Origin of the sequence: Pseudoalteromonas sp. GCY, assembly GCF_016695175.1 — a bacterium.
Taxonomy (GTDB): domain Bacteria; phylum Pseudomonadota; class Gammaproteobacteria; order Enterobacterales; family Alteromonadaceae; genus Pseudoalteromonas.
Genome location: NZ_CP068023.1, coordinates 1,915,858 through 2,031,200 on the forward strand (window position 1 = coordinate 1,915,858; position 115,343 = coordinate 2,031,200).

Annotated in this window: 95 protein-coding genes and 1 pseudogene (2 of these 96 only partly in view); 66 read left to right on the forward strand and 30 right to left on the reverse strand. The window is 43.3% G+C overall.

The window, feature by feature from the left end; all coding sequences use genetic code 11:
• The 3 genes in view from kdsB to tcdA are tightly spaced (at most 1 nt apart) and all read left to right on the forward strand, a layout consistent with a single transcriptional unit that may run on beyond the window.
• Nucleotides 1–259, forward strand: partial view of a 3-deoxy-manno-octulosonate cytidylyltransferase gene (kdsB, locus tag JJQ94_RS13750; protein ID WP_099029633.1) — the 3' end only. Its footprint begins 503 nt before the window's first position; 259 of the gene's 762 nt are visible here — the last part of the coding sequence; its start codon lies beyond the left edge, outside the window; it ends in the stop codon at nt 257–259.
• Nucleotides 246–911 (forward strand): TIGR01621 family pseudouridine synthase, encoded by a 666-nt coding sequence (locus tag JJQ94_RS13755; RefSeq protein WP_099029632.1) that lies wholly within the window; start codon nt 246–248, stop codon nt 909–911. Before kdsB ends, JJQ94_RS13755 begins: the two co-directional genes overlap by 14 nt.
• A 1-nt stretch (nt 912) precedes the next feature.
• Nucleotides 913–1,710, forward strand: a complete 798-nt coding sequence (tcdA, locus tag JJQ94_RS13760; protein ID WP_099029631.1) for a tRNA cyclic N6-threonylcarbamoyladenosine(37) synthase TcdA — start codon at nt 913–915, stop codon at nt 1,708–1,710.
• Between the two features lie 29 nt (nt 1,711–1,739).
• Here tcdA and JJQ94_RS13765 read toward each other — a convergent pair whose 3' ends face one another.
• The 3 genes from JJQ94_RS13765 to JJQ94_RS13775 all read right to left on the reverse strand — a co-directional run bounded on the left by JJQ94_RS13765 (nt 1,740) and on the right by JJQ94_RS13775 (nt 4,752).
• Nucleotides 1,740–2,147 (reverse strand): SufE family protein, encoded by a 408-nt coding sequence (locus JJQ94_RS13765; RefSeq protein WP_099029630.1) that lies wholly within the window; start codon nt 2,145–2,147, stop codon nt 1,740–1,742.
• 4 nt (nt 2,148–2,151) lie between these two features.
• The gene (locus JJQ94_RS13770) at nt 2,152–3,363 is read right to left on the reverse strand and encodes an aminotransferase class V-fold PLP-dependent enzyme (RefSeq protein ID WP_099029629.1); all 1,212 of its coding nucleotides are present in this window, start codon (nt 3,361–3,363) and stop codon (nt 2,152–2,154) included.
• Nucleotides 3,364–3,465: 102 nt separating this feature from the next.
• Nucleotides 3,466–4,752, reverse strand: coding sequence for a citrate synthase (locus JJQ94_RS13775; protein ID WP_010371472.1), 1,287 nt, complete (start codon nt 4,750–4,752; stop codon nt 3,466–3,468).
• Nucleotides 4,753–5,168: 416 nt separating this feature from the next.
• Here JJQ94_RS13775 and sdhC point away from each other — a divergent pair, with 416 nt between their 5' ends.
• The 9 genes from sdhC to JJQ94_RS13820 all read left to right on the forward strand — a co-directional run bounded on the left by sdhC (nt 5,169) and on the right by JJQ94_RS13820 (nt 15,688).
• Entirely contained in the window at nt 5,169–5,546 is a 378-nt protein-coding gene (gene sdhC / locus JJQ94_RS13780) for a succinate dehydrogenase, cytochrome b556 subunit (protein WP_125252744.1), read from the forward strand.
• A complete protein-coding gene (sdhD, locus tag JJQ94_RS13785) occupies nt 5,537–5,884 on the forward strand; it encodes a succinate dehydrogenase, hydrophobic membrane anchor protein (protein WP_099029628.1) in 348 nt (115 codons plus the stop codon). Before sdhC ends, sdhD begins: the two co-directional genes overlap by 10 nt.
• Complete coding sequence (gene sdhA, locus JJQ94_RS13790; protein WP_010371464.1) at nt 5,885–7,657, forward strand: succinate dehydrogenase flavoprotein subunit; 1,773 nt, start codon at nt 5,885–5,887, stop codon at nt 7,655–7,657. It begins immediately after the preceding gene.
• Between the two features lie 10 nt (nt 7,658–7,667).
• Entirely contained in the window at nt 7,668–8,387 is a 720-nt protein-coding gene (locus JJQ94_RS13795) for a succinate dehydrogenase iron-sulfur subunit (protein WP_088530556.1), read from the forward strand.
• 84 nt (nt 8,388–8,471) lie between these two features.
• Nucleotides 8,472–11,285 carry a 2-oxoglutarate dehydrogenase E1 component gene (gene sucA / locus JJQ94_RS13800; protein ID WP_010371459.1) on the forward strand — a complete coding sequence of 938 codons (2,814 nt, stop codon included), beginning with the start codon at nt 8,472–8,474 and terminating at the stop codon, nt 11,283–11,285.
• Between the two features lie 10 nt (nt 11,286–11,295).
• Nucleotides 11,296–12,789, forward strand: a complete 1,494-nt coding sequence (gene odhB, locus JJQ94_RS13805) for a 2-oxoglutarate dehydrogenase complex dihydrolipoyllysine-residue succinyltransferase (RefSeq protein ID WP_099029627.1) — start codon at nt 11,296–11,298, stop codon at nt 12,787–12,789.
• Nucleotides 12,790–12,962: 173 nt separating this feature from the next.
• Nucleotides 12,963–14,129 (forward strand): ADP-forming succinate--CoA ligase subunit beta, encoded by a 1,167-nt coding sequence (gene sucC / locus JJQ94_RS13810; RefSeq protein ID WP_010371452.1) that lies wholly within the window; start codon nt 12,963–12,965, stop codon nt 14,127–14,129.
• Nucleotides 14,129–15,001 (forward strand): succinate--CoA ligase subunit alpha, encoded by an 873-nt coding sequence (sucD, locus tag JJQ94_RS13815; protein WP_010371451.1) that lies wholly within the window; start codon nt 14,129–14,131, stop codon nt 14,999–15,001. The genes sucC and sucD overlap by 1 nt, the downstream gene beginning before the upstream one ends.
• A gap of 120 nt (nt 15,002–15,121) precedes the next feature.
• Entirely contained in the window at nt 15,122–15,688 is a 567-nt protein-coding gene (locus JJQ94_RS13820) for a Crp/Fnr family transcriptional regulator (RefSeq protein WP_099029626.1), read from the forward strand.
• A 69-nt stretch (nt 15,689–15,757) separates the two neighbouring features.
• Here the strand turns inward: JJQ94_RS13820 and JJQ94_RS13825 are convergent, their stop codons facing one another.
• The 4 genes from JJQ94_RS13825 to JJQ94_RS13840 form a co-directional block, all read right to left on the reverse strand.
• Nucleotides 15,758–16,069, reverse strand: a complete 312-nt coding sequence (locus JJQ94_RS13825) for a hypothetical protein (protein WP_099029625.1) — start codon at nt 16,067–16,069, stop codon at nt 15,758–15,760.
• Between the two features lie 223 nt (nt 16,070–16,292).
• The gene (locus JJQ94_RS13830; RefSeq protein ID WP_010604654.1) at nt 16,293–16,604 is read right to left on the reverse strand and encodes an antibiotic biosynthesis monooxygenase family protein; all 312 of its coding nucleotides are present in this window, start codon (nt 16,602–16,604) and stop codon (nt 16,293–16,295) included.
• 119 nt (nt 16,605–16,723) lie between these two features.
• The gene (locus JJQ94_RS13835) at nt 16,724–17,935 is read right to left on the reverse strand and encodes a M24 family metallopeptidase (RefSeq protein ID WP_099029624.1); all 1,212 of its coding nucleotides are present in this window, start codon (nt 17,933–17,935) and stop codon (nt 16,724–16,726) included.
• Nucleotides 17,936–17,950: 15 nt separating this feature from the next.
• Nucleotides 17,951–19,186: an NAD(P)/FAD-dependent oxidoreductase gene (locus JJQ94_RS13840; RefSeq protein WP_099029623.1), complete on the reverse strand. Its 1,236-nt coding sequence runs from the start codon at nt 19,184–19,186 to the stop codon at nt 17,951–17,953.
• 228 nt (nt 19,187–19,414) lie between these two features.
• Between JJQ94_RS13840 and JJQ94_RS13845 the strand changes: the two genes are divergently transcribed.
• The 12 genes from JJQ94_RS13845 (at nt 19,415) to JJQ94_RS13900 (ending at nt 34,863) form a co-directional block, all read left to right on the forward strand.
• Nucleotides 19,415–20,329, forward strand: a complete 915-nt coding sequence (locus tag JJQ94_RS13845; protein ID WP_069019092.1) for a dihydrodipicolinate synthase family protein — start codon at nt 19,415–19,417, stop codon at nt 20,327–20,329.
• 4 nt (nt 20,330–20,333) lie between these two features.
• Nucleotides 20,334–21,335, forward strand: a complete 1,002-nt coding sequence (locus JJQ94_RS13850) for a 4-hydroxyproline epimerase (protein WP_099029622.1) — start codon at nt 20,334–20,336, stop codon at nt 21,333–21,335.
• Between the two features lie 32 nt (nt 21,336–21,367).
• Entirely contained in the window at nt 21,368–22,864 is a 1,497-nt protein-coding gene (locus tag JJQ94_RS13855) for an aldehyde dehydrogenase (NADP(+)) (RefSeq protein ID WP_099029621.1), read from the forward strand.
• A 139-nt stretch (nt 22,865–23,003) separates the two neighbouring features.
• On the forward strand, nt 23,004–23,669 hold the full coding sequence (locus JJQ94_RS13860) for a GntR family transcriptional regulator (protein ID WP_099029620.1): 666 nt from the start codon (nt 23,004–23,006) through the stop codon (nt 23,667–23,669).
• 274 nt (nt 23,670–23,943) lie between these two features.
• Complete coding sequence (locus JJQ94_RS13865) at nt 23,944–25,836, forward strand: propionyl-CoA synthetase (RefSeq protein WP_172439909.1); 1,893 nt, start codon at nt 23,944–23,946, stop codon at nt 25,834–25,836.
• Between the two features lie 939 nt (nt 25,837–26,775).
• Nucleotides 26,776–28,044 (forward strand): efflux RND transporter periplasmic adaptor subunit, encoded by a 1,269-nt coding sequence (locus JJQ94_RS13870; protein ID WP_099029618.1) that lies wholly within the window; start codon nt 26,776–26,778, stop codon nt 28,042–28,044.
• Nucleotides 28,045–28,085: 41 nt separating this feature from the next.
• Complete coding sequence (locus tag JJQ94_RS13875) at nt 28,086–28,781, forward strand: ABC transporter ATP-binding protein (RefSeq protein ID WP_099029617.1); 696 nt, start codon at nt 28,086–28,088, stop codon at nt 28,779–28,781.
• A gap of 9 nt (nt 28,782–28,790) precedes the next feature.
• Nucleotides 28,791–30,152 carry an ABC transporter permease gene (locus JJQ94_RS13880; protein WP_099029616.1) on the forward strand — a complete coding sequence of 454 codons (1,362 nt, stop codon included), beginning with the start codon at nt 28,791–28,793 and terminating at the stop codon, nt 30,150–30,152.
• Between the two features lie 2 nt (nt 30,153–30,154).
• Nucleotides 30,155–31,375: an ABC transporter permease gene (locus JJQ94_RS13885; protein WP_099029615.1), complete on the forward strand. Its 1,221-nt coding sequence runs from the start codon at nt 30,155–30,157 to the stop codon at nt 31,373–31,375.
• A 60-nt stretch (nt 31,376–31,435) separates the two neighbouring features.
• Nucleotides 31,436–32,755: a sigma-54-dependent transcriptional regulator gene (locus JJQ94_RS13890; protein WP_099029614.1), complete on the forward strand. Its 1,320-nt coding sequence runs from the start codon at nt 31,436–31,438 to the stop codon at nt 32,753–32,755.
• A complete protein-coding gene (locus tag JJQ94_RS13895; protein ID WP_099029613.1) occupies nt 32,752–34,089 on the forward strand; it encodes a sensor histidine kinase in 1,338 nt (445 codons plus the stop codon). The genes JJQ94_RS13890 and JJQ94_RS13895 overlap by 4 nt, the downstream gene beginning before the upstream one ends.
• Nucleotides 34,090–34,416: 327 nt before the next feature.
• Nucleotides 34,417–34,863, forward strand: a complete 447-nt coding sequence (locus JJQ94_RS13900; RefSeq protein ID WP_099029612.1) for a hypothetical protein — start codon at nt 34,417–34,419, stop codon at nt 34,861–34,863.
• Between the two features lie 62 nt (nt 34,864–34,925).
• Here the strand turns inward: JJQ94_RS13900 and JJQ94_RS13905 are convergent, their stop codons facing one another.
• From JJQ94_RS13905 to JJQ94_RS13925, 5 genes are all read right to left on the reverse strand, one after another.
• On the reverse strand, nt 34,926–36,368 hold the full coding sequence (locus JJQ94_RS13905; RefSeq protein WP_099029611.1) for a catalase: 1,443 nt from the start codon (nt 36,366–36,368) through the stop codon (nt 34,926–34,928).
• Between the two features lie 218 nt (nt 36,369–36,586).
• Complete coding sequence (locus JJQ94_RS13910) at nt 36,587–38,518, reverse strand: S41 family peptidase (RefSeq protein ID WP_099029609.1); 1,932 nt, start codon at nt 38,516–38,518, stop codon at nt 36,587–36,589.
• 234 nt (nt 38,519–38,752) lie between these two features.
• Entirely contained in the window at nt 38,753–40,462 is a 1,710-nt protein-coding gene (locus tag JJQ94_RS13915; protein ID WP_099029761.1) for an AMP-binding protein, read from the reverse strand.
• A 229-nt stretch (nt 40,463–40,691) separates the two neighbouring features.
• Complete coding sequence (locus JJQ94_RS13920; RefSeq protein ID WP_010604876.1) at nt 40,692–43,865, reverse strand: efflux RND transporter permease subunit; 3,174 nt, start codon at nt 43,863–43,865, stop codon at nt 40,692–40,694.
• A 4-nt stretch (nt 43,866–43,869) separates the two neighbouring features.
• A complete protein-coding gene (locus tag JJQ94_RS13925) occupies nt 43,870–45,042 on the reverse strand; it encodes an efflux RND transporter periplasmic adaptor subunit (protein WP_099029608.1) in 1,173 nt (390 codons plus the stop codon).
• A gap of 418 nt (nt 45,043–45,460) precedes the next feature.
• On the opposite strand from JJQ94_RS13925, the gene JJQ94_RS13930 reads away from it, so the two are divergent.
• Complete coding sequence (locus JJQ94_RS13930; protein ID WP_017217296.1) at nt 45,461–46,063, forward strand: TetR/AcrR family transcriptional regulator; 603 nt, start codon at nt 45,461–45,463, stop codon at nt 46,061–46,063.
• Here JJQ94_RS13930 and JJQ94_RS13935 read toward each other — a convergent pair.
• From JJQ94_RS13935 to JJQ94_RS13950, 4 genes are all read right to left on the reverse strand, one after another.
• Complete coding sequence (locus JJQ94_RS13935) at nt 46,047–47,891, reverse strand: ABC transporter ATP-binding protein (protein ID WP_099029607.1); 1,845 nt, start codon at nt 47,889–47,891, stop codon at nt 46,047–46,049. The genes JJQ94_RS13930 and JJQ94_RS13935 overlap by 17 nt on opposite strands.
• A gap of 89 nt (nt 47,892–47,980) precedes the next feature.
• The gene (locus JJQ94_RS13940) at nt 47,981–49,168 is read right to left on the reverse strand and encodes a hypothetical protein (RefSeq protein WP_099029606.1); all 1,188 of its coding nucleotides are present in this window, start codon (nt 49,166–49,168) and stop codon (nt 47,981–47,983) included.
• Between the two features lie 179 nt (nt 49,169–49,347).
• Nucleotides 49,348–49,794 carry a DUF3010 family protein gene (locus JJQ94_RS13945; RefSeq protein ID WP_010604871.1) on the reverse strand — a complete coding sequence of 149 codons (447 nt, stop codon included), beginning with the start codon at nt 49,792–49,794 and terminating at the stop codon, nt 49,348–49,350.
• A gap of 34 nt (nt 49,795–49,828) precedes the next feature.
• A complete protein-coding gene (locus JJQ94_RS13950) occupies nt 49,829–50,821 on the reverse strand; it encodes an endonuclease/exonuclease/phosphatase family protein (RefSeq protein ID WP_099029605.1) in 993 nt (330 codons plus the stop codon).
• 229 nt (nt 50,822–51,050) lie between these two features.
• Here JJQ94_RS13950 and thrS point away from each other — a divergent pair, with 229 nt between their 5' ends.
• The 4 genes from thrS to rplT all read left to right on the forward strand — a co-directional run bounded on the left by thrS (nt 51,051) and on the right by rplT (nt 54,338).
• Entirely contained in the window at nt 51,051–52,961 is a 1,911-nt protein-coding gene (gene thrS / locus JJQ94_RS13955) for a threonine--tRNA ligase (RefSeq protein ID WP_017217299.1), read from the forward strand.
• Nucleotides 52,962–53,017: 56 nt separating this feature from the next.
• Nucleotides 53,018–53,581, forward strand: coding sequence for a translation initiation factor IF-3 (infC, locus tag JJQ94_RS13960; protein ID WP_017217300.1), 564 nt, complete (start codon nt 53,018–53,020; stop codon nt 53,579–53,581).
• A gap of 181 nt (nt 53,582–53,762) precedes the next feature.
• On the forward strand, nt 53,763–53,963 hold the full coding sequence (rpmI, locus tag JJQ94_RS13965) for a 50S ribosomal protein L35 (RefSeq protein WP_010604868.1): 201 nt from the start codon (nt 53,763–53,765) through the stop codon (nt 53,961–53,963).
• A 15-nt stretch (nt 53,964–53,978) separates the two neighbouring features.
• Nucleotides 53,979–54,338 (forward strand): 50S ribosomal protein L20, encoded by a 360-nt coding sequence (gene rplT / locus JJQ94_RS13970; protein ID WP_010376973.1) that lies wholly within the window; start codon nt 53,979–53,981, stop codon nt 54,336–54,338.
• A gap of 95 nt (nt 54,339–54,433) precedes the next feature.
• Here rplT and JJQ94_RS13975 read toward each other — a convergent pair whose 3' ends face one another.
• Nucleotides 54,434–55,267, reverse strand: a complete 834-nt coding sequence (locus JJQ94_RS13975) for an SDR family oxidoreductase (RefSeq protein ID WP_099029604.1) — start codon at nt 55,265–55,267, stop codon at nt 54,434–54,436.
• Nucleotides 55,268–55,390: 123 nt separating this feature from the next.
• Between JJQ94_RS13975 and JJQ94_RS13980 the strand changes: the two genes are divergently transcribed.
• The 4 genes from JJQ94_RS13980 (at nt 55,391) to JJQ94_RS13995 (ending at nt 60,153) form a co-directional block, all read left to right on the forward strand.
• Nucleotides 55,391–57,181, forward strand: a complete 1,791-nt coding sequence (locus tag JJQ94_RS13980) for a M14 family metallopeptidase (protein ID WP_099029603.1) — start codon at nt 55,391–55,393, stop codon at nt 57,179–57,181.
• A gap of 2 nt (nt 57,182–57,183) precedes the next feature.
• Nucleotides 57,184–57,825: an MBL fold metallo-hydrolase gene (locus tag JJQ94_RS13985; protein WP_099029602.1), complete on the forward strand. Its 642-nt coding sequence runs from the start codon at nt 57,184–57,186 to the stop codon at nt 57,823–57,825.
• A 108-nt stretch (nt 57,826–57,933) separates the two neighbouring features.
• Nucleotides 57,934–58,392: an Lrp/AsnC family transcriptional regulator gene (locus tag JJQ94_RS13990; protein WP_010376979.1), complete on the forward strand. Its 459-nt coding sequence runs from the start codon at nt 57,934–57,936 to the stop codon at nt 58,390–58,392.
• A gap of 204 nt (nt 58,393–58,596) precedes the next feature.
• Entirely contained in the window at nt 58,597–60,153 is a 1,557-nt protein-coding gene (locus tag JJQ94_RS13995) for a SulP family inorganic anion transporter (protein ID WP_099029601.1), read from the forward strand.
• 250 nt (nt 60,154–60,403) lie between these two features.
• On the opposite strand, the gene JJQ94_RS14000 is transcribed toward JJQ94_RS13995, so the two are convergent.
• Nucleotides 60,404–61,750 (reverse strand): IS1182 family transposase, encoded by a 1,347-nt coding sequence (locus tag JJQ94_RS14000; protein WP_099032057.1) that lies wholly within the window; start codon nt 61,748–61,750, stop codon nt 60,404–60,406.
• Between the two features lie 193 nt (nt 61,751–61,943).
• Between JJQ94_RS14000 and JJQ94_RS14005 the strand changes: the two genes are divergently transcribed.
• Both JJQ94_RS14005 and JJQ94_RS14010 read left to right on the forward strand, forming a co-directional pair.
• A complete protein-coding gene (locus JJQ94_RS14005; protein WP_099031913.1) occupies nt 61,944–63,014 on the forward strand; it encodes a sensor histidine kinase in 1,071 nt (356 codons plus the stop codon).
• Entirely contained in the window at nt 63,014–63,838 is an 825-nt protein-coding gene (locus JJQ94_RS14010) for a LytR/AlgR family response regulator transcription factor (protein WP_010376983.1), read from the forward strand. The genes JJQ94_RS14005 and JJQ94_RS14010 overlap by 1 nt, the downstream gene beginning before the upstream one ends.
• A 147-nt stretch (nt 63,839–63,985) precedes the next feature.
• Here JJQ94_RS14010 and pyk read toward each other — a convergent pair whose 3' ends face one another.
• Nucleotides 63,986–65,419, reverse strand: coding sequence for a pyruvate kinase (gene pyk / locus JJQ94_RS14015; RefSeq protein ID WP_039495777.1), 1,434 nt, complete (start codon nt 65,417–65,419; stop codon nt 63,986–63,988).
• Nucleotides 65,420–65,861: 442 nt separating this feature from the next.
• Here pyk and gndA point away from each other — a divergent pair, with 442 nt between their 5' ends.
• Entirely contained in the window at nt 65,862–67,235 is a 1,374-nt protein-coding gene (gndA, locus tag JJQ94_RS14020; RefSeq protein ID WP_039495778.1) for an NADP-dependent phosphogluconate dehydrogenase, read from the forward strand.
• 89 nt (nt 67,236–67,324) lie between these two features.
• Here gndA and ansA read toward each other — a convergent pair whose 3' ends face one another.
• Complete coding sequence (ansA, locus tag JJQ94_RS14025) at nt 67,325–68,335, reverse strand: asparaginase (protein WP_010376991.1); 1,011 nt, start codon at nt 68,333–68,335, stop codon at nt 67,325–67,327.
• 71 nt (nt 68,336–68,406) lie between these two features.
• Complete coding sequence (sppA, locus tag JJQ94_RS14030; protein WP_099031914.1) at nt 68,407–70,287, reverse strand: signal peptide peptidase SppA; 1,881 nt, start codon at nt 70,285–70,287, stop codon at nt 68,407–68,409.
• A gap of 212 nt (nt 70,288–70,499) precedes the next feature.
• On the opposite strand from sppA, the gene JJQ94_RS14035 reads away from it, so the two are divergent.
• The 5 genes from JJQ94_RS14035 (at nt 70,500) to JJQ94_RS14055 (ending at nt 76,428) form a co-directional block, all read left to right on the forward strand.
• Nucleotides 70,500–72,461: an FAD-dependent oxidoreductase gene (locus tag JJQ94_RS14035; protein WP_099031915.1), complete on the forward strand. Its 1,962-nt coding sequence runs from the start codon at nt 70,500–70,502 to the stop codon at nt 72,459–72,461.
• A 328-nt stretch (nt 72,462–72,789) separates the two neighbouring features.
• Nucleotides 72,790–73,497, forward strand: a complete 708-nt coding sequence (locus tag JJQ94_RS14040; RefSeq protein ID WP_099031917.1) for an HvfX family Cu-binding RiPP maturation protein — start codon at nt 72,790–72,792, stop codon at nt 73,495–73,497.
• Nucleotides 73,498–73,682: 185 nt separating this feature from the next.
• Nucleotides 73,683–74,231, forward strand: a complete 549-nt coding sequence (locus JJQ94_RS14045; protein ID WP_099031918.1) for an NAD(P)H nitroreductase — start codon at nt 73,683–73,685, stop codon at nt 74,229–74,231.
• Between the two features lie 12 nt (nt 74,232–74,243).
• Nucleotides 74,244–74,876: a uracil phosphoribosyltransferase gene (gene upp / locus JJQ94_RS14050; RefSeq protein ID WP_099031919.1), complete on the forward strand. Its 633-nt coding sequence runs from the start codon at nt 74,244–74,246 to the stop codon at nt 74,874–74,876.
• A 124-nt stretch (nt 74,877–75,000) separates the two neighbouring features.
• Entirely contained in the window at nt 75,001–76,428 is a 1,428-nt protein-coding gene (locus JJQ94_RS14055; RefSeq protein WP_099031920.1) for a M1 family aminopeptidase, read from the forward strand.
• Between the two features lie 68 nt (nt 76,429–76,496).
• Here the strand turns inward: JJQ94_RS14055 and JJQ94_RS14060 are convergent, their stop codons facing one another.
• Nucleotides 76,497–78,926 carry a TonB-dependent receptor gene (locus JJQ94_RS14060; protein WP_099031921.1) on the reverse strand — a complete coding sequence of 810 codons (2,430 nt, stop codon included), beginning with the start codon at nt 78,924–78,926 and terminating at the stop codon, nt 76,497–76,499.
• Nucleotides 78,927–79,100: 174 nt separating this feature from the next.
• Here JJQ94_RS14060 and JJQ94_RS14065 point away from each other — a divergent pair, with 174 nt between their 5' ends.
• Nucleotides 79,101–79,625 carry a YaeQ family protein gene (locus JJQ94_RS14065; RefSeq protein ID WP_099031922.1) on the forward strand — a complete coding sequence of 175 codons (525 nt, stop codon included), beginning with the start codon at nt 79,101–79,103 and terminating at the stop codon, nt 79,623–79,625.
• Nucleotides 79,626–79,683: 58 nt separating this feature from the next.
• Here JJQ94_RS14065 and yfaE read toward each other — a convergent pair whose 3' ends face one another.
• The 5 genes from yfaE to ubiG form a co-directional block, all read right to left on the reverse strand.
• Complete coding sequence (gene yfaE, locus JJQ94_RS14070) at nt 79,684–79,956, reverse strand: class I ribonucleotide reductase maintenance protein YfaE (RefSeq protein ID WP_010604851.1); 273 nt, start codon at nt 79,954–79,956, stop codon at nt 79,684–79,686.
• Complete coding sequence (nrdB, locus tag JJQ94_RS14075; protein ID WP_099031923.1) at nt 79,956–81,086, reverse strand: class Ia ribonucleoside-diphosphate reductase subunit beta; 1,131 nt, start codon at nt 81,084–81,086, stop codon at nt 79,956–79,958. The genes yfaE and nrdB overlap by 1 nt, the downstream gene beginning before the upstream one ends.
• 53 nt (nt 81,087–81,139) lie before the next feature.
• Entirely contained in the window at nt 81,140–83,425 is a 2,286-nt protein-coding gene (gene nrdA, locus JJQ94_RS14080) for a class 1a ribonucleoside-diphosphate reductase subunit alpha (RefSeq protein ID WP_099031924.1), read from the reverse strand.
• A 355-nt stretch (nt 83,426–83,780) separates the two neighbouring features.
• The gene (locus tag JJQ94_RS14085) at nt 83,781–84,428 is read right to left on the reverse strand and encodes an HAD family hydrolase (RefSeq protein WP_099031925.1); all 648 of its coding nucleotides are present in this window, start codon (nt 84,426–84,428) and stop codon (nt 83,781–83,783) included.
• Nucleotides 84,425–85,135 carry a bifunctional 2-polyprenyl-6-hydroxyphenol methylase/3-demethylubiquinol 3-O-methyltransferase UbiG gene (gene ubiG, locus JJQ94_RS14090; RefSeq protein ID WP_099031926.1) on the reverse strand — a complete coding sequence of 237 codons (711 nt, stop codon included), beginning with the start codon at nt 85,133–85,135 and terminating at the stop codon, nt 84,425–84,427. Before ubiG ends, JJQ94_RS14085 begins: the two co-directional genes overlap by 4 nt.
• A 265-nt stretch (nt 85,136–85,400) precedes the next feature.
• Between ubiG and gyrA the strand changes: the two genes are divergently transcribed.
• The 11 genes and pseudogenes from gyrA (at nt 85,401) to JJQ94_RS14145 (ending at nt 98,701) form a co-directional block, all read left to right on the forward strand.
• Entirely contained in the window at nt 85,401–88,073 is a 2,673-nt protein-coding gene (gyrA, locus tag JJQ94_RS14095) for a DNA gyrase subunit A (RefSeq protein WP_099031927.1), read from the forward strand.
• 111 nt (nt 88,074–88,184) lie between these two features.
• Entirely contained in the window at nt 88,185–89,531 is a 1,347-nt protein-coding gene (locus tag JJQ94_RS14100; RefSeq protein ID WP_099032057.1) for an IS1182 family transposase, read from the forward strand.
• A gap of 372 nt (nt 89,532–89,903) precedes the next feature.
• Entirely contained in the window at nt 89,904–90,986 is a 1,083-nt protein-coding gene (gene serC, locus JJQ94_RS14105; RefSeq protein WP_099031731.1) for a 3-phosphoserine/phosphohydroxythreonine transaminase, read from the forward strand.
• The gene (aroA, locus tag JJQ94_RS14110) at nt 90,986–92,266 is read left to right on the forward strand and encodes a 3-phosphoshikimate 1-carboxyvinyltransferase (RefSeq protein ID WP_099031732.1); all 1,281 of its coding nucleotides are present in this window, start codon (nt 90,986–90,988) and stop codon (nt 92,264–92,266) included. The genes serC and aroA overlap by 1 nt, the downstream gene beginning before the upstream one ends.
• 253 nt (nt 92,267–92,519) lie before the next feature.
• Nucleotides 92,520–93,236, forward strand: coding sequence for a (d)CMP kinase (gene cmk / locus JJQ94_RS14115; RefSeq protein WP_017217320.1), 717 nt, complete (start codon nt 92,520–92,522; stop codon nt 93,234–93,236).
• A gap of 97 nt (nt 93,237–93,333) precedes the next feature.
• On the forward strand, nt 93,334–95,001 hold the full coding sequence (rpsA, locus tag JJQ94_RS14120; RefSeq protein WP_017217321.1) for a 30S ribosomal protein S1: 1,668 nt from the start codon (nt 93,334–93,336) through the stop codon (nt 94,999–95,001).
• Nucleotides 95,002–95,062: 61 nt separating this feature from the next.
• Nucleotides 95,063–95,353 carry an integration host factor subunit beta gene (ihfB, locus tag JJQ94_RS14125; RefSeq protein ID WP_010377033.1) on the forward strand — a complete coding sequence of 97 codons (291 nt, stop codon included), beginning with the start codon at nt 95,063–95,065 and terminating at the stop codon, nt 95,351–95,353.
• Between the two features lie 17 nt (nt 95,354–95,370).
• Nucleotides 95,371–95,634 carry a lipopolysaccharide assembly protein LapA domain-containing protein gene (locus JJQ94_RS14130; protein ID WP_010377035.1) on the forward strand — a complete coding sequence of 88 codons (264 nt, stop codon included), beginning with the start codon at nt 95,371–95,373 and terminating at the stop codon, nt 95,632–95,634.
• 2 nt (nt 95,635–95,636) lie between these two features.
• Nucleotides 95,637–96,773 carry a lipopolysaccharide assembly protein LapB gene (locus JJQ94_RS14135; RefSeq protein ID WP_099031733.1) on the forward strand — a complete coding sequence of 379 codons (1,137 nt, stop codon included), beginning with the start codon at nt 95,637–95,639 and terminating at the stop codon, nt 96,771–96,773.
• A 28-nt stretch (nt 96,774–96,801) separates the two neighbouring features.
• Nucleotides 96,802–97,512: an orotidine-5'-phosphate decarboxylase gene (gene pyrF / locus JJQ94_RS14140; protein ID WP_099031734.1), complete on the forward strand. Its 711-nt coding sequence runs from the start codon at nt 96,802–96,804 to the stop codon at nt 97,510–97,512.
• A 161-nt stretch (nt 97,513–97,673) separates the two neighbouring features.
• A pseudogene (locus JJQ94_RS14145) lies at nt 97,674–98,701 on the forward strand (IS3 family transposase).
• Between the two features lie 145 nt (nt 98,702–98,846).
• Here JJQ94_RS14145 and JJQ94_RS14150 read toward each other — a convergent pair.
• From JJQ94_RS14150 to JJQ94_RS14160, 3 genes are all read right to left on the reverse strand, one after another.
• Entirely contained in the window at nt 98,847–99,167 is a 321-nt protein-coding gene (locus JJQ94_RS14150) for a hypothetical protein (RefSeq protein ID WP_099031735.1), read from the reverse strand.
• A 42-nt stretch (nt 99,168–99,209) separates the two neighbouring features.
• Nucleotides 99,210–99,497, reverse strand: a complete 288-nt coding sequence (locus tag JJQ94_RS14155; protein WP_099031736.1) for a hypothetical protein — start codon at nt 99,495–99,497, stop codon at nt 99,210–99,212.
• A gap of 81 nt (nt 99,498–99,578) precedes the next feature.
• Nucleotides 99,579–100,121, reverse strand: coding sequence for a contractile injection system protein, VgrG/Pvc8 family (locus JJQ94_RS14160; RefSeq protein ID WP_099031737.1), 543 nt, complete (start codon nt 100,119–100,121; stop codon nt 99,579–99,581).
• Nucleotides 100,122–100,750: 629 nt separating this feature from the next.
• Between JJQ94_RS14160 and tssJ the strand changes: the two genes are divergently transcribed.
• From tssJ to tssF, 13 genes are all read left to right on the forward strand, one after another.
• A complete protein-coding gene (gene tssJ / locus JJQ94_RS14165) occupies nt 100,751–101,158 on the forward strand; it encodes a type VI secretion system lipoprotein TssJ (RefSeq protein WP_232003163.1) in 408 nt (135 codons plus the stop codon).
• Nucleotides 101,158–102,498 (forward strand): type VI secretion system baseplate subunit TssK, encoded by a 1,341-nt coding sequence (tssK, locus tag JJQ94_RS14170; protein ID WP_099031738.1) that lies wholly within the window; start codon nt 101,158–101,160, stop codon nt 102,496–102,498. Before tssJ ends, tssK begins: the two co-directional genes overlap by 1 nt.
• 16 nt (nt 102,499–102,514) lie before the next feature.
• Nucleotides 102,515–103,237, forward strand: coding sequence for a type IVB secretion system protein IcmH/DotU (icmH, locus tag JJQ94_RS14175; protein ID WP_099031739.1), 723 nt, complete (start codon nt 102,515–102,517; stop codon nt 103,235–103,237).
• Nucleotides 103,238–103,241: 4 nt separating this feature from the next.
• A complete protein-coding gene (gene tssM, locus JJQ94_RS14180) occupies nt 103,242–106,952 on the forward strand; it encodes a type VI secretion system membrane subunit TssM (protein WP_099031740.1) in 3,711 nt (1,236 codons plus the stop codon).
• A gap of 7 nt (nt 106,953–106,959) precedes the next feature.
• Nucleotides 106,960–107,952, forward strand: coding sequence for a type VI secretion system-associated protein TagF (gene tagF, locus JJQ94_RS14185; RefSeq protein WP_099031741.1), 993 nt, complete (start codon nt 106,960–106,962; stop codon nt 107,950–107,952).
• On the forward strand, nt 107,949–109,532 hold the full coding sequence (locus JJQ94_RS14190; RefSeq protein ID WP_099031742.1) for a TssA family type VI secretion system protein: 1,584 nt from the start codon (nt 107,949–107,951) through the stop codon (nt 109,530–109,532). Before tagF ends, JJQ94_RS14190 begins: the two co-directional genes overlap by 4 nt.
• A 58-nt stretch (nt 109,533–109,590) precedes the next feature.
• The gene (tssB, locus tag JJQ94_RS14195; protein ID WP_010377053.1) at nt 109,591–110,109 is read left to right on the forward strand and encodes a type VI secretion system contractile sheath small subunit; all 519 of its coding nucleotides are present in this window, start codon (nt 109,591–109,593) and stop codon (nt 110,107–110,109) included.
• Between the two features lie 12 nt (nt 110,110–110,121).
• Nucleotides 110,122–111,648: a type VI secretion system contractile sheath large subunit gene (gene tssC / locus JJQ94_RS14200; RefSeq protein ID WP_010377056.1), complete on the forward strand. Its 1,527-nt coding sequence runs from the start codon at nt 110,122–110,124 to the stop codon at nt 111,646–111,648.
• 253 nt (nt 111,649–111,901) lie between these two features.
• The gene (locus JJQ94_RS14205) at nt 111,902–112,297 is read left to right on the forward strand and encodes a hypothetical protein (RefSeq protein WP_099031743.1); all 396 of its coding nucleotides are present in this window, start codon (nt 111,902–111,904) and stop codon (nt 112,295–112,297) included.
• Nucleotides 112,298–112,482: 185 nt separating this feature from the next.
• Nucleotides 112,483–112,989 (forward strand): hypothetical protein, encoded by a 507-nt coding sequence (locus JJQ94_RS14210; RefSeq protein WP_236596617.1) that lies wholly within the window; start codon nt 112,483–112,485, stop codon nt 112,987–112,989.
• A 165-nt stretch (nt 112,990–113,154) separates the two neighbouring features.
• Entirely contained in the window at nt 113,155–113,640 is a 486-nt protein-coding gene (locus JJQ94_RS14215) for an Hcp family type VI secretion system effector (protein WP_010377064.1), read from the forward strand.
• A gap of 78 nt (nt 113,641–113,718) precedes the next feature.
• Entirely contained in the window at nt 113,719–114,120 is a 402-nt protein-coding gene (gene tssE / locus JJQ94_RS14220) for a type VI secretion system baseplate subunit TssE (protein WP_039495807.1), read from the forward strand.
• On the forward strand, nt 114,120–115,343 hold the 5' portion of the coding sequence (gene tssF / locus JJQ94_RS14225; RefSeq protein WP_039495808.1) for a type VI secretion system baseplate subunit TssF. It continues 501 nt past the right edge of the window; 1,224 of the gene's 1,725 nt are visible here — the first part of the coding sequence; its start codon is at nt 114,120–114,122; the stop codon falls past the right edge of the window. The genes tssE and tssF overlap by 1 nt, the downstream gene beginning before the upstream one ends.

The following is a 115,343-nucleotide window of genomic DNA, read 5'->3' on the forward strand; positions in this document are numbered from 1 at the left end:
AACGCTCGACAAAAATAACATTCCAGTGAGCCATTTTAAACGTCATGTTGGCATATATGCCTATCGTGCGGGCTTTATTCAAACCTATTTATCGCTAAGTGTTTCACCGCTAGAGGTGCAAGAGTCACTAGAGCAGCTACGTGTGCTGTATCATGGATACAAAATTAAGGTCGCTAAAGCGGCTAAGCCGGTGCATGCTGGAGTGGATACTCCCGAAGATTTGGCACGGGTCCAAGAGATGCTGAATGGAAAAGCTTAAGCTCATTGCGGACGAGGTAGACTATGTGGTTGCATACAAACCACAAAGTATGAGCTTCCATAGTGAGGACGGCGCAGGTTTTGTTGCCTTACTGACGAAGCAACTAGGCTATCCCTTATTTCCGGTTCACCGTCTCGATAAAGTCACATCGGGACTCATCCTTTTAGCGAAGTCTAGCGAGGCTGCAAAGCAGTTGACGAGCCTGTTTTCCGCTCGGAAAATAGACAAATTTTACCTGGCGTTAGTTAGTGCTAAACCGAAGAAAAAGCAAGGCTGGATAAAAGGTGATATGGCTAAGTCGCGTAGAGGCACCTATAAACTGGTTAAAACTAAGCTAAATCCTGCGGTGACTCGATTTTACTCTTGCTCTGTTGCGACCAACCTACGCGCTTGTATCGTTAAACCGTTTAGCGGAAAAACACACCAAATTCGGGTGGCACTAAAAAGCATCGGTGCGCCAATTTTAGGTGATTTAGCCTATAGTGGAGAGCCTGCAGATAGAACTTATCTTCACGCATTTTGCCTTGAATTTGAGTGGCAAGGTAACCATCAACACTATCAAGCTGCGCCTGAAGGTGATGGTGCATTTGGCCATTTATTGGCACATGAAATCTTTGCAAGTTGGCAAAATCCAAGTCAATTAGAGTGGTAACATGACGGATTCGAATAGAGAACTAAGATTTGGCGGTATTGGTCGGTTATACGGTAACGCCGAGTTAGAAGCATTAAGTAAAGCACACTTTTGTGTCATTGGTATTGGTGGTGTTGGCAGTTGGGCTGTAGAAGCTCTGGTGAGAACGGGTATAGGTAAGATAACGCTTATCGATATGGACGATATTTGTGTAACCAATATTAACCGCCAGTTACATGCTCATAGCGAAAGTATCGGGATGCAAAAGATTGAAGCAATGCGAGATCGCTGTCTTGCGATTAACTCAGATTGTGAAGTTACCCTGATCGATGATTTTTTGATGTTAGATAATATTAGAAACTACATTCAAGGCTTTGATTATGTTATCGACTGTATCGACGCGGTTAAAGAGAAAGCGGCACTAATCGCGCATTGTAAGCGCAATAAAATACCGGTGATCACTACAGGTGGTGCAGGTGGTCAAACCGATCCGAGCCAGATCCAATATGGGGATGTGGCAAAGACGACCCATGATCCGCTGCTAGCAAAAGTACGCTATATTCTCAGAAAACAATATAACTTTAGCGATAATCCAAAACGTAAATTTGGCGTGGATTGCGTGTATTCCACAGAGCAACTCGTTTACCCAAGTACCGACGGCACCGTGTGCAAAGCAAAGCAACAAGCTGAAGGTGGGAAAAATATGGACTGCGCGACCGGGTTTGGTTCTGCTACTATGGTAACTGGGAGTTTTGGTTTTTTTGCGGCGTCCAAAGCAATACGTAAGTACCTAGATAAACAAAGCAAAAGCAGCGAATAAGTGTGCTCGTTTGAGCACCTTATATCACTTTATTTTAATATCTCCGCCTTCACTTGGATCTGTTCAACAATCGCACGTATACCATTACCTCTAGATGGACTTAGATGAGCAATTAATCCAAGCGACTCAAACAGTTCATAAGCATTAAACTGGTTCGCTTGTTCTGGCGTTTTACCTGCGTACGCTGCAATGATGATTGCAAGTAATCCTTTGACAATACGCGTATCTGAGTCGGCAATAAGTACGAGCTGCTGCGCACTTTCATCTAAGTCCACATAGAGCCAAACTTTACTATCACAGCCCGACACTAACGCTGAATCAACTTTCAGCGCATCTGGAAGAGTAGGAAGTTGTTTACCTAGCAGCATAATTTCACGGTACTTGGCTTGCCAGCCATGACTTTCAGATAATTTTTTTGTGATATGTTCGATATTCATAAGTTTAATCTAGTAATTCTATTGTGGCATTTAACGCATTAATAAAATGCTCAATATCATCTTGGTTATTATAAAAAGCCAAACTTGCACGTACTGTCCCGTTAACCTTGAGCATTTTCATTAGAGGTTGAGTACAATGGTGTCCGCTTCTGACTGCTACGCCATACGTATTGAGTAGTGTGGCAAGGTCGTAGTGATGCTCGTTTTTATAGTTAAAACTGACGACGCCAACATTGTTTTGTGTATCACCATAAACCGTGATGCCATCAATCTGTCTTAGCTTTTCTATAAGGGAGTGATAGAGCGCTTGCTCATAACATTGAAGTGCATTGGGATCAATTTCGTTTACATAATCTATCGCTGCGGCAAAACCGATAACGCCAGAAATATTGGGAGTACCAGGCTCAAACTTGCCTGGTGCATCTCGATAACTGGATCTCTCGAAGCTCACTTCTTTTATCATTTCGCCGCCGGTTTTGTATACGGGGAGGGCATTTAGTTGCTGGTATTTACCATAAAGTCCACCGACGCCTGTTGGTCCAAGCGCTTTATGAGCTGAAAAAACATAAAAGTCGCAATCCAGTGCCTTCAGATCAGGTCTTAAATGCAGTAAAGACTGCGCGCCGTCGATAACCGTGATGGTACCTAAGGCCTTGCAAACCGAAATGAGCGACTCAATTGGATGAATATTCCCAAGAGCGTTTGAAACATGGCCCACCGCTAACACATCAGGTTTATGCTGCTTTAACAGCGCAATAGCGCCTTGCTCATCGAGGACGCCGTCTGACATAGGTAACACAAGTAAAGTTGCGCCGGTACGTTGACAAGCTTCTTGCCAAGGCACTATGTTAGCGTGATGTTCAAAGGGGCTGATGGCAATTACGCTGTCTGAATTGAAGCGTGCACTCAGGCCATGAGCCAATAAGTTTAGTGATTCAGTAGCGCCGCTGGTCCATACGATTTCTCGTGGTTCAACATTTAAAAAATTTGCAATTGTTTCTCGGGCACTTTCGTAGCGAACGGTGGCGTTTTCACTAAGCGTGTGTAAACCTCTATGTACGTTTGAATTCTCATCTTGATAAAAAGTTTTTATGACATCGATGACTTTGTTCGGTTTTTGCGCAGTTGCAGCAGAGTCAAGATAGCAAAGCGGCTGCCCATCGAGTTGTTTGTTTAGAATTGGAAAGTCGTTGCGCAGAGATTGGATGTCAGTCATAACGTACCTGAGTTAATTGAGCAGCGCGATTCTAACGAATACGCGGCGATATTAAAACAAAAAAGGCCGCTTTAAGCGGCCTTTTCAAACACAATAACGAGATTATCTGTCGTTTTGTGTTTTGTAGTCGCGAGACGTGTAGCCTTTGTAAAGCTGACGCGGACGACCAATTTTGTGTCCTGGTTGAGAAAGCATTTCGTTCCAGTGTGAAATCCAGCCCACAGTACGAGACATCGCGAAGATAACCGTAAACATGCTTGTTGGAATACCGATTGCTTTAAGAATGATACCAGAATAGAAGTCTACATTCGGGTATAGTTTCTTCTCGATAAAGTAAGGGTCTTCTAGGGCAATCTGCTCAAGTTTCATTGCAACGTCAAGCAGTGGATCTTGAATGTTTAGCTCTTTAAGTACTTCGTGACACGTTTGACGCATTACTGTCGCACGTGGGTCAAAGTTTTTATAAACGCGGTGACCAAAGCCCATTAGACGGAACGGATCGTTCTTGTCTTTTGCTTTTGCAACGTACTCGTCAATACGATCAACAGAGCCGATTTCTTCAAGCATAGTTAAACATGCTTCGTTTGCGCCACCGTGTGCAGGACCCCAAAGTGATGCAATACCTGCTGCGATACACGCGTAAGGGTTTGCACCTGAAGAGCCAGCAAGACGAACAGTTGAAGTTGACGCGTTTTGCTCATGATCTGCGTGAAGCATGAAAATACGATCCATTGCTTTAGCAAGTACTGGGCTGACGTTATAGTCTTCAGCTGGCACAGAGAACATCATGTGAAGGAAGTTTTCTGCGTAGCTCAAGTCGTTACGTGGGTATACGAACGGTTGGCCAACATTATACTTGTACGCCATTGCAGCGATCGTTGGTAGCTTAGCTACTAATTTGATTGCACAACGCATGCGCTGGTCTTCATCAGAAATATCCAAATCTGAGTGGTAGAACGAAGATAACGCACCAACTACACCACATAGCATTGCCATAGGGTGTGCATCTACACGGAAGCCTTGGAAAAACGCAGCGATTTTCTCGTGCATCATTGTGTTGCGAGTGATCTCATCTGAGAACTCAGCTAGTTGTTCTTCGCTTGGTAATTCACCGTTTAATAGTAGGTAGCAAAGTTCAATATAGTTAGAATTTTCAGCAAGTTGCTCAATTGGATAACCGCGATGAAGCAGTACACCTTTGGCACCGTCAATGTAAGTGATAGACGAGTCACAAGAGGCAGTCGACATAAATCCTGGGTCATACGTAAATAGGCCGTGAGCACCTAAAGAACGAACGTCAACTACGTCTTGTCCAGCTGTACCTTCGTAAATTGGTAACTCAATCGGATCGTGACCATCAATATGGACTGTGGCTTTTTTATCTGCCATCTATTTGTCTCCTATTTAATAACAATATTCTGATTGTTATGTTGTGATACTAATGTTAAGCAAATTCAGATCATTCTAACTTATAACCTAGGTTAAAAGTCAATTTTTCTGTGATTTATGCATAAATGTATAATAAATATTCTACGGCGATTAAATATTAGACCATTCGCTAATTCGCAAGCGTCTCTATCTAAACAAGAATTGTAAAAGGGCGCATAGCCTTATATACTGTCAACGGTTTTATACCGTATCGTCTGTGGGTAAACCTATTTTTACATCAATTTTTACACTCGAGTGAACTTTTTGGTGTCCTAATTGGTTTATCTAGAGTGTGCCACCTACATTTGCAATATGTAGGTGGGTTTCATAAAAACAAGTAGATGAGCTCCTTTGTGGGCAAAGATGGGCAAGTAACTGTGAAAAAGCAAAGACCTGTAAATCTAGATCTTACGACTATATCTATGCCGCCAACGGCTAAAGCGTCGATTCTTCACCGTGTCACCGGTGTTGCTTTCTTCTTCGCTTTGACCTTTGTGATTTGGGCTTGGTCTGAATCCCTTTCTTCTCCTGAAGGCTTCGAGTTTGTAAAAGAACTGATGTCTGGCTTTATCGCGAAATTCATCGCGTGGGGCACCCTAACTGTATTGTCTTACCACATCATCGGTGGTATCCGTCACATGATCCAGGATATGGGACATTGGGAAGAATTAGAATCAGGCAACAATAGCGCGAAGATTGCACTAGCACTTTGGGTTATCGTAGCAATTTTGGCTGGAGTATGGATATGGTCTTAAATCAAGCGACTCTAAAGCGTGATGGCGTACAAGACTACGTGTCACTACGTACAACTGCGTTAATTATCCTAGCTTACGCGGTATTCATCGTAGGCTATCTTCTAATTACTCCTGAACTGACTTATGAAGCTTGGTCAGGGTTGTTCTCAAACTTAGCTGTGAAAGCATCAACGATGATCACACTAGTATGCATCATGGTACATACACGCATCGGTTTGTGGCAGGTTCTAACTGACTACGTTAAGAACTCAACAACTCGCACTATTCTTGGCTTTGTATTAAACCTTATGGCTTTAGCTTACGTAGCTATTGGTCTGTTTGTTCTGTGGGGTGTTTAAGTGAAATATAACGTACGTGAATTTGACGCAGTTGTAGTCGGTGCAGGCGGTGCGGGTATGCGCGCCGCACTTGCTATCTCGGAATCAGGCAAAACTTGTGCTCTTATTTCAAAAGTTTTCCCAACTCGTTCTCATACAGTATCAGCACAAGGTGGTATCACCGTTGCGCTAGGTAACTCTCACGAGGACAACTGGGAATGGCACATGTACGATACGGTTAAAGGTTCTGATTACATCGGTGACCAAGACGCTATCGAGTACATGTGTAAAACAGGTCCAGAAGCTATCACTGAACTTGAGAACATGGGTCTACCTTTCTCTCGTTTTGAGAACGGTCGCGTATATCAGCGTCCTTTCGGTGGTCAGTCGAAAAACTTTGGTGGTGAGCAAGCTGCACGTACAGCAGCCGCAGCGGACCGTACTGGTCACGCGTTGCTACACTGCCTATATCAGCAAAACGTTAAAAACAAAACAAACGTTTTCTCTGAGTGGTATGCACTAGACCTAGTAAAAAATGACAATGGCGATGTAGTGGGTGTCACCGCAATCGACATCGAATCAGGTGAAATCACTTATTTCAAATCAAAAGCAGTTGTTCTTGCAACTGGTGGTGCGGGTCGTATTTTCGCATCAACAACGAATGCGCACATCAACACGGGTGACGGCGTTGGTATGGCGGTTCGTGCTGGCATTTCAATGCAAGACATGGAAATGTGGCAGTTCCACCCGACAGGTATCGCAGGTGCGGGTGTACTAGTAACAGAAGGTTGTCGTGGTGAAGGTGGTTACCTTCTAAATAAAGATGGCGAGCGCTTCATGGAGCGTTATGCGCCAAACGCGAAAGACCTAGCGTCACGTGACGTTGTTGCACGTTCAATGATGACTGAGATCCGTGAAGGTCGTGGTTGTGATGGTCCTTGGGGTCCGCACATCAAGCTGAAGCTTGACCATTTAGGTGCTGAGACACTTAACTTACGTCTTCCTGGCGTCTGTGATCTCGCGAAGACATTCGCACACGTAGACCCAGCGGAAGAGCCAATTCCGGTAATCCCAACTTGTCACTACATGATGGGTGGTGTACCAACTAATGTAAACGGTCAAGTACTGAACGTAGACGGTCAAGGCAATGAAAAGATCGTTGAAGGCCTATTTGCGGTTGGTGAGATTGCGTGTGTATCTGTACACGGTGCAAACCGTCTAGGTGGTAACTCACTGCTTGACCTTGTCGTATTCGGTCGTGCGGCGGGTAACTTCCTTGGTACTTACTTGAAAGATGCTGAAATCGCTAAAGAAGCAAGCAACGATAACGTAGACGCAGCACTTGCGCGTACTAACCGTTGGGAAACTTCTGCGAAAGGTCAGGGCGAAGATCCTGTACAAATCAAGAAAGATCTACAACGTTGTATGCAGCTTAACTTCTCGGTATTCCGTGAAGGTGATGCAATGGCTGAAGGTCTTAAAGAACTTAAAGAGATTCGTGAGCGTCTACAGTACGCACGTCTTGACGATAAGTCTGCTGAATTCAACACGCAACGTATTGAGTGTCTAGAGTTAGATAACTTGATGGAAACAGCGTACTCGACAGCGGTTGCTGCGAACTTCCGTACGGAAAGTCGTGGTGCACACTCTCGCTTCGATTACCCAGAGCGTGATGATGAAAACTGGTTGTGTCACTCGATTTACAACCCAGAGTCTGAGTCTATGAGTAAGCGTGAAGTTAACTACGCGCCTAAGACTCGTGAAGCATTCCCACCGAAAGCACGTACATACTAGGAGCTAAGCGATGGCAACTTTAGAATTATCTGTTTATCGTTATAATCCTGATGAAGATGCAGCACCGCGCATGCAAGACTACTCTCTAGAAGTAGAGGAAGGTCGTGACATGATGGTGTTAGATGCTCTTATGCAGTTGAAAGAGCAAGATCCATCTTTATCTTTCCGTCGTTCATGCCGAGAAGGGGTATGTGGTTCTGACGGTATTAATATGAATGGTAAAAACGGCCTTGCATGTATTACCCCAATTTCTGCACTGCAAAAAGGTGGTAAAGGCAAGATCGTCATTCGTCCATTACCAGGTCTTCCGGTGATCCGTGACTTAGTAATCGACATGAGTCAGTTTTATACGCAATACGAGAAGGTTAAGCCATTCTTGATCAACGACAAGCCAACTGGTGGTGAAGAACGTCTTCAGTCAATTGAAGAACGTGAAAAGCTAGATGGTCTGTACGAATGTATTCTTTGTGCATGTTGTTCAACGTCTTGTCCTTCTTTCTGGTGGAACCCAGACAAGTTCATCGGTCCTGCGGGTCTTCTACATGCTTATCGTTTCTTGGCTGATAGCCGTGATACAGCGACAGAAGAACGTCTTGCTGGTCTTGATGATGCGTTCAGCGTATTCCGCTGTCACAGTATTATGAACTGTGTTAGCGTATGTCCAAAAGGCCTTAATCCAACTAAGGCAATTGGACAAATTAAATCAATGTTGTTAAACCGTTCGGTATAACACATACTACTAGCTAAGATGGCAAGCAAAAGCTTGCCATCTTGTTTTCGTTTGAGTTTCTGCGCTAGATAAAAGGGCTAATAGATGCACGAAGGTGTGATGAAGGCATGGCTAGAATCTTCGCATTTGTACGGCGGTAACGTTGCGTACGTAGAAGATCTATATGAGGCGTATCTAGATGATGCAGCTTCAGTGCCAGAAGAGTGGCGAGAGGTGTTTGATCAACTACCTAAAGTTGATGGTGTGGATGTTGACACTAAACATTCAGAAGTAAGAGCGCAATTTGCGGAGCTTGCTAAAAACAAACACAGAGAAGTCGTGGTTTCCGCAGAGGGTTCTGCTGATGCCAAGCAAGTTAAAGTTCTGCAGTTAATTAATGCATTCCGTTTCAGAGGTCATCAGAACGCAAACCTAGATCCTTTAGGGATTTGGGATAGAGAACGTGTTCGCGATCTTGACCCTGCTTTTCATGACTTAACCGATGCAGACTTAGATAAAGAATTTAACGTTGGCTCTTTTGCTTGTGGCAAAGAGACAATGAAACTCAAAGACTTGTACGCTGCGCTTAAAGCGACATACTGTGGCTCTATCGGTGCTGAGTACATGCACATCACGTCTACCGAAGAAAAACGTTGGTTACAACAGCGTTTGGAATCGTCCTTCTCGAAGCCACAATTCGACAAAGAAACCAAACTAAGAATCTACAAAGGTCTAACTGCTGCAGACGGCTTAGAAAAGTACTTGGGCGCAAAATTCCCAGGCGCTAAGCGTTTCTCTCTAGAAGGCGGTGATTCACTTGTGCCTATGCTGAAAGAGCTTATTCACCGTGCTGGTGAAAGCGGTCAGCAAGAAGCCGTAATTGGTATGGCCCACCGTGGTCGTCTGAACGTACTAGTGAATGTATTGGGTAAAAACCCACAAGAACTATTTGACGAGTTTGCTGGTAAATACGGCGAGCACGCAGGTTCTGGTGACGTTAAATACCACATGGGTTTCTCTTCTGACTTCGGTACGAAGGGAGGCAATGTTCATATGGCATTGGCATTTAACCCATCTCACCTTGAAATCGTAAACCCAGTAGTAATGGGTTCGGTACGTGCTCGTCTTGACCGTTTGAATTGCCAAAGTGGTTCTAAAGCATTACCAATCACAATTCACGGTGACTCTGCAATCGCAGGTCAAGGTGTCGTTCAAGAAACGTTTAACCTATCGCAAACACGTGCATACGGCGTTGGCGGTTCGATCCGTATCGTAGTTAATAACCAAGTTGGTTTCACTACGTCAAAACGCGAAGATACTCGTTCGACTGAATACTGTACTGATATCGCTAAAATGGTTCAGGCACCTATCTTCCACGTGAACGCAGATGATCCTGAAGCCGTTGCTTTCGTTACACAAGTTGCACTTGATTTCCGTAACAAGTTTAAACGTGATGTGGTGATTGACTTAGTATGTTACCGTCGTCACGGTCACAACGAAGCGGATGAGCCAAATGCAACGCAACCGCTGATGTATCAGAAGATCAAAAAGCACCCAGTACCTCGCCAGTTATATGCTGATCAACTTGTACGCGAAGGTGTGATTTCTGAAGACGATGCGAAACAAATTGCTGACGATTACCGAAATGGTCTTGATAAAGGCGTTTGTGTTGTAGAAGAAATTCAAAAAGAAACCAAGCACTCATCAGATTGGTCTAAGTATGTTGGTCACGATTGGGACACGCCGTACGAGCCAAAAGTTGCGCTAGATAAACTCAAAGCGCTTGGCGAAAAGATTGCGAGCTATCCAGAGGCTCATAAAGCACAATCACGCGTTAAAAAGATTTACGATGACCGTAAACTTATGGCGCAAGGCGAGAAAATGCTCGATTGGGGTATGGCTGAGACATTGGCTTACGCGACCTTGGTTGATGAAGGCACTGATATTCGTCTTACTGGTCAGGATTCTGGTCGTGGTACATTTTTCCACCGTCATGCCGTAGTACATAACCAAAAAGACGCGTCTACTTATCTTCCGCTGCAAAACATTCGTGAGGGCCAAGGCCTGTTCGAAGTGTACGATTCAGTACTATCGGAAGAAGCGGTACTTGCATTCGAATATGGTTACGCGACAGCAGAGCCAACGTCATTGGTACTATGGGAAGCGCAATTTGGTGACTTCGCCAACGGTGCTCAAGTCGTATTCGACCAATTTCTAAGTTCAGGTGAGCAGAAGTGGGGCCGTTTATGTGGTCTAACGCTACTACTTCCTCATGGCTATGAAGGTCAAGGTCCAGAGCACAGTTCTTCGCGTTTAGAGCGTTATTTACAGCTTTGTGCTGACCACAATATGCAAGTATGTGTGCCGTCAACACCAGCGCAAGTATACGCAATGCTACGTCGTCAATCGGTTCGTCCACTGCGTCGTCCTCTGATTGTAATGACGCCTAAGTCGCTATTACGTCATCCATTAGCTGTTTCTAGCCTAGAAGAGCTATCTGAAGGCGTATTCAACAACATGATCGATGAGATTGATGATATCAATCCTGAAAACGTTGAGCGTGTAGTGTTCTGTAGCGGTAAGGTTTATTACGAACTACTGCAAGAACGTCGTAAGCAAGAGCTTAACAACGTGGCTATCGTTCGTGTTGAACAGCTATATCCATTCCCTCACAAAGAGATGGATGAGATCATGGCTCGCTACCAGCACGTAAAAGATTTTGTTTGGTGTCAAGAAGAGCCACAAAACCAAGGTGCTTGGTACTGTTCACAGCATCATTTCTGGGAAGCTATCCCAGCTGGCGCAAATTTGACGTATGCAGGCCGTAAGGCTTCAGCCGCACCAGCATGTGGATACATGTCTACACATACTAAAGAACAAAACGCGTTAATTGCTGACGCTTTAACAATTAAGAAATAAGGAATAAGAGATGACAACCGAAATTAAGGTTCCTGTTCTTCCTGAGTCTGTTGCCGATGCAACGGTTGCTACATGGCATGTAAGCGTTGGCGATAAAGTGACTCGTGATCAAAACTTAGTTGACATCGAAACGGATAAGGTCGTTTTAGAAGTTGTAGCGCCAGAAGATGGTGTTATCGTTGCAATTTCTGAAGAGGAAGGCGCAACCGTTCTTGGCGAACAAGTTATTGCACAACTAGGTGCTGCTGATGAAGCAGCAGCGCCTGCTCAATCAAATGAAAAACCAGCAGCGTCAGAATCGGCGCAAGCAGCAGAAGGTAAAGAAGTGGACATTAAAGTACCTGTACTTCCTGAGTCAGTAGCAGACGCTACTATCGCAACTTGGCACGTTCAACCAGGTGAAGCGGTTAGCCGCGACCAGAACCTAGTTGATATTGAAACAGATAAAGTGGTTCTTGAAGTTGTTGCACCTGAAGACGGTGTGATGGGTGAGCACATCCACGCTGAAGGTGAGACAGTACTAGGTGATCAAGTTATCGGTAAAATCGTTGCCGGTGGCGCACCAGCTGCATCATCAAGTGCGAAGAAAGAAGAAGCACCAGCAGCTGCTTCTGACGAAAACTCAGATGTACTAACACCATCTGTTCGTCGTCTTATCGCAGAGAAAGGCCTTGATGCTTCTAAGATCAAAGGGTCTGGTAAAGGCGGTCGCATTACTAAAGAAGACGTGGATGCTTTCCTTAAAGCTCCAGCAAAATCAGAGTCTAAGCCTGCAGCTTCTGCACCAGCTGCCCCGGTAGGTGAGCGTACACAGAAACGTGTACCTATGACTCGTCTACGTAAGACAATCGCTAACCGCTTATTAGAAGCGAAGAACTCAACAGCAATGCTGACGACGTTCAACGAAGTAAATATGAAGCCAATCATGGATCTTCGTAAGCAGTACCAAGAGGTATTTGAGAAGCGTCACGGTATTCGTTTAGGTTTCATGTCTTTCTACGTGAAAGCGGTAACTGAAGCACTTAAGCGTTTCCCTGAAGTTAACGCGTCAATCGACGGTGACGATATCGTTTACCACAACTACTTTGACATTAGCATCGCGGTATCAACACCTCGTGGTCTAGTGACTCCGGTACTACGTGATTGCGATAAGCTTTCTGTTGCTGAAATCGAGAAGAATATTCGTGAATTGGCTATCAAAGGTCGTGATGGCAAACTAACTGTTGACGATATGACTGGCGGTAACTTCACTATTACCAATGGTGGTGTATTCGGTTCACTACTATCTACGCCTATCATCAACTTGCCACAGTCTTCAATCTTGGGTATGCACAAAATCCAAGAGCGTCCTATGGCAGTAAACGGTAAAGTTGAAATTTTACCTATGATGTACCTAGCACTATCTTATGACCACCGTCAAATCGATGGTAAAGAATCAGTTGGTTTCTTAGTAACAATTAAAGAGTTGCTTGAAGATCCAACACGTCTACTACTAGACGTATAATATTTGTTTAAAGAATAAGCTGTATGCTCGCATACAGCTTTTTTTTTGCGCCTTTGGTCTAAGTGGGGTTTTCATCAGAAGCCTTGGGATCTATACTATGTGCGCAATTTGGGATAGCTGACTATTTGCATAAATATTCAGCTTTTTTAGTATAAAAAATTGGATAAAGCATCATGAATTTGCATGAGTATCAGGCAAAACAACTTTTTGCCGAATATGGTTTACCTGTATCAGAAGGCTTTGCTTGTGATACACCTCAAGAAGCAGTTGAAGCTGCTGGTAAAATCGGTGGAGACAAGTGGGTTGTTAAGTGTCAAGTACACGCTGGCGGCCGTGGTAAAGCTGGCGGTGTTAAACTTGCAGACAGCAAAGACGAAATCCGCGCATTCGCTGAAAACTGGTTAGGTAAAAACCTAGTTACTTACCAAACAGACGAGAAAGGTCAGCCTGTTGCTAAAATCTTAGTAGAAAGCTGCACTGATATTGCAAATGAACTATACCTAGGTGCTGTTGTTGACCGTGGTTCACGTAAAATCGTGTTCATGGCATCAACTGAAGGTGGTGTAGAAATTGAACAAGTTGCAGAAGAAACGCCTGAACTAATTCATAAAGCTGAGATCGACCCACTAGTAGGTCCTCAAGCTTACCAAGGTCGTGAGCTAGCGTTCAAACTAGGTTTGAACCCAACTCAAGTTAAGCAATTCACTAAGATCTTCATGGGTCTAGCGCAAATGTTTATCAACCACGACTTTGCTCTACTAGAAATCAACCCTCTAGTTATCACAGACGCTGGTAACCTACACTGCCTAGACGGCAAAATCGGTGTGGACGGCAACGCATTGTTCCGCCAGCCTAAGATCCGTGAATTCCACGATCCTTCACAAGAAGACGCACGTGAAGCACACGCAGCAAGCTTTGAGCTTAACTACGTAGCACTAGACGGTAACGTTGGTTGTATGGTTAACGGTGCAGGCCTTGCGATGGGTACTATGGACATCGTAAACCTACACGGCGGCAAGCCAGCTAATTTCCTAGACGTTGGTGGCGGCGCGACTAAAGAGCGTGTATCTGAAGCATTCAAGATCATCCTTTCTGACGACAATGTTAAAGCAGTACTAGTTAACATCTTCGGTGGTATCGTACGTTGTGACATGATCGCTGAAGGTATTATCGGTGCGGTTAAAGAAGTTGGCGTAAACGTACCAGTAGTTGTACGTCTTGAAGGTACTAACGCTGAAGCTGGTCGTGAAGTACTAGCTAACTCTGGCCTTGACATCATTGCAGCTGAGTCACTAACTGACGCTGCTGAGAAAGTAGTTGCTGCTGCGGAGGGCAAATAATGTCTGTACTAATTAACAAAGATACTAAAGTAATCTGTCAAGGTTTCACTGGTGGTCAGGGTACTTTCCACTCTGAGCAAGCTATCCAGTACGGTACGCAAATGGTTGGTGGTGTTTCTCCTGGTAAAGGCGGCACAACTCACCTAGGTCTACCTGTATTTAACACAGTACGTGAAGCGGTAGAGTCAACTGGTGCAACTGCATCTGTTATCTACGTACCAGCTGCGTTCTGTAAAGACGCTATCCTTGAAGCGATCAGCGCAGGTATCGAACTAATCGTATGTATCACTGAAGGCATCCCTACACTAGATATGGTTGATGTTAAAGTGAAGCTAGAAGAAACTGGCGTTCGCATGATTGGTCCTAACTGCCCAGGTGTTATCACTCCAGGTGAAACTAAGATCGGTATCATGCCAGGTCACATCCACTTGCCTGGTAAAGTAGGTATCGTGTCACGTTCTGGTACTTTGACTTATGAAGCAGTTAAGCAAACAACTGACGCTGGCTTCGGTCAATCTACTTGTGTTGGTATCGGTGGTGACCCAATCCCAGGCACTAACTTCATCGACGTTCTAGAGATGTTCCAAAACGATCCGCAAACGGAAGCTATCGTAATGATCGGTGAGATCGGCGGTACAGCTGAAGAAGAAGCGGCTGAGTACATCAAGCACAACGTAACTAAACCTGTCGTTTCTTACATCGCAGGTGTTACTGCTCCTCCAGGTAAGCGTATGGGTCACGCTGGTGCAATTATCGCAGGCGGTAAAGGTACAGCTGATGAGAAATTCGCAGCACTTGAAGCAGCGGGTGTTAAAACAGTTCGCTCTCTTGCAGAAATTGGTTCTGCACTAAAAGAGAAAGCGGGTTGGTAAGTTAATACCACTCGTTAAAAAGGCTCCTTATGGAGCCTTTTTTGATCTACTTAAGCAGATCAAAAAATTGGTATTATCACAGCGAGTGTAATTAAATCGACTTCGGTGAGAGGACTGTGCATGCCTTACCAAACTTTAGGGCAGCTCTGTGAAACAATGAAAGCTGAACTCTTAGCGTTCACTGATGAACATCCTGAATTTATTAGGACAAAACATACTCGAGGCGAAATAGTGCTGTCACAAGGTGATAAACAGGACGTAGGCTATTTTATCGAAAAGGGGAAGCTAGTTTCCTCAGCTATCAGCGAAGGTGGAGAGATAAGGCATAAGGAGTTTTATTTTCCAGGTGAGCTATGTATTTTGTATGCCGAGTGGATAAGGGACTTATCCAGCCACTTTCAACTAGCTGTAATTGAAGATGCGATATTAGTGCACGTTCCCTTGAGCCTGTTCAAGCAGCAGACAACAACAGAGCTTAAATTAAAGTTGTTTCAACAACAGCTACTTTTTAAAGAGGCAAAGGAAGCTTTTTTACTTTTAAACACGGTTGAAGAACGCTATCGATTTTTACTTGAGTATAGAACTGACTGGGTAATGAAAATTACTAATCAAGATTTGGCAAACTATCTAGGATGCACCGCACAAGGGTTATCAAGAATTAAAAATAGAATAAAGAAAAGAAATTAATTAATTTATATTAATAATAAACCACTATTAGAAACTAAGGTTTCTAGTGGTTTATTATGATTTTAGGAACTACTTGGTAACGGTTTTGGTATTTAATTGACTACTTTGCAGTGGGGTATATACATCTCTATACATTACTGAAGAACCAAAAAAGCTCCTGTAAGTGCCAAGTATTACTTTACCGCCTTCACATGCGGCTTCTTCTTCAGTCAAATACCAAGGCGTATTTGAGCGCTCCGAAGCTGAATAACTATAGAGTACGCCATTGACGGTAGTTATACCATTTGCTGCATAATAGCACTCACTTGAATAATAAGTAATTTCTTGGGCAGATACTGCCGATGCTCCTAATACCATAGATAACGCAATGAGTGATTTCATTCTAGTTTCCTTTAAAATGTTAACTTACGTTGATTTGAGAATTTATCATAGAAGAGTTTTTAAAATATGCCACCAGTAATTTATGAAGTTTTTTATTTAAAAGTTGCAATTTTTATATTAGTTGCTATTTGAAGGATTTTTGTCGTAATTTGAAGTTGTCTTGTTAGAGATAAAAACAGCTAGAGCAAGACAATTTTGTCGGTGGTGGTAACCGTTAGTAGCCTTATAAGCTATATTCACGCTCTACCTTGGCAATACGAGTCGTATAACTTTGATACCATTTTTTATTGCCATTTTTTTGCGCCTCAATATGCTCAGCATTGGCTTTCCATGCTTTGATTGATTCTAGGTCGCGCCAATAAGAAACGGTGATCCCAACCTCCTCACGCGCTGATTCTAATCCTAAAAATCCGGGTTGAAGCTGTGCAAGCTCGACCATTCTCGAAGCGGTTTGGGCGTAACCCTCGTCGTCTTCATTTTTAATATTGGTAAAAATTACGGCGTAATAGGGTGGTGGTGGAGTAGTTGCTATCATAAGTTGTAACGCAGTAAATTGCAGGTGTTAGGTTTATACCAATTAACCCGTGCTTAAATCAATCACGATAAATGATGAGTTGCTTATCAGAGCATCTCATCATGTAGCTATCGCTAAGGTTATTCAACCCCAAAAGGGTTGTCTATGCTATGTGCAGGTTCAGTAAACCAACGTGGACCATCGTCGGTCATATAGAAATGGTCTTCCAAGCGAATGCCAAATTCATCAGGAATAACCAGCATAGGTTCATTTGAAAAACACATTCCAGCTGCAAGCGGTTCTGGGTTGTCTTTGACTAAATAAGGCCATTCGTGGATATCTAAGCCGATACCGTGCCCAGTGCGATGTGGGCAACCTGGTAGTTGATAGTCAGGACCGAGCCCATTGCTGGCAATATACTCTCTCGCGGCTTTATCAACAGCGCCACAGGGCGCACCAATTTTGGCTGCATTAAATGCTGCAATTTGCGCTTGCTTCTCGATTTGCCAAACGGACTTTTGCTTTTCACTGGGGTCGCCAAAAACATAAGTACGGGTGATATCACTAAGATAGCCGTGTAACTTACAACCTGTGTCGACGAGAACCACATCGCCTTTTTTCAGCGTTTGTGGATTTTTTACACCATGTGGGAATGACGACGCCACACCAAATAGCACAATACAAAAATAATTGCCCGGTGCCCCCACTTTTTTGTGCGCTTCATTAATAAAAGCTTCAACTTCGGTTGTGGTGATCCCTTCATACAGCATAGATGCCGTTGCTTTATGTACGGCAAGTGTCATGTCCATTGCACGTTGAATAAGGGCAATTTCATTGGCCGATTTATGCATTCTACAATGCGCAGTTACTGCCTTTGCATTGATAAGCGAAAGCTCAGGTGCCGCGATTCTGATCCCATCAGCAACAAAAAACGCAGTGCTTTCGTCAATGGCGAGTGTGCCTGTGCTATCAATATTGAGTGTGTTAAGTACGTTTGCGACGAGCTGGTAAGGAGATTCTTCTTCTTGCCAAGCATGAATAGGGCCTTCAATCAGCCAATAATCCTTAATAGAGCCAATTTCAAAAAACGGGACGATAAACTGAACTTGTCCATTGGCGGGTAAAATAGCACCGACCAAACGCTCACTGGCGTACCATTGCAAACCAGTAAAGTATTTTAAATTTGTACCAGCATTTAAATAGAGTGCATCAATGTTGTTCTGCTGCATATATTGTTGAGCTTTCTCTATTCTTGCTAAATACTCGCTTTCGCCAATTGGCGCTACGCCTTTGGTCATATCTTCTAAGTTATCTAGCGCCTGTTGCGCGCCTTGGTATGCAATACCTTTCATTTTTGTGATCCTTAGCTAATTAAATCGAGCAATACTAAAGGGAGTAAGATCGATGTCGTTGGGCTTGTTGTCAATAAGATCTGCGATACATTCACTTGAAATTGCGGCTTGGGTCAGTCCTAAGTGCTGATGACCCAGTGCAAAATAAAGGTTGTGATGATTTGGCGCTTGTCCGATGACAGGTAAATAATCTGGGAGTGAGGGACGGCAGCCAACCCACAACGCTTCACTGTGCTGTGGCAGAGGTTGCCTTAATAGAATACTTGCGTGATGTAACAATACGCGAGCACGGCTGTAGTTGGGTTTACTCTCCAGTGCGGCAAATTCTACCGTTCCGGCCAGTCTCAAACCTTGTGACATGGGCGTCATGATAAACCCTCGCTCACTTGATGCGACAGGTCGTGTAAGCGTATTATTCACTGCCAACATGTTGTGATAACCGCGCTCGGCAATCATGGGCAGTGAGTAACCTAAAGATGCACAGAGCGTTTTACTTGCAGCACCCGTTGCCACAACGACTTTGTTAAAGATCATCTTGTGGTTATTCGAGTTGAGTGTGTAGCCATGCTCTGTGTGGGTAATATCGTCGATTGAGCCTTGTTTGAATGCTCCCCCTAGCTGCATAAACTGCTCATATAACGTCAAACAGAGAGCGTAGGGATCTGTGCTATGCGCGACTTTATCAAAATACAGTGCCGAGGTAATGGTACTTGATAGGCTCGGCTCCATTTCTCGGGCTTGATCACCTGTAAGTAAGCTCACTGAGATGTCTTGTTCGGCGTATTTTTTATAGCTTTGACGCGCAGAGCTTTCGTCACTTTCAAATACCAGTAAACTGCCGTTGCTAGATATAAGTGTATGATACTTATCACCAAGTAAACGCTGGTATGCGGGTAGTGCGCGTTCATTTAAACTTCTAAGTGCGATTGTACCTTTGTGGAAATAGCTACTTTTCATTTGCTTTAAGAATCGTACAAACCAAGGAACATTTTTGAGCAAAGAGGTGGTCTCAATTCGCAAAGGCCCCATCGGATTGACTAACATGCCAGGCACTTTTGTTAGTAAAGCTGCATCTGCCATGGGAAATACCTGTTCTGTGGCAAAATGCCCCGCATTACCCTTAGAGCATCCCTCTGCGGGCTGATTTTTATCGAGCAAGGTAACAGCGTGGCCTCGTCGAGCTAATTGCAGCGCGGTGGTGATCCCAATGATCCCTGCGCCGATCACTGCAATTTTATTATTACTTTCCACAATTTACCTCACCATCCTAAATTGTATTTCCACATAGACATCAATCAGGCCTCGTTTAAATACCAAAAAGAAAAAATTTACCACTTATAAATCATAAAATTACAGATGTTTAAGCCAGTCATTTGAGTTGATGGCTAAAAAATCTCTCTTTTGAATATTGATTATTGTATACAATATACCTATGATGGCAAGCACAATAACTAAACAACCTAATGAAAGGCGAGAACGATGAACGTAAATTGGCAGGGTGTATATCCAGCAGTAACCACTCAATTCCATGATGATGAAAGCATCAACTTTGATACTACCAAAGAGATGATAGATAACCTGATTAACGAAGGGGTTCATGGCATCATAGTATTAGGCACCGTCGGTGAAAACTGCTCACTCACGGCTGACGAGAAACGCCAGGTTTTAAAAGCGGCAACAGAAGTGGTAGGTGATAGAGTGCCACTACTTAGTGGTGTGGCTGAAACCACAACAGCGCTTGCTGTCGAGTTTGCCAAGGATGCAGAAGCGCTCGGCATAGATGGACTGATGGTATTGCCGGGGATGGTTTACCGCTCAACCGAGCGCGAAGCTATTCATCATTACCAACAGGTAGCGCGAAGCACGGCATTACCTATTATGATTTACAACAATCCGGTGACCTACGGTGTCGATGTGTCTATTGAAGGCATGAAAACCTTAGCTGAGGAGTCCAATATTGTTTCTGTAAAAGAAGCAACGGAAGATACCCGTCGTATTAGCGAGCTGTTTAGCGCATTTGGCGATCGCTACGTTGTATTTGGTGGTGTTGATGATATCGCACTGGAAAGCCTGATGCTTGGTGCGACGGGTTGGATCTCGGGATTGACCAATGTATTCCCACGCGAGTCAGTGGCTATTTATAAACTTGCCGAACAAGGTCGCTATGAGGAAGCGCGCGCACTGTGGCGTTGGTTTTTACCTTTGCTACGCTTAGATACTATTCCCACACTGGTGCAGTGCATCAAATATGCAGAACATTTGGCTGGACGTGGTAGTGAAGTGACTCGCTCTCCAAGATTGCCACTCACCCAAGAACAAAAGGCTTACGTGAGTCGTTTGTACGATGAAGCGATGGCAAATCGAATTGACTTAAGCCAATATAACTTGGACTAAGCGTATGATTTTAGGCACCTACTATTGTATAGATGGCCACACCTGTGGCAATCCCGTGCGCTTGGTCACAAGCGGTCATCCAACGCTTTTGGGCGAGAACATGAGTGAAAAGCGCCAACATTTTTTACGTGACTACGATTGGATAAGGCGCGCACTGATGTTTGAGCCCAGAGGCCATGACATGATGTCGGGTGCCTTTTTATATCCACCGACCACTGCGGATGGGGATGTGGCAATCCTATTTATCGAAACCTCTGGGTGCTTGCCGATGTGTGGGCATGGCACTATAGGGACAGTCACTTTTGGCCTTGAAAGCGGCCTTATTACTCCAATGGAACAGGGTGTACTCAAGCTTGACACCCCTGCGGGGCGCGTGAATGCCTATTATGAGATGAAAGCAGGTAAAGTGACTTGGGTAAAGCTCTACAATGTGCCGGCATTTTTGGCGTACCAAGCGGTGCCTGTCCACGTTGATGGGCTAGGGGAGCTCATCGTTGATATTGCCTATGGTGGTAACTTTTACATTATTGTTGAGCCTCAAAGTCTATTTGCTGGTGTGGATCAAAGCCGCGCCGCGGAATTACTGGCGTGGAGCCCCAAAGTGCGCGCGGCAGTTAACGCGCAAACAAACCCAATTCATCCTGAAGACTCTACCGTGTGTGGCGCCTCCCATGTGTTATGGACAGGTAAGCCACGGCACCCAGATAGTCATGCGGCCAACGCAGTATTTTATGGCGATAAGGCGATTGATAGGTCGCCTTGTGGTACCGGCACAAGTGCACGAATGGCACAGCTGTTTGCAAAAGGACTGCTAAAAGATGGCGATACGTTTGTTCACGAGAGCATCATAGGCAGCCAATTTATCGGTAAGGTCGAAGGCACAACTGAAGTTGCGGGAAAAGCCGCAATTCTGCCAAGTATTCAAGGTTGGGCACGTCAAACGGGGAGTAATTGTATCACTGTAGATGACGAAGATCCGTATGCATTTGGTTTTCAGGTGCTCTAGCCATTAAGACTGAAAGAAAACAGGAGCTAACAATGAATTTATCAGGAAAGAGCTATATCAACGGTGCGTGGCAAGCCGCACAAATGGCATCAACGTTTTACGCGTTTTGCCCAGCAACCAATGAGCCACTGACGCAACCTTTTTTTAATGCCAGTGAAGCACAAGTAGAGGAGGCCGTTAATGCAGCAGAGCAGGCTTTTAAGGCTTATCGTAAAACCTCGATGACTGCTAGAGCAGAATTTTTAGAGACCATAGCCCAAGAAATTCTCGCCTTAGGTGATGAGCTGATCACCACCACGATGGCAGAAACTAACCTGCCAAGGCTAAGACTCGAGGGCGAGCGTGGCCGGACGGTAAACCAATTAAACGCATTTGCCGCAGCGCTGAGAGATAACCTAGCAGAGCTCAGTCTAGATAAAGAAGAGCAAGCCGACCCAAATCGCACGCCGCTGCCTAAGCCAAAAACACTGCTTAAGCATATTCCTATTGGCGTTGTTGCGGTGTTTGGCGCGTCAAACTTCCCGTATGCCTTCTCTACGCTTGGGGGTGATACCGCAGCTGCGTTAGCCGCTGGCTGCCCTGTGGTATATAAAGGTCACCCAGCACATCCGGCAACGTGTGAGCTAATGACTAAGGCCATCGCCACAGCAATAAGCAAGTGCGATATGCCAAGCGGGGTGTTTTCAATGCTGCAAGCGAAAGCATACGATGTCGCGCATTGGCTGGTTAAAGCCGAGCCTATCAAAGCGGTTGGATTTACAGGCTCCTTTGGCGTTGCAAAAGCATTGCAAGACACCATCGCGAAGCGCCATGAACCTATCCCGCTTTACGGTGAGCTTGGCAGCGTAAACCCGCAAATTGTCTTACCTGAAAAAATACAGTCGCAAGGCGCAGAGCTTGGTGCACAATTTGTCCAGTCTTTACTTATGGGTAATGGTCAATTTTGTACTAGCCCCGGTATTTGGTTGGTGCCAAGTAGTAGTTCGCAAGCATTTATCGAGACGGCTAAGCAAAATATTAGCGCAGCGCCTTCAGATACCTTATTGACCCCAGGCATTTTAAAAGCTTACCAAAACAGCATCGCGGCGCTAAAAGTACACCCTCAGGTAACCTTATTAAGTTCTGGTGATCAAGCACAGCCGTTTCATGCAAACGCCCATTTGTTCCTAACGGATAGCAAAAGTTTTGCAACCGATGCAAGGCTTAAAGAAGAAGTCTTTGGGCCAAGTGCTTTAGTGGTGAGCTATGACAACTTAGCGCAGCTTAAAGACTTAATCGCAGATTTAGATGGACAGCTCACCGCCAGCATTCATGGCACTGATTCTGACCTACATCAAGCCGAAGACATCATAGAGGCGTTACAATACCGCGTAGGTCGATTGATTTACGGGCAAATGCCAACGGGCGTTGAAGTGTGCGCCACTATGAACCATGGTGGGCCGTTTCCATCATCAACCGATGTACGTTCAACATCGGTAGGGTTAGAAGCGCTCAAACGATTCGTAAGACCAATTTGTATACAAAGTTAAGCAAACCAAGCCCATAGCATTGCTATGGGCTTTTTTATTCAGACATAATTCGCACATCAAACTTATATACTCGACAAACATGCAATTTGAACTCAGATACGTTTATAATGAGTTCATAAAACAATAATTACTAAATACTATGGCGATTGTACATAAAACTCGAACTCAATTAGTTGCTGAAGCAATTCGTGAAAAAATCCTCACTGGTGAAATCAAAGCGGGCGAGCCGCTGAGGCAAGCTGCGCTGGCAGATGAGTTAAATGTAAGCCGTATTCCCGTTAGAGAAGCACTCCTGCAACTAGAAGCCGAAGGCTTAGTTAACTTTGAAGCGCACAAAGGTGCGACGGTCACGCGCTTAAGTGCCGAACAAATCGATGAAATATTTGATCTACGCGCATTGTTAGAAGCTGAGCTGTTACGCCACTCAATCGACAAGTTAACCGCACGCGACCTGCTCGAAGCTGAAGCCATCTTAGCCGAGCTTGAAGAAGCCACTGCCGCTGGTGATACACAGCTGGCAACGGGCAAACTCAACGCCGAATTTCACAGCAAACTCTACAGCAAAGCACAGCGCCCACAAACTCGCGAGCTGGTGGATGTGTACAGTAAAAACTCCGAGCGCTACGTGCGCATGCACATCCTACTCGCTGGCGGCATAAAAACCGCACCAGAGGAACACCGCCAGCTATTAGAACTGTGCCGCGATAAAAATACCAAAGGGGCGTGTGACTTTTTGAAAAAGCATATCACCGGCGCTAAAGATGATATTAAGACGTTGCTGCTAAAGCTTGAAAGCGAGCAATAAGTAAATTTGGTTGTATAGGTCTTAGTGGATTTCTGAACCATAGTCATATTTATTCCCATGGCTATTGTTCAGGACGCTGTGATTACATTTATATCAAATTAGAAGGACAAGTGCTCATTAACACCCGTACTAGAGGCTGATCCTCACGCAGGCATAATCATATCTAACGCCCCCAACTTTGATCCACATCACCCTCGCAAGACTAAAGTCTCATCAAAACTTGGCGGTTTTTTATCTATCTTTACTAAGTTCCAGCGAAACTGAGTAACTTATTATGACAACAACCTATCAACAGGCATACCATACATTTACCCAAGATCCAGAGGTATTTTGGCTCAAAGAAGCGACACGGCTTGATTGGCATACGCCACCAAAAATCGGACATAACCAAGATCAAGAGGGGTTGAGTCATTGGTTTAGTGATGGCTTGATGAATACCAGTTATCTGGCACTCGACCATCATGTACACCAAGGCCGAGGCGAGCAAACTGCGTTAATTTATGACTCGCCGGTGACGAATACCAAATGCAAAGTTAGCTATCGTGAATTGCTTTCGCAAGTGAGCTATTTTGCGGCAGGCTTAAATCAGCTTGGTGTAAGCGTAGGGGATAGGGTCGTAATTTATATGCCCATGGTGCCTGAGGCGGTCGTTGCTATGCTTGCTTGTGCGCGCGTGGGTGCTATTCATTCAGTGGTGTTTGGCGGCTTTGCACCTCATGAGCTTGCGGTGAGAATCGATGATGCTAAACCAAAACTGGTGATCAGTGCTTCTTGCGGAATTGAAATAGGCCGCACCATTGAATACAAACCTATGCTGGATGAAGCTTTGTCGTTGGCAAAGCATCAAGTAGAGCATTGTATTGTGTTACAGCGTGAGGCATACCAAGCGCAGATGTTATCGCCAAGAGACTTAGATTGGGTGGTGGTGGCAAATACGCCAGAATCCTTTGATGCCGTGCCGTTATCAAGCACACATCCGCTTTATATTTTGTATACCTCTGGCACCACAGGCACACCCAAAGGAGTAGTGCGAGAGCAAGGCGGTCATGCTGTGGCATTAAACTACAGTATGAAAACCGTTTACGGCATGGAGCCCGGCGAAGTGTTTTGGGCGGCATCCGACATTGGCTGGGTTGTGGGGCATTCTTATATTGTTTATGGCCCACTGATTTATGGTTGCACCAGCGTATTATACGAAGGTAAACCGATAAAAACCCCAGATGCAGGGGCGTTTTGGCGAGTGGTTGAAGAATATCAAGTGGCAGCACTTTTTAGTGCGCCTACGGCATTTCGTGCCATAAAAAAAGAAGATCCGAGCGCAGCCCTCTTGGCTAACTACAACACCAGCAGTCTAAAAGCACTATTTTTAGCTGGTGAACGACTCGACCCTGCTACCTACGACTGGCTACAGTCCACCACAAAGCTGCCGGTAATCGACCACTGGTGGCAAACGGAAACGGGTTGGGCAATTGCGTGTAACCCAGTTGGGATTGAATTGATGCCTACAAAGGCGGGCAGTGCCACAGTTCCTACACCGGGCTATCAAGTCGAGATCCTTGATGTGGACGGCAGTCCATGTGAAGCCAATCAACAAGGTGTTGTTGCGGTTAAATTGCCACTTCCCCCTGGTTGTTTAACCACCATTTGGAATAATACAGCACGCTTTAAAGGCAGTTACTTATCACAGTACCCCGGTTATTATCTTTCTGGCGACGGTGGCTATTTTGATGAAGACGGCTACCTGTTTATTATGGGCCGTACCGATGACGTAATAAACGTAGCCGGGCATAGATTGTCAACCGGTGAAATGGAAGAGATCGTTGCAGGCCACAATGCAATTGCAGAATGCGCCGTATTTGCCGGTAAAGATGAGTTAAAAGGGCAAGTGCCTATTGCCATGGTGGTACTGAAAGATGGCGTAAACACCACTGAAACGGCCATTGCCGAGGAAATAAGAAGCCTGATCCGCGAAAAAATCGGCGCGATTGCCTGCCTTAAAACCATTAAAGTGGTTGAGCGTTTACCCAAAACCCGTTCGGGTAAAATTCTCAGAAAGAACCTACGCCAGCTGGTGGACGGAGAAGACATTATCGTGCCATCTACCATTGACGACCCCGCCATTATTGAAGAGTTAAAGCAATTGTGGGATGTGAGCCAGCACCAATAGTTTAGTGTCGGCGCGGAATTACTCCGTGCTAAAAGCTCAACATTGGGTGGGGCTGGTTTATCCTCCGAAAAAGCTCATCACAAGTAGGAGCGGGTTCATCCCGCGATCTTTTGAGTGTTGTTCTTTCTAAAATCCGATGTCGCGATAAATCACGACCTACCTGTTTTAGTCACGATCTACCTGTGTTGCTGAGCTATGAGGGTAAACCTTGTGCTAAACGCGCAGCAGTATTAGGTGGGAGCGGGTTCACCCCGCGATCTTTTGGAGTGCTGCTCCTTCTAAAATCTGATGTCGCTAAATCACGACCTACCAGTTTTAGTCACGATCTACCTGTGTTGCTGAGCTATTAGGGTAAACCTTGTGCTAAAAGCTCATCAACATTAGGTAGGAGCGGGTTCATCCCGCGATCTTTTGAGTGTTGTTCTTTCTATAGTCTGATGTCGTGATAAATCACGGCCTATCAGTTTTAGTCACAATCTACCTGTGTTGCTGAGCTATGAGGGTAAACCTTGTGCGAAAGCTCATCAACATTAGGTAGGAGCGGGTTCATCCCGCGATCTTTTGAGTGTTGTTTTTTCTATAGTCTGATGTCGTGATAAATCACGACCTACCTGTTTTAGTCACGATCTACCTGTGTTGCTGAGCTATCAGGGTAAACCTTGTGCAAAAGCTCATCAACATTAGGTAGGTGCGGGTTCACCCCGCGATCTTTTGAGTGTTGTTCTTTCTAAAATCTGATGTCGTGATAAATCACGACCTACCAGTTCTAGTTATGTTCTGCTATTGTCCGCAAACTGTCCGGTGTCCGTCCAATCCCCTTGAATAAAGCCGTTAAATCTCATAAATACCATATAAAACAACGATATAAATTTTGGCACGCTACTTGTAATTAGTTACACATGATAATCGCGGACACCCACTTGTCCGCAAGGAGGTAGCATGATTAAAGATACAAGTGCGCAAGACAAACAAATCGCAAAAAAGCGAACCATAAAAAAGCCTGTGATTGCGTTATTGGCCGTTGGCATCACCTTAGGTGGATTAACCAGTGCTTGGCCAAGCATTAACATGATTTTATCTGCAGAGCAGACGGTATCGCGGGAGCAAGTACGTCTCGCCACGGTAGTGAGAGGTGATATCAGCGAAGATATTCGTGTTGAAGGGCGCACGCTCGCAGCGAATAATCCAGATTTATACGCTATTGCATCAGGCACGGTAACACTCAATGTTAAACCCGGTGATGCCATAGAGGCGGGGCAAGCGCTGCTTAGTATCGAGAGTCCTGAGCTTACCAACCGTTTACTACAAGAAGAGGCCACGTTCGAACGTTTACAAACGGAAGTTGAGCGCCAACGGATCTCGATTAAACAACAGCTACTCGATACCAAACAACGCATGGAAATGGCGAAAGTAGACTTAGAAGCGGCAGAGCGGGAAATGGCGCGCTCAAAACAGAGTATCGAAAAACAAATTATCTCAAAACTAGAGCTTGAGCAGTCAATGGTTGAACTTAAGCGCGCGCAGCTACAAGAGCGGCACGCCATTGAGTCGCTAAAGCTTGAGCAAGAGCGACTTGCATTTGAGCTAAAAAGTAGCGAGTTGAGCCTAACCAGACAACAGCATATTTTAGAAGAAGTGCAGCGTCAGGTAGCCGCACTTAACATTATTTCTCCGTTGTCGGGTATTGTTGGTACGGTGCATGTCCAGCAAAAGCAGTTTGTACAGCGAGATGCGGCGCTAATATCCTTGGTTGACCTTTCAGAGCTCGAAGTTGAAGCGCAGATCCCAGAAATCTATGCTGAAAACCTAGGAGTCGGCATGGCCGCGGAAGTATTTATTAATCAATACCAATATCACGCGAAGCTGGTCGCTATTTCTCCTGAAATTGAAGCCGGCCGCGTCAGTGCACGGGTACGCTTTGACGAGCAGCCAAGTGGTCTTCGCCAAAACCAAAAGGTATCTACAAGAATTATCCTGTCGCAAAAGCAAGACGTGCTCAAAGTAAGGCGTGGTGCATTTGTTGAAACCGGCGCTGGGCGTTTTACCTATGCGGTTGTCGGCGAGCAGGCTGATCAAACACCTATTCAGCTCGGTGTAAAAAGTATTTCTGAAGTTGAGATTATCGAGGGCCTGAGTGAAGGACAAGAAATCGTGATCTCAAGTTTAGATCCGTTCAATAACAAAGCGCGAGTGTTACTCGGGAAGTAGCCCCATCTCGCGTACCGAATAAGAATGAGAAGGAATAGACAATGTTAAAAATGAATGAAGTAAGCAAAATTTATCGCACAGATCTGATTGAGACCCATGCACTCAGTAATGTGAATTTAACCATTGAAGAAGGGGAGTTTATTGCGGTCACAGGCCCGTCAGGATCAGGCAAAACGACCTTTTTGAACATTGCGGGTTTATTAGAGCGTTTTGAGCACGGTGACTATTTTCTAGATGGTGAAAACGTTGCCAATCTTAACGATAAAAAGTTGTCTCAGCTAAGAAACGAAAAAATTGGCTTTATCTTCCAAGGCTTTAATCTTATCAGCGACTTATCTTTATATGACAACGTTGAAGTCCCCCTTATTTTCAGAGGAATAAAAGCCAGCGAACGTAAAAAGCGCATTGAAGAAGCGCTTGAACTCGTTGGGCTTGCAAGCCGAATGAAACATCATCCTGCACAACTGAGTGGCGGGCAGCAGCAGCGTGTGGCTATTGCCAGAGCACTGGCGGGTAAACCTCGATTCCTACTAGCGGATGAGCCAACGGGTAACTTAGACAGCTTAATGGCAAGACAAGTGATGGATTTATTACAAGAAGTGAATCAGGCGGGCACCACATTGATTATGGTAACCCATGACAATGAGCTGGCACGACGAGCGGGTCGTAATATCCAAATTCTTGATGGTGAGCTAACCGACATCACTAAATCTCAGCTAACCGAACTGGCAGTGTAGGAGTAAGCGATGAAAGAGCTAATACTATTAGCTTGGCAGGGATTAAAACAAAAACCCAAGCTAAGCGCACTGATGGTAATTAACCTTGCAGTTGGGATCACCTTGATGTTGACGATGTCAGCAATTGTTAAACAAAGCAGTAGCGAAGTGATTGGCTATAAGGGAGACAGCTTATACACGGCGGGCCTCAACTATTTTGATGCCGATGAAGATGTGGCCGATTTTAGACAATTCCCTCGCTGGACTTATCAAGATGCCCAAGCACTTAAGCAAGCGGATTTACCATACGAGTATCTATCATTTAACTACACCACTGAGTTTATCGTTGGGCTTGCAGATAACTCAGTTAGGCCGATAAGCGTAGAAGCTTCTGGTACAGATAGAGAGATATTTAGTGTACTAGACGCGCCGTTTATTCACGGTACTTTTTGGAACGAACAAAGCCAAAAAAGTGGCGAAGCGGTGGCTGTTATCAGTAAAAATGCCAACGACCATCTATTTGGGGGAGCGAATTCTATTGGACAGTTTATTCAGGTTCAAGGCGAACAAATACAAGTCGTGGGCGTGGTTGATTTAAGCAATTATAAACGTCGCTTCCAAGATTTGAGCTTTAGTAATAATTACAATCACGATGTTTTTATTCCGCTAAATTATGCTTATGCCCAAAACTTTCCAAGAACTGGGCAAGTTACCTGCAGAACCGATGATTTATACACAGCAACTAGCCCGCGTAGCGGCAGTATAGACATGCTGAAAAGTGCTGAATGTGGTTATTTGACGGTTTGGTTCCAGTACCAAGATGATATGGGGGCGGCACATCTAGCTGAGCTAAAAACTTGGTTGAATAACTATATTGCAAAGCAGCAAGCGGTTGGCCGTTTTCAACATAAAAATCTCACCGACTTTTATAGCATGGGCGAGCTCTATATTTTGATCCAGCGCTTTATGGCATGGGAAGCCATTTACCTGACTTTTTCTTATTTACTATTTGGCATTTGTTTAGTGAATACGATTGGCATTCTGCTCGCCAAATTCCAAGCCAATCGCAAGCTTATTTCCCTTTACCGAGCCCTTGGCGCAAATCGTGGAGTAATAATGAAAATTCACTTTTTAGAGATCCTGATACTCACGGTTGCTTCCGTAATGCTCGGCTTTGTATTGGCATTCGCAGGGCTTGAATTGATGTTCCACCTACGTATGTATCAGGCGGATTACATGGCACTTGCTGAGCAAGTCCGTCAAATCTATCAGTTCGATGGTGAGCTGGCACTTTTGACGACGATAGGCATTTTCTTGGCGGTCGGCATATCTGGATTATATCCGGTGTATCGCAGTAGTCGCGTATCACCAGCTGCGGAATTAAGGGGGTAAGTATGGCGATTAAACATATTTTAAAACTGATTTTAAAACAAAAAAGTATTGCGCTGTTAATCATTCTACAAATCGCGATCACCGTGATGATTGTCAGCAATACGGCGTTTATCAGCTATGCAACGCTGCAAAATTGGTTAATTCCATCAAAGTTGGAAGAGCAACAAATACTTAATGTGACGACGCGTGTATTTGATACCTCTGTAGACGTGCAGTCGCTCATCGAGAAGGATATTCAAGCGATTGAAAACGTGCCTGGAGTTATTGCTGCATCTTATGCTGGTAGAGAACTCGTGCTTAATAGCTTAGGCCCAGGGTGGACTATTTTTAAAGATACTAAACCAGAAACGGATTATAACGTGTTCGGTTATTTTGGTTTAGATGAAAAAGGGGTCGGTGTACTTGGGCTCGAACTGATAGAGGGTCGTGCATTTTATGCCAGCGAATTTATCAAAGGTGATGAGGCAACAAAAAATGCAGGCGTTATTATGATAAGTGACGACCTTGCCACGTCGTTATTTGGTGATGACTCTGCTCTTGGACAGTCGGTTTATATTTCAAGGCAGCGGATTCCACATCAAGTGGTTGGTGTTTATAAAGGTAAAATGCTTGGTGAAAGTGCCACATACAGTCAACAGCCCTACCATTCGGGAGTTGTACCTGAAGTTATATGGGGTAACCGTCAACGGGCAAATTATTTAGTGAGAGTGGAAAAAGGCCTGTCTGAGCGTATTTTAGAAGACGTTGAAACCGCGCTGTATCACTCTGAAGGTCGTATGGTGGAGCGAGTTGAGTTCGTTGCTCGTGCGAAGAAGCGTTTGTGGGATGGCCGTAGCACCTTTGCACTCACCATGGCAGGCATTAGCATCATCGCTTGTGTGGTAACCGCGCTGGGTATAGTCGCACTTGTCAGCTTTTCTGTTAGCTTAAGAAAGAAAGATCATGGTGTGCTTCGTGCGTTAGGTGCATCTAAAGGTAAAGTGATGTGGTCTTTAATTAAAGAAAATACAATTTTAGTCTTTATCGGTTTAGTGCTAGGCTTTGGTCTCTCGATTTTGCTTTACTATTTTTTGATGAATAATGTTCGAGTGCAAAGTGTGGTAGAGATCCCGTTATTGGTTGGGGTAGCTATTTTTACTTGGCTTGTGAGTACATTGGCGGTATACCTGCCTGCCAAAGAAGCCGCGAAAGTGTCGCCGGCGCAAGTAACTAAATCCAGCTAATAATAAAAACAACAAAGCCCCGAAAGGGGCTAAATCTACAAATTAGGATCAAAAGCGTTCATGAGTGTATTGGTAATTGACGATAATCCGGATGTAATTCAAGCCATTAAAGTCCTTTTGTTGCTCAATGATATTCCGTGTGAAGGTGTTACCTCTCCGCAGCTGGGCCTAGAGAAGGTGCGTAGCAAACAGTTCGACTTAGTTATTCAAGATATGAACTTTACCCGAGACACCACCAGCGGCGCGGAAGGTAAAGCCCTGTATAAAGCCATTCGAGATTTAGAGCCTGATTTGCCGATCATTTTATTGACGGCTTGGACAAACCTTGAAATGGCGGTGGAGCTAATTAAAGATGGTGCGGCAGACTACTTAGCCAAACCTTGGAAAGATCATAAACTAGTCACTTCAGTGAAAAACTTGCTCGAAATGCGAGAATTACAAGAGCAAGTAAGTAGCGCTGCGAATCAGCGCAATGCCAGATTACAAAAGCTAAAAGCGCAATACGACCTGTGTGGTGTGGTGGTAGCCGATCCGGCCATGTTGAGCTTGCTTGAAATGGCGACTCAGGTTGCGCACTCCGACGCGCCAATTCTGATCACAGGACCAAACGGCTCAGGTAAAGAGAAAGTTGCAGAAATCGTGCAAGCCAATAGCGGCTATAAACATAAACCCTTTATTAAAGTGAATGCTGGGGCCATTCCGGCGGACCTAATTGAGGCCGAGTTATTTGGGGTTGAAAGTGGTGCTTATACAGGCGCACAAAAATCGAGGGCTGGGCGCTTTGAAGCAGCCGATGGTGGTACTTTGTTTTTGGATGAAATCGGCAACTTGTCTTTGGCTGGTCAGCAAAAATTACTTAGGGTTTTACAAAGCGGCGAGTTTGAGCGCGTTGGCAGTAACGTGACCAAAAAGGTGAGCGTTAGGGTGATAAGTGCTACCAACAGTAATTTACCGGAGGCCATTCGCGCTGGTACTTTTAGAGAAGACTTGTATTATCGGATCAATATGATTGAGCTTAAACTGCCGCCATTGTCTGAGCGAAAAGAAGATATTACGGTGTTGGTTGAGCACTTTTTACCGAATAATAAGAGCGTGAGTAACACGGCAATGAAGCAGTTAAAGCACCACACGTGGCCTGGAAACGTCAGGGAGCTTGAAAACACCATAGGCCGTGCTGTGTTGCTGAGCCCCGGGCAAGAAATTGAGTGTGAGCATTTAGCTATTCAAACACCACAACATGAAGAGCCGCTTGAATATACACAAGCAGATATCGAAGCAGCATTAGACAGCGCTGATGGCGTAGTGAGTAAAGCCGCAAGAAAGCTTGGATTAAGTCGGCAAGCACTATACCGAAGAATGGAGAAGTTTGGTTTAAAATGACGGTATCTCTTCAAGCAGCGGTGTCTGCATGCCTATTTGTATCACTATTGGTGTTTGCGGCTATTTTATGGCTGGCTGCTTCGTTTGCAATACCAATTACTCTGGCAATTCCACTGGGGCTGCTTGTTGCGACGGTAGTAGGCATTGTCGGTATCAGTTACTTTTTCTCTCGCCAACAGCGGATCATAGATTGCTTAACGGACGGGATCCGCAGTTTTAAAGATCAAGACTTCTCAGTTCAAATTACTCATTTTGAAAGCATAGAAATGTCTGATTTAATTCTGGAATATAATCGTTTATCGACAACACTAAAAAAGCAGCGCCATGCCACCAGCCAAAGGGAGTTACTACTCGATACCATTTTGCAGGTGTCGCCGGTGTCGATTATATTACTCAATCAGTTTGATCAGGTTGTATATGCCAACGACAAAGCCGGCAAGTTACTCAATAACAAAAAGTCGTTAAGTGGCCTTGTGCTTCATCATGCCATTGCGAATGCCGATCCTAAACTGCAAACTATTTTGCTACAAAAAGAGTCTGGGTTTGTGACCTTTCAAGCCAATGATGAAAAGCAAAGCTATTACTTTTCAAGGCAGAGCATAACACTCAACCACCAGCCGCACGTGTTGCTTATGTGTCAAAATCTATCAAGCGAAATGAGCCGTCAAGAAGTAGGGCTTTGGAAAAATGCCATCCGTCTTATCAGTCATGAACTCAATAATTCATTAGCGCCTATTTCTTCACTGACTAACTCCGCAAATACAATTGTTGAGCGCAGTGCTGAAGAGCAAAACCACGCTCTTATTCAACTGTTGCCCGATATGCTGGCAACCATTAATCGCCGCACCGAGAACTTGAGTGAGTTTGTTGCTAAATATAGCGAGTTTGCGAGGTTGCCCGCGCCTAATATTACAGAGCAAGCCCTTCAACCTATTCTTGATACCGTTAATAAACTATACACATTTACCTTGCTGGCTCCACTCCCTGTTGAGCGCGCCTTTTTTGATGCGGTACAGATAGAGCAGGTGCTGATAAACTTAATAAAAAATGCCCATGAGTCAGGATCTAAGATAGATGAAATAGGCGTTAAACTGCTGGTTGATTATCAACGACTAATCGTTGTAGTCGTTGACAGAGGCGCAGGGATGGAAGAAGAAAAGCTAGCAAACGCAGTACTGCCATTCTTTTCTACTAAACCCAGTGGCACAGGGGTAGGATTGAGTATTTGTAATGAAGTCGCAATTGCCCACGGTGGACAACTTAAGCTATTTAATCGCGAGAAAGGTGGTCTAATGGTTCAGTTTGATCTGCCCCTCGTTGCACCTAAAACATAGTATTGTCATTGCACCAACCCATATTGAATAGAAGCGGGTTCTCCTCGCGGTTTTTTGATTCCGCATTTCGGGTAGGAGCGGGTTCATCCCGTGATCTTTGGGTTTTAATGCAATATCTTAGGTGGCAGAAATCTTTTTGTTGCTAAACGCATATCGGGTAGGAGCGGGTTCACCCCGCGATCTTTTTGGCTTTAATGCCGCATTTTAAGCCGCGGAAATCTTTTTGTCGTGATAAATCATGACCCACAAGTAATTCCTGTTGAGCGCATATCTATCGACAGGAAAAGGCAGAGCCGCGATACTCAAGCAAGTTGACAATATAGGGAAATGAACTTGAACGCGCAAACTCAAACGACCAACCACTTTTTACTCTTCGCGGGTGTGTGTACAGCCATTGCGGCAGTGGCGCACATTGGCTGCATTATCTTTGGTGCACCTTGGTATCGCTTTTTTGGTGCTGGCGAGGAAATGGTTACTATGGCCGAGCAAGGGCTTATTTATCCTCACCTCGTCACTGCCGCTATCGCTACGATTTTACTGCTCTGGTCATGCTATGCGTTTTCAGGGGCGAAACGGATCCGACAATTACCTTTGATGAAAATCGCCTTGTGTATGATCAGTGCAATCTTTTTAATAAGGGGAATTGGGTTTGTTTTTATCATGCCAACGATCCCAGATAACAGCATGACGTTTTGGCTGGTGAGCTCCTCAATTTGCTTGGTAATAGGTGGGGCTTATGCGCTTGGAACCAAAAAAGCGTGGTTACAAATTTAGCCGTTTTAAAGCTAGCACTTCAGGTGCTAGCTTTTTGTTCGGTTTAGGTAGTTAACCCTGAACTATTCACTCAGTGCCATTCTAACACCTGCTTCAAGTTCTTCGTGAACAGATTTAAATAAGCCAAGTTGGCGTTCAATGATATGCTCAGGTACACCCGCCATTGCGCGTGCTATGTTGCCGTACAAGCGCTGCTTTTGGGTATCATCAAATAGGCAATATAGAGCACGAGGCTGTGAAAAGTCATCATTGTCTTTGCGGTGGTTGTATCTATCCGCCATTCCCTCAAGCTCAAGAGCAGGGCGTTTATACTCTGGGCTCTCTTTTGGGCCACCCATCGAGTTAGGCTCGTAGTAGGCATCTTCGTTACCACCAGGTTCATTGTTAAAGAACCGCATTGCACCGTCTTTGTGGTAATGATGCACTGGGCATTTTGGGCGATTAACGGGTAATGCCTCATAATGCGTGCCGAGTCGGTAGCGGTGAGCATCAGCATAGGAGAAAATGCGTGCTTGCAACATTTTATCGGGAGAAAATCCAATTCCAGACACCACGTTAGACGGACTAAATGCAGCTTGTTCTATCTCTGCAAAATAATTGTCTGGTACGCGATTTAATTCGAGTGTGCCAACATCGATGAGTGGAAAGTCGCCATGCGGCCAGACTTTGGTTAAATCAAACGGATTGTGTTGGAACTGTTTTGCTTGTGCTTCAGTCATCACCTGAATTTTCATATCCCATTTCGGATAATTTCCGCGCTCTATGGCCTCAAGCAAGTCCTCTTGAAAACTCTCTCTGCTTTCGCCAATTACTGATTTTGACTCTTCATCGGTATGATGCTGGTGGCCTTGTTGGGTCTTCATATGAAACTTCACCCAAACTCTTTGGTTTTCTGCGTTGATCAGACTAAAGGTATGTGAACCATAGCCGTTCATGTGCCTCACATCCGTTGGCAAGCCACGGTCAGACATTAAAATTAATACTTGATGCAGGCTTTCCGGTGACAGAGACCAAAAATCCCATTGCGCGGTGTTGGAGCGCAGGTTAGTTTTAGGGTGGCGTTTTTGGGTGTGAATAAAATCGGGGAATTTATACGGATCACGAACAAAAAACACGGGGGTATTATTGCCAACCAAATCCCAGTTTCCTTCTTCAGTGTAAAACTTTATCGAGAAACCTCTTACGTCACGCTCCGCATCCGCAGCCCCTTTTTCTCCGGCTACCGTTGAAAAGCGCATCAGAATGTCGGTTTGCTTACCAACCTCAGCAAATAGCTTTGCCTTGGTATATCGGCTTATGTCGTTTGTTACCGTAAATGTTCCAAACGCACCCCATCCTTTAGCATGCACGGTACGCTCTGGTATACGCTCTCTATTTTGATGCGCCAGTTTTTCGATTAACTGGTAATCTTCAACCAATAAGGGGCCTCTAGGGCCTGCGGTCAAACTATTTTGATTATCGGCGATTGGATTACCAGCTGTGGTGGTTAATGGACATTTGGTCATTGCTCGTTTCCTTCATATAAAATATAGAAACTAACAGCAATAAACGAACCACAATAAAAGTGCAATAAAAACAAATTGTTATAAATATTGTCGGCGGGGTTGTGAATTTTACTGAGCAAAGTTTTCAGAGTGATGTAAGCGCTACGTGAAATATGTAGACTGTTGAAATGCAGCGGTTTCATCCGCTGCATATTTAGAAATTAATCGTAGCTAAAGTTTTAGAAAAACCTCGTTGAATTCCATAAACGTGTTTTACCACTATCTAACCCAACAAACTGCACTGTACCAGTCGTTACGTTACTTGGTAATGTGTAGCTAATCGTTTTAGCTTGAGTACCATACGCAAATGCAGAAATACGTTTTACTTTAGTGCCATCAATGTACACGTCTACGTATTCTGTATTGGTTACATCAAAATTATACACTCCGTTAGTCTCAGCAACCGACGCAAATCTATCTGAATTAAATGCTACCGTTGCACGCGCTGTGGGTTTTGCGAGTAACTTACGAGCGATCGTATTGAAATCTTGAGCATCACCATCGAATATGTCTTCAACGTTATAACTGACAACTTCATTGGCAACACAGCCGTAATCCTCAATGAGCGCATTGATGTGATGACCTTGACGTACTGACTGACGCCAAGACACCCGCATACTTTGATCATAAGGTAGCGCTTGATATGGTGCACCCACGTACTGTACAAATAAACCATGCTCAATTACGTTTGCGCCACCTGCACCAGTACGTTCGTGCTGTCCAAATACGGTTGCAATACCGTTATCTTGCATACCACATGTGAACATATCACCTGCAGAGTAGGTGTTAGCGTTTGCCCAAACCCCCACGTTACCATAATATGCCTGACCAATCTGGTTTGCTGCATCTTTTGTCATGAATGAGGTTGCAGCAGAGTATTGTTCATTGGTGCCTTGTACGTCAGCCAATACTTGGTGCCAATTATCACTTAGGTAAGTACCGAACAGGGAATTATTTAGAATATGGTGGTTCTCAGGTGTGTTGATAAAACGTACATGAGATGGAGTAACACGTTTTGGTGTAAACAGTTGTAGTAAATAGTCGTTGTATAGAATATTACCGCCTGGGTTGCTTCTAACATCAATAATAAGTGCTTTCGTGTCACTTAACTGGTTATCTAAGATATCTATGATGGCAACAAGGGCAGTGTTAGTTCCATTTTTAGGTGAAAAAGAGGCAATCTTAATGTAGCCGACGGATTCGCCGTCTACTTGTACCTTATTCCATGTCACCGTCGGCTCAGCAGTGGCATTGGCTGCTAGGGCAAAAGCACTATCTTGTGCTGCCGCTTCTAACTCCTTAAATGTAGCAAATTCATAGTTAATACTTTGTGTAAACTGCGCTGTATTATCCTCTGTATTCGCTTGTGTACTCGGATTTCCGTTATAAACCAACCAAGGCAAGTTAACGCTATATATTTCGCCCGTTTCGTAAGATTCCAAAGTAAGCGTTAGCGCATCATTTTGTGGCGGCATCTGTTTATTATGTGATTTGATAGTCAAGTTGTTTAACGCGCCAACAAACCCGCCATCTGGATTAGCTCCACCGCCTTGGAATAGTGTGTTGTTTACCACATCAGTTACTGCTTGGCCGTTATATGCAATGACTTTATCGCCTAAAGAAACCGTTGATGTATCTGGTGCAAGTACGGTGTAGTTTTGCCAGATACGGTTTACGCGTACTTCCTTGCTACCATCTGCATTTACGGTTTGTGCAAAATGAACTGGCACAAAAGAAACAAAGTTTTTCATTGGTGCCGGGTAGTTATAGTCCAAATGAAAATCTCGCTGAGATAAGAAGATCTTTTGCAGCTGCTGATGAAATTGAGAAGAACTTAGATTTCCCATGTTATTGATTAAGTCGTCTACTGCAACTACTGGGTCTAAGTGTCCGGCCGGAGAAAGTCCGTAGTACAGGTTTTTGGCATATTTATTGACGTATAAACCGTCAAGCAATAGTTTCGCTTGCTCAGCTACAAGCGCTTTTTGTTCATAACTATAATCTTGAATACTAATTTGGTCGCGTGTGTCTTCAAGATAGGATATTTGTGCCATTGCACCCGATGTAAAGCTTAATGCCAGAAGACTGGCAACTGTTGATAATTTAAACATATTGTTATTGTCCTGTATATGGAAACAAAACTGTTTTATACCTTTTGGGTACAAAAGTCGATAGGTGTTAAATAAAATGATAATAATTTATTGCTTTTATGTGTGTTGATTAAACCGAACTTCTTACTCGTTGCAGGCTAACTAAAGAGATTATTGGGAGGATTGAGTTTTAGAGGATTATTTGATTTGCCACGCAAAACCCGTTTGCGTGGCAACAAGGATGTCGAACGCAAATTACGTTGTTTGATGTAACTCTTGCTCCATTTGATCTCTCATTTTAAACTTTTGTAGCTTACCCGTTACCGTCATCGGATAGGCGTCAACCAATTTGATGTATTTTGGTACTTTGAAATAGGCGAGTTTATCTTTTAAAAATACACGAATATCTTCTTCCGAAATATAGTGTCCGGGCTTAAGTTGAACCCAAACACATACTTCCTCACCATACTTTTCGTCTTTGATCCCAAATACAGCGGCATCTTGAATATCATGATGATGATAAAGCACTTCCTCAATTTCTCTGGGGTAAATATTCTCGCCACCGCGAATGATCATGTCTTTTATGCGGCCGACGATACTGACGAACCCTTCGTCGTCCATTACCCCTAAATCGCCAGAGTGTAGCCAGCCGTCGTCATCTATGGTCGCCGCCGTTTTTTCTGGGTCTTGCCAATAGCCTTTCATTACGCAATATCCACGGGCACATACTTCACCAGGCGTACCAATTGGGGCAATATGTCCTAGCTCGTCAATAATTTTGACCTCGGTATGTGGCATAGCGCGACCAACAGTCTGCACGCGTTTCTCAACAGGCGAATCGATTTCGGTAATATTGTTGATTGGGCTGCACTCGGTTTGCCCGTAGCCAATTAGTACATCGGTCATATGCATTTGGGTTTGTACTTGGCGCATGACCTTTTCTGGGCAGGTTGAGCCCGCCATCACCCCAGTGCGCAGCGAAGATAAATCAAACTGCGTAAAGTCTGAGTGTTCTAATTGTGCGATAAACATTGTTGGTACACCGTGAAGCCCGGTGCATTTTTCTCGTTCAACAACTTCTAAAGTGACAAGCGGATCAAAGCTATCGTTAGGGAATACGGCGCACGCACCTTTACTAATACAAACGAGATTACCGAGCACCATGCCAAAACAATGATAAAGCGGAACGGGAATACAAAGCTTGTCTTGCTCTGTGAGCTTCATGGCATTGGCGACGAGCAATCCGTTATTGAGGATATTACTGTGGGTGAGGGTGGCGCCTTTTGGGTTGCCTGTTGTACCTGAAGTAAATTGAATATTGATAGCGTCACTGGCGCTGAGGTTGGCTGCAATCGCATTTGCTTCAAGATAGTGAGCATCATTAGCTTTAGATAACAAGGTGCTGAAATTCATTAGACCCGGTTCAATATCCTCGTCAATCAGCACAATCTGCTTGAGCGAGGGAAGGCGCGGTGAAGATAATTCGCCAAACATGCAGTCATAGGACTCTGGAGCCAGTTCTCTTATCATATCGACGTAATGGCTATGTTTAAATGATTTAGCCATGACTAACATTTTACACTCAACGTTGTTTAGCACGTATTCAAGCTCGTTTGGGCGATAGGCTGGGTTAATGCACACCATAATTGCACCGATTTTAGCGGTTGCAAATTGTACTAGGCTCCATTCAAGATTGTTCGGAGACCAAATACCAACTCTATCCCCCGGTTGGATCCCTACAGCTAAAAGGCTTGCGGCAAGTTGATTTATTTTTGCGAGGTACTCACGATAATTTAAGCGAACTGATTGATGAGAGACAACAATGGCTTCTCTTTCTGGATAATTGTCGACAATGTTTTCTAGATATTGCCCTATGGTGAGTTGAGTAAGCGGTGCTACTTGGGGGCCTTTGAAGTAACTCTTTGTAAGTGCACATGCATTTGTTAATTGGCTCTCTGTTGTCATATCTTGTCCTTGCTGTTGATCTCTAGTTTTTATCATTATGCTTTATCAGTGATAACCTAATTGTCGACAAAATCAAGTGCATTTTGACGAAAAGCATGAAATTACGACTAATGGATAGTGATAAAGTGTGTAATGGCAAGATAGTGGAAAGGCGGTTGTAACTTTATCTAAAGTATAAAAAAAACGCCTGAAAGTTCAGGCGTTTTGTGGTTTAACTTAAGGGATGTTATTAAGCTAATCCTTCATCTGTATCGACATGCTCATCTTTATGATGTTTCGCGATTTCATCTGAAAGTTCTTGCTTAGAACGCTTCTCTGACATCCGTCTTGCCATTAGCCAATAGAAGAACAGCGGCAAGAAGAATACTGCGAGGAAGGTAGCCGAGAGCATACCACCCATTACGCCTGTACCTACACTGTGTCTTGCTCCTGCGCCAGCTCCAGAACTCATAACCAGTGGAACTACGCCAAGTATGAAAGCAAGTGAAGTCATGATAATAGGTCTAAAACGCAGTCTTGCTGCTTCAAGGGCGGCAGTTGCTGGACTCCATCCTTCTTGATACTTCATTAGCGCGTACTCGACAATAAGAATGGCATTTTTACTGGCAAGGCCAAGTAGGGTAACCAAACCAATTTGGAAGTAAACGTCGTTGGTTAGCCCAGCGATCCAGATTGAAACCAACGCACCGAAAGTACCAAACGGGAGTGCCAACATAACCGAGAATGGCAATGACCAGCGCTCGTAAAGTGCTGCGAGGATCAAAAATACCATGATCACGGCCATACCGAGTGCAATACCGGTTGTGCCAGAGTTTTGCTTTTCTTGGAACGCGGAACCCGTCCACTCGTAAGTCATATCTGGTGGTAGCACTTTGTTGGCGATACGCTCAAACTCCGCGATAGCTTGACCTGAGCTGTAACCAGGTGCAGCTTCGCCCATTAACTTAACTGCAGATAAGTTATTGTAACGGTTCATGGTTTCCGGACCGCGACTATATTCAACATCCGTAAATGCAGAAATTGGTACCATTTCGCCACGATTGTTTTTCACATAAATGCGGCCAACATCTTCCGGTGTCATTCTAAACTCGGCTTCTGCGGACATAATCACTTGCCATGCACGACCAAACTTATTGAAGTCGTTGACGTAGTAATTACCTAAATTGGCTGCAAGTGCGTTAAACGCAGAATTGATATTAACCCCCATGGCACGCGCTTGTTCACGATCCATATGCACCTTTAGCTGCGGTGCATCAGGACGCCATAGCGTTTGAATGCCAGTAAGGATGGGGCTCTTCTGTGCCTCGGCCATGATCATCTGCATGCCTTGCTTCAATTTAGCGGGATCAGAGCCGCCTTTATTTTGCAAGAAGACTTCAAATCCGCCTGTTGTACCCAAGCCGAAAATTGGCGGTGGGTTAAACGCCAGCACTAATGCTTCGTTAATATGCGCGGTTTTCATAAATAGCTCACCAACAAGTTCCTTCGCCGACACATCGCGTTCATCCCAATGTGTTTGCGTCACGAACATAGTCGCCGCGCTGTTTTTGAAGCCACCACCGATGAAGTCCATCCCCGTAAACGCCACGACGTTTTCGTTAGCTGGGTTAGACTTTGCAGCAGCTATCACTTCATCGGCCACTTTAGCGGTGCGCTCTAATGAAGAGCCGTCAGGCAAGAACACCGCTATCATGTAGTAACCTTGGTCTTCGTCTGGTACCAAAGAGCTTGGTGTTTTTTGCCACAGGAATACCGTTGCACCAATCATCGCTACCATCAATGTTAGGCCTACAAAACCACGGCGAACCATAAAGCTAACCGCACCAACATAGCGTCCGGTTACACGATGGAACCAATCATTGAACCACAAGAAAAACTTGGCATCTTGTTTGTGCTCGTGCTTAAGCAGCAATACACAAAGTGCAGGCGTCATCGTCAGTGCAACCACACCGGATAAACTTACAGAGATGGAGATTGTGATCGCAAATTGGCGGAATAGTTCGCCTGTTAACCCACCTAGGAAAGCAATAGGTACAAACACCGAACACAATACCAATACAATCGCGACTACGGGGCCGCTTACTTCCTGCATCGCTTTAACTGCGGCTTCTCTAGCTTGCAAGCCTTGCTCATGCATAATACGTTCGACATTCTCAAGTACTACGATGGCGTCATCTACCACGATACCAATCGATAACACCATGCCGAACAGCGTAAGCGTGTTAATCGAGTAACCGAGCATATAGAGACCTGCAAATGTACCAAGTAACGAGACCGGAACTGCAAGCGTTGGAATTAGCGTTGCACGCCAGTTTTGCAAGAACAGGTAAACCACTAAGAATACCAAGATCATTGCTTCACCAAGCGTTTTTAACACCTCTCGAATTGAGACTTCTACAAAGCGTGTGGTGTCGTAAGAGTTAACGTGAGCGAGACCTGTAGGGAACTGAGGTTTGATCTGTTCAATTTCAGCTTCTACTGCTTTAGCCACGTCAAGCGCATTCGCGCCCGGTTGCAAGAATACACCGAGTAATACCGCTTCCTTACCGTTAATAGTACCTTGGAAGTTATAGTCTTTAGAACCAAGCTCTACGCGAGCAACATCCTTAAGGCGTAGTGTTGAGCCATCTGGGTTTGCACGAACGATGATATTTTCGAACTCTTCAGCCGTCGATAAACGTCCTTTCGCAGTGACACTATAAACTAGCGATTGCGCGTCTTGAGATGTCGGTGTTGCACCAATACTACCCGCTGCATACTGAGAGTTTTGTTCTCTAATTGCACCCGCAATATCGTCTGCTGTGACTTGCAGTTGACTCATAATATCCGGGCGCAACCAAATACGCATGGCATAGTCTTTAGCACCGAAGATCTGCACGTTAGTCGTACCAGGAATGCGTTTGACGCGGTCAAGGATATTCATGGTGACGTAGTTAGATGTCCAGAGACTTTCTCGAGTTCCATCTGGCGAATAGAACGCGTGTACTTGCAAGAAGTTAGAAGATGTCTTTTGAACCACAACGCCTTGGCGTCTAGTTTCTTCAGGGAGACGAGCTTCTACTTGCTTCACCCGGTTATTTACATCTACGGCAGCCTGATCAACATCCGTTCCAATCTCAAAAGTAACTGCGATCGTCGTTACGCCAGAGTTCGTACTAGTTGATGTCATGTACATCATGCCTTCAACACCGGTAATCGCGTTTTCGATAGGGGTTGCAACGGTTTGTTCTAATACATCCGCTGATGCACCAGGGTATACCGCACGTACCTCAACTTGAGGTGGTGCAATTTCGGGATACTGCGCAACAGGCAAACTGCGCATTGCGGCAAGCCCCGCAAGCACTATCACGATAGAGATAACAAAGGCAAAAATAGGCCTGTTTATGAAATATTTGGAGAACATCAGATTATTCTCCTTGCTCGCTCACAGACACTGGCATACCAGGGAAGAAGATCCTCGCCATACCTTCAACGATGACAGGTTGGCCTTCTTTTAAGCCTTCGCGAATAACCCACATATTCTCATTATTAAGCTTGACCCATTCACCAACTTTGACCGGCGCAGGTAGGGCTACGGTTGCGCCTTGTTCATTTTTGGTAGCAATGTACACAAATTTCCCCGTACCGTTGTCTAGTACTGCTCTTTGTGGAAGTACAACGGCATTATTGCGTACCGCACCAGAGAGCTTAACTCGAACAAACTGACCCGGTCTTAACTCGCCATTTTCATTAGGAATACGAGCTTGTAACTCACTGGTACCCGTGAAGCGGTTTACGCGAATGTCGCTAAAGTTTACTTTACCGACTTGCCCGTATAGTGAACCGTCTTGCAGAATAATCGTGGTATCAAACTCATTGTGTTCAGGTAATGACAGTGAACCATTTTCTACATCTTGGCGCATTGCTAGTTGCTCACGTTCAGAAAACCCGAAGCGTGCACGAATAGTGCTGATGTCGGTAAGTTCAGTTAATAGTACACTCGGACCAGAAACATAACTGCCTTCTGACATCAGTTCACGGCCCACAATACCCGAAACAGGTGCTTTAACTTTGGCATATTCAAGGTCTAGCTTAGCTTCATTTAATGCCACTTTTGCAGATTCCAAATTCGCAACTGCAATATCGTAGGTAGAGACTGAATTATCAAAGTCACGCTTTGATACCGAGCGCTCATTCTTAAGGCGCTCAAGCCTTTCACTTTCACGCTTAGTTTGTTCAACGTTTGCTTTCGCTGCCTGGAGTGCTGCTTGCGCTTTATCTACAGCCAATTCAAATGGCTTAACCTCAATGGTAAATAGTGAATGACCAGCTCTCACAAACTGGCCCGCCTCAAAGTTGTGAGATTCGATGATCCCAGAAACTCGAGAGCGAATTTCTACTTCCTTATCACCCGCAAGGGTTGCTGGCAGTTCGATATCGAATGGCACTGATTGAGTAGTAACTTGTTGTACACTCACTTGTGCAGGCGGCATTGCATGGCCCCCTTGCTGTGGTGCTTCTGAACACGCTGACAAAGTGCCTAACGTGAGCATTAAAAAAGATAGGTGTTTAACACGACTGCGTATTGATGCTGGATACATGAACACTCCAATTCCTATATTATCATTTTATGCTGCCCCGACTTTAACGGGGAACTACCTTGTAATTTGCCTTTAATAACGCACACTTGACTGGATGCAATCAGACAAGTGACTTCATTTCATACCTTAACCACACCAAAGTAAAGGCAATTTGTTCGACAATCAAACAAGTAAACGGTAGTGTATACTCAAAGAAATAAAAGGTAAACGGTTGCGTGTACTTTTATTCAATTTAGGTATACGATCATGTGTACTTTTTATTAACGACTTTATTGATTAAAATAAAGGGAATGTTGATTTATTACGAAGAAGGCTTATCTCTATATAGAGAGGTGGTTCTTGGTATACAGCTGACCATGTGAGTAGCAGCTATCGATGGCTCGCTTTTCCCACTATTAATTAAAGACAGAATAGGTAAATGACGCAACTTTCACCAAAACAGCAGTCAATTTTATGTGCAGCGATAGAAGAGTTCGCTCAAAAAGGCTTGCAGGCGACGACGATGGAGTCGATCAGTCAATCAGCGGAAGTATCAAAGCGCACGTTATACAAGCATTACTCGACCAAAGACGAGCTCTTTGATGCCGTTGTTGAGCTGTTAATTGAGCGGATTAAGCCGATAACTGCGATACAGTTTATCCCAAACTATGACTTTTCAGTGCAATTGCAACATCTTGCGAAAAGCGCAATGACCTTGTTGAATGACGAGGATTATATGCGTTTGTCGCGTATTGTGATGATTGAATCGATGCGCAGCTTTGAGCAAGCTCAGAATTTAAATGAAAAGTTTAGTCATTGTGAGGCCGCGATGATCCAATGGTTCGAAGATGCGGCGAATTCAGGGTGTCTTGGCAGTTTTGATGCGGACTTTGCCGCAGCGTACTTCTGGGGTGCACTGAAAAAGCTAGGCTATTGGGAACGTGCGATAAAATGGCAAGCTCCGCTTCCAGAAGCAGAGCTTGATATATTAGTTGAAAAGGCGGTCGCGCTATTTTGTAATGGTGTTACTCAACCCCAATAAATCCACCGGTTTGATGCGACCAAAGTTTGGCGTAAATACCACCTAAGGCTAGCAAGGATTGATGGCTTCCTTCTTCTACTATCCGACCTTCATCCATTACGATTAATCTGTCCATTTGTGCAATCGTGGATAATCTATGGGCAATTGCAATAACGGTTTTACCTTCCATCAGTGCATCTAAGCTCTCTTGGATAGCTTGCTCAACCTCAGAATCCAGAGCCGATGTGGCTTCGTCTAAAATTAAAATTGGCGCATTTTTTAGTAATACACGGGCAATGGCGATACGTTGGCGTTGGCCACCTGATAGTTTCACACCGCGTTCACCTACTTGTGCGTCAAAGCCGGTATTACCGTGACTGTCTTCTAAGTCTTGGATAAAATCGTAAGCCTGTGCTTCTTTTGTTGCAGCAATTAGCTCGTCTTCTGACGCATCAGGGCGACCATAAAGGATATTGTCGCGTACGCTGCGATGGAGCAAAGAAGTATCTTGCGTCACCATGGCGATATGACGTCGTAAGCTTTCCTGTTGGACCTTAGCAATATTTTGGCCATCAATTTCGATGCTACCACCGTCAGTGTCGTAGAATCTCAACAGTAAGTTCACTAAGGTCGACTTGCCCGCACCTGAGCGGCCAACCACACCAATTTTTTCACCGGGTTTAATATGTAGGTTCAGGTTGTCGATGACGTTATGTTGTCTCGCTGCATCTTTACGCTTATAAGCGAAGGTAGTGTTACAAAAGTCGATTTTTCCGGCTTTAAAATCTAACTGCGGCGCTGTTTGTTGATCAACAATATCAAGTGGTCTAGAGAGCGTGTTCATGCCGTCTGCAACCGTACCAATATTTTCGAATAGGCCGCTAATTTCCCACATTATCCACTGCGCCATACCATTTAATCGTAAGGCTAAACCTACTGTAATTGCGATTGCACCAGCGGTTATCGCGTTAAAAGACCATAAATAGATGGAAAGTGCCGCGACGGAAAATACCAAAAGATAATTTAAGGCTTGAATACTAACGTTTAAGCTAGTTGCTAAGCGCATTTGCTTATATACAGGTTGAATAAACACATCCATGCTATCTTTGGCATATTCTTCTTCTCGTTTGGTATAAGAGAAAAGCTTAACGGTTGAAATATTGGTGTAGCTATCAACGATCCTTCCCGTCATTTCTGAGCGAGCGTCAGCCTGCTCACTAGAAACACGTTTTAATTTAGGAACAAAATAGAATTGGAAACAGATATAGCAGCCAAGCCAAACAAGCAGCGGGATCATCAAACGTATATCGCTGCTTGCAACAAGTGCAAGCATCGCGGTGAAGTACACTAAAATATAAATCAGCACATCGAGTAGTTTCATGACTGATTCGCGCACGGCTAGGGCAGTTTGCATCACTTTAGTTGCGATACGTCCAGCAAACTCGTCTTGATAGAATGTCATAGACTGCTTTAGCAAGTAGCGGTGTGCCTGCCAGCGAATAGCCATTGGGTAATTACCCAATAAACTCTGATGTAAAATGGCGCTGTGAAAAAATACCAATAGTGGTAACGCAACCAAAGTGATCAATGACATTCTGATCAATTCAGCGCGTTTCGCGTCAAAGAGAGTCTCAGGCGTATAGGTCGACAGCCAATCAACTAAATCGCCCATAAAGCCGAATAACGTCACCTCCAATATTGCTAGAATGGCGGCACTTAGCGACATAAATAACAGTGGTAGTTCCATCCCCTTGGTATAAAAACGACAAAATGCGAGTAAACCGGTAGGTGGTTGACCCACTTCTTGTTCAGGAAAGGGGGTGGTAAAGCGTTCAAAAACTCGATACATACATAATCCCTAAATTTGTTCAGAAGCTAGTCTACCTTGATAGTATGAAATGCGCGAGTCACAGATTGGTGCTTAATTTGCACGAATTATTATAGCTGTTTTTGGTTGAGTAGTTTTTGTGTAATGAGCTCACCAGTGACAGCATCATAGCTACTCAAAGTCAGTGGCGTAGAATAGTGCTTTAAATAGACCTGATCATTTGGTTGTTCTACTGTAATTTTATCGATTGGGACGAGTTTTTTACCTTCATCGACAAAAAATGACAGCTCTAGATAGCATGGAAAAACCTTTTTACATACACCGAGTGATTGTTGTTGTAGATCAAACGTTGAAGAGAGCCAACTTGGCCTATTATTGATTTTAGTGGTTTTGGGCCAAGTTACAGAAAGATCAAACCTTTGCGGATCTGAAGAGTAGTGCTGAGATTGGCTTGCTACTCGTGCAAGGAGCAAAGGGGTATTACCACTTACTGATTGAACCTCAGATAAGCGAACCTGATCAACGGTGAGTGGATTAATTTTCAATGTTTGCTTGAGTTTACTCGCCAGTTGGTTTTGCTCATCTAGTTGAGAAAATCCTAGGTGAACGAGTAATTTTGCATCACGATTGTTATCAAATACCTTTTCTTTTAAGTGTTCAGCCGCGGCTTTGGCTCTACCTTGTTGTGAGTCGTGATCATAACTAATAATCTCATAGCCAAGCGATTTGGCTTCAAATATCAAGCTAGCGTAAGTCGCCTCCATGGTGTAGATCCCATGTTCGTATGTTGTAAAGCCATGTTTATTTATTTGCTGCTCAACATTTACCTGTGGGATAAGTGCTTCTAATGCAAGATAGCGATAGCCTTGTTCATATAAAGGCTTCAACAGGGAAATCGTTAGCGCTCGGTGTTTAGCATTATGATACGCCTCGTTTACCATAGTGATACGGGTGTAAGCAGCCTTCTGTTCTATGATCTCTAGCGCAGGAACTAGCCGATAATCGTTTAACAACATATCTGGATTGATCACTCCAGAGGTGAGTTTTTCTGCTTCAAAATAATTGCCGACGATAGAATGGTAGGTTGCTGCATATTGAATGTTTGCTGAGCTGCTATCTAAATGCCCTTTGACTGGAATTTGGCTTTCAAGTGACTGTGTGTTTTCAAACACACGTTTATCTGAGTTAACACCAAAGATTAAAGAAGCTGGGTTAGCGCTTGAATTTGATAATGCTGGTACTGCTATCAAAGAACATGCGCAAAAAATAACGGTTTTTCCATATTGTTGAAGTAACACCTAAATCCACTCCTTGCGGGTTTATTACGATTATATTAATAGCATAAAAGCACGGAGGGCTGAATCGAATAAAAGCAAAATTTTTACAAGTATTTTATATTTGAATTATTTACAGGGGAGAGAGATGTGGAAGCAAATAAAAAGGCCAGTAGCTAAGTAACTGCTGGCCCTTGATATGATTATTCTTCTTTGCCGTATGTTTTACGAAGAATATAAACATAGGCATTGATAAAAGCTTGCTCTTGAAACTTTTTCAATCCAGTGTCTTCATAGTCAACAGGAATTGGGTTTCTTTTTAATTGCTCTTTAACTTCAGTGCCAGATAGTAACTGCACGTCCACACCTGAAATTAACTGGATTGCAGCTTCCATTTTAAAACCAGCCGCACTACCTGCGAATTTACCTTTGTGTGGGCGCTGACGAATGGCGATAGAATCTACGCCGTAATCTTCTACTAGTTTTGCAAAGTCGAATTGGAACTTGCGCATTTCATCAAGTTCTGTCCCTTGGTTACTTAACGTAAAGCGGCGCTGACGAATGTCTCTGATATCAAAAACATCATCTTCTTTCGTTAGCATACAAAGCAGAGCTTCGCTGCCTGAAATTTCAACCCCAAGTGTTCTCATTTTCGTGTCCAGATTATGCAAAAATTGAATTATCTCACAGTGTTATTTCTATTGCTATCGCTGCATGGTCAGAATAGCAAATATCTTCGTCAATACGCTTCGGATCTAGGTGAGCATCGTAACTGTAGTAATGTAACGACTTCACCCTAGGCATTTCTCGGTTGGGATTGAATTCTTTTGAACAAAGGATGTAATCAAGTACATTACCTTCACCTTGATAGTAATGACTGGCTGGTTTTTCTTTGTGGTTGTTGTCGGCGTAAAGAAAACTGTCGAACAACCCGACACTATCAAAGCCATTACTAGCAAGGACGGGTGGAAAGGCTTGCGTCATAAAAGATAGTGCGGGGCTGTCTAATGCATCATTGAAATCGCCCATCACCAATGTTGCAGCTTGTTTCTCCCTTTGTGTCTTTAATGCATCGTAATAAATGATGGAAGCTTCGAGTGAACGTGAGATCTGCGACTGCATCGTACCTACGGTTTCGTGAAGTAATGTAAGTAGCGGGTCATCTTGATTGGAATCACCCAACATGTGGGCCATTGAATGCACGCGTTGAGACTTAAAGTGGACGGCATAACACGCGAGTAACCCGAAGCCTGGAATGTCGAACTTACATTTTATCGGGGTGCGATTGAATTTAAATTGATGTTGATTATTAAGGTATTCGAGTAATTCGGGGCAGGGCTCTAACGGCGCAAAGGATTTAAATGGTAGTTTTGATGCGATAGCGACCACGGGTTTAAACAGTACCGATGGGTATACGTGATCAGGACTTGGCGCATCTACAGTGGCAAAGTGGACAAGACCCAAGTCTTCGCACAGCATCTGTAAGCTATCAGGAGAGAAGACCTCTTGAAACACAATGACATCGGGGTTTATATGCTGAATGAGTCCCGTGATGAACTGAGTTTTGGTTTGCCACTGTGTTTCATTATAGTGCTCATGAAGTTGATAAAAAGAATAAGGCGGCGCTGCAAAATTTAGTAGATTAAAGGTTGCAAACCGATAACGCTTTTTGGCCACGAATAATCCCAAAATAGTTTTTGTAAGTTAATAGATTAATTTTAGCTCTAGGCTTGCACTTAGCCAAGTAACACGCGAGAATAGTGGTTCTTATTCGAAAGTCCTCGGATGAGCCGCGATAATTCGCGCAAGACAATGCTTATTCGTAAAAGCGTTGATAGGCACACTTTAAAATTAATTAAATACATGTGATGCATTGTAGGTGTCACCACTGTAAATAGGATTTATCATGCCAGTTATTACTCTCCCTGACGGCAGTCAGCGTATTTTTGAAAACCCTGTCACTACCCTAGAAGTCGCTCAAGACATCGGTCCAGGCCTTGCGAAAGCAACGATTGCTGGTCGTGTAAATGGCGTTCGTGTTGATGCTTGTGACCTCATTGAAAATGACTCAGCGCTTGAAATCATCACCGCCAAAGACGACGACGGTCTTGAGATTATTCGTCACTCGTGTGCGCACTTGATTGGTCATGCAGTAAAACAGTTGTTCCCAGAAGCTAAGATGGCGATTGGTCCTACCATCGACAACGGTTTCTATTACGATGTTGACCTAGAGCATTCGCTTACTCAAGAAGACCTTGAAGCGATTGAAAAGCGTATGTTGGAGTTGGCTAAAACCGACTACGACGTAGTAAAGAAAAAGGTGAGCTGGCAAGAGGCGCGCGATGCATTTGCAGCACGCGGTGAAACCTATAAGATGGAAATCCTAGACGAGAATATCGCGAAAGATGACCGCCCTGGTTTATATCACCACGAAGAATATGTTGATATGTGTCGTGGTCCGCACGTTCCAAATATGAAGTTCTGCCACCACTTCAAGATTATGAAAGTGGCAGGTGCATACTGGCGCGGCAACTCAGAAAACAAGATGTTACAGCGTATCTACGGTACAGCTTGGGCTGACAAGAAGCAGCTAAAGGCGTATCTTAAGCGTTTAGAAGAAGCTGAAAAGCGCGATCACCGTAAAATTGGTAAAGCACTCGACCTGTGGCACTGGCAAGAAGAAGCGCCAGGCATGGTGTTTTGGCATAATGATGGCTGGAGCATTTATCGCGAGCTTGAAGATTTTGTTCGTGAAAAACTACGCGAATATCAATACGAAGAAGTAAAAGGTCCGTTAATGATGGACCGTGGCTTGTGGGAAAAATCAGGCCACTGGGACAAGTATTCAGATGCTATGTTCACGACTGAGTCAGAGAAACGTGAGTATGCTATTAAGCCGATGAACTGCCCAGGTCACGTGCAGATCTTTAACCAAGGTCTAAAGTCGTACCGTGATTTACCACTACGTATGGCTGAATTTGGCTGTTGTCACCGTAATGAACCATCAGGTGCACTACATGGCTTGATGCGCGTTCGTGGCTTTACTCAAGATGATGCGCATATCTTCTGTACAGAAGAGCAAATCATGGATGAAGTATCTGCCTGTATCAAAATGGTATATGATACATACTCGACATTTGGCTTTGAAAAGATTGTTGTAAAACTTTCGACTCGTCCAGAAAAGCGCATTGGTGAAGACGAAATGTGGGACAAAGCGGAAGCTGCATTAGCTGAAGCGTTAAAAGTTAACAACATCGAGTTTGAATATCTGCCGGGTGAAGGGGCGTTTTATGGTCCTAAGATCGAATTCACGCTGTATGACTGTTTAGAGCGTGCGTGGCAATGTGGTACAGTGCAATTAGACTTCGCACTACCAGGTCGTTTAGGTGCAACTTATGTTGCGGAAAGTAACGAGCGTAAAACACCAGTTATGATCCACCGCGCGATTCTGGGTTCACTAGAGCGCTTTATTGGAATTCTAACGGAAGAATATGCTGGTCAGTTCCCAACTTGGCTTGCGCCTAAACAAGTTGTGATCATGAATATCACGGATAAACAGGCGGATTATGTCCACGAAGTTGTACAAAAGTTGAATAAACTTGGAATAAGAGCTTGTGCCGACTTGAGAAATGAGAAGATTGGTTTTAAAATCCGCGAGCATACTTTAAAACGTATACCTTATTTACTAGTGGTGGGTGACAAAGAAGTCGAGCAACAAGAAGTTGCAGTAAGAACCCGTACTGGTGAAGATTTAGGTAAATTATCGATTGATGATTTCATCGTTAAAGTTAGCGAAGAGATTAAAAATCGACTATAAATATAAACTTGCGTGTACTTTACTTTTTCTGGTGCACGCATTTACTTTTGAATTTTTTGGAGGAACGTACCATTAGAGGCGGCAAAAAAGGGCAAAATAACGCTCAGAAAAATCGTATTAACGAAGAGATTACAGCGAAAGAGGTTCGCTTAATTGACGCTGAAGGCGAGCAAGCTGGCATTGTCTCAACAAGAGACGCACAAAACATGGCGGACGAAGCAGGTCTAGATCTAGTTGAGATCAGTCCAAACGCTGAACCACCGGTTTGTAAAGTGATGGACTACGGTAAGTTCCTTTTTGAAAAAGCAAAAATCCAAAAAGAACAAAAGAAAAAGCAAAAGCAAATTCAGGTTAAGGAAGTTAAATTCCGTCCTGGAACAGATGTTGGTGATTACCAAGTCAAGCTACGTAGCCTTCGCAAGTTTCTTGAGGGTGGTGACAAAGCTAAAGTCACAATTCGCTTCCGTGGTCGTGAAATGGCGCACCAAGAGATTGGTATTGATCTACTAGAACGTATCAAGACTGAATTGGAAGATATCGCATCAGTTGAGTCTTTCCCGAAAAAAGTAGAAGGTCGTCAGATGATAATGATGATGGCGCCTATTGCTAAAAAGTCTTAATCTCGGCATAATACGCATCGAATTTAACGCAGGTTTCAAGTGCTAACGCCACCTGCGTTATCCGGTTTTAAAGTAAGGTATTGATCCTTCACCGGTTTTAGGTAGTAAGTTAGGCCTACAAGTGAGTTTATCTCCGCCTACTTACATTGTGTTAAAGCAATATCATTCGGAGTTATTGCAAATGGCTTATAAGCTAAAATCACACAGAGGTGCTGCTAAGCGCTTCAAAAAGACTGCTTCTGGCGGTTACAAGCGTAAACAGTCGCATCTTCGTCACATTCTGACTAAGAAATCTTCAAAGCGTAAATTACACCTTCGTGCTAAGTCTATGGTTCATAAGAATGACCTAGGCCTAATCGATCGTATGTTACCATTCGCTTAATAGAGGATATCAGAAATGGCAAGAGTTAAACGCGGCGTAGTTGCACGTGCACGTCACAAAAAAGTATTAAAGCAAGCTAAAGGTTACTATGGAGCGCGTTCACGCGTTTACCGCGTAGCTTTCCAAGCGGTAACTAAAGCTGGTCAATATGCTTACCGTGACCGTCGTGCTAAGAAACGTACTTTCCGTCAACTATGGATTGCTCGTATCAACGCAGCTGCACGTCAAAATGGTCTTTCTTACAGCCGTTTCATCAATGGCCTTAAAAAGTCATCGATTGAAATCGATCGTAAGATCCTAGCTGATATCGCAGTATACGACCAAGTAGCTTTCGCAGCACTAGTTGCTAAAGCAAAAGACGGTCTAGCTGCTTAATAAGCAGAACTAGAATTAGTCTTAGGACTAAACCTGGTATTGAAAAGGAGCCTTAGGCTCCTTTTTTAGTTTTATATTCGTTATCATCGCTAACGTTAGCGGTTTTTTATTAAAATTTTATCCAGCATCTTACTGCTCAATATTCGTTTTAAGTATCCCATCAAATAGGTCGGAAACGTAACGTAATATCTCGGCTTTGCAGTCTTCGCACTCAGTGCGTGTTGCAGCACTTTATAAACAGCTTCTGGTCCTAAGGTAAATTTTTGCGGTGCTTCTTCTGAGCCCAAGCGGTTAAGCTGCGCCTGATACGCTTTGTGATGTACACTATTTTCGTGATCGATATTCGCTAAAAAGGCGTGCTTCGCGTTTTCTCTAAATTTAGACACGATTGGACCTGGCTCTATTAGGCTAACTTGAATATTGCTACCTGAAAGCTCCATGCGTAGGGTGTCGGTAAGTCCTTCAAGTGCAAATTTGCTCGCGTTATAAGCGCCACGATATGGCAGAGCGACTAATCCAAGTACGGATGAGTTATGAATAATGCGGCCTGCGCCTTGCTTACGCATTTGCTCAACTGCGAGACAAGTGAGTGTGTGCCAGCCAAAAAAATTAACTTCAAATTGTTGCCGTAACACCTCTGTAGGCAAGTCTTCTACCGCACCAGGTTGACCGTAGGCGCCGTTATTGAATAACGCGTCTAGCTGACCATTTGCGATTGTCAAAGCTTGGTTAAAACCATCATTTATACTTTGCTCGCACGCTAAATCGAGCAAAATACATTGAATGTCTGTGCCTTCAAATTTATTCAGGTCTTTTGCATTTCTAACTGAAGCAATAACTTGATATCCTGCTTTTGACAATTGCACAGCGCAGTAATAACCAATCCCGCTAGAACAACCTGTGATTAAAATTGATTTTTGTATGCTCATTTGATCCCTAAAGTTATGGTTATCTGCGATTAACTGCAAATTTTTGTTGAATCACCGCACATTGTAAGCCGATATCTAAAATATTGATATAATTGGCAGATAAAAGCAGAGGAATAGAGAAATATGATGAGTTCCAGCATTATTATGCTTACTGCAATGCTAGGTATGAACGGTCATTTACCACCTTTGATAGAGTGGCAGGGCAAAAGTGAACAACTATTACAACAACAGGGCCCATTAACGACTGATTTTGAACTAAGTGGTGCGATAGATTCTCCTAATTACGCAGATACGATGGCATTTGTTGACCGCCTAGTGGCTGCCAATCCGACCCAATTTAAGTTAGAGACGATCGGATTTAGCAATAGTAATCGCGCGATTAAGATGATTGTTGCAACGGAGCAGGGCGGTGACAAATCAAATGTTATTAACAATGGTAAGCCAACTATTTTAGTACAGGCAGGTATTCATGCCGGGGAAATTGACGGCAAAGATGCGATGTTTATGTTGCTTCGCGATGTTGCAACCGGTAAGCGCCGTGACATCTTGACGAAAGTGAATTTACTCTTTATCCCTATTCTCAACGTCGATGGGCATGAAAGGCGCAGTGAGTTTAACCGTATAAATCAACGCGGCCCGACTGTTATGGGCTTTAGAACTAATGCCAATAATTTAAATCTCAATCGTGATTACACTAAATTGGACACGCCGGGAGTTAAGGCGGTCATGCAGGTGATTAACGAATATAATCCGGATCTGTACATCGATGTTCATGTAACGGATGGTGCAGACTACCAATACGATGTCACTTATGGTTTTAACCCAACTTTTGCAAGTGAGTCTCCGGCGATAGCTGAGGTGTTAGAGAATCAGATTTCGCCACAAATTAATGCAGCGCTTGCTGCCCAAGGACATATTCCTGGTCCGCTAGTGTTTGTGATGGATAAGCGAGACTTTAAAAAGGGATTGGCTGGCTGGGTGGCAACGCCACGATTTTCAAATGGTTGGGGGGATTTAAAAGGACTGCCGACCATACTGGTAGAAAATCACTCTTTGAAACCCTATAAGCAGCGCGTGCTAGGCACTTATGTGTTTATGGATGGTGTTATCAGTGGCCTTTCAAGCAATATTCAGGCACTACGAGAAGCGGTTCAAAAAGAGGCTGAATTCACACCTAAACAATTGGTAGTTGAACGCAGCTATGCAAAAGAGCCTGACTACATTCAATTTAAAGGCATCCAATACAAGCAGTTTGAAAGTGCATTGTCTGGTCATTTGGAAGCAAAGTACTTAGGCGAGCCACAAGACTATGAGAAGCTGCCAATTTATTGGCAGAAGGAAGTAAAAACAACGGTGAATGTTCCTGAGCAGTTTTACATTCCACCGGCATACCCAGAAGTGATCGAAAAATTAAAACTACATGGAATAACCGTTTCTAAACTACCTGATGGAACGGTAGTGGAAAAGGTAAGTCAAGCTACAGTAAAAGACTACAAGTTCGATACAGCTCCTTTTGAAGGACGCTTTAGAGTGAATGCGACTTTTGACATTAAGGAGCTTTCAGACAAGGTCGATCTCAGTGGGTGGTATAAAGTAGCAACGGCGCAAAAATCTGGAGAACTGGTGACTCACTTACTACATCCAGAGGCGCCTGACTCATTTTTTGCTTGGGGGGATTTCAATACTATTTTCCAACGTACAGAATATGTTGAAAATTATGCACTTGAACCTTTTGCGCGAAAAATGCTAAAACAAAATCCAGCTATGGCATTAGCCTTTGATAAAAAAATACGTGAAGACAAGCAGTTTGCAAACGATCCAAAAGCGAGGATGGAGTGGCTTTATGCAAGAACTCCGTTTTATGATAATGCGTATCTTAAATATCCTGTTTTGATGTCGTTTGGAGCAAACTAACCATGCTAGTGTTCACCATTCCAGTTACCCCGTTTATGCAAAATTGTCGGGTTATTGTGTGCCCAGAAACACAAGCCGCTGCAATTGTAGACCCAGGTGGTGAAGCGGAAAAAATTATTGCGCAGTTGAACGCACGGGGATTAGTGCCAAGCATGATTTTGCTTACCCATGCGCACCTTGATCATGTGGGGGCAAGTACAGTATTAAGTGAACATTTTAACATCGAGATTATTGGGCCTCATCAGGGCGATCAATTTTGGTTGGAAGCCTTGCCAATGCAATCACAGATGTTTGGTTTTCCTAATCATGCAGCTTTTTTACCATCAAAGTGGTTAAATGATGGTGATGAGGTTAAAGTGGGAAACCTAATACTCGAAGTCAGACATTGTCCAGGGCATACTCCGGGGCACGTGGTATTTTATGAACCAAACTCAAAACAGGTCTTAGTAGGAGATGTGTTGTTTAAAGGCTCTGTTGGTCGTACTGACTTTCCAAAAGGCGATGCGGCTCAACTAAAACAGTCTATTGAAGATAAGCTGTTTACTTTGCCTGATGAAGTCGTGGTACATTCGGGCCATGGTGAAAACACCTCAATTGGCTTAGAAAAGGCGACAAATCCTTTTATGAGTGGCCGATTTGGTTAAAATAGTGGAAGTGGCATAGCGGTTTGTACCTTTTATATTTGCTATGCTTCAGGGAATAACAATCAGCATCGGTCAACTGACTGATGTGCTAATTAAACTAGAATAGATATGTCATTAAACCAAGTAGATCGCCAGATCCTGGCATTGTTACAGCAAGACGCAAGTCTTTCTACCGCTGAAATCGCTGATAAAGTAGGACTATCTCAGTCACCTTGTTGGCGTCGCATCGCTAAATTAGAGCAAGACGGCTACATCAAAGGCAAAGTTGCATTGCTGGACGAGAAAAAACTCGGGTTTGATATGTTGGTTTATGCACATGTTAGGCTCTCAAATCATGGCCGTAACAATCTTGCTGAGTTTGAAAAACTGATCTTAAGCTATGACGAAGTAACAGAGTGCTACTCTATGGCAGGTACTATGGACTTTATGCTGCGTATCATTTCGAAAGGCATTGAAGGGTATGAGCAATTTGTTCGTGATAACTTACTTAATCTAGAGTTCGTCCAAGAAGTACACTCAAATGTTACGATGACTTGCGTTAAGCGCAGCACCTCCTTACCACTTTAATACGATCTGTTGCCCTGCTTCGTTAAGTAGGGCTTACCGTCATCTTTTCACCATTGCTCTATACTACAATACAGACCGCTTTATTGAGTTATGTATTGCAAACGAGTTTGCGATACACGCTTGTATCTTATTTGTTAAAGGCGCTGCTTTTTGCTAAAATCCACCGCCTTTGTGTTCATAGTCAATTCACACCAGAGGATATTGATGTTTAATCTTATCAGCAAAGCGCCTAGCTCTGCTAAAAACGATGTACTGTCTGGGCTTACGGTCGCTTTGGCACTTGTGCCTGAGGCTGTGGCTTTCGCTTTTGTTGCACAAGTAGATCCATTAGTCGGTTTATATGCAGCATTTATTGTCGGTCTTGTGACTTCAATCTTTGGTGGTAGGCCGGGTATGATCTCGGGTGCAACAGGGGCTCTTGCCGTGGTAATGGTGAGTCTCGTTGTTGAGCATGGTGTAGAGTATCTCTTTGCAACTGTACTACTCATGGGCCTCCTACAAATACTCGCGGGTATATTTAAGCTCGGCAAGTTTATACGTATGGTACCGCATCCTGTAATGCTAGGCTTTGTAAATGGCTTAGCTATCGTTATCTTTCTTGCGCAACTTGGTCAGTTTAAAGTACTTAATGGCGAAGGTGAGCTGACTTGGATGCAGGGTGAGGCGTTATATATTATGGCAGGCTTGGTGGCGTTGACTATGGCCATTATTCATTTTTTACCAAAGCTAACAACGGCTGTACCTTCGAGCCTAGCGGCGATTTTAGTGGTAACCGGTCTTGTTATTGGTTTAGATTTAGACGCTCGTAATGTGCTTGATTATCTGAAAGATATGTCAGGTAACGTAGATGCAACGATAGCCGGTGGTTTTCCTGCTTTCCATATCCCCGAAGTGCCATGGACATTTGAAACATTTAAAATCATCTTCCCATACGCACTTATCCTAGCAGCGATTGGTTTGATTGAATCTTTATTAACGCTCACGTTAATCGACGAAATCACCGAAACACGTGGTCACAGTAACCGCGAATGTATCGGTCAGGGTGCGGCTAACGTTACTTGTGGTGTGTTTGGTGCGATGGGTGGCTGTGCGATGATTGGGCAATCAATGATCAATATTAATTCTGGTGGACGTAGCCGTTTGTCAGGTATCACAGCGGCATTATTACTACTTGTATTTATTCTGTTTGCGGCAAGCCTTATCGAGATGATCCCGCTTGCGGCGTTAGTTGGTGTAATGTTTATGGTGGTATTAGGGACTTTTGAATGGTCAAGTTTTAGATTAATTAGAAAGATCCCTAAATCAGATGCCTTTGTAATCGTCTTGGTGTCGGGTGTTACTGTGATTACAGATTTGGCCATCGCAGTTTGCGTTGGTGTCATTGTTTCGGCACTCGTATTCGCGTGGGAGCATGCGAAACATATATACACTAATAATTATATTGATGAGCAAGGCTCAAAAGTGTATGAATTACATGGACCTCTGTTTTTTGGGTCGGTGAAAAACTTTGCTGAATTGTTTGATGTTAACAATGACCCTGATGATATCATTGTTGAATTTAAACATAGCCGTGTTGCTGACCACAGTGCAATTGAAGCAATAGATGCGTTAGCTGAACGTTATAAAAAGGCTGGTAAAACGCTTCATCTTCGCCACTTAAGCCAAGACTGCAAAGTATTGCTAAGTAAGGCTAAAGATCTCGTTGAGCTAGACGGCCAAGCAGATCCTACTTATAAAGTGGCATCTGACAAGCTTGCTTAAGAGTGGCAGTTTGAATAGACGAATATAAATTAACTGGTTAATTTATTTTAAAAAAAGGCACTAAGGTGCCTCAGATTGATGATAAACCCCGCTTTTTTAAGCGGGGTTTATTTTTCCCAGTTGTTGGAGCAGTTTTCTCTGCCGTAAGTTTCAGCGTTGGTTTTTTTGTGTTGGCTAGGCTAATTATTATGATTTGGTGTGTCCAAGGTCGTTTTGAGGGCTTTTAGGGGGGAGTTTTCGAGGTTTTTTGCTAGTGTGCAGCCATGAGCGCCATTTTCTTCATATTTTGACATGCCGCTGCTAACAAGCACTGCGCGGTCACTTTTGGCAGGCCTCTATATCTGCAGTAGCGATGTCCATGATGTTGTTTCGCATCAGCGAAGCTTCTTTCCACCGTTTCGGCTCGTCGTCGATAGAGCTTTTTACCCCAGTCGCTCAGCCTAATCGCATTGGCGTTTTCTACGCTTGATTGCCAAACATGCCGCGTTATAACTTTGGTTTGATTTTTACTGGCTGTGCATTGATTTCTGACTGGACAGCGTCCACATTTTCTTGAGTCGGAATGATAGTGACGATAGCCTGTTCGGCTTGTTGTTTTGTAGATTAGAGTTTCACCTTGCGGGCACAGGTAAGTATCTGTATCGGCTTGATATTGATACTCACGTTTGGCGAAGTAGCCTTTCTTTTTATTTGGTCTTCGGTATCCCAGCACGCCAACTAATTGCCTTTCTTCCAGATTGTGGCATACCGCGGCGGTAAAATAGCCTGCATCTAGCCCAACCGCGATAGGGTTTATCTCAAAGGTATCGAGCGCTCTGTCGAGTCGACAGATAATAGGTTGTGAGTCATGGACATTGCCTGCGGTGGCGTGTGTGTCAACAATAATGCCGTGTTTACCATCCACAATTCGATGGTCTAGATAGAAGAACCCTTTTGGCTTTTCATCCCGTACCATAAACCCGCTATCTGGGTCGGTGCGGCTGACTTTGGTTGGTTTTGTGCAAGGTGTTTCTTCCTTACACTTCAGGGGCTTTTTTCCTTCATCCTCCCGGTCTTGCAGTACCGCTTCGTTCAATTGCTCTACATACACTGAAGGACTGACTTTTAAGTCTTCTATGTCATAGCGCTTTTTATTGGCATTGGCTTTGAGGTGTGTACTGTCAGCAAATAAGCTATAGCCACCTATGAGTTTTTGCTTCATCGCTTGGCGGACAATGTTATCGAAGATGGATTGATAAATGTTGCTGTCTTTAAAGCGCTTTATGCGGTTTTGGCTTAGCGTCGAGTGGTGGATGACATCTTCAGCTAGTCCCATACCTAAAAACCAACGATATGCGACATTGACTTGGATTTCCTTAATCAAGCGACGCTCGCTTTGAATGCCAAACAGGTATCCAAGAAATAAAATCTTGAACATTCGCACTGGGTCAACCGCTGGGCGACCATTGTTTTTACAGTAGAGATGGGTGACTTCATCGCGGATGAATTCGAAATCAATCGCAAGGTCAATCAGGCGAACTAAATGGTCTTTTGGAACCAATTGGTCGATAGCGACCATTTCTAGTTCATATTGCTGAGGGGTTTTGTCTTTAAGCATGGTGAACTCCCTAAACTCACTACGCTTATTAGATCAAAGGGCTAGATCTGTGTCCAGCCCTTTTTCAACAGTCTGAGGCACTAAGGTGCCTTTTTTATTTGCGGCAAGGTGTGTAAAAACTGAGACCACCAGCAGTGAATAGAGACGACATGCTGATATATAATCCAGTTAAGATAGAAGAGGTATAATCATTTTGAAGTGGCAATCACTGGTTGATAACAGGCAGAGATTTTTCTGGGTATTACAAATAGCCGGTTGGCTGGGCTACGCGCTAGTTAACTATATTGGCTCAAAAGTCTTTGAAATGCGTGATATTTATGTGTTTGTCATCGCATTAAATGCCTATGCAGGGTGCTTGATGACGGTACCGCTACGATACCTCTATCGTAAAATTTGGAATGCAACACCGTTGGTGCTGATATTCGTTGTGTTTACGGCGTCATATGTAACTGGAACACTATGGGCGGTCGTTCAAAAGTTTAATCATTGGGAAATATATCGTCACGGATATCGACCGGATGAGTGGTTTTATTACTTACAGCAGGGACTAGACTCTGTCTATATCATACTCTGTTGGAGTGGGTTGTACTTTGGTATTAAGTATTACCAGTTGCTACAGAGTGAGCGTCAAAAGGCTTTGAAAGCCAATACTATGGCCCATGAAGCGCAATTGAAAATGCTGCGATATCAATTGAATCCGCATTTTCTATTCAATACCCTTAATGCGATTTCGACGCTTATATTGGTTGAAGAGAACAAAGATGCGAATCAAATGGTCTCAAGGCTCAGTGATTTCTTGCGTCATACATTAAATACAGATCCAATAAAAAAGGTACCGCTTGAGCAAGAACTACATGCGTTAAAGCTGTACTTAGAAATTGAGAAGGTGCGCTTTGATGAACGCTTATCTATCGAGCTTGATGTGACAGAAGAAGCTGAACAGGCACTAGTACCAAGCTTGATCCTACAACCACTCATTGAAAATAGCATTAAATACGCAATTGCCCATATAGAGCATGGCGGCAAAATTGAAATAAAAGCGCAGGTGTTTGCCAATGAACTACTCTTGGAAGTAGGAGACAATGGTCCTGGCGCCGAGCTGGAAGGTGGGCAACTGAAAAGTGCACAGGGAGTGGGTTTAGCGAATACCAAAGACCGTTTAAAAACCTTGTACGAAAACAACTATTCATTTGTGCTCTCGGACAATGAGCCAACTGGTTTGAAGGTAAACATTCGCGTTCCATATGAAAGGGCGAAGAAGTAATGAGCAAAATTAGAACACTAATCGTAGATGATGAACCGTTAGCGAGAAAAGGGCTAGCGGTAAGGTTAAGAGATTTTTCTGAAATCGAAGTTGTAGAATTGTGTGGCAGTGGTCAACAAGCAATCGATCTATGCAAATCTGAGGACATAGATCTGGTCTTTCTCGATATTCAAATGCCGAACATGAACGGTTTTGAAGTAGCGAGAGCGTTAAGTGAAAGTGTTAAACCATTGCCTGCTATCGTATTTGTAACCGCGTTCGATCAATATGCTGTAAAGGCATTTGAGATCCATGCGCTGGATTACATCTTAAAACCCGTTGATGACAACAGATTAAAACAGGCGGTGGAGAAAGTGCAAAGCTATTTAAAAACACAACAAGACAATGCGCATAAGAAAAAGCTAGCCAGCTTTGTTGCAGGGATCACTGGTAATAACTGTGAAGAAATCCTTAAAAAACTTGCAACAGGAGATACAATTGAGGATAAAAAATTCCCAGAATCGCTCGCGGTAAAAGAGCAAGGGGAAATCATTCGAGTATCTACATCGTCAATTCAGTGGATTGATGCAGCCGGTGACTACATGTGCTTACACTGTAGCGATGGTCAGACTCATATTTTACGTAAAACAATGAAAGATCTAGAACAAGAGTTGGATCCTACGTTATTTGTGCGTGTACATCGCTCTGCAATCGTTAATACTAAGCAGATCAGTAAACTGGTCACACAAAGCAGTGGTGAGTATTTATTGGTACTTGAGAATGGTCAAGAGCTTAAAGTCAGCCGTAGTTACCGTGACAAAGTAAAGGCTGCACTCGCAAGCTAAGACACTGAAAAGCGAATACAATCGCGGGCTAAAGTGATTTGCACCGTGTTTAGCCTACGGTGACGTAGTGTATTTTATGTGCTTGTACACTTTAGAGTATTCTAAGGAAAGATGAACTAGGCAGCAACGCTACCTAGTTCAACGCTTTTACACTGTGACGATTTTCAGCGTGTTACTGGCGCCGATAGTTTCCATCTTATCACCGTGTGTGATGATCACTGTGTCGCCTTTTTCCAATGAGCCTGCTGCAACTAGCGTATCAAGTGCTTCGCGAACTGTTGAATCATCTGAGCATTGTGTCGAGTCGAATCTTACCGGATAAACACCACGATAGAGTGATGCCTGCCCAAGCGTTGATTGATGGCGAGACAGTGCGTAAATAGGCAATCCTGAACTGATACGAGACATCAATTTTGCGGTATTCCCCGATTCAGTTAGTGCGACAATGGCTTTTACTGAGTCTAAATGATTTGCTGCGTACATTGCTGACAGCGCGATAGTTTCACAGGTATCAGCAAAACGGCTGTCTAAACGATGTTTAGAGATATGGATCTGTGGTTGAGATTCAGCGCCTAAACACACACGTGCCATTGCCGCGACGGTTTGTTCTGGGTAATCACCAGCAGCGGTTTCCGCTGAAAGCATTACCGCATCTGTGCCATCAAGCACTGCGTTTGCGACATCCATAACTTCAGCACGAGTTGGCATTGGGTTGTCAATCATTGACTCCATCATTTGAGTGGCAGTGATCACCGTACGGTTTAGTGAGCGAGCACGGCTGATAATTTGCTTCTGTTTACCAACAAGAGCGGCATCGCCAATTTCTACACCTAAATCACCACGGGCAACCATCACCGCATCAGAAGCCAGTACGATGTCGTCAATCGCTTCTACGGTTTCAACCGCTTCTGCACGTTCGATTTTTGCAAGTAATTGTGCATTAGAACCTGCTTTCTCCGCCAGTCCTCTAACGTAACGCATGTCGTCACCACTGCGAGGGAACGAAACCGCGATATAGTCCACACCAATTTCTGTTGCTGTGATCAAGTCTTCTTTGTCTTTGTCAGTAAATGCAGGTGCTGTTAAGCCGCCGCCTAAGCGGTTGATCCCTTTATTGTTCGACAATACGCCACCAACTTTAACACTGGTATGAACCAAGTGACCTTGTACTTCTTCAACAACAAGCTGAATAAGTCCATCGTTCAATAACAGTAAATCACCTTGTTTTACGTCATTCGGTAATTCTTTATAATCGATACCTACAGCTTCAACGTGACCTTGGCCAGGCTCCATTTTTGCATCGAGCGTGAATTTTGCACCCACTTCTAAGAACACTTTGCCTTCTTTAAATGTTGAAACGCGGATTTTAGGACCTTGTAAATCTGCAAGAATAGCTACATTTACGCCTAAGCGTTTAGCAATTTCGCGAACGGCTTCGGCTCTATTTTTGTGATCTTGAGCTACACCGTGTGAAAAGTTTAGTCTGACTACGTTGGTGCCGGCACGAATGATTTTTTCTAAGTTGTTATCTCTATCCGTCGCTGGCCCCAGTGTTGCGACGATTTTTGTGCGTCTAAGCATCAGATTCTCCTGTTAGCTTATCAAGGTAAGCAAAAACTTATGAATGTGTTAAAAGTAAATCAAAATTGCTGTTTTTTTACACATGCCACATTGTAAAATCACGATTTAACTAATTAGAGCATAAAGAATTATGCAAAACCCTTTTTAACACTCGAATTAAGTTATATGATCTATATGTCATCATTATGACACCGGTGTCAGTGGCCGTCAATCTCGAATATTTTACCTTACAGCTTAGGGGACTATTTGAGATTTATCACAAAATTGGTGAATTCGTGCTGCTGTCACTATATTGCTATACAGTGAATTGTGTTAGCTGTCATATTTTGGGAACCGATATGATTTCAGTGAATTGTGTGTCTCGCTGGTCAATCATGGTCGCTCAGGTATAATGCACATACACGAACGCATAAAGTTTTGATGTTACCGAGGAGGAAACTAAATGCAGGTTGCATTAGTTGGTTTGGGTGTGATGGGTAAAAACCTCGCGCTAAATCTAATTGAGAAGGGGATGACCTTAGTCGCTTACGACAAGAACCCCGAAGTAGGTGCGGAATTATTGAGTTGCGCACAGTCGTTAGGTATGGCGGAGCGCTTACACATAGTGTCTGATCTCGGTGATATGATCAGAAGATTAGAGACTCCTCGCTCGATTTTATTACTCGTTCCAGCAGGTGAACTAGTCGATAAAGTTTGTAGCGATTTGGTTGAAGCTGGAGTTGAGAAAGACGATATCATCGTTGACTGTGGTAACAGTAATTACAAAGATGGTATTGCACGTAAATTGAAATATCAGAATAAATTTGAGTTTGCCACTATGGGGATCTCTGGCGGTGCCGAAGGTGCACGTCATGGTCCTGCAATGATGGCAAGTGGTTCAGAAGGTGGCTGGGAGCGTATCGAGCCTTGGTTCGAAAAGGTTGCTGCGAGCTACAACAATGAATCATGTTTCGCGCGTGTTGGGCAATCTGCCAGCGGTCACTTTGTTAAAATGGTGCACAACGGTATTGAGTATGCGTTGATGCAGCTCATTGCGGAGCTTTATCAATTGCTTCGTCTGGGTACCGGTCGCTCTCCTAAAGAAGTTGCTGAGATTTTTGAATCTTGGTCTGAAGGTAAATTAAATAGTTATCTACTTGCAATTTCTAGCCACATTTTAAGTCTGGAAACAGAGCAGGGCGAGTCTTTAGTCGATCTTATCGACAATAAGGTAGGAGCTAAGGGCACTGGCCTTTGGACGGCGCAAAACGCACTGGAGCTTGGTATTGCCGTACCTTCGCTTGTGGCTGCGGTACAAGCTCGCCATCTCACCAACACTATTGATACTCCAGCTGCGAAAGAAATGACGTATGCGAATAAATCAACGCAAACAATTGAGGTTGATTTAGACGAGTTAAAAGACGCATTCTATTTTGCCAGTTTACTATGTTATCGCCAAGGTCTTGCACTGATTAAGGGCGCGTCTCGTGCACACCAATGGAAAGTGGATCTCAATAAAACGCTACAAACCTGGCGTGCGGGCTGTATTATCCGAGCTGATTACTTAGACGATATCGCTGAAGGTGTTGAATTTATCGATTCACTTGAGAAGCCTGCACTTGCACTACGTAGTATTACAGGTAAAGCTGTGGCGACTGGTTTGTCTTTCCCGGTACTTGCTGCGACGCAAACTTATATTGCAACACTGAGCACGCCAAGCAATGGACACTTGGTGCAAGCACAGCGTGATTATTTTGGTGAGCACGGCATAAAGACACATAGTGGTGAAACTTGTCACCTTACTGATCTTGTCGATATCGAAGCAAAAGTTAGATAATAATCGACGCTCGGAGCATTTCGAGCTGACTTAAAAGCCGTGGTAACGATACCACGGTTTTTTTGTCGCGCTACTTTTTCGCTTTATTGCTATCGAGTTAGCTCACCGCGCAGATTGTCTTGCATCAAATGGCGGATCGTTTCAAGTTCAAGCTGCTGGCTAAATAAATAGTGTAGCTTTGTTAAGCACGCTTCTAGTGTCATATCGTAGCCACTGATCACACCACAGTTTAATAACGCATTTCCTGTCGCGTAGCCGCCCATATTCACTTTTCCTTGGATACATTGGGTGAGGTTGATGATCACCACTCCGCGGTCGCTGATTGCTTTAAGCTCAGTTAAAAAATGCTCGTCTTGTGGCGCGTTACCAACACCGAAGCTTAATAAGATTAACGCTTTCATCTCGCCACGCATTAGGTTCTTAAGGATTTCAGTTGAGATCCCAGGATACAAATGCATTACCGCGATAGGTTGAGGTGAAATCTTGGTGACTTGTAAGCTTTGCTCAACGTAAGGGCTTAATTTCCCTTCAATCAGCTGAATATTGATCCCAGCTTGTGCCAGCGGCGAAAGGTTTGGAGAAGCGAATGCATCGAAGCCATCAGCATGAGCTTTGATTGCTCTGTTACCGCGGTAAAGTTTATTGTTGAAAAACAAACTCACTTCGGCGATAGGGTAGTTAGCAGCCAAATACATCGCGTTTAACAGATTTACTTGACCATCAGAGCGCAGCTGTGACAACGGAATTTGAGAGCCAGTCACTATCACAGGTTTAGTTAAGTTCTCAAACATAAAGGATAGCGCAGAGGCAGTATAGGCCATAGTATCTGTGCCATGGAGCACCACAAAGCCATCATAGTCGTGATACTTTGATTGAATATCATCTGCGATAAGCTGCCAGTGATGCGGTGACATATCTGACGAATCAATTAACGGGCAATATTCATGAATATCAAAAAGCGGCATTTCATCGCGAGTAAACTCAGCGTTATTTTTCACTGTATCTGTTAGATATCCTGCAACCGGAACGTAACCGCGACTGGATTGCTTCATACCAATGGTACCACCGGTATAGGCGATATATATTTTTTTTCTTTTCATAAAAAAGCCCAGAATAAAATCTGGGCTCAGTATAACAATTACAGCACCACAATTGCAGTGCTTAATCGATTTTACTCAGCTGAGACGTTACACACTAAGCAAAGCGTATAGACATGGTTTGGATCGTTAAGCTGGCCTAGCATTTGAGTTTGTAGTGCTATTGTATTGCTAACGCTGTCTAGGGCATTTAATGCAGTTTTTGCGAATATCGATTGCTCAGGTACAAGGGCACTAATGGCGCTTTGCACCATAGATGCACCAAATAATTGCTGCATCAGCTTTTCTTGCTCTGTGAGTGTTTGTTCAATAGTGATAACATCATACATCTCTAAATTAGCAAGACTTGCTGCCGCTTCAATGGCATCGTTTTTGTTACCTAACTTATCAACTAAGCCAAAATCAAGCGCCTGAGTTGCTAGCCATACACGTCCTTGCGCAACCTCATTAACCGCTGACTTATCAAGGTTTCGCTCATTCGCAACCATGGAAATAAACTTATCATAGGCATCTTCAACGCCCATTTGGATGAGGTTTTTATAGCCGCCATCTATCCCTCTGAATGGAGATTGGCCTTTTAATTCGGTTGTCGCAACACCATCAGAGTAAATTCCTAATGAGTTTGCTGCATTTTCAAAGGTCATGATCATGCCAAATACACCAATAGAGCCGGTGATCGTACTTGGCGATGCCCATATTTCATTAGCTGACGCTGCAATCCAATAACCACCAGAAGCTGCAACAGATCCCATTGATGCTATCACGGGTTTTCCTGCGGCTTTTAGTGCGATAACTTCATTACGAATGGTTTCAGAAGCAAACATGCTACCACCGCCAGAGTCAATTCTTAGTACAACTGCTTTCACTTTGTCGTTAAGGCGAGCCTTTTTAAGTAGTGCTGCTGTTGAATCGCCACCAATAGCACCCGCTTTACGCTTGCCATCAGAGATTTGACCTTTAGCAACAACCACTGCGACTTTTTCGGTGAATGGGTTGTCTGCAAACTCTTTAGGCGGCATCGTCGATAGATATTGATTGAACGAGACCTGTTTAAAAGATTTTCCTTTTGCATCGAGACCAACTTCATCGATTAGTTTCTGTGCAAATGCCTGATTGGTCGTTAACGCATCGACCCATTGATTGTCGATAGCGTATTTGGCGGAATCGCCTTGTGCAGCTTCCATTTTGTCTGTTAATGCTGCGAAGGTTTCATCAAAATTAGCTACATCAAAACCGCGGTTTTTGGCCACTTCTGTTTTATATTGTGTCCAAAGCGGGGTGATCCATCCAAGATTAGACTCTTTTGCTTCCGGTGACATATCGCTGCGAATATAAGGCTCAACGGCCGACTTGTATGTACCAACGCGGAAAATATGTTGCGTAACTTTAAGCTTATCAAGGGCTTCTTTGAAATACAGGGGATACATGCCAAATCCGGTGATATTAACTCCACCGTATGGGTGTAGAGAAATTTCATCGGCTACCGAGGCGAGATAATATTGAGCTTGAGTGTAATAGGCGCCGTGGGCATATATTTTTTTGCCCGCCGCTTTGAATTGCGCGAGCGCGTCTTTGATATCTCGTAATTTATCGAGATGGGCGCTATGAAGACGTTGTAAATCAAGATACATCACTGTAATTCGGTCATCTTGAGCTGCTTTATTGATAACATCGATGACATCATCTAATAAAATTTCGCTTGGCTCTTCTGAGTCACCAAAAGCATCACTCATTGCCGCCTCAACAGGGTCAACATAGGTCAATTGCTCAACTATGATACCGTTCAGGTTTAAACGTAGTACGCTTTTATTTTCGACCTTAACCTGATCCTCACCCGATACAATGCTTATCACGATGGCGATAAGAATGAATAAAAACAGCAGATTTAAAATTAATCGCCTGGAAAAGTTCAGTGTGGCCCAAATGCCTTTAAAAATATTCGCTATCAGTTTCAAAATGATCCCTTATGCTTAACTTCAATACAACTCTATACATTTATCATATATCAGAGCGAGTTTCATGAATAATAGAAAAACGTAACGAAGTATTTTCATGATTGAAATATCGCCAATGCTGCCAAATTCGTTAATTTCTTTCTCCTTAAGACTTGCCAAATAATAAAAAAACGTTAATGTTCACAGGTAAGACCAGTTTTGTGGGGCGGCAAATGTTAGAACAAGAACTACAACTTAAACATACCAGTTTGCGTAATCGCTTGGTAATGGGATCAATGCATACCGGGCTTGAAGAAGGGTGGCACAACCGAAAGCGACTGGCTGCGTTTTATGAAGAACGAGCAAAAGGTGGAGTGGGCCTGATCGTAACAGGTGGTTATAGTCCGAATCTACGCGGTAAGTTGACACCAATTTCTTCTTCTTTTAACTCGCTATACGATGTAATTAAACACAAAGCATACACTGATGTAGTACATAAACATGGTGGCAAAATTTGTCTACAGTTACTACATGCAGGGCGCTATGCTTACCATCCATTCAACACTGCACCTAGTGCGATTAAAGCACCGATTAATCCATATAAACCAAAAGCAATGAGCGTAAGCGCCATCAAAGGTACGATTAAAGACTTTGCTCACTCAGCTAAATTGGCCGAAAAAGCAGGCTACGATGGTGTGGAGATCATGGGCTCAGAGGGTTATTTAATCAATGAGTTTATGGCGGGTCATACCAATAAGCGCACTGATGAGTATGGTGGTAGCTTAGAAAACAGAATGCGATTGGCAACAGATATTGTAAAAGCGGTTAGAGCAAAAGTGAGCGAAAAGTTCATTATCGTTTTTCGTCTGTCGGTCATGGACTTAATCCCAAATGGCTCAACACCAGAAGAAGTTGTGCTTCAAGCCAAAGCTTTGGTCGCGGCAGGTGTGGATATTCTTAACACCGGTATTGGTTGGCATGAGGCACGCGTTCCAACAATTGCGTCGATGGTGCCTCCAGGTGCCTATCGTGAAGCGTCACATAGATTAAAGCAAGCCGTTGATATACCTGTTGTAGCAGTGAATAGGATTAACACGCCAGATCTTGCTAACGACATTTTAGCTAAAGGGGATGCCGATCTTATTTCTATGGCGCGTCCGTTACTCGCTGATCCTGAATTCTTTAACAAATATCAAGAGCAGCGCTCGGAGCAAATCAATATTTGCATCGGCTGTAATCAGGGTTGTTTAGACCATGTATTCAAAGGCAAACGAGCAACATGTTTGGTGAATCCACAAGCGGGATTTGAATTGGATTATCCACTTCATACCGCCCAAAGGAAAAAACAAGTACTCGTTGTGGGGGCAGGGCCTGCTGGATTGTCTGTAAGTTACTATCTCGCTAAAAAAGGCCACCAAGTTAAGTTGATTGATAAAGGTAGCGAGCTTGGTGGTCAGTTTAATTTAGCGATGCGAATACCAGGTAAAGAAGACTTCCAACATACGCTTAAATACTATGTCAGCGAAATAAATCGCTTAGGTGTTGAGCTTTGCCTAAATACACCATACGAAGAAACAATGGCAAATGCGTTTGATGATGTGGTATTTGCAACGGGTGTAAGCCCACGTATGTCGAAAATAGAATGCGCAGATGGAAAACGTGTGTTTGCCTATGACGAAGTTATAAAAGGTGAAGTAGAACTAGGCAATAAAATTGCTATTTTAGGCGCAGGTGGTATTGGCTTTGACATGGTGGCGTTTTTAACTGAACAGCGAGAACAAACTATTCCTGATTTTAAATCACAATGGGGAATAGAATGTGAAGCGCGACCATCACAAGAGCAAAGGCCGATTTATATGTTAAAACGTTCTGAAGGACGTTTTGGTAAAGACTTAGGTAAGACCACAGGTTGGATCCACAGAGCCGTTGCAAAACATCACAATGTTCAGCAAATTGCAGAATGCGAATATATCAGCTTTGATAATCAAGGTTTGACTGTAAGAGTTGCAGGTGAAGAGCAACTGTTAGACGTAGATACGGTCATTGCTTGTATTGGACAAGTTTCTAACGATAGCTTGTTCGATAAAGAGGCACTACCAGAAAATCATCACGTTATTGGTGGGGCCAAACTGGCAGCAGCGATTGATGCTAAGCGAGCGATTGCAGAGGCCCTTCAGGTAGCAAGAAAGATCTAGGGTCTGTTGATCTTTGCTGTTTGATTTTTGTTCTCCTGAGTGTGTTTTGGTCGCGACGCTCGACTTGCCGCCTAGTAATCTAAGCAAGAGTTGAGCAACAATGAACAAAGCGCACTCAGGTGAACCCAAAGGGCAGCGCTTGATTGGCATTTCTACTGTGTTATCGCCTGACTCACATAGAACAACTATGCTACGCAGGCTCTGCCTTGTATAAATACCAATCAAACTGCTGCAAAAACAAACTTGAAAGATTAACAGGCCCTAACGAAATAACCCAACCCAATCTGCGGTCTATACTGATAATTCAAACATCAACTATGGACCGCATATGCTTGCCAACCTACTAAAGCCGTATCGGCAACTACAACATTTATCTCAACATTTTTCTGGTCTCGCGCCATTACTTATGCGCCTTATTCTTGCGCCCGTTATGATCATTGCAGGTTACAATAAATTAAATTTGGCTAATCCGGACGCGACATTTTTACAAAGCCTCCTCGCCGATCCCAATATTGTCGCATGGTTTGGCAATAGTGAATGGGGCTTAGGATTACCTTTTCCTGACTTGCTTGCCTTTCTCGCCGCTTGGACGGAGTTTTTAGGTGGTTGGTTAATTTTGTTTGGCCTGCTTACTCGTTTAGTGTCTATTCCGCTCATGGTGACTATGGTTGTTGCTGCAACGACGGTTCATTTGGAGCATGGTTGGTTTTCGGTAACGCCAACAAATCCCGATACTAGCGCAGCTAAAGTATTAGATTGGCTTGGCTTTGACGAAGCTAAAGTGAGCTTAGATAATAGCGTAGAAGCAAAGCAACGTTTGGATTTAATTAAAGAGATAGTCGAAGAAAATGGCAGACCGAATTATCTCTACGAAAAAGGCAATATTGTTATTTTAAACAATGGAATTGAATTTGCGGCAACTTACTTTGTATTACTACTTTCACTATTTTTTACCGGTGGTGGACGTTATGTCAGTGTTGACTATTGGTTGAGGATACTTATTGATAGGAAACAACGCGATTTACTTCCAGAGTAAAACGAAATATTGCAAGGGTGCTATCCAGAAATCCGTGATGTCGCGTGGTCGAATTTAAGGGAAAATGATAGACTACAAGCCACGTAATACCAATTTGCTTAGGTAGGTGGTCTATTTCGAGACACGTAATAAGTCAAATTGGTATAATTCACGGCCATTTTGAAGGCACAACACGGGATGAGTTAATGGACGCCATAGAATTACTCTTAACACGCCAGTCAGATAGCAATCTGTCTTTTCCTGGACCTAATCCAGCTCAGTTAGAAATCATTAAAAAAGCAGCACTAAAAGTGCCAGATCATGGTGGCTTAACACCGTTTAGATTTATTACAGTCGAAGAAAAAAGCCGCGAAAAGCTAGGTGAAATCTACTATCAAGCGGCGGTGAAAGAGCAGCAAGAACAACGGATAATAGACAGAGCGAGACAGTTACCAGAGCGCGCGCCAATGTTGATCATCGCAGTATCTCCTTATCAAGAACATCCAAAAGTGCCTCGTATTGAGCAAATTCAAAGTGCCGGTTGTAGTGTACTTGCTATGCAGCAAGCAGCTTTTGCACAGGGGTTATCTGGTGTGTGGCGAACTGGTTACTTTGCTCAGAGCCCAGAAGTGAAAAAGCAACTTGGTCTCGATGAAAAAGATGAGATCGTTGGCTATCTTTATTTAGGCACGCCTACGGTGCAGTGTACAAAGCCTATAAGACACAAACCAGAAGATTTCTTTAGCAGTTTATAAGGATACGCAGCCATGGCATTACATGTAATTGATCACCCATTAGTTCAGCATAAACTTGGACTCTTGCGAGAGCAGGGGATATCAACCAAAAATTTTCGCGAAATTGTCTCGGAAGTTGGCAACTTACTCACTTACGAAGCAACAAAAGATCTGACGTTGAGTGATCAGGTCATCTCCGCTTGGGACGGTAACGAGTTAACAGTTAAAAGGCTGACAGGCAAAAAGATCACCTTGGTGCCAATTTTAAGAGCTGGTTTGGGGATGCTAGATGGCATACTGCAGCTGATCCCAGCGGCAAAAGTGAGTGTTGTGGGTTTACAGCGTAACGAAGAAACACTTGAACCGGTGCCTTATTTCGAAAAATTGGTGGGCAATATCGATGCTAGACTTGCATTAGTTATTGATCCAATGCTTGCGACAGGTGGCTCGCTGATTGCTACTATCGACATGCTAAAAAAAGCAGGTTCAAAAGAGATCAGAGCGATTGTGTTGGTAGCGGCGCCAGAGGGAGTAAAGCTGGTGAAAGAAGCGCACCCTGATGTTGAAATATACACGGCAGCATTAGATAGCCATTTAAATGAGAAAGGATATATAGTCCCTGGGCTTGGTGATGCCGGTGACAAAATCTTTGGTACGAGAACCTAGCAGATTTAGTGATTAACAAATTTTGTTTTTTGATCTAAAACAATGATACAAAAAAATATGGTAGTAAAAACACGCCTTCCGCTCTATTTTTGTTAAAACAACAAAATAATATTAAGGATAGACGATGTATTTGCTACGTATTTTTTTGTGGCTAAGCTGCATTTCTGCTTCAGCAAACGAGCTCCCCAGTATTGAAAAAATAGAAACATTTGCAACCAACTATCATCTCAATCTCAACATACATACACAAACAAGCAGTCTATCTGGCAGCGCAACGATAACGGTTAAAAATCAAGGAACAACACCAACTAGAGTAATCCCTTTAAGACTTTATCGCTTGCTTAGTGTTGTTGATATCACTTCGGAAGCGGGTAAGTCCCTCAACTATACACAACGAGTAGTAAGTAATATTGATGACTCACTATTTCAGTCTAATTATATTAAATTATCGTTATCTGAGGCGCTCCAACCAGATCAACAAACAACTTTTACTGTTAATTATTCTGGCCATATAAAGGGATATGTGGAAACTGGGATGGGTTACATTAAAGATGACATCACCCCTTTATTTTCTATTATTCGTATGGACGCATATGCTTATCCGCTCATCACAGTGCCTGATGATAGGGTAAATCGCGCGTCACGCTTTTGGCAGAAGTTGTATAACTACACTGCTGACATCGAAGTGGATAGTGGCTTAGTAGTAGCAAATGGTGGCATTTTACTAGGCGTAATAGAAACCAGTCATGGCCGAAAGGTGTATTCTTACAAAAATCAGAAACCCTCATGGAGAATGGACTTCATGGTTGCACCATATACCGTGACAAAAGGGCATGGCTTTAAGCTATTTACGTTACCGGGAAATAAATATGCAACTGATTATATAGAAAAGGCAAAACAAACCATAACATTGTATGAAAGCTGGTTTGGTCAACGTCAAAGTACTGGTGAGTTTAGCTTTATAGAGATCCCAAAGGGGTTTGGTGCACAAGCTGACGTTACCGCGATTATCCAAGACAGCGAAGGGTTTGTGGAGGTAACCCGCCTGTATCATGAACTTAGTCATTTATGGGATCCACGTTCGAATGAAAGTTACTCACCGCGCTGGAATGAAGGCAAGGCGACCTTTTTAGAGTATTTAACTGATTCGCGGTTGAATAAAACGGTGTCTTTAAGCTCGCATATGACAAACGTGTTAAAACGGGCAAAGAAACAATTTGGTAAACAGCCAAAATATTTAACGACTACGTTTGAAGAGTATGGAAAAGCAGGGCTCGATGCCTATTCGGTAGGGGCGCTATTTTTTGCGCTCTTGCATCATGAGCTAGGAGAGGAAAGGTTTAATCATTTACTACGTACCTTTTATGCAGCAAATGTTAAAAGCGGAGCATCAACAGGCGACTTTATCCTTGCACTACGTGACTTGAAAGACCCTAACATTGATTGGATATTATCTCGTTGGGTGAATAACCACAGGTTCACGCTTGATATTTCAAACGCCACCAACTTTGAGAATTTCATCACGTTGAGTAAAAAAGGTGATGGGATATAAACAATCCAAATAAAAAAGCTACCGATAAGAGGTAGCTTTTTGGTTTCTATAAAAGAAAGGAATCGGTATTAAAAGTAGCCTCTGATACCAAGCTTGATATTACGACCTGGAAGTGGGGCTTGCTCTTTGATAAACGAGCTATGCACAAAGCCTAGCTCATCTGTTAGGTTATCAAGGTTAACATAACCAACCATGTCACTGCCCATAAACTCAAAATCATAGTTAAACGACATATCCACTAGCGTATAGCCCTTAGTTTCACTTTCATAGCTCGCGATGTTGTCTTGCTTGAAGTAATGTGTCACCGTGAAATTAGCTGTTAGATTCTCGTAACTGTGTTCGTAATCAAGACCTAGCTTGTTGCTTGGGATACGTGGCAAATATTCGTCGTTATCTAATTTGGCTGTCAGCGAATCACCAAACACTTTGACGCGTGCAAAGTTGCTTAGTTTATAATGGGCATCAAACTCAAGACCGTATAGTTTGGCATCACTGCTTTCAAACTTAAACACCGGAACAGCGCCTTCATGTGCATGATCCGCCACTTCTAAACCGTGCTCTGGACTATAGATATAGTCTGTTAATGCCTGATAGTAGAAGTTTTCGATGTCGTTGTAGAAGAAATTAACGGTATAGCCAAAGTCGCCTGAGAACTTTCTAAAGCTGATGTCTAGGTTGTTTGATGTTTCTTGTTCGATATCTTGCGGCTCAAAGTGCAAATGATCACCTTCTAGCTCATAACCAAGCCCTAGTTCATAGGTGCTAGTTGCGATATGAATGCCATTTGAAAGCAATTCGGCGGTTAATGGTGCGCGCTCCGAGCGAGACAGCGAAACGGCAACGTTTTGGCCTTCAGCAAAGTCGTACACGCCACCAATAGACAAGCTTAGATTAGTCATTTCCAGGTCATAAGAAATAAACCCATTATCTAAGTTACCACCATGGTCGTGTTCACCTTCATGGTCATGATCTTCTTCGTACGCTTCCAGTTGATTGCCTTTGCTTGATAACTGGTAGTCTTCAATACGAGCACCTAACTCAAGTGTGAAGTCTCCAAAACGACGTTCTTCAAGGATATAAAGTGCGTGAGTTTTGGTATTGGTCGATGGCGTGAAAGCTTCCGCACCATTTGCGGCGTAATCGCTGTCGGAGAAATGATAACCAACAGTGCCGTGCCACTCTCCTAAGCGGTGCTCTGCGGTTAAGCGTAACTCGGTTGTATCATTTTCAAATACAGTACCAATGTTTCCATCTTCAATTTCAGCGTGTTCGTAATCGGTGTAGCCGACACGTAGGCCAACAGATTCAAGCCAGTCACTGTGTACTGCATAATTTACAAGCCCTTGCCAACGGTCTTGCTTTACTCGAGCAAATACGGATTCTTCTTCGTGGTCATGCCCTTCCTCTTCATGCTCGTGATCATGGTCATGACCAATATGAGAGTGAGCAGGAATGCCATAGTCCGTATCAACACGGCCATAAGAGAAACCAACGGTCAGATGATCGCCGACGTAACTTGTACCTAAGTTAAATTGCTCAGAATCTATAAAGGTATTGTCGACGCGATTGGCGTACTCTGTTTCATGTTCTTCTGCTTCGTGGGCATGACCTTCGCCTTCATGCTCATGTTCTTCATGTTCGTCGTGCGGTAACGCAAAATTTGGGGTTTCATAATCACCACCTTTACGCTTAACGCCATCGAAATGGAAGTTAAATCCGTCAAAGCCGGACTCTAATAATACCGCAAAGGTATTGGTATTTGAGTTGGTATCATGGCTATAGTCGGCAGCGCCCTGAAGGCTATCGATCACGTCTGTCGGAATACGATTATCAACAACATTAACCACACCACCGATTGCACCTGAGCCGTAAAGTAGGGTTGCAGGGCCCCTTAGTACTTCAATTTGCTGTGCGGCTAGTGAGTCATTAGTGTTGGCGTGATCCGGACCAACGCGCGAGGCATCGCTACTGTCTAACCCATTTTGCGTGATTTTGACTCGTGGTCCATCTAAGCCACGGATAATAGGGCTTGAACTTACCGGACCAAAATAACTGGCATTGATCCCAGGTTGGCCTTTTAGTGTTTCACCCAGTGTGGGTTTTGCACGGTTTTTTAGTTCATCACCGCTTAATACACTCACTGGAGAGGTCATTTCCATACTATTTTTGTGTAGGGCAGAAGAATAAACAACTATGCTCTCAACGGACGTTGGTGTTAGCTCAACACGTACGAAACCTTGTTCTTCGGTAACATTAATACGATGGTCTAAGTAGTTTGGCTTTGAGATATGAAGCTGCGAGTCAGCATCAAGCTCAATCGTAAATTGGCCAAATTTATCTGACTTTACCGATTTGCTTTTGCCATGAAGGTGGATAGTGGCGTTACTGAGCGGTTGGTTGTTTGCATCAACAATTTTACCTGTTAGTTGTGCAGCATAAGCTGGCGCTGCACCTATTATTGAAATTAATGCGCTGGCGATAAGAGACTGCTTAAACATATTTTTATTACCACGAGTTAGGTTATGTATTGAACGAGTGAGCTGTTCGACTAATAGAGTGATAATATAACACTACAAATTTTGTGGATCAATAACGTTATACTATAACTTAGTTATTGTTGAAATTAGAATTACAGCTATAGTTAAGAAACAAGCTAAAGTGAGCACAACATAATGAATAAGCCATTTGTTTTCAAGGCAAGGATTAAGGTTGCTGACTTATTTCACCATAGCCACCATGAAGAAGCGTTTACTACTGCCATGTTGTCAAAAGAAAGTAGCGAGCATTTTGCGATGAAACTGCTTGGGATCTGCGCACTGTCTTTTGATAAGCCGGCAAAGTGGAGCAAGGCGGAGAAAAAACATTGGCCGGATGTATGGCTAGAAGATGACAACGAACAGGTTGAAGTTGCTTTGTTTATTGGTACCTTAGAGGTCGATGAGATACTCAAGTATGAAAAACTTTATGCCAAGGTTGTGGTGTTGTGTGCTGACGGTGAGCAATGGTTTGAAGAGCATCGAGCGCAATTGCAGTTTATTGGATCTTTCTCTGTGTTTAGTATTCCTAGGGACTTTGTGGTTGAATTGTGTGAAATGCTGACGCGAAGTTTGCATTGGGATGTGATTTTTGAAAATGGGGCGATGAGTGTTACTGATAGTGAACACTACATTCGTACTCAAATTACCAAGCTGATTTAACGTATTAGTTAGGGATAACGGCTACTAGACAAGTTGTTATCTCTCGGGTTTTGGTTATTTACGGCAACTCTATTTTAATATGGCTTGTGGGTCTGCTGCAGCACAATAAAATTTCCCCATCTCTCACAAAAGCAAGTGGTTCATTCGCGTACTGTGTTTGTCCTTCAATGAGCTTGGCGCGGCAGGCGCCGCAAAAACCCTCGCGACATTGATAGGGGACTTCAATATTTGCGGCTTCAAGGGTTTCGAGTATCGAAGACGAAGAAGCCACATATTCCAGTGGCTCCTCAATATTCTCAACCTGAATTAGGAAGGATGGCTTTTCAACCATTACAAGTCGAAATCGCCAAAGTCAGAGGCATCTACTTGAGAGTCGATTTGTCCAACAAGGTATGAGCTGATCTCAGCTTCCTGTGGTGCAACCTGAACATTGTCAGAAACAAGCCAAGCATTGATCCATGGAATAGGGTTCGATTTGGTCTCAAATTGCGTTGGTAAACCAACCGCTGACATACGAATATTTGTGATGTACTCAACGTATTGACACAAAATATCTTTATTTAGTCCAATCATTGAACCGTCTTTAAACAGGTACTCAGCCCATTCTTTTTCTTGTTCAGCAGCTTCAACAAACATCTTAATCGCTTCGTCACGACATTGGGCAGCCACGATAGACATTTCAGGATCGTCTTTGCCTTCTTGCATGATATTTAGCATGTGCTGTGTGCCAGACAAATGAAGCGCCTCATCACGAGCAATCAGCTTGATGATCTTTGCATTACCTTCCATAAGCTCTCGCTCAGCAAAAGCAAACGAGCAGGCAAAGCTCACGTAGAAGCGGATCGCTTCTAAGATGTTTACCGACATGATACAAAGGTACAGGACCTTTTTAAGTTCAAATAAGTTAATGACGACCGTTGTGCCGTTAATTTCATGTTTGCCTTCGCCGTACTGATTATAAAGGCTTACCTTTTCAATCAGTTCATCGTAATACTTGGTAACTGCATCCGCACGTTCAACAATTTTGTCATTGCCTACAATGTCATCAAAGATTAACTCAGGGTTTTGCGTTACATTACGAATAATGTGAGTGTAAGAGCGACTGTGGATCGTTTCACTAAACGCCCAAGTTTCGATCCAAGTTTCAAGTTCAGGGATGGAGACGATCGGCAAAAGTGCAACGTTTGGAGAGCGACCTTGAACACTGTCTAGCAATGTTTGATATTTTAGATTGCTCAAAAAGATATGTCTTTCGTGCTCAGGAAGTGCCTGAAAGTCCAATCTATCCTTACTTACGTCTACTTCTTCAGGACGCCAGAAAAACGATAATTGCTTTTCAATTAGCTTTTCGAAAATAGGGAACTTCTGTTGGTCGTAGCGAGATACATTAACAGTTTGCCCGAAAAACATCGGTTCTTTTAATTGGTCGTTATGATTTCTGCTAAACGTAGAATATGCCATAAATGTGTTACTCAATACCTAAAAAAGCGGGTGAAGACCACCCGCATAAAAAGTTATATCTTACAAGCGCCGCCTTCACACCCATCGTCTTCTGCTTCTGGTTTCAACTCATCTTGAGCATCTGAAGCACCGTCGCGTGTGTTATGGTAGTAAAGTGTCTTAACACCAAGTTTGTACGCGGTGAGTAAGTCTTTTAGCAATAGCTTCATAGGAACTTTACCCGCTTCAAACTTACTTGGATCATAATTGGTATTTGCAGAGATAGTTTGATCGATGAACTTCTGCATAATACCAACTAGCGCAAGGTAACCATCGTTAGATGGAATATCCCAAAGTAGCTCATAGTTATCTTTGAGGCGCTCGTACTCAGGTACAACTTGCTTCAAGATACCATCTTTACTTGCTTTAACGCTGATATGACCGCGAGGTGGTTCAATACCGTTTGTCGCATTTGAAATTTGCGATGATGTTTCTGATGGCATCAACGCAGACAAGGTTGAGTTACGCATACCGTGTTCTTGGATACTTGCTCTTAATGCATCCCAGTCAAGTTGTAATGGCTCTTCACAGACTTTATCAAGGTCACGCTTATAGGTGTCTATTGGCATGATACCTTGTGAATAAGTCGTCTCGTTAAACTTAGGACAAGCGCCGCGCTCTTTTGCTAGTTCATTCGATGCTTTCATCAGATAGTATTGGATCGCTTCAAATGTTCTGTGTGTTAGGCCGTTAGCACTACCGTCTGAGTACTTAACACCATTCTTTGCAAGATAATAAGCAAAGTTAATCACACCGATACCCAGTGTACGGCGTCCCATCGTTGCATTGTACGCAGCAGGAACAGGGTAGTCTTGATAGTCTAATAGGTTATCAAGTGCGCGAACCGCAAGCTCAGCTAACTCTTCTAACTCATCTAAAGACTTGATGGCACCTAAGTTAAATGCTGAAAGCGTACAAAGCGCAATTTCGCCTTCAGGGTCATTTACATGACTTAGCGGCTTCGTTGGTAGTGCAATTTCAAGACATAGGTTTGACTGGCGGATCGGTGCAACCTTAGAGTCAAACGGGCTGTGTGTATTACAGTGGTCAACGTTTTGGAGATAAATACGACCAGTGCTCGCACGTTCTTGCGCAAACATTGAGAATAATTCAATCGCTTTAATGCGTTTCTTACGAATAAACTCGTCTTGCTCGTACTTAACATACAATTCTTCGAATTTATCTTGATCTTCAAAGAATGCATCATAAAGACCAGGCACATCTGATGGACTGAATAGCGTAATATAGTCGTCTTTAATTAGGCGGCTATACATGGTTTTGTTGAACTGCACGCCATAATCTAAATGACGTACGCGGTTCTCTTCAACACCACGGTTATTTTTTAGTACTAATAGGTTTTCAACTTCAAGATGCCAAAGCGGGTAGAATAGAGTCGCTGCACCACCACGTACACCGCCTTGAGAACAGCTTTTAACAGCCGTTTGGAAGTGCTTATAAAACGGAATACATCCCGTGTGGTACGCTTCACCATTTCTGATTGGGCTACCTAGTGCACGAATACGACCTGCGTTAATACCAATACCAGCGCGTTGACTGACGTATTTTACAATCGCAGAAGAAGTTGCGTTGATTGAATCTAGGCTATCAGCACATTCAATCAGTACGCATGAGCTAAACTGACGTGTCGGCGTACGAACACCAGCCATAATTGGCGTTGGTAATGAAATCTTGAATGTTGAAACCGCATCGTAGAATCGCTTAATGTAATCTAGACGCGTTTCTTTCGGGTAGTTTGCAAACAGGCTTGCAGCAACAAGAACATATAAGAACTGCGCACTTTCATAGATCTCACCCGTCACGCGGTTTTGTACAAGGTACTTACCTTCTAACTGTTTAACGGCTGCATAGCTGAAGTTCATATCTCGGCTATGGTCGATGTAGCTGTTTAGCTCATCAAACTCTGCTTTTGTGTAGTCAGCAAGAAGGTGCTGATCATAGCGCTTGTCTTCAACCAGTTTTACCACATGGTCGTGTAAGTGCGGCGGCTCAAAACAGCCATAGGCTTTCTTACGTAAGTGGAAAATGGCCAAACGAGCGGCTAGATACTGATAATCTGGAGACTCTTTTGAGATCAGATCGGCTGCAGCTTTAATAATCGTTTCGTGGATATCACCAGTACGAATACCGTCATAAAACTGGATATGTGACTTTAATTCAACCTGAGAAACTGAGACGTTATCTAGGCCTTCTGCCGCCCATGTAATGACACGATGGATCTTATCTAGATCTAACGGTTCTTTGCGACCGTTTCTTTTGCATACAGATAGCTGTTGGTTCATGTTATGTGCCTGTATTCCTTAGGAACGCGCTTTAGATATCGCACGAATATAAAATTGTTTAGCAAACCACCACTATATATGGTGCCCTAGTGGCTAGGGATCACAAGATAGTGGGGTTGACGTGAATTTGCAAGAGAACAACTCGGGCAGAATTGTGGATAAGTTTGGGATAATTTATTTATGTAAGTATCCACTAACCTATGACAATCCACTTATCTGCCCACAAAGAAAAATCAACAAAAAGATGATACTTTTCAGCAAAAATAAAAAAAAATTCTAACTGATTTTTTTCTACACAAATTCGTATCTATTATAGCAAAAACACAATATATGGTGTTTTATTTTTTTATCGACACTAAATATGCGATAACGTGTCTAATGGGTTAGTAAGATAGAGATCCGCATGCCAAGACTTAGCTTCAGCTTCAGATGGAATGAATCCCCACATTGCTGCTGCACTAATCATTTTTGCGGATTTTGCAGCAATAATGTCTCGCTCGGCATCTCCAACATAAATACACTGCTCAGGTAAAACCCCCAATTTTGACGCCACTAACAGTAAAGGCTCAGGATGAGGTTTGGCCACCGCCAGTGTATCTCCGCATACGACTGTCTCGATCTTTGCAAGTTCAGGGATCTGTTTTAGTAGCGGAAGTGTTAAAAACTCAGGTTTGTTTGTCATGATCCCAACCTGAATCTCTTTTTCTAAAAGTACCGCTAATAACTCACCAATTTGCGCAAAGCATTGGGAATGTACAGATAAATTCGCCAGGTAGTAGTCGAGTACACCCTGACGTAAGACTTGGATGTCGTAGTGCTTTAATGACTCACCAAATCCTACCTGCAACATCGCTGCTACGCCGTTTGAAATCGCACTACTATATACCTGTTTGCCGACAGTAGGCATTTTATTAGCAGTTAAAACGTAGTTTAGTGCAGCTCCCAAGTCATCACTGGTATCCAGCAAGGTGCCGTCTAAATCAAATAGTACCGCTTGGATCATGCCAGCTTCTCAAAGTGTAGAATGTAGTTAACTGAAACGTCTTTAGTTAAGGTAAATGTTTTGCCGATAGGGTTGTAGTTAATCCCTGTCGCCGCTCTAACTTTGAGGTCGTACTTTTCAGCCCAGTCTATTAAGGTCGAAGGGCGAATAAACTTATCATGCTCATGCGTGCCTTCAGGAACCATTTTAAGCAGTTTTTCTGCGGCGACGATAGCCAGTAAATACGCTTTTGTAGTTTTATTTAAGGTAGAAAAAAATACATGACCGCCGGGCTTAACTAGCTGTGAGACAGAACGAATAATGGATTCTGGGTCTGGTACGTGTTCTAACATTTCCATGCAAGTTACTACATCGAATTCACCTTGGTGCAAGGCTGCGAATTCTTCCGCTGGCACTTTTTGATAGTCTACGTTAACACCGACCTCTAATGAGTGAAGCTTTGCGACGTTAAGCGGCTCTTGACCCATATCGATACCGGTTGCATTTGCACCTAGCTTAGCCATGCTTTCTGTTAAAATCCCACCACCACAACCGACATCCAATACTGTTTTTGCAAATAGGCCTTCACATTTATCGTTAATAAAGTCCAACCTCAACGGGTTAATGTCGTGCAATGGTTTAAATTCTCCCTCTCTGTCCCACCAGCGCTCTGCTATTTCTTCAAATTTGGCGATTTCATTAGGGTCTACATTTTGATGTTCGGTCATAAAAAACTTCCTCGTCGAATTGAGCGCATTATAAAGGGGATTAGATAAAAATAGCACCTGTAAAACGGTAAAAAGTGTGTTAGCATGCTTGACGAATTTTATAATAAACAAAGCCCCCGCTGATACTCTGAGGCAATTCGGCTATTTTTTGAAGCGCGTTTAATTGGCGCTTCAGCAGAAAAAGCAATTTGATATTCAGATAGCATCTCAACACAAGTTGTAGTGTGACACAAAAGGGGTGGACACTGAAGGAAAGTGGAGTCAAATGTCTGATCTCGCCAATGAAATCCTGCCAGTCAATATCGAAGATGAATTAAAAAATTCATACCTAGATTATGCAATGAGTGTAATCGTAGGTCGTGCATTACCTGACGTACGTGACGGCCTAAAGCCTGTTCACCGTCGTGTATTGTTCGCGATGAATGAACTTAAAAATGACTGGAACAAACCTTATAAAAAGTCAGCTCGTGTAGTTGGTGACGTAATCGGTAAATATCACCCGCATGGTGATAGTGCGGTTTACGATACTATTGTACGTATGGCTCAGCCTTTCTCTCTACGCTATATGCTCGTAGATGGACAAGGTAACTTTGGTTCTGTCGATGGTGACTCTGCAGCTGCGATGCGTTATACCGAAGTACGTATGGCGAAAGTCGCTCACGAGTTACTTGCTGACCTTGAAAAAGAAACCGTTGATTATGTACCAAACTACGATGGTACAGAGCAAATTCCAGATGTGTTACCAACTAAAGTGCCTAACTTATTGGTGAATGGTTCATCTGGTATCGCGGTTGGTATGGCGACCAATATTCCACCTCACAACTTAACTGAGGTGATCAATGGCTGTTTGGCTGTGATCCAAAATCCAGACATCACCATTGAAGAGTTAATCGACTATATTCCGGGTCCTGATTTCCCGACTGCCGCCATCATTAGCGGTAAAAACGGCATTGAACAAGCCTATAAAACAGGCCGTGGTAAGATCTATATCCGCGCGAAAGCTGAAATCGAAGTCGATGAAAAAACAAACAAAGAAACTATCATCGTTCATGAAATTCCTTATCAGGTTAACAAAGCAAGACTAATCGAAAAGATTGCAGAGCTTGTTAAAGACAAAAAGGTTGAAGGGATCAGTGCACTACGCGACGAGTCGGATAAAGACGGTATGCGTATTGTTATTGAAATCAAACGCGGTGAAGTAGGTGAGGTTGTACTAAACAACCTATACGCACAAACACAACTACAAACTGTGTTTGGCATTAATATGGTTGCACTAGACAACAACCAGCCTAAGTGTTTCAACCTGAAAGAAATGCTTGATGCGTTTATTATTCACCGTCGTGAAGTCGTAACGCGTCGTACTGTATTTGACCTTCGTAAGGCTAGAGACAGAGCGCATACGCTTGAAGGCCTCGCAATTGCGCTAGCCAACATTGACCCGATCATTGAGCTTATTCGTAAGTCACCAACACCAGCGGAAGCGAAAGCGGCGCTAACTGCGCGAGCTTGGGATCTTGGTAACGTTAAATCAATGCTTGAGCGTACTGGCGAAGAAAATGTTGCACGTCCAGATTGGTTAGCGGAAGAATTAGGGATCCGTGATGGTCAGTACTATTTGTCTGAGCAACAAGCCCAAGCAATCCTAGACTTAAGACTACACAAATTAACGGGTCTTGAGCACGAGAAAATTCTAGCAGAATACAAAGAACTACTCGATCTTATCGCTGAACTACTGTACATCCTTTCTACTCCAGAGCGTTTGATGGAAGTGATCCGCGATGAGTTAGTTGAAATCAAAGAAACGTATGGTGATGAGCGTCGCACAGAGATCACTGCTGCTGCGCACGATATCAGTTTAGAAGATTTGATCAACGAAGAAGACGTTGTAGTTACGCTTTCTCACGAAGGCTATGTGAAGTATCAACCTCTTAGCGATTACGAAGCTCAGCGTCGTGGTGGTAAAGGGCGATCTGCAACTAAGATGAAAGATGAAGACTTTATCGAACGTCTACTCGTTGCAAATACTCACGATACAATTCTTTGTTTCTCCACTTCTGGCCGCTTGTATTGGTTGAAAGTTTACCAGCTGCCGCTTGCATCACGTGCTGCGCGCGGAAAGCCAATTGTCAACTTGTTACCACTCGAAGCTGATGAGCGTATTACGACAATTTTACCGGTTCGTGAATACGAAGAAGATAAGTTTATCGTCATGGCGACGGCAAGTGGTATCGTTAAGAAAACACCTTTGACTGCATACAGCCGTCAGCGTGCAAGTGGTATTATTGCTATTAACTTGAACGAAGGCGATAGCCTGATCGGTGCTAACATCACCACAGGTGAAAATGACATTATGCTATTTACTGAGCATGGTAAAGTTGTACGCTTTAACGAGAAGCAGCGAGATTCAGAAACAGGTGAAGTGAAGTGTGATCCTGAAACTGGCGAAGAAATGTTGGCTTTACGTCCGATGGGCCGTACAGCAACAGGTGTTCGTGGTATCAAGATGCCAGATGACGTGAAAGTGGTATCACTAATCGTACCACAAGGCGATGGTGCAATCTTGACCGTAACTGAAAATGGTTATGGTAAGCGTACACCACTTGCAGAGTACCCAGCGAAGAGCCGTGCAACACAAGGTGTTGTGTCAATCAAAGTAACAGAAAGAAATGGCTCTGTGGTTGGCGCGGTTCAAGTTGATGACAACGATGAAATCATGTTGATCTCAAACCGCGGTACGCTAGTTAGAACGCGTGTAAATGAAGTTTCTACGGTAGGCCGTAACACCCAAGGTGTTATTCTGATCCGTACGATGGAAGAAGAAAAGGTCGTTGGCCTTCAACGCATCGAAGAAATTGAAGTGGAAGCGTTGCCTGAAGGTGACGTTGCAGAGCTTGAAGGTGAAGCAACACCTGCTGCGGAACCTGACGCAGAGGAATAAAAAATCCTACCCAAAAAAAAGCGACTTCGGTCGCTTCAGACTGTTGAAAAAGGGCTGGACACAGATCTAGCCCTTTGATCTAATAAGCGTAGTGAGTTTAGGGAGTTCACCATGCTTAAAGACAAAACCCCTCAGCAATATGAACTAGAAATGGTCGCTATCGACCAATTGGTTCCAAAAGACCATTTAGTTCGCCTGATTGACCTTGCGATTGATTTCGAATTCATCCGCGATGAAGTCACCCATCTCTACTGTAAAAACAATGGTCGCCCAGCGGTTGACCCAGTGCGAATGTTCAAGATTTTATTTCTTGGATACCTGTTTGGCATTCAAAGCGAGCGTCGCTTGATTAAGGAAATCCAAGTCAATGTCGCATATCGTTGGTTTTTAGGTATGGGACTAGCTGAAGATGTCATCCACCACTCGACGCTAAGCCAAAACCGCATAAAGCGCTTTAAAGACAGCAACATTTATCAATCCATCTTCGATAACATTGTCCGCCAAGCGATGAAGCAAAAACTCATAGGTGGCTATAGCTTATTTGCTGACAGTACACACCTCAAAGCCAATGCCAATAAAAAGCGCTATGACATAGAAGACTTAAAAGTCAGTCCTTCAGTGTATGTAGAGCAATTGAACGAAGCGGTACTGCAAGACCGGGAGGATGAAGGAAAAAAGCCCCTGAAGTGTAAGGAAGAAACACCTTGCACAAAACCAACCAAAGTCAGCCGCACCGACCCAGATAGCGGGTTTATGGTACGGGATGAAAAGCCAAAAGGGTTCTTCTATCTAGACCATCGAATTGTGGATGGTAAACACGGCATTATTGTTGACACACACGCCACCGCAGGCAATGTCCATGACTCACAACCTATTATCTGTCGACTCGACAGAGCGCTCGATACCTTTGAGATAAACCCTATCGCGGTTGGGCTAGATGCAGGCTATTTTACCGCCGCGGTATGCCACAATCTGGAAGAAAGGCAATTAGTTGGCGTGCTGGGATACCGAAGACCAAATAAAAAGAAAGGCTACTTCGCCAAACGTGAGTATCAATATCAAGCCGATACAGATACTTACCTGTGCCCGCAAGGTGAAACTCTAATCTACAAAACAACAAGCCGAACAGGCTATCGTCACTATCATTCCGACTCAAGAAAATGTGGACGCTGTCCAGTCAGAAATCAATGCACAGCCAGTAAAAATCAAACCAAAGTTATAACGCGGCATGTTTGGCAATCAAGCGTAGAAAACGCCAATGCGATTAGGCTGAGCGACTGGGGTAAAAAGCTCTATCGACGACGAGCCGAAACGGTGGAAAGAAGCTTCGCTGATGCGAAACAACATCATGGACATCGCTACTGCAGATATAGAGGCCTGCCAAAAGTGACCGCGCAGTGCTTGTTAGCAGCGGCATGTCAAAATATGAAGAAAATGGCGCTCATGGCTGCACACTAGCAAAAAACCTCGAAAACTCCCCCCTAAAAGCCCTCAAAACGACCTTGGACACACCAAATCATAATAATTAGCCTAGCCAACACAAAAAAACCAACGCTGAAACTTACGGCAGAGAAAACTGCTCCAACAACTGGGAAAAATAAACCCCGCTTAAAAAAGCGGGGTTTATCATCAATCTGAAGCGACTTCGGTCGCTTTTTTTCTTTCTGTCAATTTTTTCAATCTGTTCCTCTATGACAAGAGCCAGAAGCCTGATAAATTAAGGCGACCAACAATCCGACGTTTTAGTCGGGCAGCCCACTGTTCATCCAAAAAGTCATGAGAATAACGCTATTCTTTGGATGATCTAGATTATTTGGAATGAGGAAAAATATGACGGTTTATAATTTTTGCGCGGGTCCTGCGATGTTACCTGTTGAAGTTATGAAAAAAGCGCAAAAAGAATTTCTAGATTGGCAAAATCTTGGTGTTTCAGTGATGGAAGTGAGCCATCGCTCGGCACCGTATCTCGAAATGGCAAAGCAATGCGAAGCAAGCTTACGTCGTTTGATGAACATCTCTGATGAATTTGAAGTCTTGTTTATGCATGGTGGTGGTCGAGGTCACTTTGCTGCTGTGCCGCTAAACCTACATGTAGATGGTGTACCTGGCGTATATATCGAAAACGGTATCTGGTCTACTGGCGCGACGAAAGAAGGTGAAAAATTCACGCAAACGCATGCAATTAATATTCGTACTGACGAAAATGGTCAATTCGACATTTTACCTGTCTCCGAGTGGAAGTTACCAGAAAACGCTTCATATATTCACTATTGTCCAAACGAAACCATCGACGGTATCGAGATATTTGACGTTCCAAAGCATGCAACCGCGCCAATTGTAGCGGACATGTCTTCCAATATTTTATCTCGTGAAATTAACGTCGATGACTTTGATTTGATCTATGCTGGTGCGCAAAAAAATATCGGTCCTTCGGGCCTCAGTATCGCCATTGTACGTAAGGCTTTATTGAAGCGTGAAGGGCTGCCAAGACCTGCCATCCTTGATTACGCCATTGAGGCTGATCAGCAAAGCATGTACAACACACCACCAACATTTGCATGGTATCTTGCGTTTGAGGTGTTCAAGTATCTCGAAAGCATTGGTGGTGTTAAAGCCATGGAAGCGCACAATCAAGAAAAAGCAGCCATTTTATACGATTATATTGATGGCTCTGACTTCTATTCAAACAAAGTTGCAAAACATTGTCGCTCATTGATGAATGTACCATTTTGGTTAAATGATGACAGCCTAAATGCTAAATTCTTGGCAGAGGCAGAACAAAACGGTTTAATTGCACTTGAAGGCCACCGTTTTGTTGGCGGTATGCGAGCTAGTATATACAACGCCATGCCAATTGAAGGGATCAAAGCGTTAGTTGCATTTATGGATAAATTCGCACGGGAGAACAGTTGATGGAACAATTGACCCTCAAGCCTATTACTAAAGTCAGTGGCAGTGTGACGCTACCTGGCTCTAAAAGCTTATCAAATCGTATTTTGTTGCTTGCAGCGTTGTGCGAAGGCACGACAAAAGTGACGAATTTATTGGATAGCGATGACATCCGCCATATGTTAGGCGCATTGTCTCAGTTAGGCGTTGAAGTAACGTTAGAAGACGATAATACGGTGGCACTGGTCAAAGGAAATGGTGGCACCTTTAACACCCCTGTTGAGCCGCTATTTTTAGGCAATGCGGGTACAGCATATCGACCATTAACTGCAGTGCTTGCAGCTATACCCGGTGATTATGAACTGATTGGTGAGCCACGAATGGAAGAGCGCCCAATTGGCCATCTTGTTGATGCCATGCAAACGCTTGGTGCAGATATTCAATATCTCAAAAATAAAGACTACCCGCCGTTAAAAATTGCAGGTAAGCAACTTGCTGGTGGTGAAGTTGAGATTGATGGCAGTATCTCAAGCCAATTCTTAACTGCATTATTGATGGCAGCACCGCTTTTTAGTGGCGATACGAATATTGCGATTAAAGGTGAACTGGTTTCAAAGCCTTATATTGATATTACCATTGGCGTGATGGCGCACTTTGGGGTGCATGTCGAAAACCACGATTACCAGCATTTTGTGGTAAAAGCAGGCCAGCAGTATCAATCTCCTGGAACACTTATGGTCGAAGGGGATGCCTCGTCAGCCTCTTATTTCATCGCAGCAGCTGCAATTGCAGGTGGTGAAATTGAGATAAAGGGAGTGGGTAAACAAAGTGTGCAAGGTGATATCGGCTTTGCCAAAGTGATGGAACAAGTCGGTGCAAACATTGATTGGCATGATGAGCGTATCGTTGTCCGAAAAGGTGAGCTAAATGGTGTGGACATTGACGCCAATGCTATCCCCGATGCGGCGATGACGCTTGCAACCGTAGCGCTATTCGCAAAAGGTAAAACGGCAATTCGTAATATCTACAATTGGCGCGTGAAAGAAACCGATAGGCTAGCTGCCATGGCGACTGAACTTAAAAAAGTAGGCGCAGAAGTGGTAGAAGGGCACGACTTTATCGAAGTTACGCCACCGGCCAATTTTAATTTCACGGATGTAGATACATATAATGACCACCGTATTGCGATGTGTTTTTCGATGGTAGCAGTGGGCGGTCAAGCGATCACGATTAACGACCCTAAATGTACGGCAAAAACTTTCCCAACCTATTTTTCAGTGTTAGAAAGCATTAGTCAGTATTAATTTCATCAAAGGTGTTGAAGATATTCAGCACCTTAAAATCTTCTCTAAAATAGTCATCATAACAAAGTCAAATACGCGCATATTTGACTGAATTTTATCCAGCCAAAGCCAGTCAGCACCTGACATTTAGTGCCTTTCACTGTACTAATAATTTGAGATATAACAAAAAATGACAGGTAAATAAGGATATATTCAGCAAATTGACGTATACTATGCGCCGTCAAATTCAGGTGAGCATTTTTAGGAGGTCTAAATGCAGGCAGCTATGCCAGTTATCACCGTAGACGGCCCAAGTGGTTCAGGCAAAGGAACTGTTTGTCGCTTGTTAGCTGAAACATTAAATTGGGAAGTGTTGGATAGCGGTGCGATTTATCGCGTGCTTTCGTTAGCAGCATTACACCACCAAATTGCAACTGATAACGAAGAGGGGTTGGTCCCACTCGCTGCCAATTTGGATGTACAATTTTCTATCGATAAAGAAACTAAAAAAAGCAAAATTGTACTTGAAGGTGAAGATGTTACTAACACCATTCGCAATGAAGAAGTCGGCGCAGCAGCGTCAAAAATTGCGGCGCTACCTCGAGTGAGAGAAGCATTATTACGACGTCAGCGCGCTTTTAGAACTGAAGTTGGCTTAATTGCAGATGGACGTGATATGGGAACGGTGGTGTTCCCTGATGCTGAACTTAAAATTTATTTGACTGCAAGTGCAGAAGAACGTGCTCGCAGGCGATTTGTTGAGTTGAATGAGAAAGGCCATGATGTTACACTAAGTGGTCTGTTAGAAGACATTAAAGCTCGCGATGATCGCGATATGAATCGCAAGGTTGCCCCATTAGTTCCTGCTAGCGATGCGATAGTTGTTGATACAACTGAGCATAATGCTGAGCAAGTGTTCAAACAGGTTATGTCTTTTATTCAAGACGCCATTGTGGCAGGTAAACTTCCAAAAAGTTGTTTACCTAAGTAATTTTTTAATGACACAGGCAGGAAGCTAGTGTTTATTTAACAACCCCATGCAGCATGGTTGCTAATTGGTAATTTAACTTTATAGAGACGTATTTAGTATGTCAGAAAATTTTGCGCAGTTATTTGAAGAAAGCCTACAGGGTTTTGAAGTTGAGCAAGGCTCAATCGTTAAAGGTACAGTAATCGCTATCGAGAACAACGTTGTTCTTGTTGATGCTGGCCTTAAGTCTGAAAGTGCAATCCCTGCAGAGCAATTCAAAAATGCTGCTGGTGAACTAGAAGTTGCTGTTGGCGACGAAGTTGATGTAGCACTTGACGCTATCGAAGACGGTTTCGGTGAGACTATCCTTTCTCGTGAGAAAGCGAAGCGTCACGAAGCTTGGATCCGTCTAGAGAAAGCATGTGAAGAGCACGAAACTGTTGTTGGTATGATCAACGGTAAAGTTAAAGGCGGTTTCACAGTTGAAGTTGATTCAATCCGTGCATTCCTACCTGGTTCACTTGTTGATGTACGTCCAGTTCGCGATACAGCTCACCTTGAAGGTAAAGAGCTTGAGTTCAAAGTTATCAAGCTAGACCAGAAGCGCAACAACGTTGTTGTTTCACGTCGTGCTGTTATCGAATCTGAGAACTCACAAGAGCGTGAAGAGCTTCTTCAAAACCTTGTTGAAGGTCAAGAAGTTAAGGGTATCGTTAAGAACCTTACAGACTACGGTGCATTCGTAGACTTAGGTGGTGTTGACGGTCTTCTACACATCACTGACATGGCTTGGAAGCGTGTTAAGCACCCTTCAGAGATCGTGAACGTAGGTGACGAAATCAACGTTAAAGTTCTTAAGTTCGACAAAGAGAAGACTCGTGTTTCTCTAGGTCTTAAGCAACTTGGCGAAGATCCTTGGGCTGCTATCGCTGGTCGTTACCCAGAAGGTGCTAAGCTTACTGGTCGTGTAACTAACCTAACTGACTACGGCTGTTTCGTTGAAATCGAAGAAGGCGTTGAAGGTCTAGTACACGTTTCAGAAATGGATTGGACTAATAAGAACATCCACCCTTCAAAAGTAGTTTCACTAGGTGATACTGTTGAAGTTATGGTTCTTGAAATCGACGAAGAGCGTCGTCGTATTTCTCTAGGTCTTAAGCAGTGTAAAGCTAACCCTTGGCAAGAATTTGCTCGTCTTAACAACAAAGGCGACCAAGTTTCTGGTAAGATCAAGTCTATCACTGACTTTGGTATCTTCATCGGTCTTGACGGCGGTATCGACGGTCTTGTACACCTATCTGACATCTCTTGGAACACTCCAGGTGAAGAAGCTGTACGTGAGTACAAGAAAGGTGACGAAATCACAGCTATCGTTCTACAAGTTGACCCAGAGCGTGAGCGTATCTCTCTAGGCGTTAAGCAAATCGACGCTGATCCATTCACTAACTACCTAGACGCCAACAAAAAAGGTGCTATTGTTAAAGGTAAAGTGACTGAAGTTGATGCTAAAGGCGCAACTGTTGAGCTAATCGAAGGCGTTGAAGGTTACATCCGTGTAGCTGACATCGCGCAAGAGCGTGTTGAAGACGCGACTGCTGCTGTTTCTGAAGGCGACGAAATCGAAGCTAAATTTGTAGGTGTTGATCGTAAGAACCGTACTATCAGCCTATCAGTTAAAGCTATCTACGAAGCTGAAGAAAAAGAAGTACTAGAGAAGCTTAAGAAAGATGAGCCTGCGTTCGAAAACGCAATGGCTGCAGCTTTCAAAAATGCTCAAAAAGACTAATTAATCAGTCTTTAAACTAGGAAGGGCGCTTAGCCCTTCCTTTTACACTAAAGGAAACATTATGACAAAGTCTGAATTGATAGAACAACTTGCACTGCAGCACGCTCACGTTCCTGTTAAAGATGTAGAGAATGCGGTAAAAGAAATCCTTGAACAAATGGCTGGCTCATTATCAGACTCGGAACGTATCGAAATCCGTGGTTTTGGTAGTTTCTCGCTTCACTTCCGTTCTCCTCGCACTGGTCGTAATCCTAAGACGGGCGAAACAGTAGAATTGGATGGTAAATACGTACCACACTTTAAGCCAGGCAAAGAGCTGCGCGATAGAGTAAACGAAAGCTTAAATAATTAAGTCTAACGGAGCTAAACTTGGTTGCAGTATTGAAAAAGGGATTAGCTGTTGTTGCCATACTGATTGCATTTCTAGTTGGAACACAAAATCCACAAGTTGTTAATGTCAATTTTGTAATTGCAAGTGCAGAGTTACCACTCGCAACCTTAATGAGTATTTGCTTAGCTCTTGGGATAATTATTGGTTTACTTGTAACAGCATCGGTTTTATCTAAGCTTAAATGGCAAAATCATCGCCTAAAAAAAAGTAATAGTAAGCTTAGTCAAGCAGCCGAACGCTAGTTATGATCGAGCTGCTGTTTTTATTACTACCTGTAGCCGCCGCTTACGGTTATGTTATGGGTAAAAATAGTGCTAAGAATCAAGCCCTAGAGCAAAGTAGACAAATTACCTCTGAATACAGTAAAGGCCTAAAATTCCTGCTAGATAGGGAAGAAGATCAGGGTCTTGAACACCTCACCAAATTACTTGAAGTCTCAGCAGACTCCGTCGACCATTATTTAACACTTGCATCGCTCTTTAGAAAGCGGGGAGAGTTAGATAGAGCGATAAAAATTCATGAGCTACTACTTAAACAACCTAATCTAGATGAAGAAGTGGTGAAGTCCTGTCGCCTAGAGCTTGCTCAAGATTACATTTTAGCTGGTCTATTGGATAGCGCTGAAGAACACTTAGTCATTCTTGTAAAACTTGGGTTTAAAGATGCACTCGATCCAATTTTAAACCTATACTCTCAAACTAGAGATTGGCGAAAAGGTGTTCATATGTATGAAGCGCATCCTGAGCTTTTTAAAAAGTCGTCTCATTGCGCCACTATTGCAAACTTCTATTGTGAAGCTGCAAATCAAGAAAAGAACCCGAGCCTATTCGAAAAAGCGACATCGCTCGCGCATGAAACAGTAAGACCCTTGTACGAGATGGGCAAAGATGCATACAAACATGATGATTACGTGAAGTGTATATATTATTGGCGAAAGCTCGTGAGTCAATTTGTATATATGGCACCGCTAGTAATAGAAGACCTCGAATCCTGTTATGTTCAATTAAACATTCACGATCAATTCTTTGAATTAGTCTCAGAGTTATTAGAAAAAGGAGGCGTGCTGATCAGAATTAAGTTTTGCCAAGGGTTAGTCCAAAAAGGTCATATTTCTGAGGCAATAGAGTTTCTAACTGATAGTTTAAAGCGTGAACCATCAATTAGGGGCTTTAGTTATTTGCTGCAACTCATTAGCGGCAAAGATGCTAAAATAGACCACGTACTACAAGAAATAGATAAATTGGTGAAGTCTTATATTGCAACTAAGCCAAACTATCAATGTGGTCACTGTGGGTTTACAAGTCATACTATGTATTGGTTATGTCCCTCCTGCAAACATTGGGAGTCACTTGCTCCAAGCCGTGGGTTAGACGGTTTTTAAGTTTTTAATTTGGCCAAATAGGGTAACTATGTCGACACAAGATTTAAAAAAGGTTTTGATTGCGCTTGATTATGATAATGAAGAAGCTGCATTATCATTTGTTTCTCAGCTTTCACCTGACGAATGCCGATTGAAAGTAGGTAAAGAGATGTTTACCTATTTTGGCCCTCAGTTTGTAAAAAAACTGGTAGATATGAATTTTGATGTATTCTTAGACCTAAAATTTCATGATATTCCAAACACAGTTGCAAAAGCTGTAATTGCCGCAGCTGAACTTGGTGTGTGGATGGTAAATGTTCACGCCAGCGGCGGTCATGAAATGATGTCAAAAGCAAAAGAAGCGTTGGTAGCTTACGGCGATAAAGCGCCGCTACTTATTGCTGTGACCGTACTAACGAGTATGGATCAAGGTCAGCTATTAAAGCTTGGAATTGAAAAGACACCTCAAGAGCAAGTGCTATATCTTGCAAAATTAGCAAAAGAATCAGGCCTAGATGGCGTAGTTTGCTCTGCGCAAGAAGCCGAACTTTTAAAAGCTCAACTCGGTGAAGAATTTAAGCTTGTGACACCGGGTATTCGACCAGCAGGTGCTGATGCTGGCGATCAAAAACGTATTATGACTCCTGAAAAAGCAGTGAAGGCGGGTAGTGATTATCTAGTGATAGGGCGCCCAATTACTAAAGCCGAAGATCCTGCTGCTACGCTTAAGGCGATTAACAATAGCATAGCCGAAATTTAAATTGCAAAGCCAACGTAATATTTACGTTGGCTTTATTTTATTGATCTGATCCAACACCTTTGGACACTTCATTAAGTGAGTAAGCTAACTCATAGAGGTGAAAAATGACATTTCCAAAGAAAACTAGAAAAACCTATTCAGCCTAATTTAAAAAAGAAGCTTTGAAGCTTGCGACCAAAATTGGAATTTCGCAGGCTGCGCGAGAGCTTAATGTTTATGAATCTCAGCTCTATGCTTGGCATAACGATGCACAAAAAAACGTCAACCTCAGAGTGAGAAAGTTCATTAGCCGCCGAGAATGCCAAGTTAAAGCGCCAGTTGGCCGGACAAGCCGAGGAGCTAGAAATCCTAAAAAAGCGGCCACCTACTTCGAGAAAACCAAAAGTAACTCGATTTGAGTTTATGAAAGACAATCACGGGCCATTCTCAATGCGCACAATGGCCTATGTATTGTCCGTGTCGCCAAGTTGGTATTAATCATGTCAGCAGCCGAGTGAGCGCAAGCGGACGCAACAAGCGCGCGATACTAAAATCAAAGATGCGTTTACCAAGACCAAGGAGCAGATGGTGCTCGATGCATTCAGGCTGAGCTTGAAGAGCAAAGCGGATGGGAATGACATTAAAACCATAATGAGCAGCATGGAGCGCCAAGGCCTTGTCGCCAAAGCGGCGCGCAAGTTTAAAGTTACGACAGACAGTAAACACTCGCTGCCTGTTGCCTTGGATTTGCTTGAGCAAGACTTTATAGGGGACAGGCCACATCAAAAATGGGCAGGCGATCTCACCTATTTAATGACGAGTGAAGGTTAGCTCTATTTAGCAGTCATCATCGATTTATATTCACGCACAGTGATTGACTGGTCGATGAGTAAACGTATGACATCAACCTTTTGGTATGTGATGCTCTGCAAATGGCGCTATGGCGACGCGGCAAGCTCCAAGATGTCATTGTTCACGGTATGGATTACTTCAGAGTATGAGCTGCAAAGGTAACTGCTGGGACATGCCTGTGTTGAAAGCTTCTCTCATTCACTGAAAGTTGAAACGCTTCAATACGAAAATTATGAATCGTGAAACGATACGCCAGTACATATTTGAGTACATTGAAATTGATTACAACAAGAAGAGAAGGCATAGTGCTATTGGCTATCTATGCCTTGAAAGATTTGAACCGCTGAACATAGCTTAACGAAGTGTCCTGTTTTTCTGGATCAGATCAATCTTGTGTTTTATTCGTTATTTAGTGATAAGTTAGTTGGGTATTAAGCAATACTTGACGGAAGCTTGATTAGCCATATCGTTAGTATGGCCAATCGAAACAATATGTTTGTCTCTTATTCTTCGTTATCCGCAGTTTCGAAGTTCAAACTAAATTGTCCACAGCGCTGTACTGAGAAAATGGCTTTTTGCCAGTTCTCTTCTTGATTTGATGTCGCATTTTCGAACAAGCTTAAAAAAAGAACGGAGATTTCGTCACTTACAGGTATAACGTGTGCTTGTTTTGGTGTGCTGGTGTCATAGTAAAAAGCGGAACACCTAGGCATATTGTCGTCATGGTAGTCCAATACGAGCCGCGCTTCACTCCACGGCTCTTTAATTTGTTGATATAGATACTGGCCCAATTGTTGTGGGACTTGTCGGTTTTCTTCTCGCATTCCAACTCCTTGTTATGTTCAGCGATAAATGTTGATCTGATTTTACTGGCGACTTTTGGCTTTAGTATGTGCTATAACTTTGTAGATCCCAAAACCGACCAGTATAAATATGATCGACTGACCCGCGGCTTTACTTATGATAACCGCATTGGAAAATAGCCCTGAAAGTATAGACATACAGATAAAAAACGAAAGCACTGATATTAGTAACACAATGGCTTTTATCCAAGGTTGAACTAGCTTATGTCTCTGTTTGCTAATCAATACAGCAACGATAAAACTGATCAAAGAAACCAAAAAACCAATAAAATACTGTTCCGTCGTGAGCATGGTATTTCCTTATTAATAGATGAGTAAATTATTTTATTCATTTTCTGTCGCTTTAATGAAACGTTTCATAAAGTGTCCGGCTCAATTACTCTCCGGAATCACTCTCGATCCAATAAAATCATGGCATTCAAGCCAATAAATTAAGCTGTACTTTGCCAAGAGTCGGGTGAAAAAAGAGTCGTCGTTTTCTAGCGCTTGTGCGCACTGCGGTCGCGTGGGTAAATCTTTAGTAACTCGCCATTTTATAGGATCTTGTGAATAGCCGGCTTTTAAAATAAGGGCGCTGATCAAAGATTGTACATTGGTTTTTACAAAAACTTGGCTTTTCTCTGTTTGTTTGCGTAGTTCAGTCCTTGGTTTTGAGGTGACTTGATAAGAATAAGTGTGCTCAGAAGTCATCCTCGTACGAATTTCAAAAAGGGTACCCTTGAAAAAAGTGCTTGTTTGATCTGGGTCGATTGTTTCAAAAGTTACATCATTCTCAGTCAAAAGTCCGTAAGAAAGGTAGGAGCCTGATCCTAAAGTGCTATGGCAAATAAAAACTTCATTTATACAAGTGCTTAGTTCAAAACTAACGACCTTAGTACTTTGGCTTGTGCCGTAAATGGTCATCCTTGTGTGCATGATATTTAACCTTAGTTGATTTAAAAACTCTCACAACAATCCATAAAGCTTGGTTAATGTAGTGTAAACATGAATTTTTGATGTAATTATCTGTTATTAAATTAATTTATATAATAATAGAGGTTATTACATGGATTGAGTTGAATGCAAGTGTGTCTTTTATAGCTTGATAATATTAATTTGATATTAAGGTTGATCTAGAAAATTCGTTTGTGTATCGTATGCGCCGTTCGAGAATGTACATCAAAAGTCCAGATGTTTAATGTGGTTTTTGTTTTCAGGGAAGTGTCTATCTCAACAAGTTGTAAGAAAGCTTAATGCAAACTGAATTGCTCACTAAGCTTCATGACTTCCTCTCTGAATGCCTAATAAAAATAAAAACCTACAATAAAACAATGGCTTAAATTTTTTTAAGAAGATTTCCGAATGTTAACTTAGTATTCAGTTAGAAACTGCATACTTGTGTTCTGTAATTTCTTGTTAAATAGTTAAATCAAATGTATTTTTACTATTGTACTGGAAATTAAAAAGATTAATTGTTTCCAATAATCTAATTTGGATGTCTTATAATTGAGGCGGATATGGCTAGGAATGCTTTATTTATAATGGTTTTATTTTTGACTGGTTGTATGTCTACTTACGTAAAGTTAGACGTAACTGCTACTGATAACATAAATTTAAACCAGTTTAACGAGCCACTACCTGTGGTATTAAAAGTATATCAACTTACTGATATTCAAGCGTTTAAAAATTCTACATTTGAACAGCTTTGGAAGTCAGATAAATCAATTCTGGCTAACACCTTAGTTACGGTAGAAGAACGCACCGTAAACCCCTCAGATCGTATAAAAATCGAGTTTGAACAAGCTGAATCTGCAAAGTACGTGGCTTTTGTTGCGCTATTTAGAGACAGAACGGGTGGTAACTGGCGCGCATTTTATGACTTAAATGATTGGCCTGTGCCTTTATCTACTTCTCTAGATATTGAAATTACAAGTAACTCGCTTCGCTTACCTGAAGTCGAGGAGGACAAGTAATGCAGCACAACAACGTATACAAACCTGTTTGGGCTGAAGGTTTAATGCTCAGTCAGCAGCACTTACAACTGTTCGATCAATACCAGCAATCTCAACTAGCTAGTGTACAGCAAAGTCTTAGAGACAATGCATATGGTTTAGACCGCATTGTATTTGACGAATCGGCATTGGCCAAAGGTGTAGTCAAACTGCAAAGTATTGCGGCAATCTTCAAAAGTGGTCGTCATATACATCATGTTTTTGCTGATAACGAAGCTCCTATGTTTGAGCTTGAAGATAACAAAAGCGAATACATCATTAGTGTGGCGCTCGCGAACAATCATTCAGTAAGTAATATCCAAGGTTACCCGCAAACTGGGCAACTTAGTGCTTATGACTGTGATTTTGTTGAGCTTCAAGATGTACATGATCCAAACCGAAAAGCAGAAGTGATGGTTGCTAAGCCTAAACTTATGCTGGTTGAGTACAGTGCAAGTAATAGTTTTATCGAGCAATTGCCCTGTATAAAAGTTATACGTGGTGAGCATGGGCAGTTCGAAATTGACTCAAGCTATATTCCTCCATTGCTAAACATCAAAGCCCATGGCTATTTGGCCGAGCGTGTAAATAAAGTCGTCAATATGGTTGAAGCTAAGTACACCGCGATGTTTACCAATCGTGCGAGTATGGGGATCGTGGAAGATTTTGGTCCAACAGAACTCAAACACTTTTTGTTATTACAAACATTTAGCTCTGTTTTTCCTGAGATTAAGCAGTTAAGTACCACAGCGAAAACTAGTCCTGGTGCACTGTTTATGGCGCTAAATAAACTGGTCTGCCAACTGATAAATTTCGAACCAGAAGCGAGTAAATTTGAGTTACCAGTTTATGACCATCAAGACTTAACGCGCAGCTTTGGTTTAATCGAATCTCATATTCAAACCCTTATTGGTTCGATAAGCGCGGCACGCTCGTCTGATCTAGTACTCAGTGCAATCTCTCAGTCTATCTTTGAGGTTAAAGACATAGAAAGCAGTACCTTGACACGGGGTGAGCTGTACATTGCGGCTTTCTATGAAAACGAATCTACGCAGTGGATCGAGTTGTTTGCAGAGCAGGTTAAGCTGGCAGCGCCAAGTCAGTTAGAAATATTAATCGCTTCAGCGCTTGGTGGTGTGAAGTTAACACATTGCCAGCGTCCACCGAATAGAGTGTCTGTTAAAGGTGGATATGAGTATTTTAAAGTTGAACCTCATGGTGCTGCTTGGGAACAAGTTGTACAGGAATTAGCGTTAAGAATCTTTGTGCCATTTAGCCTTCAAGGCGTGAAACTTGAAGTGGTTTCAGTGGCGAGTAAATAGTTAGTAGGTAAAGGTCATGGAAGCGTCGAAAAATAAATCTGAACTAGTCGCCTGCATTTCTCCGGTACTTGAAGTGCTTACTTCAATTCGCCAGGGCGGGGCAGATCATCAAGGAGTTGATGGTCTACGCAGTAAAGTCATGGATGCTTTTGATGAATATGAAAAGAGCTGTTATGACGCACGGATCAGTGCGTCGGAAATGCAGGAAGCCAAATTTGCATTAACCGCTTTGGTCGACGAGCAAATCATGACGGCGCAGAAGCCGTACAGTATGGAATGGATGGCGCGACCTTTACAATTAGAATTATTTGGCAACATGCGTGCGGGAGAAGCTTTTTTTGAAAAGCTTGAAAATATCCGCCGTGCAGCAGCGCAGCAACGCACGGTATTAGAAGTCTATTTTGTTTGTTTACAACTGGGTTTCGAAGGGATCTATAAGATCAAAGGCGTGGAGCAGCTCAAAGCGCTGATGCTAGACGTTAGAGCACAACTAGAAGAGCTTGCTGGGCCTGCAAAATTACAGCTTTCTGATAATGCAAAACCGCAAGAAAGTATGGTCACTAAAGTAGGAAGAAACCTACCTTATTGGGTTATTTTATCGGTAACGCTTGCTTTACTTGCCAGTATGTATGTTGGTTCAACGTATTTCATTGAGAGTCGCGCGAACCAGCAAGTCGTGCAAATTGATAAGCATATTGAAGTACTAACGCAGTTAGAGAAAACAGGGAAAGCGAGGTAACATCATGTCAGGAGTGAATCGTAGTGGACTAGTGCACCTAGTCTTAGGATTTTTGTCATCTCGTGCGACGGCTCATTGGGTTGGGATTATCGCAATATTAACACTAATTTGGTTCGCGGGTAGATTTGTTGGCCTCGAAGACCAAAATCACCGTTTAATGGTGATGGGGGCAGTATTTGGTCTGTTTTGTCTTACTTTATTAATTCGATGGTTGTGGGTGAAGCGCTCTGGTGACAAGTTAGCGAAAGAAATTGCCAACAATCATGCGGGAACAGAAGCCGAAGTCGAAGAAATTAGAGCCAAAATGGAAGAAGCGCTATCTGCATTAAAAGCTTCTCATTTAGGCGCTGGCTATCGTGGTAATGCTGCGTTGTATGCATTGCCTTGGTATATGATCATTGGCCCGTCGGCTGCGGGTAAAAGTACGTTATTTGCAAACTCTGGGCTGCATTTCCCTTATTCAAAATCTAACCAACTGCATATCCAAGGTTTTGGTGGCACGCGTAATTGTGACTGGTGGTTTTCAGATCAAGCCGTTTTGATTGATACCGCAGGTCGTTATACCACAGAAGAGTCAGATAACGATCAATGGTTGTCATTCTTAAAGCTGTTACGTAAATACCGCTCTAAACAGCCAATCAATGGGGTGATGGTTGCGATTAGTGTTGCCGACATCTTGACCTCAGACAGCGAACAGATCCGCGACCATGTTAAACAGATCCGCGCTCGTATTGATGAGTTAATTAACCAACTTGGACTTATCTTTCCAGTATACGTGGTGTTTACCAAATGTGATTTGATCAGCGGCTTTGAGCCTTTCTTTAATGAATTAAGTGAAGATGAGCGTAAGCAACCCTGGGGTGCGTATTTACTTGAGGAAGATGGCACCAATACCGGTGAAGTGGCGAGCGAGAACTTTTCAAAACATCTAACTGGCCTATATGAGCGACTGTGTGATCAGCGCCTAGTTAAAATGACGCGTGAGCGTAACGCCCAACGTAAACAACTGATTTATGATTTTCCCAATCAGTTCAAAGCTGCGTCTGCCAAAGTTGAAGAGTTTATTGACACATTATTTAAAGAAAACCCGTACCAGGAAGTACCGTGGTTTGCTGGTGTGTATTTTACCTCTGGTACACAAGAAGGTACGCCTATCGAGCGTAGCGCAACGAGCAAACTATCTACGTTTAGATCAGTATTGTTTGAGTATCGCCAAGAAAGCATTACCTCCGCGTTCTTTATCAACCAAGTATTCAAAGATGTATTGTTTAAATTGCAAGATCTCACTCGGGGTAACCGTAAAAAGCGCCGCGTACAGAAATGGCTCAAAGGCTTTGCAGTATGCTTGTGTGTGACGTCGGTATTTGCTCTGGCGGGCTTGTTGGTTAACTCTTATACCCACAATCAACAGCTTTTAACAACCAGTGATAAATTAACGACTGCTGTTGTTAATACACGTGTAGAAAATCAGCCGTTGGCCGAGCAATTTAACTCAACTTTGTCTCTTTTTGCACACTATCAAGAGCTGATCGGTTATGAGAAAAAGCTGCCTTGGTATTTCTTACTTGGTGTTTACAGTGCTGACAATACCATAAAGCCAATAGAGCAGGTATTACGTCAGCGTGTACAAGCGCTCATTGGTGAACCAAGTTCGGAGCTTGTGCAACAAGCGCTTTTTGAAAGCCACCAAAACTGGATTGCACTGCTAAGTACAGAAGAACAGGTAGCTAAACGTATCGAGCCAAAGCTACGTGATAAGTACTATCAAGCACTTAAGCTGCAACTCATGATGAGTAACGAGTTTGAGCGTTTAAATAAAGACTATGCGAAGTCTGAGCTACTGGACTACACGGCGGATCGCTTAGAGCTAACGCTAAATGAAGACACACAAGCATTAACAGAGCAACTGTCAGGATTGATTGATTTTTACTTAGCCCAATTAGCAGTTGAGCCTACACCGCAGCAGCTTGCGATTTGGCAGAATAATGATTTCTTGGTGAGTCAGGCTCGTTCAGACTTAATGAGTGCGCCAGAACCGACCGCATTATATGAGCAGATCAAAGCAAAAGTAACGGTATCAAAAGCTGCACTAACGCTTGATCAAATGATGCAGCAAAACAACAAAACCTTTTTGCAGTCCAAGATTAGCATTCCATACGTTTACACTAAAGAAGCATGGGAAAACGAAGTGCACGACGCCATCAAGGTCATTGCGAGCAAAGCATTCTCTGGCGACTGGGTGATGGGCACAGACAACGCAGAAAGCCAAGGTTCTGTTGATGAAGCAAAAGCAAGCGCTTTGGTTAAATCTATCCGCGCGCTGTATTTCAGAGACTATGCCAATGTGTGGTTTGAGTTTTTAAATTCAGTAGAAATAAGCCCATTTAATACGAGCAACGCGGCAAGTTTAACGCTGGCTCAGCTGTCGTCACCAGAAGGTCCATTGGTCGATTTAATGGCGTCAATCGACGACAACGTGAACCTAATTGATTCGCCCAACAAAACGGTAGAAACAGAAAAGTTAACTGAGCAAGCAAATGCGTTACTTGCAAAGTCTAAAAACAAAAAGGTTAAAGGTGCAAAGATAGAAGCCGCGGCGAGAAAGCGTGTACCTGAACTGTCGAGCCGCTTTGCAGATCTTCGTCGCTATACGGCGAAAGGAGAAGAGAACGCTCGCTCTGATTACCTAGAGCAATATCTCGGTGCTTTGAGTGCATTTCATTCAGACATCAAAACGATCGCGGCGAGTAACAATGATGACTATATGGCGATGTCATTTACTCAAACGTTGTTAAACGGTGATAGCAAAAACCATGCGCTGCAAAGTGCATGGGTGGTGGTAGAAAGTCAAGTAAGAGCGCTTGACCCAGATACTAAGCAAGCACTTGAAAAACTACTAAAAGCACCACTTTTAGCGAGTGTACAAACGGTAATGAACGAAGCAAAAGTACAGCTTAATGAGCGTTGGTCTAATCAAGTATTCTTAACATACAAAGAAAATATCCGTGGTAAATATCCGTTCAATATCGACGGGCCAGATGCTGCAGTTGAAGATATTAGCGAACTGCTGAACCAAGAGTCAGGTGTGTTCTGGCAATTTATGGCTGAGAATCTGTCTCCCTACCTTCGTTTAAAACGTGGTGAGTGGGTAGAGAAAACGTGGAATGGTATTGGTATCGGCTTTAAGCCTGGGGTACTAGACAAGCTAACTAAGGCGAGAAAGGTTACGCGTTCTCTATTTCCTCGAGACGGTTCTGAGGTAGGGATTAGCTTCCAAATGATGCCTGTGGCACAAAAGGGATTAAAAGAAACTTATATCGGATTTAGTGACCAAAATTACCGTTATAGAAACGAACCTGAAGAGTGGCGTCGTTTTAACTGGCCTGCACGTGCGGGCACTGAAAAAGCAGTGGTATATGGTTTAGACAGTGAAGGCCGCAGAATTGAAATCGAAAAGTCGGGGCCTTGGGCATTCCTAAAAGTATTGAATGAAGCGAATGTGCAGTGGGTTCGTGGTACTGAATTTATGGCAACGTGGCAATTACAAAGAGAAGCGGAAGCAAGCGTTGAGCCAATCCAAGTTCAAGTTGCACTTAAGTCGAGCAGAAACAGCGGCATATTCAGCAAATATTTTATGACGTCGTTTGCACTGCCAGAGTCTTTGTTTGATACCAAAGTGAGTGTGGCTTCTAATGAAAACTTGGCGTTGAGGTAACACAAGCATGTTCGGTTTTTTTAATAATAAGAAAGTCGCCAAGGTGCCAACGACTCAACCATTTGGATTTATGGGTAAAAACCCAATTCAAGCGGACTTCATTAAGTTTAACGTTGACTCAAGAGAAGCGATCACGCTTGAACGCTGGCTTCAAGAAGGTTACGCAGACATGAGCCGACAGGCGTTGATAAAAGATGCCGCTTCTCAAAAAGAGCAGTCAACGCTATTTTTTATCGCTTCAGGTCAAGACGAAAACTGTTTATTAGGCACATTACAGCCAAGCGAAGATAAAAGTGGAAGACAATACCCATTTTGCTCGTTTGTATTATCGAGTAATGCGGACTACAAACAAAACCCTGCATTTTTATTTAGCGAATGTGGTAGTGCGTTTAAATCATTAAGTTTAAACCATGAGCTGATCAGAAACTGCAGTAGTGTTGAGCAAATGCGCCATAGCGCACAGGAGCTTAAGCAGGTAAGTGAGCTGGTTTCGCAACCGATTGATTTTGATAAGGCAATGTCTTCACTACGAGCTTCACCGATACAGCGTGTATGGGATGCGCTTGAACTAGAAGATCTTGACCAGCGAGCACAATTAATCAGCCAAGTGATGTCTGCGCTCAAAATGATCAAAACCCAAGGCTGTTTGCGTTGTCAGTTCGGGTTGAAGTTACCGATGCCACAAGTGGGTGAAGATACTCAGTTGTTAGGTGCATTTTGGCTGCATCTAATCACCAATATGGTGGCCGATCATCACTGGCAGCCTTGGTGCTTTTATAACTATGGTCAACTGAGCCAGAAAGCCTCGCTGGTGGTGTATTGCAGACCTATGCCAGCCTCGTATTTTGCGTCAGTTTGGCTTGAGCACAATAGCTTGTCGACGACCATTAATCTAACAGGGACTTTGCCACAACATCCGGTGACACCGCATATGTATGAATTGGCAAAAGCATCAAATATGAGTGTTTTCGATGCGCTAAGAAGTTGGAGTAAGTTATGAGTCAACCACATAAGTATCAGAGCTGGCAGCAGTGGCGTGAAAACCTATTAGCGCCGCTTGACGGCGTACCATGCGGTGACGATTTAAAATACGAAGAGTCATTTAAATTACTAAAAGCCTCTTCGTCAGGTGTTGCTGAGCCGGATTTTAAAGCCAACTTTATTTTGGCTTCGAACTTATTGGAAAAACATACCAAAGATATTCGCATTGCGTCGTATCTAGCGTTGGCCGCTACCAATGAGTTTGGGCTTGAAGGTTTGATCCACTCGTTAGATTTGTTTAATCAGCTTTTGCAACAGTATCAGGCGCAGATCCACCCAGTGAAAGAACGTGCGAGAGCATCGGTTCATACTTGGTTCTTACAACAACAACAGCGCTTACTTGGTGTTGCTACAGCGCACAGTGCGACAATGCCGGAGCAATGGCCAGAGTTAAAGCGCGTACTTGAACAGTATGCAACAGAATCCGTGGCAATACTTGATGCAGACTCAGGTCCGCTTGCTGATTTAAAACACTGGTGTGAGCAAGGTTTGATTTCGCAACCAGTTCCTGTACAACCTGTTGCGACGGTACAAGAGCCTGTCGAAAAGCATGAGGTGGTCACAGCAGAGCAGCCTCAAGTACAGCAGCCTGTAGCGGCGACTTCACAGCCTACTGCTGTTGCTTCAAAGCCAGTTTCTACACTTGCTATTGCCGTGGAAGCACCGCAGTCAGACTCGGCTTATACAGAGCAAGTTCGCAAACTATTGGCGTATGACAAAGAAAGCCAAAATTGGATGCGAGCGATTCGCTTGGCACGTGCAGTGAGGTGGGGGGCGCTTGCATTACCACCACACGATAATGAGTTGAAAACACGCTTACCAGCCCCAAGGCAAGCGGCATTTGTGCCTATTGAAAACGCATTAGCCGCACAAAATTTTGCTCAGGCGTTAGAAAAGGCAGAAGCCTTATTCATGGAAGGGGCGATGCATTTTAACCTTAATTTACAAAGGCTAGCCATCGCTGCACTTGAAGGGCTCAAGTTATTTAAAGAAGCACAGTGGATAGATTTAGAACTTGCCGCAATCGCTGATCAATACCCAACACTGCTCAGCCTTAAATATGAAGACGGAAGTGAGTTTTGCTCAGCAGCAAATCGCGAGCGAATTGGCGAACATAAATTACTAAGCCAAGGTGACGGTGCAAACACAGACGATAATCAGAAAATTTGGTTAGATAAATTTAAAGAAGCGCAGGCGCTTGTTGACCAAAACAAGCTTGCGCAAGCACTGCAGCTAATGGAAGGGTTTGCACAAGACAAGTTCGATTTTGCAAAGCAAAAATTATATCAAGCACGTTTATTGATGCGCAGTGAACGCGCTGATCTTGCCTATCCAATGTTTGAGCAGCTGTTAAAAGACATTGAACAGTACCGTTTGGATTTATGGCACGAGTCGTTTGCTCTAGAGGTTTGGCGTTATGCTAAGCAATGCAATGAAGCAGTATCCTTAGAGCAAGGGGATGAATTTGACCTACGAGCAACCGCGATAAAGCAGCAGATGCTCGTAACCAAAGTAAGCTCAGCGATTGACTGGGTTTGATTGTTAACCGCTGGGCTTGTAACGGCAGGCGCAACGACTGATTAAATAAGGAAAGACTATGTCTGATACGTTTCAAAAAGAGATCCCAAGAGCGCGGATTAATATAGCGCTTGAGCTGGAAACCGATGGTGCAACGCAAAAGAGCGAACTACCGATGAAAGTTTTGGTGGTTGGTGATTATTCCAACGGCCAAAACGATAGTGACCTCGCTGAGCGTGAGCGCATTGCTATTAATAAAAATAATTTAGAGCAAGTGCTTAAAGACATGTCACCAAAGGCAAAGTTTCAAGTATCGAACAAAATCGCAGGTGATGGTGAAATCGGTATTAACCTAACGTTTGATGATTTTAAGTCATTCGATCCAGAGCAGGTTGCAGCGCAAGTACCAGAGCTTAACAAGATGATGTCAATGCGTAACTTATTACGTGATCTGAAATCTAACTTGCTTGATAACTCAACGCTGAGAAAAGAGCTTGAGCGCATTTTGCAGAACAAACCAGAGCTTGATGAGTTAAAAGCACGCCTAAATGAGTTAGCGCCGCTTTTGTCTGAGCAAGAAAAACAACCGCAAGAGTAAGGACACAAACCGATGAATATGCAAGAAACGTTAAACGTTGAAGCGCGCAAAGAAGAGACTTTGACAGCTTCAGCTTACGAAACAATCTGTAATCTTGTGTCTATCGAGCCGGTTTCAAGCGAAATCAGCATTGATAACTTCCGTGATGCTAATAATCTTGCGGAAACAGACACCAATGAGCGCCTAACTGCTGCTATCAATGTCTTTTTAGACATGGCCACTAATGACAGCAAAGAAGTGTCACGTATCGACAAGTTATTACTTGATGACTACATCGCTAAAGTCGACAAAATTATTTCTGAACAGCTGGACGAAATTTTACATCATCCGCAGTTTCAAAAAGTAGAGTCAGCGTGGCGTTCACTGCGTTATTTGGTGAATCGTTGTCCAAATAACTCAAACGTAAAGCTTGAGTTACTTGATGTTGATAAAGAAACGCTACGTGATGACTTCGAAGAAGCACCAGATACCACGCAATCTGCGCTTTATAAGCAAGTGTATACGGCTGAGTATGACACACCAGGGGGCGAGCCAATTTCGACTATGGTGTCAAACTTTGAATTTGATTGTTCAGCGCCGGATGTGTCGTTATTGCAAGAAATTTCAAGGGTTTCTGCAGCAGCACATTGTCCTTTCTTAGGCAGTGTTGGTGCCAAGTTCTTCCTAAAAGATTCGCTTGAAGAAGTATCAAAAATTCAGGATTTGGGCTCTTACATGGAGCGTGCGGAATTTTTACGTTGGAAGAACTTCCGTGAATCAGAAGATGCACGTTACATTGGCTTAGCGTTCCCACGCTTCTTACTGCGCTTACCATACGGTGACTTAAACCCAATTCGCCATTTTAACTATCAAGAAGACGTTAGCAGCGAGCATCACGAACGTTATCTATGGGGTAACGCGACATTTGCGTTCGCGGCAAATATCGTCCGTAGCTTCCACCAAAATGGTTGGGCGGTAAATATTCGTGGCCCACAATCTGGTGGTCGCGTTGAAAATCTACCTCTGCATTCTTTTGAGGCAGGTCGTGGTCAAGAAACTAAGATCCCAACGGAAGTACTTATTTCTGAAACCAAAGAGCTTGAGTTTGCAAACCAAGGATTTATCCCTCTGAGCTATTACAAAAACAGTGACTTTGCGTGTTTCTTCTCTGCAAACAGTGCGCAGAAGCCACAAATTTTTGAGACGCCGGAAGCCACCTCTAACTCGCGGATCAATGCAAGATTACCTTACATCTACTTGGTATCACGTATTGCGCACTATATGAAGGTGATCCAACGTGAAAATATCGGTTCAAGCAAACCTCGCCATGAGCTAGAGCAGCAACTTAATGATTGGTTAGGTGCATTAGTTACTAAGATGAATAATCCAGACGAGTCTCTAATTGCTACGCACCCGTTAAAAGATGCCAACGTGACTGTGTCGGAGATCCCGGGTAATCCTGGTTATTACCGTGTGAATACGTATGTGGTTCCACATTTCCAAGTGGAAGGTATCGACGTACGCCTCGCACTCGTTGGTCAAATGCCTGGCGAAAAGTGAAGGCCTCCTGAAGAACCAATGAAGCGTATTTAGGGCAGTGAATGCTGCCCATTATTAAGCATGATATTGAACCTTAATTATAGAGGTTCAGAAGTATCGGCAAGCGCTTATGAGATATTAGTTGAGTTTGCGTCTAAAAGTGCAAAAAGAAGAAGTGGTTAAACCAGGTTAGGTTGATAAGCGCAATAATGGAAAATAGTTAATAATAAAAAGACCAAGTTTAATATGGTTGCTGGTATTAAATGGTATATTTATGAATATAGAAGCAGATCATATTATTTGGAAAGTTATATTTTTAGTGCAGTGTTCTTTAACTGTGTTTTCAATATACGAAAATCAGCTTTTAACCTTGTCTGAGATTAGTGTTGCGTTTGTAGATGTTATTGTTTTTGTTTTAGATAGCTTGGTTTTGGTAGCAAACTTATTGCTCATATTACAAGTTCGTGTGTTAAGTCGAAGAACATGGGGTTTGGTAGTTTGGGTGTGGTGGTTTGCAAATATATACTCGTTGTTAAACGAATTTTACTTGGGCGGTTATACCTCGTCTGAAATGTTGTTTTTTGGAAATGTAATCTGGTTTTTAATTTTATTTTCCTTGCCTGTATTTAAGTACGGAAGCTTTATAGGAGATCCTGTTAAAGCTGAATAAAGTTAAAACGATTTATACTTCCCTGATGCACTTTAGTGCATGCGTTAAACGGTGGAAGTGACGTGTGCCTTTAGCTCGTTAGTCAAGAGCCTAGCGATAGATAAAGGCTGCCGATATAAGTAAATAAACCTATCTAAAGCTGAGATGATAGCTATAGATAAGAAGCGATGAGGCAAAGGATTGTCATGTTTAAACGAAAAGTATGTAACTGGTTGATGCTGCTGAGCATAGCCTTGGTGACTAACTTGTCATATAGCCAGGAGCTGACACCAGAGCTCTTTTTTGCAAAAAAGAAATTGCAAAAAGCAGCTATAGCTTACACCGCGGCGATGGAAACGTGTTTTGAGCATACTCCACGCGTTCGCCCAAGCGAGCTAGAGACAGACAAACTAGAGATAGAATTAGTCGTAGAGGCAGTAAATTACCTGCATTACGTGGCGCTTAATGATTGTATGCAAGACCATGATGTAAATTTTTTAAAAGCAGTTGAGCACTACAATCAGACGGCGCCAAAGGGTGAAGTGATCACGGTAGACAGTTTTGTGACGCTTAGATGGAATGAAGAGCTTAGAGCTGAATTCGAATTTAAACAGTTACCCGAAGCGGTTCAGCAGCACTTTTTGCAGCTGGATATACTAAAAACGCCATTTGATGCGGCGACGTTAGTGATGGAATTACGTGGTGACTTATAACATGTAGTGAAAGATTGCCCCAAGTTGGCTGCCACCAACTTGGGACATGTTCCCAAATTGGCATAAAGCGTGGCGCTTTGTTTGGGGATCAAACGTGAAAAACATGCGTTTGATCAATGCCTTTAATAATTAGGAAACATCTTATCTTAAAAGGAGAAATTAAAAATGGCAATTCCAGCGTATATGTGGTTAAAGGACGACCAAGGTAACGACGTTAAAGGTTCAGTAACTGTAGCTGAGCGTGAAGGTTCAATTGAGATTTTGCATTTCGATCACGAATTGCGTATCCCAACTGATAACGACACGGGCGAGCTAACAGGTACTCGTAAGCACGAGCCTTTTGTTATCACAAAAGCTGTGGATGCTGCTACTCCGTACATGTACAAAGCGTGTTCAAACGGTCAAACATTAAAGCAACTTGAGCTTAAATGGTACCGTATTGATGACACTGGTACTGAGCGTGAGTACTTCCGCCATACGCTTGAAGACGTGAAAATCACTTCAATCACGCCAACAATGCACAACGTTAAAGATTTGGATAAAGAGCGTTATCCTCACCTTGAAACAGTGCACATGCGTTACAAGCGCATCACTTGGACGTACCTAGACGGTAACATTGAGTTCTCTGACTCATGGACTGAAGGTCGTTAATTTCGAGTGTTGGAGGCCTGCTGGCCTCCTTTTCAAGCTTAAACTAGTTCGCGCAATGAATAGAGAGCGTATTTTTCTATGGCCTTATTTGATTTGCTAGCTCAACCATCACGTCAAGCCTATAGCGATAACAATTTATCGCATCTAAGCGACAGCGTATGTAAACACCTAACGCAACTATTGAATGCGCGTAGGGGAGTGCTTGAGCACTTAGGTGATTATGGTTTACCGGATGTGGAAGATCTATATGAAGGGCTACCTTATTCGCAGCAAACACTTGCCAATGAAGTAAAAAGAACCATAGAAAAGTACGAACCAAGAATCACTAACCTCATCGTTCGACCCATCGACATAAAAGAGGAAAACTGTGTGATTCGATTTGAGATAAGAGCGCAATTAAAAACCGGCGAGATAATCAGATTGAATACTAAGTTTGCGTCAGGTGGTAAAGCAAACGTCAATGCAGGAGGAGCAGATTAATGGATATGCAGCAATATTTTGATGCGCAAATGAGGCTGTTAACACAAGCAGGTAAACAATTTGCTCAGCAGTATCCTGAACATGCCGGCTTTTTAAATATTGACGCTTTAAAGGATAGAGATCCTCATGTTGAGCGCTTGCTCGAAGGAGTCGCTTACTTAACGGCATTTACGCAAAAGCGATTGGATGAGACGCTACCCGAAGTGTCTGAGCAGGTACTCAGACAGATTTGCCCAATATTATTAAATTATTATCCGTCTACGACGGTGCTAGAGTTTGCGCCAAAACTCACCATGCAAGGACTGGTGAGTGTGCCAAAAGGCGCGAAAATCTCTTCCCATAAAAGTGATAACGCCCCTGTGGCTTGTCACTTTACTACCACCGCAGAAACGAAAGTGCTGCCGTTTGAGATCTACTCTGTGGACTATCATGAGATCCACACTGGTGCGACGTTAAACTTACACCTTAAGCGGTTAGGCCAAGGCAGTTTAGATGATTACGATCTCTCTAAATTGCGGGTGTATTTGCGTGGAGACACGCCGCTTTGCGCCAGTCTTTATCAAATGATGAAGAATCCAAACGCAGCGATAGAGGTTGAGACTGGAAAGCTTGGCAGTACGACGCAATATACCTTGAACAAGTCAAAAATTGATGCGGCTTTTCATAAAGACAGCACCGGAATGTTGCCGAATAGCGAACAGAGTCATCCCGCTTATGCGTTGTTGCTTGATTACTTTAACTCTCGTGAAAAGTTCTATTTTGTTGAACTAACGGGACTGGATACACTAAATATTGATCCAGACACTAATACCATCAGCATCAAAATAGCCAGTGATATTAAATTACCGCCCGGTAACAAAGTAAATGCGGATAATATCCTGCTTAATTGTGTACCTGCGGTAAATATCTACCCGGTAGATGCCGAGCCTATCCGAGTCAGCGAAAACCAAACCGAATACCAACTACATCCAGTGCAAAATAAGCTTGGAGAGAGTTTTTGTTATAGCGTTAAATCGGTACAAGGCGCAAGCAGTAGTACAGGAGAAGCCATCGACTTTGTTTCTCGGTATAGCACGGTTTATGAAGATAACGCCCATTTGTATTCACTGATAAGTCGCGATATTGGCGGGGTGTCGCCACAGACGTACATTCAGCTTTCAATGCAAGAAGTGGGTGATATTACTACTTTATCGACCGATCTGTTGGCACATAACGCGGCGTGG

Coding starts and splice junctions, on each gene's coding strand:
- JJQ94_RS13885 (WP_099029615.1), top strand. CDS start 30,155: ATGGCGATTAAACATATTTTAAAACTGATTTTAAAACAAAAAAGTATT.
- JJQ94_RS14045 (WP_099031918.1), top strand. CDS start 73,683: ATGGACGCCATAGAATTACTCTTAACACGCCAGTCAGATAGCAATCTG.
- JJQ94_RS13865 (WP_172439909.1), top strand. CDS start 23,944: ATGACAACAACCTATCAACAGGCATACCATACATTTACCCAAGATCCA.
- JJQ94_RS13905 (WP_099029611.1), bottom strand. CDS start 36,368: ATGACCAAATGTCCATTAACCACCACAGCTGGTAATCCAATCGCCGAT.
- JJQ94_RS13825 (WP_099029625.1), bottom strand. CDS start 16,069: ATGAAATCACTCATTGCGTTATCTATGGTATTAGGAGCATCGGCAGTA.
- JJQ94_RS14035 (WP_099031915.1), top strand. CDS start 70,500: ATGTTAGAACAAGAACTACAACTTAAACATACCAGTTTGCGTAATCGC.
- JJQ94_RS14210 (WP_236596617.1), top strand. CDS start 112,483: ATGTTTAAACGAAAAGTATGTAACTGGTTGATGCTGCTGAGCATAGCC.
- nrdA (WP_099031924.1), bottom strand. CDS start 83,425: ATGAACCAACAGCTATCTGTATGCAAAAGAAACGGTCGCAAAGAACCG.
- JJQ94_RS14190 (WP_099031742.1), top strand. CDS start 107,949: ATGAGTCAACCACATAAGTATCAGAGCTGGCAGCAGTGGCGTGAAAAC.
- tagF (WP_099031741.1), top strand. CDS start 106,960: ATGTTCGGTTTTTTTAATAATAAGAAAGTCGCCAAGGTGCCAACGACT.
- tssM (WP_099031740.1), top strand. CDS start 103,242: ATGTCAGGAGTGAATCGTAGTGGACTAGTGCACCTAGTCTTAGGATTT.
- JJQ94_RS14160 (WP_099031737.1), bottom strand. CDS start 100,121: ATGCACACAAGGATGACCATTTACGGCACAAGCCAAAGTACTAAGGTC.
- JJQ94_RS14150 (WP_099031735.1), bottom strand. CDS start 99,167: ATGCGAGAAGAAAACCGACAAGTCCCACAACAATTGGGCCAGTATCTA.
- rpmI (WP_010604868.1), top strand. CDS start 53,763: ATGGCTTATAAGCTAAAATCACACAGAGGTGCTGCTAAGCGCTTCAAA.
- sucC (WP_010371452.1), top strand. CDS start 12,963: ATGAATTTGCATGAGTATCAGGCAAAACAACTTTTTGCCGAATATGGT.
- sucA (WP_010371459.1), top strand. CDS start 8,472: ATGCACGAAGGTGTGATGAAGGCATGGCTAGAATCTTCGCATTTGTAC.
- JJQ94_RS13835 (WP_099029624.1), bottom strand. CDS start 17,935: ATGAAAGGTATTGCATACCAAGGCGCGCAACAGGCGCTAGATAACTTA.
- JJQ94_RS14085 (WP_099031925.1), bottom strand. CDS start 84,428: ATGATCCAAGCGGTACTATTTGATTTAGACGGCACCTTGCTGGATACC.
- JJQ94_RS13990 (WP_010376979.1), top strand. CDS start 57,934: ATGTCATTAAACCAAGTAGATCGCCAGATCCTGGCATTGTTACAGCAA.
- JJQ94_RS13860 (WP_099029620.1), top strand. CDS start 23,004: ATGGCGATTGTACATAAAACTCGAACTCAATTAGTTGCTGAAGCAATT.
- JJQ94_RS14060 (WP_099031921.1), bottom strand. CDS start 78,926: ATGTTTAAGCAGTCTCTTATCGCCAGCGCATTAATTTCAATAATAGGT.
- JJQ94_RS13910 (WP_099029609.1), bottom strand. CDS start 38,518: ATGTTTAAATTATCAACAGTTGCCAGTCTTCTGGCATTAAGCTTTACA.
- rpsA (WP_017217321.1), top strand. CDS start 93,334: ATGTCAGAAAATTTTGCGCAGTTATTTGAAGAAAGCCTACAGGGTTTT.
- JJQ94_RS13880 (WP_099029616.1), top strand. CDS start 28,791: ATGAAAGAGCTAATACTATTAGCTTGGCAGGGATTAAAACAAAAACCC.
- tcdA (WP_099029631.1), top strand. CDS start 913: ATGACGGATTCGAATAGAGAACTAAGATTTGGCGGTATTGGTCGGTTA.
- JJQ94_RS13945 (WP_010604871.1), bottom strand. CDS start 49,794: ATGAGAACACTTGGGGTTGAAATTTCAGGCAGCGAAGCTCTGCTTTGT.
- JJQ94_RS14100 (WP_099032057.1), top strand. CDS start 88,185: ATGCTTAAAGACAAAACCCCTCAGCAATATGAACTAGAAATGGTCGCT.
- JJQ94_RS13845 (WP_069019092.1), top strand. CDS start 19,415: ATGAACGTAAATTGGCAGGGTGTATATCCAGCAGTAACCACTCAATTC.
- aroA (WP_099031732.1), top strand. CDS start 90,986: ATGGAACAATTGACCCTCAAGCCTATTACTAAAGTCAGTGGCAGTGTG.
- JJQ94_RS13755 (WP_099029632.1), top strand. CDS start 246: ATGGAAAAGCTTAAGCTCATTGCGGACGAGGTAGACTATGTGGTTGCA.
- JJQ94_RS14040 (WP_099031917.1), top strand. CDS start 72,790: ATGCTTGCCAACCTACTAAAGCCGTATCGGCAACTACAACATTTATCT.
- JJQ94_RS13775 (WP_010371472.1), bottom strand. CDS start 4,752: ATGGCAGATAAAAAAGCCACAGTCCATATTGATGGTCACGATCCGATT.
- JJQ94_RS13830 (WP_010604654.1), bottom strand. CDS start 16,604: ATGATAGCAACTACTCCACCACCACCCTATTACGCCGTAATTTTTACC.
- JJQ94_RS13855 (WP_099029621.1), top strand. CDS start 21,368: ATGAATTTATCAGGAAAGAGCTATATCAACGGTGCGTGGCAAGCCGCA.
- JJQ94_RS13925 (WP_099029608.1), bottom strand. CDS start 45,042: ATGTATCCAGCATCAATACGCAGTCGTGTTAAACACCTATCTTTTTTA.
- JJQ94_RS13795 (WP_088530556.1), top strand. CDS start 7,668: ATGGCAACTTTAGAATTATCTGTTTATCGTTATAATCCTGATGAAGAT.
- icmH (WP_099031739.1), top strand. CDS start 102,515: ATGGAAGCGTCGAAAAATAAATCTGAACTAGTCGCCTGCATTTCTCCG.
- thrS (WP_017217299.1), top strand. CDS start 51,051: ATGCCAGTTATTACTCTCCCTGACGGCAGTCAGCGTATTTTTGAAAAC.
- JJQ94_RS14155 (WP_099031736.1), bottom strand. CDS start 99,497: ATGCTCACGACGGAACAGTATTTTATTGGTTTTTTGGTTTCTTTGATC.
- JJQ94_RS13900 (WP_099029612.1), top strand. CDS start 34,417: ATGAACTTGAACGCGCAAACTCAAACGACCAACCACTTTTTACTCTTC.
- tssC (WP_010377056.1), top strand. CDS start 110,122: ATGAATATGCAAGAAACGTTAAACGTTGAAGCGCGCAAAGAAGAGACT.
- tssJ (WP_232003163.1), top strand. CDS start 100,751: ATGTCTACTTACGTAAAGTTAGACGTAACTGCTACTGATAACATAAAT.
- JJQ94_RS14135 (WP_099031733.1), top strand. CDS start 95,637: ATGATCGAGCTGCTGTTTTTATTACTACCTGTAGCCGCCGCTTACGGT.
- JJQ94_RS13975 (WP_099029604.1), bottom strand. CDS start 55,267: ATGAGCATACAAAAATCAATTTTAATCACAGGTTGTTCTAGCGGGATT.
- yfaE (WP_010604851.1), bottom strand. CDS start 79,956: ATGGTTGAAAAGCCATCCTTCCTAATTCAGGTTGAGAATATTGAGGAG.
- JJQ94_RS14055 (WP_099031920.1), top strand. CDS start 75,001: ATGTATTTGCTACGTATTTTTTTGTGGCTAAGCTGCATTTCTGCTTCA.
- serC (WP_099031731.1), top strand. CDS start 89,904: ATGACGGTTTATAATTTTTGCGCGGGTCCTGCGATGTTACCTGTTGAA.
- sucD (WP_010371451.1), top strand. CDS start 14,129: ATGTCTGTACTAATTAACAAAGATACTAAAGTAATCTGTCAAGGTTTC.
- JJQ94_RS13765 (WP_099029630.1), bottom strand. CDS start 2,147: ATGAATATCGAACATATCACAAAAAAATTATCTGAAAGTCATGGCTGG.
- sdhD (WP_099029628.1), top strand. CDS start 5,537: ATGGTCTTAAATCAAGCGACTCTAAAGCGTGATGGCGTACAAGACTAC.
- JJQ94_RS13820 (WP_099029626.1), top strand. CDS start 15,122: ATGCCTTACCAAACTTTAGGGCAGCTCTGTGAAACAATGAAAGCTGAA.
- cmk (WP_017217320.1), top strand. CDS start 92,520: ATGCAGGCAGCTATGCCAGTTATCACCGTAGACGGCCCAAGTGGTTCA.
- JJQ94_RS13870 (WP_099029618.1), top strand. CDS start 26,776: ATGATTAAAGATACAAGTGCGCAAGACAAACAAATCGCAAAAAAGCGA.
- odhB (WP_099029627.1), top strand. CDS start 11,296: ATGACAACCGAAATTAAGGTTCCTGTTCTTCCTGAGTCTGTTGCCGAT.
- JJQ94_RS13935 (WP_099029607.1), bottom strand. CDS start 47,891: ATGTATCGAGTTTTTGAACGCTTTACCACCCCCTTTCCTGAACAAGAA.
- nrdB (WP_099031923.1), bottom strand. CDS start 81,086: ATGGCATATTCTACGTTTAGCAGAAATCATAACGACCAATTAAAAGAA.
- gyrA (WP_099031927.1), top strand. CDS start 85,401: ATGTCTGATCTCGCCAATGAAATCCTGCCAGTCAATATCGAAGATGAA.
- JJQ94_RS13985 (WP_099029602.1), top strand. CDS start 57,184: ATGCTAGTGTTCACCATTCCAGTTACCCCGTTTATGCAAAATTGTCGG.
- JJQ94_RS14065 (WP_099031922.1), top strand. CDS start 79,101: ATGAATAAGCCATTTGTTTTCAAGGCAAGGATTAAGGTTGCTGACTTA.
- JJQ94_RS14000 (WP_099032057.1), bottom strand. CDS start 61,750: ATGCTTAAAGACAAAACCCCTCAGCAATATGAACTAGAAATGGTCGCT.
- JJQ94_RS13995 (WP_099029601.1), top strand. CDS start 58,597: ATGTTTAATCTTATCAGCAAAGCGCCTAGCTCTGCTAAAAACGATGTA.
- JJQ94_RS13770 (WP_099029629.1), bottom strand. CDS start 3,363: ATGACTGACATCCAATCTCTGCGCAACGACTTTCCAATTCTAAACAAA.
- JJQ94_RS14205 (WP_099031743.1), top strand. CDS start 111,902: ATGAATATAGAAGCAGATCATATTATTTGGAAAGTTATATTTTTAGTG.
- tssB (WP_010377053.1), top strand. CDS start 109,591: ATGTCTGATACGTTTCAAAAAGAGATCCCAAGAGCGCGGATTAATATA.
- JJQ94_RS13920 (WP_010604876.1), bottom strand. CDS start 43,865: ATGTTCTCCAAATATTTCATAAACAGGCCTATTTTTGCCTTTGTTATC.
- JJQ94_RS13890 (WP_099029614.1), top strand. CDS start 31,436: ATGAGTGTATTGGTAATTGACGATAATCCGGATGTAATTCAAGCCATT.
- gndA (WP_039495778.1), top strand. CDS start 65,862: ATGCAGGTTGCATTAGTTGGTTTGGGTGTGATGGGTAAAAACCTCGCG.
- JJQ94_RS13875 (WP_099029617.1), top strand. CDS start 28,086: ATGTTAAAAATGAATGAAGTAAGCAAAATTTATCGCACAGATCTGATT.
- JJQ94_RS13980 (WP_099029603.1), top strand. CDS start 55,391: ATGATGAGTTCCAGCATTATTATGCTTACTGCAATGCTAGGTATGAAC.
- upp (WP_099031919.1), top strand. CDS start 74,244: ATGGCATTACATGTAATTGATCACCCATTAGTTCAGCATAAACTTGGA.
- ihfB (WP_010377033.1), top strand. CDS start 95,063: ATGACAAAGTCTGAATTGATAGAACAACTTGCACTGCAGCACGCTCAC.
- pyrF (WP_099031734.1), top strand. CDS start 96,802: ATGTCGACACAAGATTTAAAAAAGGTTTTGATTGCGCTTGATTATGAT.
- JJQ94_RS13930 (WP_017217296.1), top strand. CDS start 45,461: ATGACGCAACTTTCACCAAAACAGCAGTCAATTTTATGTGCAGCGATA.
- JJQ94_RS13915 (WP_099029761.1), bottom strand. CDS start 40,462: ATGACAACAGAGAGCCAATTAACAAATGCATGTGCACTTACAAAGAGT.
- pyk (WP_039495777.1), bottom strand. CDS start 65,419: ATGCTTAGACGCACAAAAATCGTCGCAACACTGGGGCCAGCGACGGAT.
- ansA (WP_010376991.1), bottom strand. CDS start 68,335: ATGAAAAGAAAAAAAATATATATCGCCTATACCGGTGGTACCATTGGT.
- JJQ94_RS13850 (WP_099029622.1), top strand. CDS start 20,334: ATGATTTTAGGCACCTACTATTGTATAGATGGCCACACCTGTGGCAAT.
- ubiG (WP_099031926.1), bottom strand. CDS start 85,135: ATGACCGAACATCAAAATGTAGACCCTAATGAAATCGCCAAATTTGAA.
- JJQ94_RS13895 (WP_099029613.1), top strand. CDS start 32,752: ATGACGGTATCTCTTCAAGCAGCGGTGTCTGCATGCCTATTTGTATCA.
- tssE (WP_039495807.1), top strand. CDS start 113,719: ATGGCCTTATTTGATTTGCTAGCTCAACCATCACGTCAAGCCTATAGC.
- JJQ94_RS14010 (WP_010376983.1), top strand. CDS start 63,014: ATGAGCAAAATTAGAACACTAATCGTAGATGATGAACCGTTAGCGAGA.
- JJQ94_RS14215 (WP_010377064.1), top strand. CDS start 113,155: ATGGCAATTCCAGCGTATATGTGGTTAAAGGACGACCAAGGTAACGAC.
- tssK (WP_099031738.1), top strand. CDS start 101,158: ATGCAGCACAACAACGTATACAAACCTGTTTGGGCTGAAGGTTTAATG.
- rplT (WP_010376973.1), top strand. CDS start 53,979: ATGGCAAGAGTTAAACGCGGCGTAGTTGCACGTGCACGTCACAAAAAA.